Raw genomic sequence first — 107,131 nt, 5'->3', positions numbered from 1 at the left:
AAGAAAAGCGAAGAGGGGCGGTAAGGAGTTTGTCGCAGTGAGCCACAGCATTTACTTGCTGGAAACATAGTTTCCAGTGCTGTTGCGAACAGCGAACAAGCTCCTGCCCCTCACAGCTAGACAAGGAGTAAACACTATGTCCAAAAATCGAAAAGATGAGCATATTCAGTTAGCAAGGAAGTTTTATTCTACGAAAGAAAATGATTTTGACCGTGTGCGTTTCATCCCTAATGCTTTGCCGGAAATCGACATTCAGCACACCAATATTTCAACGGAATTTCTTGGATTGAGCTTTTCTCGTCCTTTTTATATCAATGCTTTGACTGGAGGAAGTGCAAAAGCTCTTGAAATCAATAAAATGCTAGGTGAAGTAGCTGGAAAAACAGGGGTGTTGATTGCCTCTGGAAGTGTGGTAGCTGCATTAAAGGACGATACACTCATTCCGAGTTTTCGCAGTTTGCGTGAAGCAAATCCAAATGGTAGAATTTTTGCAAATATCAATGCGAATACAAGTGTGGAAATGGCGATTCGTGCAATTCAAATCACTCAAGCTGACGGATTGCAAATTCACCTCAATGTTGCTCAAGAGCTAATTATGCCCGAGGGAGAACGTTCTTTTTCTAGCTGGCGAAAAAATATACAACAAATCATTCAACAAATTCAACTGCCTATTATCGTCAAAGAAGTGGGCTGTGGCATGAGTCGTGAAACGATTGAAGAATTGTTCGCAATTGGCGTAAAGGCTGTGGATATTAGCGGAGTTGGTGGCACCAATTTTGTTGCAATTGAAAACGAACGAAGAAGTGAAAAAGAGCTAACACATTTTGAAAATTGGGGTCTTTCAACGGTGGAAAGTTTGCTAGAATCTCAAAAAATGCAAAGAAAAATGACTATTTTAGCAAGCGGTGGGGTGCGAAATGGAATGGACATCGCCAAATCTCTAGCACTTGGTGCAAAAGGGGTAGGGATTTCCGGTGCAATCCTTAAAATCTTAACTGAAAAAGGTGTAAATGCTACAATCGAATGGATGCTCCAACTAGAAGAAGAACTTCACATATTGTTCACACTACTCGGCGTGCGAACAATCGAAGAATTACAAAACAAAAGCGAACTACTATTCGACAACTCTTTACGAAATTTTTGCTTAGACAGAGGGATAGAAATAAAAAACTTTTCACAAAAAATATAGAAAAAATGAGGAAAAACAATGGCATTTTTAGAAGTTAATTATTATTCTGAAACACTTCATATGGAACAAAGCGAATAAGCGAAGTCGAAAAGCAATGCTTTTCAGCGGAGCGGTGAGCTTTGTGAGGAGGCTTACCGTTGACGAAGGCAACCAAAGCGATGCTTTGCCTTTCGCTCTGCTAAAGGGGGAAGCCGACGAAACAAGAAAAAGAAACGAGGAAAAACAATGGAATTTTTAGAAATAAATTATTATTCTGAAACACTTCATATGGAACAATCCATGAACATTATCCTACCAGAAAAAAGCGACCGCAATCCTGATTGGACGGTAGAAAGTTTGCAAGATTTACCTGCTTTGTATCTTCTACATGGCATGAGTGGCAATCACTCCATGTGGGCGAGGAGAACGAATATCGAGCGGATTATCCGAATGACAAAAATCGCTGTCATCATGCCAAGCACAGATTTAGCATGGTACACCAACACGACTTACGATTTACATTATTTCGATGCGTTAGCAAAAGAATTGCCGAATAAAATTCAGCAACTTTTTCCACAAATTTCAACGAAACCTGAGAAAAATTTCGTTTGTGGAATGTCAATGGGTGGCTATGGTGCGTGGAAATTAGCTCTCGGTACTACGCAGTTTTCTTATGCTGCAAGCCTCTCTGGAGCTTTAGTATTCGGCAATGATGAGCCATTTCCCTTTGGTCCAAAAGAATATTGGCAAGGAATTTTTGGCGATTTAAAACAAATTCATGGAAGTGAAAATGATTTATTTACCCTAGCAGAAAAAAGAAAACAATCGTCAACTCCTATTCCAAAATTATTCTCATGGTGTGGCAGACAAGATTTTCTGTTTGACAACAACAATCAAGCAGTCGAAAAAATGCAGGCATTAAACTATGATGTGGAATATCAAATCAATGACGGAACGCATGAGTGGTATTACTGGGAAAAATATTTAGAGAATGTTTTAGAGTGGTTGCCTATTGATTTTGTACGTGAAGAACGCCTAAGCTAAAGGTTTTCAGTTGATTTTCATTCATTTTCATCATTTTTGAATATGTGCCAAAATTGGCTGTTTTCACCCCAAAAGTGTAACAATTTTTGTAACATTTTTTCACGCTACAAACCCAATAACCACAACGATAAAACCACTTTTTTCACAAAAAAAACACAAATAAAACACACACTCGCCAAAATGTAGAAATGAAAAGATGAAAAAAGAGGGGCTTTCTAGCTCCCCTTTTCCTTTTTCTTCTCCTCTAACCCCACCTTTATCATTTTTCTTATCACGTTTTCCGAAAGGTTATATTTTACCCTTAACTCATTATAGTTCGCTCCGTCAAAATCTTTTAAAATGCTCTTGTTCCTCCAATGCTTAACTATTCTATCTTCTTTTGGCACGTAGACAGTGCCACCACCAAAGAATCGCACCACCTCCAAAAATTTCTTTTTTCCAATTATCCTAATCATTTCATTACTTTCAAAACTTAGCTCGCTCATTACTTCCTCGGTTAATTGTTCTACTTTCATGTTATTCCTGCCTTTCTTTGTTGCGTGTATTCTCGTTTTTTCTCGCTATTTTTTCGATTTTTTTCACTTATTTCTCGCTTATTTTCACTTTTTTTCGGTTTTTCTCGCTTTTTTTCACTTAACAACCTTTTTCCTTTTGGCGATGAAATCCCATTATGTTACTTCATCGCCACCTACTTTATTTCTCAACCGTTCACACTTTTCACTCGTGCCAATCTCTCGCCTAGCTTTATCCCCAACTTTAGCGTACTGAAATAATCTAAATCTTCTTGTCTTAGCTCTCTTAGATTGTTAAGGTTTGTTATTTCATGCTTGAACTCCTTTTCTATTCTCTCTTGTTCCTGCTCTAATAGTTCCATTTGTTGCTCTAGTAAGGCTTGTTTTAGCCTTGTCTTTTCCTCTAGCTCGTTTTCACGTTCTACAAGTTCCATAAGCTCCTCATGTTTTTTCTTTAACTCTCCCTCTACAAGCTCGCTAACTCCTTTTATTTCTTCCTCGCTTACTTTCTCCACCTCCACCCCTAAAAAATGCTTTTCCTCGCTTAACAAGAAATGTTCTAGCGTGTTCTTTGTCATATTCATTTTATTCCCTGCCTTTCTCTTGTCTAATTGTTCTTTTATCGTTCTTCGCTAAGAGTTCGCCTAATTCTATCCCTAGCCTTACTTATAGCCTATCCTATACCCTATAAAATACCCTATGCGTTTCCCTTTGCCATATACTATAAAATCGCTCTGTTTTCACTGACTATAAAAATACGAGTGCCACCCCTAAAACCGCTTAGCTCTTTCCTCCTCTCACTCCTTGCCCTGTCTATCTTTCTTTAAGATTTTATAGCCTATCCGATACCCTATAAGATACCCTTTCCTAAAGTCTATCCTGCCTAATACAATACAAAGACAATACAAAGATAATACATATACATATACGCTCTTATTACACCCTCGCAACCTCTCCTTTCGCTCGTTCATCTTCTAGCCTTTTCAAACTTGCCCTATACTTCTCCACTCTCTCAAGCAATTCATTTATTTCCGTTTGCCGTTTCTCGCAGGCTTTCACTTTTGACTCGCTACTGTCTTTTGGCGTTTGCGTTAAGCCTGCCCAATGCTTTCTTACACACTCTAACGCCTTTGTTAATACTGTGTAACTCTGCACCATTAAAAGCTCATTTAAAAGCCCTTTTGTGTTTTTATCGCTACTTGTATTGCCTTGTTTTATTGTGATAGGGGTAAAAAATTCCCCTGTTTCTTCGTCATATTCAAATAGCCCTGTACCGTTCATAACGGCAATACATCGCCTAATTTCTTCTTTGCTTAGCTTGGTTTCATTTATCAATTTCAGTGTATTTGTTGCTGTTATCCCTGCCGTGTTTGCCGTAATTGATACCACCAAATAAAGCAAACGACAATTACTATCAAGGCGTATTACTTCGTCATGGTAAAATATCCGTCTTGGTATCTGCCTAAATGTTTCCTTTCCTGCCATGATTTTTTTCCTTTCCAAAAAAAACTTTTTATGTTATCCTGCCTTTAGTGGCATAAAACTATTATTTCTTGATTTTCGAGCTTTTAAGGTTGCTCCTTAAAGGCTCTTTTTTTCGTTCTTTCGGCTCGCTTGCCTATCACTAACCCTACTTGTAAGCCATATAAAACTAATACCCCCTTTGAAAATTCTTTGCTTGTTAGTCTATTCAACAAGTGAAATAATTCCCTTGTTGTTTCTGCTTGTTCTATGCGTTGAAATTCTCGCTCAAAATCGCTTAGAAATTCTCTTGCCACTTGTTCCACTCGTTTATCGTTCATGTTTCCCTCTCTTTCTAGCGTGCTAAACGCTCCAAGAGTGCGTAGACTTGCACCCTGCTATAAAAAACTACTCTGTCATTTTCGCCTAAAGAAATTCTTTTCAAGCCGTTACGCTCTAATTTCTTTAGCCACGTATAACTCACGCCCAGCTCTTTCAATAGCTCTTTTTGTTGAATATACGGTTTTAATGGCTCTCCTTGTTTCATCTCCTGCATGGTTTCAGTTATTTCTTTCTTGATAAAACTCTTTAACTCTTGCGTTGCTGATTGGCTTAACAATTCCATAATTTTTTTACCTTTCCATTTTTGCATTTTGGCGAGTGCTTATATTTTTTTTGCCTGCTTATAGATTGCAGACCCATTTTAAATTCGTTCAAAACCCTTTTAAATTCTTTTTAAAGATTTTTCATGTATAAAATCATTACCTAATCTTTCCACCGTCTTAAAACGGCTCTAAAATGATTTTTAGCGTTTCCTTGTTTTTTATGCTTTTATAACCCCCTCATGTAGTATTTTTTGATAGTGTTCATCGTGAATAAAGTAAACTGTTCCCCTTTCGCCTTGTAGTGCGAAAAAATCAACACGTACAAGGCGAGGGAAAGCATTAGACGGCACGCCACACAATAGGCGTTCATCTAGTTCATTGTTTGCGAGTGTTACAGTTTCAGAGATAAGCTCAACCTCTGCCACTTTCTCGCCTGTTACGTTTTGGTAGAGTTTTAAGGCTCTTTGTTCTTTTGTTTTTGCGTTCATGGTTGCCCTCTTAATAGTTTTCTGAAATGAATTGCATTAGTTTTTGATAGGTTGATTTTTTTACCTCTTGGGGTTTGTCGTTCCTCGTCAGTTGTTGAATAGTTTTTTCACTCATTCCCAATTTTTGAGCTATTGCCCTTTTTGTTAAAAAATTATCTGCCATAACACGCCTTAAAGCTCTTTTATTTTCTTCTGTAAAATTCATCATGTTCCCCTCTTTCTTTTTTATGACTTTTTAAGTCGACGAAATCATGATATACCCTAAAAAGCCTTTTGTCAACGTTATTGACTTTTTAAGTGTTATCATGTTATATTTTACTTAGAAAGGTGGTTTCCACTATGAACAGATTAAAAGAACTTAGAAAAGAAAAAGGGCTAACCTTTAAGAAATTAGCACAAGATACAGGAATATCTTCCAAACAATTAAGCCGTTATGAAAAAGAGGAGCAAGAGCCAAAGAGGGAAACATGGGAGAAATTAGCTGATTATTTTGGCGTTAGTGTTGCTTATTTATTAGGGTATCAAGTAGGGCTTAACTCCTTTGTTATGAATAGCCTAACCGATTTTGAATTTTCTTTAACGCTCGTTCCTATGACTATTGAGGACTTAAAAAAACATTTCCCTAGTCGTTCTTTTGATTTTACAGACGAAGAAAGAAAGAAAGTTATAGAACGTTATGAAAAAAGCCTTGACAATGAAAACTTTAACTCCGAGTTTGCAGAACGCCAACGTTTTAGCGATGAAGTTTATATAAAATATAGCTCTTTCACTTTTAACAATGATGAACTTATAAATTTATTCACTGAAATGCGTAAATACTTTATAACTAATCGTCAAGTAGATTTAGAAGATAGCACAGAAAACACAAAAAACAGGCTTGAAAATGAAATGTTTTCCAAAACATTAAAAGGCTTGTTTTTAGTTCATGATGAAGATATAGCCGAAATAATAGACTTTATAAACTACAAAAAAAGCAAGTATAAAGACTAAATTTCATCTTTCCATTTCTGCATTTTGGCGAGTGCGAGAAAGGAAAAATCAAGATGAAAATAATAGAGTACACCACGAAAAAGAAAGAAATTAGATATATAGCTAAAGGGGTTTACATTGGCACTGATTGCCTTACAGGTAAGCCAAAAAGAACAAATATCACAGGAAAGACAAAGACAGATGTAAAATTAAAGTACGAAAGAGCAAAACTTGAATTTTTACAAAACGGCTCAACTACTAGGGAAAAGGTAAGTATTTCAACTTTTGAAGAACTCGCTAAAGTATGGTTTGAAATGTATAAAACAACAGTGAAAAGCAATACTCTTTCACAAATGGAAAGCCTGCTGAATGTTCATATTTTGCCACCGTTAAAAGAGTATAAAGTGGAAAAAATAACAAGTTATCTCTTGCAAAAAATTGTTAACACTTGGGCAGACAACGCAAACAACCACAACGGCTTTAAGCGTTATTCTTACGCCTTTTCTACCGTTAAGCGTATTTTAAAGTACGCTGTTTCTTTAGATGTGATAGAGGTAAACCCTGCCTTAAATGTTTATATTCCACAATCAAAAAGCGACAAAACCATTAAAAAAATCAAATACTTTAACAAGCAGGACTTAAAAACATTTTTAAACGCCATTGAGTGCCTTTCTCCTTGCTATACTCATGAAATGTATAAGGCTTATTTTTATTTACTAGCCCATACAGGAATAAGACCAAGCGAGGGCTTGGCGATGAGTTGGCAAGATGTAGACTTTACAAGTGGAACTATACGCATTACAAAAACGCTAAACAGAAAAGCAAAACTAGAGGATAGCCCAAAAACAAAGAAAAGCAATAGAACGCTACTCCTTGACACTACCACGCTACAAACTCTTAAAAAGTGGAAATTGTTCCAATCAAAAGAAAAACTTAAACTTGGGGTTGGCAGAGCTAACTTGATTTTTTGCCCTATCCATGAAGAAAGTTACCTGTTTCATAATACGGTTCGAAACTTTGCCAAACGTATTTTTAGAGAAAACGGCTTGAACGATATAGGGCTACATGGTTTTAGGCACACTTACGCCACTATGCTATTAAGTGCAGACGTGCCTTATAAAATTATTCAAGAGCGTTTAGGACATGAAAATATTACAATGACAATGAACACCTATTCACACCTTGAACAATCAAAAGAAAAACAAGCTATTCTACTCTTTGAAAATTACATGAGTTTGTAACAATTTTTGTAACATTTTTCTATTTTCTCAATTTCAAAAAACACAAAACCCTTTTATATCAACGGTTTAGGCGTGTACAAAAGGGCGTTTGTGTATTACTGGGAAAAATATTTAGAGAATGTCCTAGAGTGGTTGCCTATCAACTATGTAAAAGAAGAACGATTAAGCTAATCTAAAAAAGCAAGGAAATTTGCCTCAGCAATTCTCCTTGCTCTCTTTTTATTTTATCGGCTTTCTTTTCTTTGAAATCTCTACCGCTCGATTGTCCACCATTAAAAGCGAATAGACGACAAACAAAATCGAATTGTCTCGTGAGTAGAGATTGTAGCGTGGTTTCCATGTGGTCGCATATTTTTCCTTGTAGCTACGCAAACCTTGGAAAGAGTAGAAACGTGAGCCAAATTGATAAATCAAATTTGCCAATCGTTCGTTTAAGAAACTCTTACGACTAACACCAACATTGGAAAGTGGTGCCATTCCTAAGTCAAAACTCTGAATCCCTTCATCACGATAATGCTCAAATAATTTGATAAACAAATAATCCATTACACCTGCTGGTGCCTCTTTTGAAAACCGCATTAAATCCACCGTTACTACATCTTGAGTGTAACTTGGCATAATTGTTGCAAATGCAGAAATCTCACCTTGCTCATTTTTCACCACTGCAACAGGTGCTTTTGAAATGTATTCTTCCGAAAAGAAACCTAGAGAAAAACCTTTCTCCTTGCGTTCTCCTAGCCATTCATTACTAATCTCTCTTAACGTGTCAATGATCTCTTCTGAAAATGGAGGTTCTATCACTTCCATGTGACAACCTTCTCGCTCTAGGCGATTGACAATCGCACGATTGCCCCGCTGTTTTTTCCCACTAATTGTAAAATCTGGCAAGGAAACATGACCTTCTTCTCCCATTTTGAAGAAACGAAAACCTAACTCATGCAAAATTAACGTTTCTTTTTCTTTTACTTCGTAGAAAACAGGTGCATACCCCCATAAATCACATTCCTCGATAAATTGTCGCAAGCAAGGCTCGAAATCTTCCGCTTTTCCACTAGGACTTCCCATAACTACCACTTTATCATGATACGTTTGAAACTGTAAAAATACCGTATCCTCGCCTTGTTTGTTTTTGTACATATACATATCCTTGTCATTTAGGAAAATCAAATGACTTTCAGTAGAACCGCCATATGTGTGTAAAACGCTCAACACACGCTCTTCATCTACTTTTTCGCCAATTGTCTGCCTATGCCCTTGAAGATAGCGAATAAATAGCATCGCAATAATATTTACCAAAAGAATTGCCAAAAATCCTGTCAACCAAATTCTCTCGCTTGGGAAAAGGAAAAAATTGTTAAATGGATGTTTGTGGTGAATATTTGGCGAATTATACACGCCAATTCCTGCGTATAAAATAATCAGCAAGAAATACACCAAGCCGTCCTTGAACAGCATTTCATACGATAGCACCAATTGTTTTCTAAATAACTCAGATTTGGTAAAAATTGTTAACACAATCAGTAAAATCATAAATAATTCACTATAAATGCTAAACCCTGTATGTGAAATATAAATCAATGTCGCAATTTCAAGTATAAGCGTTGGATAATAAGCACGAATGACACGATTGGAAATTGCTCGCCCTGCTACAATCAAGAGAAATCCAATCAAAATTTTTGGAAATTCTCCGACAAGATTGGCACTCCACGGACTAATTTTTCTCAGCCATATCAATTGCCTAAACACTTCCGGCACTGTTGCTGAAAGCACCATTAAAATTCCTGAAACGTACAGCAAAAACGTCACCACGTGATTAAGCACTTGACGGATTAAATCAAGCGGAACTCCACGATAATTGTCATTGAATTTCACACCAAGATTTTTCACTGCAAACAATAAACCTAGAATAAATGGCAAGAAATAATACACAATACGGAACAAAAGCAACCATGCAACTGTTTTTTCTTGAGCTACACCGAGGTGGGTTAAGCCTAAAATCATGACCACATCAAAACTTCCGATTGCACCGGGAATCATCGACAAAATCCCTAATACCATTGCCACGATAAAAAGTAAAATCACTTCATACGCTGGCACATGAATACTCATAAGCTGACCAATCAAGACAAATGCTAACATAACACCTGTCCATTCTAAAAAGCTCACGCCTAAAAGTTCCAACCGCAAACGTTTTGACAAACCACCAAGCAGTCCTTCTTTCTTTAGCGAAGTCGTCAGAAGAACCGCTGGAAAGTACAATGCACCAACTAAAAGCCACATCCAATATTGCGATAAAAAAGCATTCGTATGCCCTGCGGCAATTAAAAACAAGCAAAGCAAGCTATAAATGGAAAGTCCACTCATAGTGAAAAGAAAAATCTTGCTAATCGCATTGAAAACTTGCTTTTCCTTCCCTTCTTCACTGTAAAATTGAGAACGAAGTCCAAAACTAAATACGCCACCAAATCCAATGAGATTGTTCATCGTATTCACAAGCCAACTTGTCTCAAAAATATAAAATGCCTTATCTTCTTTTTCCACCATTTTGTGCAGTAAAAAGTCATAAAGCACCATTGGACTTACAGCAAGTAAGCCAATAAAAATCATCAATAAAATACGCCAAAAAGCTAAATCAGAAAGTGCCGCCGTTACCTCCTCACCGCTAATACTTCTCGCTATTGAGGTCAATTGTAAGGCGACAAGCAAGACAACTGCTGTTAAAAAGAATATTTTGAATGTCTTTGCTCTGCTTTTCAGCCATGTTAGTAGTCTGTTCATAAATCTCTCCTTCTATCTCTTTCGGGTACTTTTCCCAATTTCAAACTTCTTTCCCCAAAAAATTGCAAATCACTCGGTTAAATCTTCTCGGTTGTAGGCGAATGAAGAAATGCGAAGTCCATTTTGCTATTTGTAGGGTAGAATCTGGGATATTTTTCGCTATTTCTTTCGTATGACTACGTTTAATGAAATCAAATTGCCCTGCTAAAACGAGCGTTTTTGCCGTTATTTTTTGCAAATCATTCATTTGAAGTCCTGTATTTTTGACGAGTAAACTTAGCACTTCCATGTCCCAGTGCAACACTTTTCCGATAGCAATGTAAATCAGCTCTAAAACTCTTGAAAGATAGGTGCTACCACTTGCTGTTAAATTGCCTGAGTTTAGCACTAATTTTTTGACAAGTGTAGGATATTTGCACGCTAATACCATACCAATATTCGCACCATCGCTATAACCTAAAATATCCGCTTGTGAAATGTTTTCCGCCTGCATCACTTCTCGCACATCTTCTGCCATACGTGCAAATGTCAACTTCGTCTTAGACCGTTCGCTTTTCCCGTGACTACGTGAGTCAATCAAAATGCAGCGATAATGGTCAACAAAATAACGAACCTGCCGACGAAATATCCCACTACTCTCTCCATTTCCATGAAGAAAAATCAACGGCTCTCCATGACCAATCATATAAATTTGTAGGCTTGTGCCATCACTTGTGATGATTCTTTTCTTTTCTAATTTCATAACAATCGCCTCACAATATGGATTATTCGTTCATAGTACCTTCTTACTATAAGTATATCAAAAAATTGTCAGTTTTTTTACGGAAAGCACTCGATTCATTTCACCCTATCAAAAAACGCAACCTCTAATTTACACCCCTGCTCGAACAACTCCGCTACATCTTCAATGTTTTCTACATACTTTGTGCAAAATTGGATATGTTCTTTTACAATTTCGCTATATTCTTCGTTTTTATACGTTGCAATCCACGGTGTAAACGGGTTTTCTTTCGTTTTCACCACCACACCTTTTTCACCGATATATTGGTAAATCCAGTAGCACGGCAGTAAAGAAACCATGATTTCACCGATATTTCGACTTTTTAGGGCAGCATACAAATATGCTTGATAGCTTTTCGTCACTTCATTTGCTTTTTCTGGCTGAATTTCTTTTTCCGTTATCCCTAAATTTTTTAATAACTCCTCACGAATTTCAAGTTCTGCCATTTCCAAATTTCTCAAACGTTCCTCAAAATAATCCTTGTGCTGCTCCTCTGACAATGCAATCAATTCCTTGTGAACTTCTGTAAAAGTCGACAAGTAAATCGCATCTTGTATCAAATATTCCTTATATTTTTCAATCTCTAACGTGCCGTCAAACATTTTCACTACAAATTCATGCTGTAAACATTGACGAAAATATGTTTTATTTCGTTGAAATAATTCTTGAATGTCCATGTTCTTCTCCTATTTTCTGTTTCAATTTTTTTGTAATACTTTGTATATCTTTTTCCTTTAAAATAGCTGAAACAATCGCAAAGCCGTCCGCACCTGCATTTTTAAATGTGGAAATATTTTCCAAATTCACCCCTCCAATAGCAACAACAGGAATGTTGACCGCTTGAGAAATTGCAGACAGTTCTTCTTTTGTGACAATCCTTGCGTCTTTCTTTGTCTCTGTTGCCACCATTGCCCCAACACCCAAATAATCCGCACCGTCCGCCTCTGCCATTTGAGCTTGCTTGAGCGTTTGAGCTGAAACACCTAGAATTTTTCCTTGCCCAATTTTCGCTCTAGCACTTTTCACGTCCAAATCATCTTGTCCGATATGAAGTCCTTCCGCATTTACCTTTTGCATCACTTCCAGATTGTCATTGATAATTAGTGGCACTTGATACGCTTGACAAATGGCATGAATGGATTTGGCTAATGTGATAAATTTTTCTGTGGAAAGATTTTTTTCACGCAATTGCACGACACTTACCCCGCCGAGAATCGCTTTTTCCACCGCCTCCTCAATCGTTTGTGTAGACATTATTGACCTATCTGTCACCAAATAAAGAGAATAGTCTATTGTTTTCATAAAGAAATTATCCTTTCTCTATCATTGAACGTTTGAATGTCTAGGCAACTAATTTCATCATGTAACGCAACCTTGAAACTACCATTTCCTCTCGTTTTTTCGCTGGCAATTTCTCCTGCAATCCCCATGCTTGTGATCGCCAGAACAGACGAAAGCACACGCTCACTTGGGTTTGCACCAATAAATGCACCAAGCAAAGAGGCACTCATACAACCTGTTCCGCTAATACTAGACAGTTTCTCATGACCATTTTTTATCAAATAAACATTTTCACAATCTGCTACTGTATCAACGACTCCCGTGATAACAATAACACTTTCCAGCTTTTCTGCTAATTTTTTTGCCATATTCGCCAAATCTTCCGAAGTCATTTCATCACGAATATCCGCATCTACACCTCGGGTTTTGCTACTTAGCCCAGCCAAAAAACGAATTTCTGAGACATTTCCTTTGATACAGGAAAATTGCACACAATCAAGCAATCTCTCAAGTGCTTGATTGCGGAATTGACTGGCACCAACACCGACAGGGTCTAAAATTACTGGCACATTTTTCTTATTGGCAATTTTACCAGCAACTAGCATGGACTTGAGGACACGCTCATTTATCGTACCAATATTAAGAACTAATGCCTGCGAAATATTTACAAATTCCTCCATTTCTGCAATTTCATCTGCCATAATCGGACTTGCACCAATGGCAATCGTAATATTTGCACAATCATTTACTGTTACATAATTTGTCATATGATGTACTAACGGTTGGATTTCTTTTACATTACTGAATAATTGACTATACTTTTCTTTCATGTTCGTTCTCCTTATAATTTTACTACTCTTTCAAATTGATAAAAATGATTCGTTGGACCATGCCCATTTCCAAGTGGTAGAGCATTTTCTATTGCACCTGTGACGTATTCTTTTGCATTGCTAACTGCCACTTTTATAGGTTCACCCTTTGCTAAATTTGCAGCAATCGCCGAAGAAAGCGTGCAACCTGTACCATGAGTGTTTTTCGTTTGAATCCGCTTAGAATGATAATGTGTAAACTCAACACCGTCAAACAAAATATCTATCGCCGCACTTTCCAAATGTCCTCCTTTTACCAAAACATTTTTCGCACCAAGTGCATGAATACTTCTTGCAGCATTTTCCATGTCCTCAAGTGTCAAAATCTTCATTCCTGTTATTTTTTCCGCCTCTGGAATATTGGGCGTTAAACAATCTGCAAGCGGAATCATCACTTTTATCAACGTATCAATTGAACTCTCACGCATTAAAGGACAGCCATTTTTAGCATACATTACAGGGTCAATCACGACTTGTTTCGCTTGATATTTCTCCAGATTTTCTCTAATTGCACGCATAATTTCTGGACTTTCGACCATGCCGATTTTAATTGCATCAGGAATAATATCCTCAAAAATCGCCTCTAGCTGTTTTTCAATCAAATCAACTGAAACATTTTGAAAATCAATCACCCGACTTGTGTTTTCAGCAACAACGCTCGTTATCACGCTCATTCCATAGACAAGATGTGCGGAGAATGTTTTCAAATCAGCTTGCACACCTGCCCCACCGCTACAATCGCTTCCTGCGATTGTTAATGCTTTTTTCATCATTTTGTTTTCCTCATTTCTATTATGGTACGCAAAAAGACCATGACAAATCTCAATACACTTTCTTCAAACCAAACGTTCATACGAATTTGAACTTGGCATTGCGTAAAAAATAAATATCATTCATTTTTCATACAATGAAAAAGCGTGTTAGAGTATTGTCACAGTCTCATAAAATTCTGTAATAAATGCTCCCTACACTCGTATTAACGAACAGGTTCAAAGGGTCAGATTTTATCTTCTCAACAACGCACGTTGTCCCCCTGCATATATATGGGCACCTCTAAAAACTCATACTTATCCCAAATTGCTAGTTTTCCGTTTTTCTTCGTCAATCTCCTCAACCTTGTCTAGCTACGGGGGGGCAGGAGTTTGGTCGCTGTTCGCAATGCTACTTGAAACTTCGTTTCAAGCAAGTAAATAGCATGGCTCACTACGACAAACTCCTGAACGCCCCTCTTAGCTTTTCTATGTCTAGCTACGAAGTGCAGGAGTTTGGCAACTGTTCGCAGTGTCGCTCGAAACTAAAGTTTCGATGCTAGTCTTTCAAGAATCTTTGATTCTTAGAAAGACTGTATGCGAAACGAAGTGTAGCAGTAAATAAACGACACGGCTCACTGTTGCAAACTCCTGAACGCACTTCTTCGCTTTTCTATGAACCACATAGCTTTCGTCGATTTCCTCGAAAAACAAAAAACTATCTAATTTGGTATTAAGCGGAGTTTTTAGAGCTGCCCATATACTAATATAACACACGCTCCTCTTTTGTTCAATAGAAAATTTATAATTTTCTTTTTTCTACTATTTTTTGAAAAAAATGTTTTTGGCTATTGGTTCAACCCAAAAAAACTAGAGGAAACCCAACATCTCGTCAATTTTCCTCTAGTTTTTCTTTCCTTATTCTGCCTCGTTTTCTCCAGCAAACAATTCTTTTACTTGTGCTTGAATTTCATTGTTTTCTAGCACTTCATCAAATGTTGAGTCCATGCGATCAATAACACCTTTGCTTGAGATGTAAATAATACGATTGGCAAGTGTTTGAATAAACTCGTGGTCATGTGAAGTAAAAAGCATACTTCCTTTGAATCCTTTTAACCCGTCATTTAACGCTGTAATGGACTCCAAATCCAAGTGATTCGTTGGATCATCAAGTACCAAAACATTTGCTTTTTGTAACATCATTTTCGTTAACATCACACGTACTTTTTCGCCACCACTTAGAACGTTGACACTTTTTAGCACTTCGTCTCCACCAAAAAGCATACGACCTAAGAAACTTCTTAGGAAAGTGTTGTCGTCTTCTTCTTTACTAGCAAATTGACGTAGCCAGTCCAAAATGCTCTCGTCTCCTGCAAAATCTTTAGAATTGTCCTTTGGCAAATAGCTCTGGCTCGTTGTAACACCCCAGCGAATTGTGCCACTATCCACTTCGATTTCACCCATTAACGCACGCATAAGTGCCGTTTGTGCAATATCGTTCGCACCAATAAAGGCTACTTTATCGTCTGGTTTGAGCGTAAACGAAATGTTATCCAACACTTTTTTCCCGTCCAATGTAACGGACAAGTTATCCACCTGAAGCAAGTCATTACCTATCTCCCGTTCTGCTTTAAATGCAATATATGGATAACGTCTGCTTGACGGTTGAATGTCTTCAATCGTGATTTTATCTAACATTTTTTTACGACTCGTCGCTTGTTTTGATTTAGAGGCATTTGCAGAAAATCGAGCGATAAAGTCTTGCAATTCCTTAATTTTTTCCTCTGCTTTCGCATTTTGGTCGTTCAATAGTTTCTGAGCCAACTCACTTGACTCTTTCCAAAAATCATAGTTTCCGACAAACAATTTGATTTTTCCAAAGTCTAAATCTGCCATATGCGTACAAACTTTGTTAAGAAAATGACGGTCATGGGAAACGACAATCACAGTGTTTTCAAAGTTAATCAAAAATTCTTCTAGCCAGTTAATCGACTGAATATCAAGACCGTTGGTCGGCTCGTCTAAAAGCAACACATCAGGTTTTCCAAAAAGAGCTTGAGCAAGCAATACTTTCACCTTTTGACCTGCAGAAAGTTCCGCCATTGTCAACTGGTGTAAACTTGTTGGAATGTTTAATCCTTCCAAAAGTTGTGCCGCCTCAGGTTCTGCTTCCCAACCGTCAAGCTCGGCAAATTCCCCTTCAAGTTCAGCAGCACGCACGCCGTCCTCATCAGAAAAATCTTCTTTCATGTAAATTGCATCTTTTTCTTTCATTACTTCATACAAACGTTTATTGCCCATAATCACTGTTTCAATCACAGGATATTCTTCAAAATCAAAATGATTTTGCTTTAACACACTCAAACGCTCGTTCGCACCAAGAGAAACTACACCTGTCGTTGCTTGAATTTCACCAGACAAAATCTTCAAAAATGTTGATTTCCCTGCACCATTGGCACCAATCAATCCATAACAATTTCCCGGTGTAAACTTAATATTCACTTCATCAAATAATTTACGGTCACTAAAAAGCAAACTGACATCTGTTACTTGTAACATTTATATTCTCCTATTTTCATCATTATTTTATCCAGACTAAAGCAAATTGTATCACATTCCGAAGTCTTCCTCAATCCTAGACTACTTTAAATATGTATTTAATTATTTTTAGAACAATTTCTACCATATTTGACTCAATATAAAAATACAAAATTCATCCAATATTTTTCATAAAAAAAGAGTCGGGTTGTTCACTTATAAAAACGAGAGTAAAAAACTCTTTGTTTTCATAAAGCGAACATTTTCCCGAACTCATTTTTAATTATTCATCATCATCCAACGGCAAATCTAAATCAAGGTCAAGCTCTTCGTTTTCTGCGATAACTTCTTCTGTTTCAGTTCCAGCATCAGTCTCCACTTCCTCAGCCACTTCTTCTTCCTTGTCTTTGTCAGCTTTTTTCTTCTTAGAAGTTTTTTTCTTTTTATCTTTATCTTTTTCTTCTTTTTTGTTTTCTTTTTCAGCTTTCAAATCAATTTCTTCACCAATTTCGTATGCTTCACGCACTTTGGCAAAGATTTCTGCAAGCACTTCTGGATGTTCTTCAAGATAAACTTTCGCTTTTTCTTTCCCTTGTCCTAAACGGTCATCGCCATAAGAGTACCACGCTCCACCTTTTTTGATGATGTCTTTCTCACTTGCCATATCAATTAATTCGCCAATTTGTGAAATTCCTTCTCCAAAGACATTTTCCACGATAATTTTCTTAAATGGCGGTGCCACTTTATTTTTGACGATTTTAATTTTCATTTGTGTACCATACGGCTCCTCTTTTGTTCCAAGAGGTTCACCCTTACGCACGTCAATTCGGATCGTCGAGTAAAACTTCAAGGCACGTCCACCCGGTGTCGTTTCTGGACTTCCAAACATTACCCCTACTTTTTCACGCAATTGATTAATAAAAATCGCAAGAGTTTTTGTTTTATTGATAGAAGCACTCAGTTTACGCAATGCTTGGCTCATCATACGAGCTTGTAAGCCGACAAAACTTTGCCCCATATCTCCGTCAATTTCCGCTTGAGGAGTCAAGGCAGCAACAGAGTCAACAACAACTAAGTCGATTGCTCCACTTGAAATTAATTTTTCGGCAATCGCCAATCCTTGTTCCCCAGTGTCTGGCTGTGAAAGGAATAAATTGTCAATATCCACTCCAAGTTTTGCCGCATATTCTGGGTCAAGTGCGTGTTCGGCATCAATAAACGCCGCAAGTCCACCATGTTTTTGCACACTTGCAATTGCATGAAGGGTCAAAGTTGTTTTCCCTGAACTTTCAGGCCCATATACTTCAATAATTCGTCCACGAGGATACCCACCTACACCAAGAGCCACGTCTAAAGCTAAAGAACCACTTGGGATGACAGAAATTTTTTGGTCGCTACGTTCGCCCAGTTTCATCAAAGCACCTTTCCCAAAATCTTTTTCAATTTCTTTCAACGCTTTTGCCAATGATTCCTCACGTGTTAAATTTTCATCTGCTTTTTTCTTTGAACTTTTTTTTGCCACTATTTTTCTCCATTCTACCGAGACTTTTCGTCTCATCACTTATTCTATTTTACTTGTTTTTCTCTTTAAGAGCAAGACAACAGTTCTTTATGCACCATGCTGAGTGCTTTCATTACACTATTCATACGAACAAATTGACGACTTCTTGCAAAATGATGTTCAAGTGCATAAACACCCTCTTTTGTTGCAATGCCAATCCAAACAGTGCCAGCCTCTTTCCCTTCTAACGTATTTGGTCCTGCTACCCCTGTCAGACTCACGCCAATGTCTGCACCAGATTTTTCTCTTGCACAACGTGCCATTTCTTTTGCACAAAATTCACTCACGGTGCCATGTTGTGTCAATTCTTCTGCATTGATACCTAAAAATTCAGCTTTTGTCTCTTGTGAATACGTCACAAATCCGCCTTTGAAAATCTCGCTCGCTCCTACAATATCGCACAACGTTGATTGAAACATTCCAGCCGTCAAACTTTCTGCCGCACTAATTGTCACACCTTTTTCTTTGAGCAATTCAACCGTTACATTGGCAAGCGTGTTGTACTCGCCCTCGCCATAGAAAAATTCGCCAACATCTTCCGTTTTCAAAATTTCTTGTTTTATTTTCTCCAATTTTTCATTCGCTTCTTGCTCGCTTTTGCACTTTGTTGCAAGGCGAAGGGTTACTTCAACTTCTTTTGCATACGGAGCAATGGTCGGGTCTGTTTGCTGATTAATCAAATCTGCCAATTTTGTGACCAATTGACTTTCACCAATTCCGTAAAAACGTAGCACTCGGCTGTATAATTTCCCGTTTGCTCCAGTTTTTTCCGCAAGTTTTGGCAATAAAACATTGCTCAACATTGGTCGCATTTCACTTGGTGGTCCGGGGAGTGCGGCGTAAAATTTTCCGTTTTTTTCTATAAAACTTCCAACTGCAAGACCTACTTCATTTTTCAGCACTTCGCCACCTTTTAACGTCAACACTTGTAAATCATTATTCGGCGTATGCTCTCGCCCTGTTTTTTCAAAATAATCGAGTAGTTTTTGATACCCTGCTTTGTCTTGGACTAATTCTTCGCCTAAATGCTTTGCCAGCACCTCCTTTGTCAAATCGTCCTCTGTTGGCCCTAAGCCACCGCACATTATGATAAAATCCACTCTTTCCTCTGCTTGTGCCAATGCCCGTGTCATACGCTGAAAATTATCCCCTACTGTCGTATGATACACCACATCAATACCAAAATCGTTTAACAATTCACTAATGGTTGCTGCATTGGAGTTCACAATTTGCCCCATTAAAATCTCTGTACCCACCGTCAAAATTTCTGCTTTCATTTGCTTGTCCTCTCATCTATAAGATACGCAATATATTTCTATTATACCAAAAAAATCTAAAAATTATTTGACAATTTTTTTCCGATAAGGTAGACTTGTCAACAATAACAAAGAAATAGAGGTCGCAAATGCTAAGAACTCTGCGGAGGGGTGCCGTTGAAACAGATAAGGAGCATTTGCCGAAATACCGAGGTAGACATATTGAGGTATTGGGACAACTGGGAATACTGGTTGGACTCCGCAAGTTTTGCGAGGTGCTATTTTTCGGAAAAGAGCAAAAACGCTCAGAAGAAAAGTAAGCAGCCGTTTGAGTTGCTTTTTTTGTTGCTAAAACAAATAAATTGAAAGACGAGGATTTACAATTGAAGAAAAAAATTTCTACCTTGCTTATGTTCACCTTTTTAGCAAGTATGTTTTCTGCTTTTTCGCTAAGAACAAATGCAGAAGTCGCTACACCAGACGGTGAATTTCGTGTCGGAATGGAGGCTGCGTATGCTCCGTTTAACTGGACACAATACGACAAATCAAATGGAGCCGTTGCTATCCAAGGCGTGAAAGGTCAATACGCAAATGGTTATGACGTACAAGTGGCAAAAGCATTAGCTGAAAGTCTAGGGAAAAAATTGGTCATTGTCAAAACGAGCTGGGACGGATTATTACCTGCTCTTACAAGTGGGAAAATTGATGCGATTATCGCAGGAATGAGTCCTACACCAGAACGTCGTGAACAAATTGATTTTTCAAATGCTTATTACACAAGTTCTCTAGGAGTTATGGTCAATCGCACGGGAAAATTTGCTGATGCAAAAAGTATTGATGATTTTAAAAATGCGAAAATTACCGCTCAACTTGGCACTTTCCATTATGATTTAGTGGAACAGCTCAAAAATGTGGATAAACAGCCTGCAATGAAAGATTTTTCAAGTATGCGTGTGGCACTTCAAAGTGGTGCCATTGACGGCTACGTTGCCGAACGTCCCGAGGGAGTGACAGCGGAAGCTCGCAATCGAGTGTTCAAATTTATTGAATTTCCAAAAGGGAAAGGTTTCACACTCAATCCAGAGGATACAACAACAGCTATTGGTGTACGAAAAGGTGAGAAAGATTTAGAAAAAATCAACGAATATCTTGCTACGTTTACGCTAAAAAAACAGCAAGAACTTATGGATAAAATGATTCACAATCAACCTGAAACAGAATCTAGTGGCACTTGGGTAGACCAATTGAGTGCTATCATAAAAGATAACGGAACACAATTTTTGCGTGGAACAGGTATGACACTGTTTGTTTCTTTAATTAGTACGGTTATCGGTACGATTATCGGTCTTTTAATCGGTGTTTATCGCACGATTCCAACAAGTGAAAACAAATTGGTGAACACTTTGCACAAAATTTTCGGTTGGCTGATTAGTGCGTACATCGAAATTTTCCGTGGTACGCCGATGATTGTGCAGGCAATGGTGCTCTACTACGGAAGTGCCCTTGCGTTTGGCTTGAGCATTGACCGAACACTTGCTGCTCTTATCATTGTTTCTATTAATACAGGAGCTTACATGAGCGAAATCGTTCGTGGTGGGATTTTTGCCGTTGATAATGGACAATTCGAGGCGGCACAAGCAATTGGAATGACACACACTCAAACAATGAGAAAAGTCGTTTTACCGCAAGTTTTGAGAAATATTTTACCAGCAACAGGAAATGAATTTGTTATCAATATCAAAGATACTTCGGTACTTTCAGTTATTTCAGTATCAGAACTATTTTTCCAAGGAACAACCGTTGCACAGCAAAACTTTATGTACTTCCAAACCTTTGCAATCATTTGTGCAATTTACTTTGTCTTGACATTCACGATTACACGCATTTTACGCATTGTGGAAAGAAAAATCGACGGTCCTGACGCATATGTACCAATTTCTAATCAAATGCAAATTGCTGAGGTGAAGAAGGGAGAATAAAGATGACAACTATTTTAGAAATCAATCATTTAAAAAAATCCTTTGGGCAAAATGAAGTGCTAAAGGACATTCATATGAGCGTGAATAAAGGGGAAGTAATCTCCATTATCGGTAGCAGCGGTAGCGGAAAGTCCACTCTTTTGCGTTCTATCAATTTGCTAGAAAAAGCAAATAGTGGTGAAATTTTATACAATGGAAAAAATGTACTAGCAAAAGGTTTTAACGTTCCTGAATACCGTACACATTTAGGTATGGTGTTTCAAAGTTTTAATTTGTTTAACAATATGAACACACTTGAAAACGTCATGGTTGGGCAAACAACCGTTTTGAAAAAAGGAAAGGACGAGGCGAAAAAAATCGCTCTTGAAAACTTGAAAAAAGTTGGTATGGAACAATTTGCCAACGCCCGTCCTGCTCAACTTTCTGGCGGTCAAAAACAACGTGTAGCCATTGCTCGAGCGATTTCAATGAATCCTGACGTTATCCTTTTTGACGAACCGACAAGTGCGTTAGATCCAGAAATGGTCGGTGAAGTTCTTGCCACAATTAAAGCTCTTGCAGAAAGCGGATTGACAATGGTAATCGTCACACATGAAATGGAATTTGCTAGAGAAGTCAGCGACCGTGTCATTTTTATGGACAAAGGTGTAATCGCCGAAGAAGGAAGTCCTGAGCAAATTTTTGGAAATCCTAAAGAAGAAAGAACTCGAGAATTTTTAGCACGATTCTTGAAGGGATAAAATAAGGCTGCCTCTAAAAAAAATCGCATGAAATACGTTTTTAAGAACGTTGATTTTATGCGATTTTTTTACAAGAAATCAGGAATGGGGAAATTTCTTACATCAACCTACATAAAAGGAACGAGAAAATAAAAATTGCTCGTGATTTTTTCGTTGTTATGCCTTACAATAGTCTTACTATTACTTTACACGGAGGACAAAATGGACTGCCACATACACACAAAATTCAGCTACGACTCCTCTTGCGAAATGGAGGAAGTTCTGTTGCAAAACAATCACACGCTCACTTTTACAGATTCCTTAATTTTCGACAATTTAATTGCCGAAGAAGACAGTATTTTGGACGATGAAAAATATAGCCAAGAAATCTTTTCCTTACGTGAAAAATTTCCCGAGCGAAAGATTTACAAAGGGATTGAAATCGGCTATACAAAAGGAAATAGAGAACGAATACAAAATTATCTCACAGATAAATCATTCGATGTCAAACTTCTTTCCATTCGTTCAAATGGAAAACTAGATTTCATGAGTGATGAAATTTTATTTGAAAATGTAAACACCGTCGTCGCAGAATATTTTTCTCTCATGAAACAGGCGATTACTGAAATTGACGGAATAAATGTGCTATCTTCTCTCGATTACGGCTTGAGACGTTTCTCACTAAGCAAGCGTGCTGTTATTTTATTAGTAGAACACGAACTCGAAGAAATTTTCAAACTCATGATTCAACGCAATATCGCCCTAGAATTGAATGCAAAAGGCTGCTTTTTCTACGGTTATCGTTACCTCTACGATTTTGCCGTTACCCTCTATCAAGAGCTTGGCGGAACACTCTTTACTTTTGGTAGCGAGGCAAAAAGAGCAACAGAAGTGGAATTAAATTTTTCACGCTTAATAGAAAACGCAAAAAAAGCTGGCATTCACCATGTCGTTCAATTTGACAAGGGAAAATGTGTGAATTTCAAAATATAAAAAAAGAAAAGCAAACCGTTTTTTTCGATTTGCTTTTTTATTATCTACTTCGTTCCAAATAGTCTATCACCAGCATCTCCAAGACCCGGCACGATATAACCATGTTCATTTAATTTTTCATCTAAACTTGCTGTGTAGATATTCACATCTGGATGTGCTTTTTGTAAGGCTTGCACACCTTCTGGTGCTGCAACAAGACAGACAAATTTAATATTCGTTGCCCCACGTTTTTTCAAACTATCCACCGCCAAAATTGCACTACCACCTGTGGCAAGCATTGGGTCAACGAGGAAAATTTGACGACTTGAAATATCCTCTGGCAATTTCACCAAGTACTCATGCGGTTCAAGCGTTTCTTCGTCACGATACATTCCGATATGCCCAACTTTTGCCGCTGGAATTAATTTCAAAATGCCGTCTACCATACCAATTCCTGCACGCAAAATTGGCACAATCGCTAATTTTTTCCCTGCTAATTGCTTTTGAGTTGTTGTAGTAATCGGTGTTTCAATTTCCACATCTTCAAGTGGTAAATCACGACTCACTTCATAAGCCATAAGCATTCCAATCTCGTCTACAAGCTCGCGGAACACCTTTGTTCCCATATCCTTTCTGCGAAGAATAGATAGCTTGTGTTGAATAAGCGGGTGATTGATAACCTGAAAGTTTGACATAATGAATCTCCTTTGATTTCGCCTTGGCAATTTACCACCAAAACAATTTTCTATATTCTCGAAAACAAGAAGTAGAAACTCCTTAATTTCCCATTCGATTTATTTTAACAAAAATATGTTTTTCTTGCGAGAGTTACAATCGTTTCCATTAAAAATTTAGCAATTCTTTTGCTGTATTGTCGTAAAGCATTACAAAAAAAATCTACGGTTAATAAACCGCAGACCTTTAATTATTCTTCTGTTTTCTCGTCGCTTGCTACTTCTTCAGCAGACTCTTCGGCAACAACTTCATTCGTAGTTTGTGGTTTTATTGTACGAATAGAATTACGATCAAACTCTAAGTAAACTCCTTCGCAATCAAGCGTAATGGTTCCTTTTTCTGTGTTTACTTCATGAAGTAAGCCGTGGAGTCCTCCAATTGTGACAATTTCATCTCCAGCTTTCATGCTGTTGATTTGATTTTGTCTGTCTTGTTGAGCTTGCTTTTGTTTTTTAGAAGAAAAATAAAGCATAACTACCATAACTACTAGCATTATTGGAAGCAATAAATTCATTTTTTATTCACCTTTTCGTTTAGTATAATATACAGTTTAACAAACTATTCCGTCCTTAGCAATCATTTTAAAAAGCTTTTGCATTCTCTTTATTAAATCCATACTCTTCAAAGAATGCTTCGCGAAATTCTAGCAGATTGTCATTCATAATCGCCTCACGCACATTTTTCATTAACTGAATCAAGAAATAAAGATTGTGATAACTTGTCAAGCGTATACCAAAAGTTTCATCGCATTTTATCAAATGACGAATATAAGCACGTGTGTAATTTTTACATACATAGCAATCACATTTTTCATCTAGCGGACGGAAATCTTCCGCAAATTGTGCGTTTTTCACCACTAAACGACCGCTGTGCGTCATGCAAGTTCCGTTTCTTGCAATACGAGTTGGTAAAACACAATCAAACATATCAATCCCTCGGATCACTCCGTCAATCAAAGAATCAGCTGTACCCACACCCATAAGATAACGAGGTTTGTTCTCTGGAAGTAGCGGTGTGGTAAAATCAAGCACTCTGTTCATTTCCTCTTTCGGCTCCCCTACTGAAAGACCACCGATAGAATAGCCCGGAAAATCCATAGAAACCAAATCTCTAGCACTTTGCTTTCTCAAATCCTCAAATCCTGCACCTTGCACAATACCAAAAAGCCCTTGACTTTCAGGATTTTGATGAGCATTCAAACCACGCAATGCCCAACGGCTTGTACGCTCTACTGATTTTTTCACATAATCATAACTTTCATCAAACGGCGGACATTCGTCAAAACTCATCATAATATCACTACCCAAATTGTTTTGAATTTGAATGGCTTTCTCTGGCGAAAGGAAAAGTTTCGCACCGTTTAGGTGATTTCTAAAATGCACACCTTCTTCTTCGATATTTCGCATATCTGAAAGAGAAAAGACTTGGAACCCCCCAGAATCTGTTAAAATCGGCTGATCCCAATTCATAAATTTGTGCAAACCTCCTGCTTTTTTTACCAATTCATCTCCGGGACGCAACCAGAGATGATAGGTGTTAGACAGAATAACCCCTGCACCCATTTCTTTTAATTCTTCTGGACTGATAGTTTTTACCGTTGCTAGAGTCCCAACAGGCATAAACATCGGTGTTGGAAAAGTACCGTGCGGGGTAATAATTTCTCCCAAACGTGCCCCTGTATGTTTTTCCTTTTTAATTAATCTATACTGAATTGCTGACAAAATAAAAAATCCTTTCTTGAAACATTGTTTTTAGAAAATCTTTCCCTATCATAAACGAAAAAAAGAATTTGTTCAAGCAGATATTTCTCCTCCGCTAAAAACTTCGGTTAAGTCAAAACTAGCAATTTGGGATAATCGTAAGTTTTTAGAAGTACCTTTTTTTCTTTACAACTTCAACTCTCATTTATTGCACACAATCCAAAGGCAAAACGATATTTTCGTAAAAAACAGAAGCCAATGTACTAACTGTCACTCCCAACAGGCGAATTCCTCGTTCTACCTCAGCATATTCTTCAAATAGTGCTTTTGCATTGAAATAAATATCTTCTGCTTGATAGATTTCATCTGGCAAAGTGATACGTTTCGTTAAGGTAGAAAAATCTGAGTAGCGAATTTTTAGCGTAACCACTCGACCATGCTTTTTCTTATCTTTCAATGAGGTGCTGACCATTTCTGATAGATGTAACAGTTGCTGTTCTGCTACTTCTAACAAAAAAATGTCTTGTTTATAAGTTCTTTCTTTTCCTACGGATTTTCTTTCTCGAAAATTATTCACGGGGGAGTTATGAATACCACGTGCTTTTCTGTAAAGAGAATACCCCATTTTACCAAACTTTTGCATGAGATCTAATTCGCTTTTTTCAAGCAAATCTCTTCCTAAAAAAACACCCCACTCATTCATTGACTCTCTCGTTTTCTTTCCGACACCATGAAATTTTTCAATCGGTAAGTCGTTTAAAAACGATAACGCATCCTCTGGCGTAATAATCGTCAATCCTGCTGGCTTTTTCCAATCACTTGCGATTTTTGCCAGAAATTTATTGTAACTCACACCTGCACTACACGTTAAATGAAGTTCGTGCCAAATGTCATATTGAATCATTTTAGCAATTTTAACTGCACTTTTACTGCCAATCTTATTTTTTGTCACATCTAAATAAGCCTCGTCAATGCTCATCGGCTCAACTAAATCTGTATAACGAGCGAAAATTTCTCTTACTTTTTTAGATACTTCAACATATTTTGCATAATTACCCGAAATGAATACTGCTTTTGGGCATAATTCGTAGGCTTTTTTCGCACTCATCGCAGAATGAATCCCGTAGGTTCGAGCGATATAATTGCACGTAGAGACTACTCCTCGACCTCCAGTTTCTCGTGGATGTCTGGCGATTACTACGGGGAGATTTTGCAAACGAGGATCGTCTCGCATCTCAACACTTGCAAAAAAAGCATCCATATCAATATGCACTATTTTTCTCGAAGTATCATTTTTCAATGGAAAAAAATGCTCACTCATTTTACTCACCTATGCGATTTTCTTTAATTCATGACATTCTCTATCTGTTATTGGCAAAATTGTTACATTGCTTGTTGGACATTTTCTCTTAGATTTTAAATCGAAATTTGTAAACATCCCTAAAATACTCAAAACGAATACTACTCCAAAAGAAAGAAATCCAATTACCATGAAAATCAACATCATCATATCTACAAACATCACAATCACACCTTTCTTTTCTTCAACTAAACGAACTTATGAAATCATTTTATTACTCTTTTTGAAAAAAGTCAACACTTTTGTTTGACTTTTTTTTCAAAAAGAGTAGAATGTTAACTGTAAAGGCATCTCAAAAAATCCGTTTAATCCAAAACTAGTAATTTTGGGTAACTGTGAGTTTTTAGAGGTACCCTAAACATGAACGGAGGGGTTATATGACTGAAAGTAAGCAATTTTTTGCAGAAAATTTAAATCGCTTGATGAATGAACAGCAGTTAAGCCGAAAAGATCTGGCAAATTCCTTGAATATTCCTTACACCACGCTCACAAATTGGGCAAAAGGTGCACGTCAGCCAAAAATAGAAATGATGGAAACAATCGCCGAGTTCTTTCACATTTCTTTATCACAATTACTTGAAAAACAAGATAAAGATACTGAATTGTTGCTTTCTGTCTTTCACCAGTTAAATGAAAACCATAGGCATGCCGTGATTAATTTTACCCAAAATGAGTTAATCACGCAAAAGAAAAATCAACATAAAATACTTCCATTGGAACCGAAAATTCCAATGGTGGAAATGGATTATTATGGTTCAGTATCTGCTGGAGTGGGTTTGTATCTTGGCGAGGAAAACAAAGAGTCTATCGAAGTGCCTGAAGAGGACGTGCCGAGTAATGCTGATTTTGTGCTTAGTATTCATGGAGATTCAATGGAGCCGGATTATCACGATGGTGAGATTCTTTATATCAAAAAGCAAGAAACAATTTTCAACGGTACACTAGGAATTTTTATTTTAAATGGTGAAGGATTTTTCAAGCGTATTTGGTTTAAAAAAAATCATGCTATATTAGAGAGCTTAAATGACGAATATGATGATTTAATCGTAACCGAGGATGACCATTTTGTCATCGTTGGGAAAGTGTTAAATTAGCCGTTAAAACACAAAAATGAGGCTAGATCAACCTAGCCTCATTTTCTTAAAACGTCTTGATATTCTGCATTTTTTTCAAATTGAGTACGAGCATAAGGGCAAAGTGGTAAAACCTCGTACTCTTCTTTGCGTGCATACTCAACCAATTGCCTAACAAGCTCTTTGGCAAAGTTATCCTGTCGATATTCTGGGTCAACAAAGGTGTGGTCGACAATCATCACCGTACCTGCTAATGCCCACGTAATTTCACCTACTTCATTTCCTTCGTCATTAACAAGTGTAATTTGTTCGTCTTCTAGTCTAAATTCCACGATCTCCACCCCCATTCCCTCTCCAACCTAACGCCGAATATATTTCAAAGCACCTGTTGGGCAAGTGTCTACCACCTTGATATTTTCTAGCACTTCACCATTGTCTGCAATTACCCACGGTCTACGTCCTACTTCAAAAACTTCTGGATTGCCTTTTACGCAATTGCCAATATGCCCACAAATATCTTTTGCATAATAAATATCCATATTTTGCCCTTGATATTTACGATACCCTAATGCTAACAATTCGCTTTCTGTCACTGTCTTACCGTTAATTTTTCCATTATCCATTTTGACAACTTCCTTTCCACGAACACTCTTTGTTATTCTCTACAAAACTATTTTTTTTACTCACGTCATTTCTTTTTTTCCTACTTTTATTCTAACAACCACACCATTTTTTTTCAATTTAAACTACTCGAAAGCCTAGTGTAATTTCTTTTCTTCTCTAAAACTAAAATATTGATTATCCCCTATGATAAGATGATCAAGCAAAGGAATACCAATCATTCGCCCTGACTCTTCGATTTTTTTTGTGATGTTTTCGTCATTTTTCGACGGCGTTGCATCTCCGCTTGGGTGATTATGAACAAGGATAATACTCGCAGCTGAACATCTCACTGCCTCTCGGTAAATTTCACGTGGATGAGCAATGGATTGGTTAAGTGTTCCAATAAAAAGGGTTTGTCTCCGAATGACAAAATTTTGTGTGTTGAGAAAAATAACAATTAAATTTTCCTGTGTCAAGCTATGCAATTCTTCCATTAAGTCTAATGCCAATTCATAACTTGAAGTTATCCTTTTTCCAACTTCTTGTCTGGAAAGCTGTATTCTCTTGCCTAATTCAATCATTGCTCGAATTTGACTTGCTTTTACACTTCCAACACCTGAAATTTCCTTCAAACTTTCTAAACTTTCTTGTCGTAATTCATAAAGCGATTCATAACGGTCTAAAATCCTTTGTGAAAGATGAAAAACATTTTCTTTCGGTGTGCCTACTCGTAAAATAAGAGATAGTAGCTCTGCATTCGATAGCACTTTTTCTCCATATTTTTCCAATCTTTCTCTTGGTAACATATCTTGCGTATCCTCTTTGATAATATACTCCATTGGCTCATTCTCCTTTTCTAATCCGAAATGCAGGGGTTGGGTCGCTGTTCGCAGTGCCGCTCGAAACTTGCGTTTTGATGCTAGTCTTTCAAGAATCTTTGATTCTTAGAAAGACTGTATGCGAAACGAAGTGTAGCAGCAAGTAAACGGCACGGCTCACTGCGACAAAACCCTGAACGCCCCGCTACGCTTTTCTCTGTCTAGCTACGAGGGGCTGAAGTTTGGCAACTGTTCACAATGTCGCTTGAAGCTACGCTTCAAGTAAATAAACGACATGGTTCACTGTTGCAAACTTCAAAACGCCCCGCTCGCTTTTCTTTTCACTATTAATATACGCAAAAAAAGGTCGATTGCTCAGACCTTTTCCATTTTTATTAAAAATTTCCTTACTTGGCTAATAAAATAAAGCGAACCTGTCACAAGGAATACCTCGTCCTCTCGCATTTTCTCTAAAATTTCGGCTAAACCAAATTGCCAAACAGAGACAAAGTCTACTCTTTTTTCTTTATCTAAATCATGAAAATCTTTCAATTCAATCGCTTGCGGATAGTCAAATGTAGTCAAGTATAGATGAGCGTTCTCAAGTGTTAAAAGTTGCTCAAGCATTTGTGTGACGTCTTTTGTTTGCAAAGCAGAGAACAGGATATTCACCCTTTTTTCCGGAAATTCACGCTGAACATTTTCAACCAAACGTTTCATTGCATGAGGATTGTGTGCTCCGTCCAAAATAATCAGAGGGTGTTCATGAATTTTTTCCATTCTTCCCGCCCAAAAAGCTGCTTTTAAACCGGATAAAATAACTTCCTCAGAGAGAGAAAAACATTTAATTTCAGCGTATTTTCGTGCAAGTGTCAGTGCCATTGCCGCATTTTCCGTCTGATGTTGACCAAGCATGGAAATCGTTGCGTGATACAATGAAAATTTTCCTGAAAAATAATCAAATGTTTCACCCCAACTAGCCGTAGTTTCATCGTATCGAATAGAATATTCTCTACCAAATCGAATCAATTCAGCCTGCTCTTTGCGTGCCACACCTTCAATGACACTAAGTGCCGTAGTACCAATATTCCCCGTCACTAACGGAACGTTTTTCTTGATAATCCCAGCTTTTTGCTCGGCAATTTCAATAAGACTATCGCCTAAAATATCTTGGTGATCTAAACCAATCGTTGTAATTCCTGTCAAAACAGGTGCAATCACGTTTGTTGAGTCCAGCAATCCTCCTAAGCCCACCTCAACAATCACAACATCTACATTTTCTCTGGCAAAATAGAGAAACGCAAGTGCTGTAATAATCTCAAACTCTGTAATACCTGATAATTCCTCGTTTTCATCCATAGTTTCAACGAAAGGACGAATTTCTTCTACATATTCAATTAATTTTTGATTCTCAATACCTACTCCATTGATACTCATGCGTTCGTTAAAATGCTCGATATAAGGGCTTGTAAAAGTTGCCACACGAAGTCCTTGCTTTTGCAAAATAGACCGTAAAAACGCAACCGTAGAGCCTTTTCCATTCGTTCCTGCAATATGAATCATGGAAAGCTGCTTTTCTGGATTGCCCAATCGCTCAAGCAACGCCTCTACACGCACTAAACCGGGTCTACTTCCAAATTTTTTTCTGCTGTGAATCCATGAAAGTGTTTCTTCTATTTTCAATTTTTTCTCCAATCAAACCATTGGTTTAAGACAATTTTTCTTTGACTAGCATATTTACTTTTCCACCGTCAGCTACACCTTTTACTTTTGGCATAACAAGTGCCATTACTTTCCCAAAGTCAGCTTTTGAGGTTGCTCCAGTTTGTTGAATTGCCTCATCCACGATGTTTGCCACTTCTTCATCACTTAACTGTTTTGGCAAATATTCTTCTACTACTGCGATTTCAACGGTCACCTTTTCAATCAAATCTTCACGATTTGCTTTGGTAAATTCTTCCAACGAATCACGACGTTGTTTCATTTCACGCGAAAGAATCGTAAGTTCTTCCTCATCATTTAACTCATGCCCTAACTTGATTTCTTCGTTTTGAAATGCAGCTCTAAGCATACGAATGACCTGCAATCTTTCTTTTTCCTTTGCTTTCATTGCAAGTTTCATATCTTCTGTTAGTTTTTCTTTTACTGTCATTTTCTTTCTCCTTTGTTTTTATGTTTTTTATTGAATGAGTTCCTACACATTATTTTAACAAAAAAGCCCAAGTCATGTCGACCTAGGCTCTCATAATTACCATTTTTTACGCTTACGCGCTGCTTCTGATTTTTTCTTACGTTTTACAGATGGTTTTTCGTAAAATTCACGTTTACGTGATTCTTGCAAAGTACCAGCTTTAGAAACGGAACGTTTGAAACGACGAAGAGCGTCATCAAGAGATTCATTCTTGCGAACAACTGTTTTTGACATAAAAAATTCCCTCCCTCCGAGCTTAACGTAACCGTTATTGAAAGTTGCCTTTCGATAATGTCCATTTTCTAGTTTAACAAAGGAAAACTCTTTCGTCAATTAAAAGCTTATACTTTTTTCAATTTTTTCCAAAAAACTTCCGTTTCCCCTTTTTCCATCGCCATAATAAACTTCTGGCGAACATCAGGATAGCTTGTTGAAAGCTGAGTGACCACGTGTTTTATTTCTTCACGTTTTGTATGTTTGTCAACAGGACAAGGATTTTGAATGACTGGAAGTCCTTGACGTTTGACAAATTGAATAATATCACCTTCCGCCACATAAACCATTGGACGAATAAGCGAAATATCCGTTTTAGAAAGATAACTAATCGGGTCAAAACTTCCCATTTGACCGTGGAAAAAGAAATTCATAAAATGCGTTTCAATCGCATCATCTAAATGATGACCAAGTGCCACCTTAGAACAACCTAGCTCCTTTGCTCTGGAGTAGAGAATGCCACGTCGCAACTTGGCACAAAGAGAGCATGGTGAGCGTTCTTTGCGAATGTCAAAGACGACTTCCATGATATTGGTTGGCACAATTTCTAGCGTATAACCTAGGTTTTCTACAAATTCTTTCATCGGTGTAATGTCAACGGGAAGCCCCATATCTAAGCAAATTGGCACAATCTCAAAATCAAACCCTAATCGTTTGTGACGTTTCAGCTCATCTAGGAAAAACAAAAGACTTGTCGAATCTTTCCCACCACTCATACCAATCGCCACCTTCTCATTTGGGCGAATCATTTCATAGTTTAAAATTGCTTTTCTAATTGGATTGAAATATCTTGCATTGTCTTTATAGCTTAATTTTATCTCATTCATTTCCACTTCCACCTTTTTTTCAATAAAGAATCGCACTCCAGCAAAAAAGACTGAGATAAAACTCTACACACATTCTTAAAACCGATAGTAAATAACGAAGTCACTACGGTATTGCATGAAGATTTGCGGAGTTTCATTCCAGTCTTACTTTGTGTTCTTTTGATTAAAAAATCAAATCATAAATTTCCATTGCGACAATATCAATATCATCAAATGTTGAAACAAAACCAGTTTTTGTTTCTTTTAGCGTAAAGATTTTTTCTTCGCTATCAAAAATCACTTCCGCTTTCAAATCGCCTTCATGCTCAAAGCGACGTGTTTGAACAGTTCCTTCCTCTGTTTCCATCATTGCCTCAAGGCGATTGATGATTGCTACTAAGTTTGATTTCATTTGTTCGTCTCCTTTGTTTAACTCTACGAGGGGCAAAATTTAAACACTACTCGCCCATCTTGGATTTTCCCAAGCCGTAATCAGCTTATTTAGTATTACCAAAATTTCTCTCCACTATACTCTTTAAGGGAACACTAAGTATAATAGTTTTCTTATCCTCTCTATTGTAGCAAAAAAAACATATTGTTGCAGTCAAAAAGGGATATTTTTTATTGTTCTCTCTAAAAACTTCGTTTTAGACAAAATTGGATTGCTTTTAGAAAAGAAGAAAGCTCGTCTTTCTTAGTCATTCCACCATAATTTTATCAATGCTTGCGTTCCTTCATTTTCAAAACCTTTCTCTGCCAGAGTTTCATAAAGTTGTTTGGCAAGAGTCGTTGCTGGTAGGTCAATCTCCATTTTTTCAGCCTCATTCAAAGCAATGCCTAAATCTTTGATGAAATGTTTCACGAAAAAACCCGGCGAGTAGTCTTCACGCAATATTCTCGGTGCGTAATTATTCATCGACCATGTATAAGCTCCGCCGCCAGACAAAGTTTTGATAACTTTTTCTAAATCAAGCCCTGCTTTTTCTGCATAAACGAGCAATTCCACAAGCGAGGTCATCGTACCTGCCACACCAATCTGATTTGCCGCTTTCGTATGCTGACCACTTCCAGCTTTTCCTTGATATTCCACCGTTTTACCGACGATTTCAAAAAGTGGGCGAATGGTTTCAAAAATCTCCTCTTCGCCACCTGCCATAATCGTAAGCGTTGCATTTTTCGCCCCAATATCGCCACCACTCACTGGAGCATCCAGACTATTCGCACCAAGCGTTTTTGCCTGTTCAAAAATTTTCACCGCAAGAGCAGGTTCACTTGTCGTAAAATCAACAACGGTTTTTCCTGCAATATTTTTTGCATGAAATATCCCGTTTTCACCAAAGTAAATTTCCTCCACATCAGCAGGATAGCCGACCATGCTAAAGACGACTTCTGCATTTTCAGCTACTTCTTTTGGCGTTGCGTAATAAATTGCTCCTTGTGCAACCAATTCGTCTGTTTTTGATTTCGTGCGATTGTAAATATGCAAACAATGTCCCGCACACATCAAGTTTTTCACCATGGAACTTCCCATTACACCTGTGCCGATAAATCCTAAATTCATCACTTTCCCTCATTTCTTTGATTATCCCTCTTCGTATCGTTTTGGAATAGGAATTTTAGCTTTTATTTTTTGAAGGGTACTAATTCGCTCTTTTTCACGAATTTCCTTAGAATAGTTTACCAAAATATCCAAGTAAAATTCATAAACCGATTGACCAAAATTTTCAGCGGAAATCTCGTAAAGTTTATTTTCCAAAATCTCCCAATTTGTCGGGATATTTTTTTCTATATATTCAAGTGCTACGGGAGCAAATTTTTCATCACCCAAAAACGTAACGCCAAGAGAGTCATCATTCAGTAATTCATCAAGATAAGCATTTCCTTGAGCAATCACTTTCGTGCCACTTGCAACTGCCTCTGCATACGTCAAACCTTGCGATTCACTTGTCGAAGCAGAACAAAAATAATCCGCTGCCTTATAATAGACGCTCACATTTTCATTTGGCACTTCGCCTGTAAAAACAACACTCTCGGACAAACCTAATTCTTCCGCCAAACTCATCAACGTCTCACGATAAGGTCCTTCGCCTACCACAACCATTTTCGTTTTCGGCAGTTTTTCATGGATTTTCTGAAAACCGTTAATCAACGTCTGAATATTTTTCTCAAAACTCACTCGACTAAGCGAGAGGAACATCCGTTCTTCTTCTTTCACACCAAGCGATTGTCTAAGATTTTTTATATCTTCTTCTGTAATGTCATCACGCAAGAAATTTTCAACGTGAATCCCTGTCGGAATATTACGCATATACGGCAATAAATCCATATCTTTCAACCATCTACGCATTCGCTCACTCGGGCAAATAATACCATCCATATCATCCAACACCCATTTGCAATAACGCTTTACAGCAGGTCGCTTAATCAATTTTCCATTGGCAATATAAATCAAATAATCCTCATACATCGTATGAAACGTATGCACAACAGGAATTTTCATTTTCTTTGCGACCATTTTCCCTAAAATGCCCGCCCCAAACTCGGTATGTGTATGAATCAAATCCAAATCCAACTCACGTGCAAGTTTTGTCGCATCATGCAACCCACGAATGATAATCCGCCTATCCTCATAATTGACAAATGGAATACTTGGCAAACGAACAATATCCACGTCATCTTCTGGATTCGCATTCGGATTGGTGGTCGTGAAAACATAAACATGATGCCCCAGTTTTTCAAGTTCCTCCTTTAGCGTGCGAATACTTGTTACAACCCCATTCACTTGCGGCAAATAGGTTTCAGTAAACATTCCGATTTTCATTTGACTCTCCCTTTGGTTCTATTTATTTTAATTTCTAATTATCATTATACAATTTTCTGCACAGTTTCGATAGTCAAAGACTTTCTATAGCATTACTTCATGTTTTTCTTGATAAAACTTATAAACTGCACCCCCCACGTCTCCCCTTGACCACCAACATTCAAGGGCAATAAAAAAGCATGAAACACTCAAAACTTGATATAATTAAAGTACCAAACTATAACGATCAAGGAGTGTTCATGCCATGAATATTATAACACGAAACAACCAAGAAAAGTCATTTATTCAACATTCAATTGCCAAAAGTTTTCAGCGGTTTGAATTCGAAAATATTGCTTGTTTGTCTACTTAGTAGAAAGTATTTTTTCTGGGAAATCAACACACGGTGACTTATTTTATTTGATGGTCGATGAATTGTCTGACCTCTCTTTCTTAGTGGCGTTCAAGCAACTTATCGAACTGTTCCAAAAAATATCTGCCGATAAATTTGTCTTAGATGACGAAACATTAAATAACATTATTAGTAAATTTCTCAACCAACTTCCAAAAAATTATCAAAGCGTATTTTGAACGTTGGTTGAGTGAGTTTTTTCTTTGGTTGATGTTGTTGTAGCAAGGGGGAGGGTGGCAGTTCAAATTTTAGTCTATTACCATTATCTCAAATTTAAATGCTTAAATCTATAAAAAATGAATCGAGTAAAGTTGAAAAGCTAAATAACTTTTCGCCCTCTCTCATCGTACATGCCGTTCAGTATACAACAGTAGGTCTATGTAAAAAGCAACCGTGCAGGTCAACGTGTCATGGCAAATTCCATTAAGCATTTGGAGGGAGCGTTGAAATAACCGTTAATCGTGAAAAGAGTGCAGTAGGGAGTCCGCTAAGGAGAAAATTATTAGGACTTTTCCTACTCGCAACTAAAAAAGAGTCAAAGTTCGACCACATCAGCAAGCAAAAAACACAATAAAGCAGAAAGTCAAGAAAATTACCAAGCGAAATCGCAGAAGAAGTCTTGAGGTTTTGTTTAAAGAAATCTCTCAACTTATGAATGGGTGGATAAATTACTATGGAATAAGTGAAATGAAAGGTTTCATGAATGAACTCAATGGTTGTCTGAAACGAAGGATAAGGCAATATATCTGGAAACAATGGGTACTTCCACGAACCAAAAGAAAGAACCTTACCTCATTAGTAATCGAAAAAAACTTATGAGTGCTCAAACACAAGAAAAGATTACTGGAAAATATCCAGTAGTCCAATCCTTCATAGAGCTTTAACAGATGTGTTACTCGCAAGACGAGGAGTAATGAATCTCTCAGCGAAGTATCAAAAAGTACGGTGGTATAAGAGAGGCGGAAACTCATTTGTCTTTTCCCTCTACTCAGTTTGGTAACCTCAACAGCAGACAAGCTCTATTTACTTGCATGAAAAGTGAAAGTGCGATAAAATTTATAGTGGAATTAGCACTTTAGAGTTAAGAGTGCTAAAAATAAAAAAACTAAAGAATATGGAGGGATAAACAGTGATTCAACCATTAGGAAATCGTGTTGTGCTAGAAGTAGCGAAAGAAGAGGAAAAAACAGTAGGCGGACTTGTTTTGGCAAGTGCTGCACAAGAAAAACCGCAAATTGCCACTGTTGTTGCAGTTGGAAGTGGTCTTGTGCTAGAAAACGGTGAAAAATTAACACCTGAAGTAGCAGTAGGGGATAAAGTGCTATTTGAAAAATACGCAGGTGTCGAAGTAAAACTTGATAATAAAGAGTATCTTGTTGTAAAAGAGAGCGATATTATCGGGAAATTAGCATAAAACAAGTCTTTTAGACAACTAAACATAAAAAATAAGGAGACAAACCAACATGTCAAAAGAAATCAAATTTTCATCAGACGCACGTGCTGCTATGGTGCGTGGGGTAGATATTTTAGCAGATACAGTAAAAGTAACGCTTGGGCCAAAAGGGCGTAATGTTGTCTTAGAAAAATCTTTTGGATCACCGCTGATTACGAACGACGGTGTAACAATTGCTAAAGAAATCGAATTGGAAGACCATTTTGAAAATATGGGTGCAAAACTTGTTTCAGAAGTTGCAAGCAAGACAAATGATATTGCTGGTGACGGAACGACAACGGCAACTGTTTTGACTCAAGCGATTGTGCGTGAAGGGTTGAAGAACGTTACAGCAGGAGCGAACCCGCTTGGTATTCGCCGTGGAATTGAGCTTGCGACAAAAGTGGCAGTAGAAGAATTGCATAGCATTTCTGTTCCAGTAACAAGTAAAGAAGCGATTGCTCAAGTAGCAGCAGTTTCAAGTCGTAGCGAACTTGTAGGGCAATATATTTCAGATGCAATGGAACGTGTCGGTAATGACGGCGTAATCACGATTGAAGAATCAAAAGGAATGGAAACAGAACTTGACGTGGTGGAAGGAATGCAATTTGACCGTGGCTACCTTTCTCAATATATGGTTACTGACACAGAAAAAATGGAAGCGACACTTGACAATCCATATATTTTGATTACAGATAAGAAAATCTCAAATATTCAAGATGTTTTGCCATTGTTGGAACAAATTTTACAACAATCTCGCCCGTTATTGATTATTGCTGATGACGTAGACGGTGAGGCGTTGCCTACTCTTGTGCTAAATAAAATTCGTGGGACATTTAATGTTGTTGCAGTGAAAGCTCCCGGTTTTGGCGACCGCAGAAAAGCAATGCTTGAGGACATTGCGATTTTGACAGGTGGAACGGTAATTACTGAAGAATTAGGTCTTGACTTGAAAGAGGCAACCATGGATATGCTTGGTGTTGCTGGAAAAGTAGTTGTCAATAAAGACACTACAACCATTGTAGAAGGATCTGGAGCAACGGAAAATCTTGAAGCTCGCATTAATGTGATTAAAGCACAAATTGCTGAAACGACAAGTGATTTTGACCGTGATAAATTGCAAGAGCGTTTGGCAAAACTCTCAGGCGGTGTGGCAGTTGTCAAAGTTGGTGCAGCAACAGAAACAGAATTGAAAGAAATGAAATTGCGTATTGAAGATGCACTGAATGCAACTCGTGCGGCAGTTGAAGAAGGAATCGTCTCAGGTGGTGGTACAGCACTTGTCAATATTTCTAAAAAAGTAGCAGAAATTGAAGCGGAAGGTGACGTAGCAACAGGTGTAAGTATTGTTCTTCGTGCATTGGAAGAACCTGTTCGCCTTATTGCTGAAAACGCAGGATATGAAGGTTCTGTGATTGTTGAACGCTTGAAAAAATCTGAAGCCGGAGTTGGTTTTAACGCTGCAACAGGTGAGTGGGAAGATATGATTGCAACAGGAATTGTAGACCCTGCTAAAGTAACACGTTCAGCTCTGCAAAATGCAACAAGCGTAGCTGCTTTAATCTTGACAACAGAAGCGGTTGTAGCTGACAAACCAGAGCCTAAAGCACCAGAAATGCCAGCAGGCATGGGTGGCGGAATGCCGGGAATGATGTAAGAATTGAAATAATAGATTTTGAGCCTCTTTTGAGGCTTTTTTTTTAGAATTTGTTTGGCATTAAACTGTTCTGCCCCACTCCCTCTCATTCAACAAAAAAAAAGCCACGTCTCACAAAAAGACAATAGCTTCTTTACAATCCCCTTATCCTCGCAAACGCCCCTCACTCAAATGATACCGCCTGTCGCAAATAGAAAGTGTTGTTTCTCTGTGCGAAATTAGCAAAACTGTTTTGTTTTGTGCGAGTTTTTTTATGGTTTTTAAAATCATTTGTTCGTTGAGATAATCGAGATTGCTCGTTGGTTCGTCAAGTAAAACGAAATCGCCACCATGTAGAAACAGTCTCGCAAGCCCAATTCTTTGACGTTCGCCCTCTGAAATTTCACGAGTTCCTGCACCAATGCGTGTCTCATATTTTTCTGGCAACTCCTCAATCCATTGGTGAATTGCTGCCATTTTTGCAGCATTCTCAATTTCTTCGTCACTCGCCTCTAAGCCAAGTGAAATATTTTCAGCAATCGTTCCTTTAAAAAGAAAACTTGATTGAGCCATGACGCTTTCTAATTGGTGCAATTCTCGTTCGCTCAACTGTGTAATAGATTGTCCGTTGAGCAAAATCTCTCCATTTTCCACATCCCAATATCGCATCAAAAGTTTTACAAGCGTACTTTTTCCGCTACCACTTTCGCCACCTATTCCAATAATCTCCCCTTTTTTTACCTCCAAATTCAAATTTTGGAGAGTTTTCGTTTCTCCAAAAGAAAAATTGAGAGAATGGAGTTGTAAGTTTTGGAGTTTTATTTTCTCATTCGTTTCCTTTTCCAAAAAGACGACAGTTGGTTTTTCTTGTGATAATTGATACAATCGTTTGGCACTGGCAAGCGTTCCTAATAACGCATTCCCCAAGCCAGAAAGAGCAAAGAGAGGACCGAACGAACTTAAAGACATAATCGTCGTCAAAATCGTGGTTTGAACACTATTTTGGCTGAAATGATTTGCCAATAACACGAAAAGAGTAGTCAATAAAAACACACCGTCACTCAAAATTTGGATTTGACTTTGTTGAGCGAGTTTTATTTTGTATTGCTCGTTCATTTTTTCGCTAGATTGCTTGAGCTGATTGATTTTCTTCTCTTGTAGTCTCATCTGGCGAATATCCCTCAAACTTCGCATCATTTCAACGATTAATTGATTGACTTTGGCAAAATTTTCTTGGTACCCCTCGCCAATTTTTTTATATTGCAAGTAACTTCTCCATGGAATCAACACACCAACAATTAGTTGCCCAAAAGCAACAATTAACGCAATGGTTACGCTCATTTTCACTAGAAAAATGAAGGTTATCACTACTGTTGCACTCGCAATTAAGACAGGGGAAATGGTATGTGCGAAAAAAACTTCCAATGCCTCAACGTCATTTGTAATCATTGTAATCAAATCTCCACTATTTTTCCCTGCAATTCTTGCCACACCAAGTTTGCGGAGCGTGCGAAAAATGTTCGAGCGAATAATTGCCAAAAGCGAAAATGCGATGTCGTGATTGAGATACTGTTCACAATATCTCGCTACTCCACGAAGAACCCCTAAACCTATCAAAAGAAAAATATCACTAAATTGAAACTCTCTTGTGCCATGGAATATTTCAAACAAATACCATGCACCTGAAACAGAAATCGCTACAACCGATAAATTGCTAATCACTCCAAAGATTACCGCTAGTAACATTTTGAGTTTTAGCGAACGCACAAAACTCAAAAGCCAAAATAAAACTGCTACTTCTTTCATCGTTCACCTCCATTGAACAACGCTTGTTCACTTGTGAAATAACTTTGAAAATATCCCGTTTCTTCCATTAATTCCTTAGGATTTCCCTGCTGAGATAGGCGACCATTTTCACACACAAACACTTTATCCGCCTCTAGGACATTGTAAAGGCGATGTGAAATAAATAGTACAAGTTTTTCTTTTGCTAATTTTTGTATGACTTCCACGATAATTTTTTCACTTTCCAAATCAATGCCAGAAGTAATTTCGTCAAACGCATAAAAACTCGCATTCGCAAGCAATGCCCTCGCCAAAATCAAGCGTTGTCTTTGTCCGCCAGAGAGATTGCTCGCATTTTCATAAAGAACTTCCTCTAACTGATTGGGCAAATTTTTGACAAATTCTTTCAAATTCACTTGCTCCAATGTCGACCAGATTTCTTCCTCGCTCGCCATAGCATTTGCAAATAGAAGATTTTCTTTGATTGAACCAGCGTAAAGATATTGCTGATTGTTGACATAGCAGGCTTTTTCATTGATAAATTTCTCACTTAAAACATTTAGTTCCACATCATTCCACTGAAGTTTTCCTTGGTAATTGGGCAATTGAGCTGTGAGAATTTTCGCAATCGTACTTTTCCCAGAACCCGAAGAACCAATTATCGCATGGAATTTTCCACGTTCTAATTGACATGAAATCCCCTCAAGAGAATAGTTGTTCGCATTTTCCTCATAAGAAAAATGAAGATTTTCAAGTGTTATTTTGCTCAATTCTTCCTCAAAAGTCGCCTTACCAAACGAATACTCTGGCAATTCCAGATAGCTGAACAACTCACTCGTTGCACTGATACCATTCATTGCCACGTGAAAAAGTGAGCCAAGTTGTCGCATAGGGATAAACATTTCAGCACTTAGCAAAATGAACACGAGTAAACCGAAAAGGCTTATTTCGTTTTGAGCAAATCCCCTAAGTGCCAGACCAATCGAAAGCCCTGCACCGCTGTAAGAAATAATGTCCATTACCGTAATGGAGTTTAACTGCATGGATAACAAGGACATCGTTGCTTTTCTGAATTTTTCCGCATCTGTCTCCATTTCCACTTGCTTTCTCTCGTCTTGCTCAAAAGCCTTTAACACCGCTAATCCTTGCAAATTTTCATGAAATTTTTCTCCAAGGCTAGTGTACTCATGCCAGTATTTTCCCAAAATCTTCTTTGCCACTCTCATCACAAGCATTATCACTATCGGAATGAGAGGGATACCAATTAACAGCACAATTGCTATTTTCCATGAAAAACAAGCAAGCACTGCAAATAAAAGTAGGGAGGCGAAAAGGCAATAGAATAGCTGTGGCAAAAATCGTGCGTAATAAATTTCTAATTGCTCCACCCCTTCGACTGCTAATTGCGAAAGTTTTGCAGGTGAAAATTGCGGATGTTCGCCTAAACGAAAGGATTTTCGCAAGACGGAGGAGCGAAATTTCACTCTCAGCTCGTCTGATGAATGAAGGGTGAGTTGTTCCATTTTTTTCGTTAAAACCATTCTGACAACAAAAAGTGTAACTATCCACAAAGTAAACAACACGACTTTGTTTAATTTGCCAAATTGAAAATAATGCGTTAGCTCAAAAGCAATCGTTAGCCATAAGGCAAGAGAGGTTAATAATTGCACAATCTTCAGCAGAACAAGAAAAACTAATGCTTTTGTATTCAGCATTTTCAATAAACGACGATCGATCATAACTCCTCCAACTCCTTATTTTTCCGAGTGATTTTTCCTTTTTTGAAATATCTTGTGAGCAAAATAACGTGTAAAACGTAAAGAATCGCTAAGCTAATTCGCATGAGCAAATTGTTCACAAGAACAGCTGGAATTAAAAACACAAGAAAAATCGTTAGAAATATCCTTATCAAGCTCTTGTTGTCGATTTTCTTTTCAATTAAGAGTGTTTTCACATAGTGCTGATAATACTTTGAGTGAATGAATTTTTCATGCAATTTCTCTGAACTTCTCATCAAAAGAAATGCCGTCAATAAATAAAATGGCACTGTTGGCAAAAAAGGCAAAACAATCCCGATTGTACCGATGAGAAAACTTATTCCTCCTAGAAAAATGAATAGTATTTTTTTCATTTTGTTCTCCTTTATTTTGTTCTAGCTACGAGTGAACGCCCCGCTCGCTTTTCTTTGTCTAGCTACGTGGGGCTGAAGTCGGGCAACTGCTCTCAATGTCGTTCGCAACTTCGTTGCGAATAAATAAACGACATGGTTCGCTGTTGCAGACTTCATAACGCCCCACTACGCTTTTCTTTGTCTAGCTACGAGGGGCAGGAGTTGGGTCACTGTTCGCAATGCCACCTGAAACTTTGTTTCAGGCAAGTAAATGGCATGGCTCACTGTGACAAACTCCTGAACGCCCCGTTCGCTTTTCTTTGTCTAGCTACGTGGGGCTGAAGTCTGGCAACTTCTCTCAATGTCGTTCGCAACTTCGTTGCGAATAAATAAACGACATGGTTCGCTGTTGCAGACTTCATAACGCCCCACTACGCTTTTCTTTTGTTGTAAGTACCTTTTTATTATATCATAACTTCTTCTAAATGAGAATGATTCTCAATGAAAAAATCTAAAAAACAAAGCAAAAAGCCTAAGATATACTGATAGATTTCATTATATCCTAGACTTTTTATAGTAGCGAATTATCCAAAATAATCCAAGCCCATTGCACGTTTTACGTCACTTAATGTTTGAGCTGCGACTTGTTGAGCTTTTTGGCTTCCCGCTTTCAAAATGCGTTCCACTTCACCTAAATCTTTGGCGAGTTCTAGCCTTTTTTCACGAATTGGACGAAGTTCTTCTTCTAAAACTTCTAGTAAATAGCGTTTCGTTTTCACATCGCCAAGCCCGCCACGCTGATAATGCTCTTTCATCGCCTGAATTTCCTCAGCGTGTTTTTCTGTACCGAAAACATCCAGATAATGAAACACCATATTCCCCTCGATTTTCCCTGCATCTTCAATGCGAATATGATCTGGGTCAGTATACATACTCATCACTTTTTGACGAACGGTGTCAAAATCATCTGCTAGATAAATACCGTTATTCAGCGACTTGCTCATTTTTGCATTCCCGTCCAACCCCGGAAGTCTACCTGATTTTTCATTTTCTGGGTAAATACCGTCTGGCTCAACTAAAACATCCGTATTATATGCGTTATTAAAACTTCGCACAATTTCCCTTGTTTGTTCAATCATTGGTTTTTGGTCTGCTCCTACTGGCACCAAATCCGCTTTAAACGCTGTAATATCACTCGCTTGGCTAACTGGGTAAACAAAAAATCCCGCAGGTACGCCCTCACCAAACCCTTTTTGGTCTATTTCTGTTTTAACGGTTGGATTTCTATGGAGCCTTGCAACAGAAACAAGATTCATATAATACATCGTAAGCTCCGCCAATTCTGGAATTTGCGATTGAATGAAAATCGTTGTTTTCTCAGGATTTAAACCTGCCGCCAAATAATCAAGTGTCACTTCCGTTACACTTTGGCGAATTTTTTCTGGTTCACGTGCATGATCGGTCAACGCTTGCTGATCGGCAATCATCACGAACATTTCATAATCCCCTGCGTTTTGCATTAAAACTCTGTTTTTTAAACTCCCTACATAATGCCCAATATGTAATTTTCCTGTTGGACGATCACCTGTTAGTACGATTTTTTTGCTTGTCATATTTTTCCTCCTCAAATTGATTTTTTAGAAATCCCCATAAAAAGAAACCCTTGAACATCAAAATACATGCTCAAGGGTAAAATTTACGGTGCCACCTTTTCGTTTGAGAAAAGTTACCTTTTCTCACTCATTTTCCTCATAATAAGGAAACTCCTTGTAACGCAGGAGTAAACGATATAGAATACTTTTTTTCCTCTATATAGCTAACTTAAAAGTCCATTCACAAAACATTTCCCACAAATTCACACCACCCATTTGCTCTCTTTTGAAAAATTATCTTGCTACTTCTCTTTTTTTGCTTCATATTTTTTCTCATTATAGCGGAGTTTTTTTGGAAAAGCAAGGGAAATTTGATGAAAAATCGAAGGTTCTATTTTCCCTATTCTTCATTTTCGACTTAAATTACTCTTGCTTTTTTACGTTTTACAAACACCCCTACAACTAGAGAAATAATGCACATACCCAGCATACTCCAAATATTTCCTTTTGCCTCATTGGTGCTTGGCAATGTTTTACTGGTGGAGGTCGTTGTGTTGTTATTCACACTTGTTGTCGTAGTGGAACTCGTTGTCGGCTCATAGGTCGTTGGCAATTGAGCGTTTGTACTTTCATACACAAAGATAATCGTCTGCTCCTTCGTAGTAATCGTAAATTCAACGGCACTCTCACTACTTTTCAGCTTATACCCTAAAATACTCGGAGCTTTTTCGGTAAATTTCTCGTTCAATTTTCCTGTAATTACCTTGTCTTTGAGCAATGACTTCCCTGTTTCATCGACGTAACGAATAATTACCGGTGCAGGAATTTGCGTATCGACTAACGGAGTTTTTACGTAGTAAACAGTTAGAGTAATATCCTTATCCTCTGGTTTCACCGTTTCACTTGGTATTACTGTCTTATCCGCTGTATAACCTGCTATTTCTGGGCTTTTCACTGTGGTAAATGTTTGTTCGGCAATATTCCATGCTCCAAATTTCACCTCTCCTGTTGTCAAATCTGTTATTTTATATCTTGTGAATTTTAGCGTTTGAACAACTGTATTTGCTAGTTCCTTACCTGTCGCTTTGTCCTTGTACTGAATTGTTCTCGTGATTTCCTTAATATCTTCTTCGATTTTGACATTCGGGTTTTGTGTATATTCTACCGTCACAAGAATATCCTTATCTTCTGGTTTCACCGTTTCGCTTGGCACAACTAACTTGTCCGCTGTATAACCTGCTATTTCTGGACTTTTCACTGTGGCAAATGTTTGTTCTGCAACATTCCATGCTCCAAACTTCACCTCTTCCGTTGCCAAATCGGTTATTTTATCCCTTGTGAATTTTAGCGTTTGAACGCTATTATCAGCTAATTGCTTGCCTGTCGATTTTTCCTTGTACTCAATCGTTCTCGTGATTTCTTTAACATCTTCTTCGATTTTGACATTAGGGTTTTTTGTATATTCTACCGTCACAAGAATATCCTTATCCTCTGGTTTCACCGTTTCGCTTGGCACATCTAACTTGTCCGCTGTATAACCTGCTATTTCTGGACTTTTCACTGTGGCAAATGTTTGTTCTGCAATATTCCATGCTCCGTAAATCTTGTTTCCTGTGTTCAAATCTGTTGTGCAATTTCGTGTGAATTTTACTTTTTGCAGTACGTCTGGTGCTTTTTCTTCACCTGTCACTTTATCCTTGTACTCAATCGTTCTCGTGATTTCTTTAACATCTTCTTCGATTTTGACGTTAGGGTTTTGTGTGTACTCTACCGTCACAAGAATATCTTTATCTTCTGGTTTCACCGTTTCGCTTGGCACTACTGTCTTATCCGCTGTATAACCTACTATTTCTGGACTTTTCACTGTGGCAAATGTTTGTTCTGCAATATTCCATGCTCCGTAAGTCTTGTTTCCTGTGTTCAAATCTGTTGTGCAATTTCGTGTGAATTTTACTTTTTGCAGTACGTCTGGTGCTTTTTCTTCACCTGTCACTTTGTCCTTGTACTGAATCGTTCTCGTGATTTCCTTAACATCTTCTTCGATTTTGACATTAGAGTTTTGTGTATATTCTACCGTCACAAGAATATCCTTATCCTCTGGTTTCACCGTTTCGCTTGGCACTACTAACTTGTCCGCTGTACAGCCTGCTATTTCTGGACTTTTCACTGTGGCAAATGTTTGTTCGGCAACATTCCATGCTCCGTAAGTCTTGTTTCCTGTGTTCAAATCTGTTGTACAATTCCGTGTGAATTTTACTTTTTGCAGTACGTCTGGTGCTTTTTCTTCACCCGTCACTTTATCCTTGTACTGAATTGTTCTCGTGATTTCTTTCACTTCCTCATCTACTGTCACGTTTGCATTTTTGGTGTAGTAGACTTGCACCGTTGTATCCAAATCATTTGGTGTTACAACTTGACTAGCGACTGTCGGAGTTTCAGCTGTGTAATTTGCAACAATCGGGCTATTTTTCGAAGAAAAAGTTTGCGTCACCTCGTTCCACGAGCCATAAAGAAACTCTCCTGTCACTAAATTTGTTGTCTTCTCTCTTGTGAACGTTACAGTTTGTACTTCGTCAGGTGCTAATGTATTCCCTGTGGCTTTGTCCTTGTATTGAATCGTTCTTGTGATATTTTTCTCATCAACATCTGAACTTTTGCCATGGTCGTAAATGACCGTTTCTTTTATTGTAAACATTGCATCTTGAACGGCTAAAACTTCTTGCCATGTAATCGTCTTGGCTGGTACTTTTGCTTTATCCGCTTGCCAATTGGGAATCGTTGGGCTTGTGATTTCTGGAAAATTGTCACTTGCTTTGTCCCAGTAATCCTCTAAAACCGTTCCGTCTACCATATCACTCTTCAAATTTCGTGTAAAAGTGAGCGTTTGTTCGACTGTTTCAGCAGCTTTTGTCCCGTCAGCGTATTGGTAAGAAATAATCCGTTTCGCTTGCCAAGGTTGCACACTCTCATTGATACGATGTTGCCATTTGGCTGTATAAACCATATCTTTTGTGACCGTATTTTCTATCATTGGCTCCCAGCCGTCAAATACATAGTTAAATGGCGGAGTAAAATTCTCTGGTGTCGGTGTCGCTTCGCCATAGAGAAGTTGATTATTCGTAACACTCGTTGTTCCACCAATGAATATTCCATGCACTCCGTTCCAAGTAACAGAGTAATACTTAGGTTGCCAAACATATGTGCCTGCTTGAGTTCCATTATAATTTGCCATTAGCTCATTAGAGGTGAAAACGTAATTTCCATTTGGGCGGTTTTCGTCTGTACTTGTGCCGATATTTTGCCACGAGCCTGTGTAGGCTTCAGGAGTATAACCGCCATAATTTTGCAAAGAAATATCGAACAACCCTGACTGGTTCGCCACTAGCCTGGCATTCGCTCCTAACGTGAGTTTTCTTAGCGAAAGTAAACCGCTTAGTATATTGCCAGAATCTGTATGACTCACATCAAAATTACTTATATTCAAAGATTTTAAGTTTTTACATGATTCAAACATAGCTCTTACATTATTCGTCTTTGAAATATCGAAATTGGCAACATCTAAATCTACCAAACTTTGACAATCGTAAAACATCATCGTCATATCAAGAACATTTGACGTGTTAAAATTACTCACATCAATTTCTTTTAAACGCCAACAACCACTAAACATTGCTTGCATATTCGTTACATTTGAAGTAGTAAAACTGCTCAAGTCTATCGTTTCTAATTTTCTACATTTCTCAAACATCAACTCCATTCTTGTTACGTTATTTGTTTTGAAATTTTTACCAAGTTTAAGAGAAGTAAGCTCAAAATCTTGTTGGAACATAAAAGCCATGTTCGTAGTTTTGCTTGTATCAAAGCTACTTAAATCTAACGTTTCCAAAACTGAACAACCCGCAAACATAGACATCATATCAACAACGTTTGAAGTATCAAAACTCGTGAGGTCGAGATTTTTCAAGCTACTACACTCTGCAAACATAACTGCCATATCAATAACGTTAGAAGTGTCGAATTTGCTTACGTCAATACTTTTTAGGCTATTACATCCATGAAACATACTCACCATACCAACTACATTACTCGTATCAAAATGATCGCCGAAAGTAATAGATTCTAAATTGTTACAACCTGCAAACATTCCAACCATATTGGTAACTTTAGAGGTGTCAAAACTGCTTAAATCTATATTTTTCAAGTTCTTACACCAATTGAATAAACCAGTCATCTCTTTGACATTTCTTGTGTCAAATTGGCTTAAATCTAAAGAGGTTACTGCAATCCCACGAAACATACCTTTCATATCTTCAACTTTGCTTGTATCTAATTTATCAAGCCCTTCGATACTTGTAAGTGTTGCCAATCCATTAAACAAATAAGAAGAATTTTTGTTCGCTATCACTTTTTCATCAAAAATAATTTTGGTAATTCCACTTTCCCATTCCCACCAAGGGCTATCTGGAGTATTGCCTGTACCATTTTGGATATTTACTGCTACACCAAATTCTCCACCTAAAATATGAAGTTCCGTCGTGCCATTTTTAATATACCAATCCGCCGTTCCAAATGTTCCTTTGATTGTTGCCTCATCATAATCGCTCGCTTGAGCCACTTCCACATTGCCAAGTGTTGCAAAATAAGGAAATAGCAAAAGTAACACAATCACAAACCGCTCAACAAAACCCTTTTTTAATGTTTTCATTTGCTTTACACCCTTTCTTTTTTGTACTCACCGACCAAGCAAAAAATGGAAAATAGCCAAGCATTGTCCGATTCATTGCTTGGTTGAGTACACCCCAATGGTACTGGATCCCTCATAAAACTCACGTTCCCCAAAATTGCTAGTTTTGGCTTAATCCGAGTTTTAGAGGTACCTACTTTAAATCCCAAAGTTTTCTGAAAAAATGAAACCACCCACCCAAAAAAGTATTTCATTCTCTTGTTTCAAAAAATAGTAGATTTAATATTATTTATATTAAACTATTTTGCAAAAAAAGAAAACGTATTTATGCAAAAAATCTAGTTTTATTATAAAATAATTTGATAACTTAAAATTAACACCTATTTTACCTGCTATTTTTCCAAATAAATAACTCATTTTCATATGTTTAAAAATATATAGGCATCTCTAAAAACTTGTTTTCCCTTGATTTCATAATTAGGCATAGCAAAAAAAACAGCATGAATCTTCCATGCTGTGTTAATTTTCGTTTATTTTCTCACCAATTTCTGAATTTCTTCTGAGATTCTCGTGACCACTTCTGGATGAAATGCTGACGGGATAATATTTTCAGGAGAAAGTTCACACTCGTCCACGAGGGAGGCGATTGCTTTTGCTGTGACAAGTTTCATTTCTTCGGTAATTTTCCTCACACCGCTGTCTAGCACTCCACGGAAAAGCCCCGGAAATGCGAGGACATTATTGATCTGATTCGGATAGTCGCTTCTGCCTGTACCAACAATGTAAGCTCCTGCATTGATTGCTTTTTCATAAGCGATTTCTGGCTCGGGATTTGCCATTGCAAAGACAATCGCTTTTTCATTCATTGAGGCAACCATTTTTTCAGTGACAATGTTCGGTGCTGATACACCGATAAAAACATCTGCATTGACGAACGCTTGTTCAAATGAACACTCTTGATTTTCTGGATTGGTTATTTCAAGCAATTCTTCATCAAGAAAGTTTTCAGCGTTTTGATTACCTTTCGCCAAAAGACCGTTTTTATTGAACGCTAAAATATTTTTCACACCGAAATTGTGGAGCATTTTTATAATCGCACTTCCTGCTGCTCCAGTACCGCTGACAACGATTCGGACGTTTTCTGGCGTTTTTTGGACTAACTTCAACGCATTCATCAAAGCTGCCACTACAACAATCGCTGTTCCATGCTGGTCATCATGAAAAACTGGAATATCCAATTTTTCCACCAACGCTCGCTCAATCGTCACACAACGTGGGGCTGAAATATCTTCCAGATTAATCCCCCCAAAACTTGGAGAAACCATTTCTACAAAACGGATAATTTCTGTTTCATCTTGTGAATTTACACACAAAGGTACCGCATCAATGTCGGCAAATTCCTTGAATAGCAAGGCTTTCCCCTCCATAACAGGCATCGCTGCACTTGCTCCAATATTTCCAAGGCCAAGTACGGCACTTCCGTCACTTACAACTGCAACAGCATTGCCTTTCCATGTGTAATCATACGCTTTCTCTTTATCTTTGGCGATTTCACGACTCGGCTGTGCAACTCCCGGTGAGTAAGCGAGCGACAAGTCTTCTTTATTTCGCACTTGTGCTTTTGATGAAACGCTGATTTTTCCTTTCCATTCTTTATGTTGGGCTAAGGCTTTTTCATAGATTGTAGACATATTTCTCCCTTCTGCGATTTCACGAATCTTTCTTTCGAGATTTTTTATTGTTCTTGTGTTCAATGAGACACTTTGGATTTGCCGACTTTTTCAAGAAATCCTCTTATATCATTTCTTCTGGAACGACCCATTTGTCGTATTCTTCACTTGTTACAAGTCCTAATTCTATTGCTGCCTCTTTGAGTGTTTTGTTCTCTTCAAAGGCTTTTTTGGCGATTTTCGCTCCATTTTCGTAGCCGATATGCGTGTTTAATGCGGTAACGAGCATTAAGCTGTTGTTAAGATTTTCTGTCATTTTTTCTTCGTTGGCAGTTAAACCAATCAAACATTTTTCAGTAAAATTTTCCATTCCGTCTGTTAAAAGTTTGATTGATTGTAGTAGATTATACGCCACAACAGGCATAAAGACGTTTAGCTCAAAATTCCCTTGAGTTGCACTCATGGAAATTGTTGCATCATTTCCAATAACTTGTAGGGCAAGCATGGTTATCGCTTCGCATTGTGTTGGATTGACTTTTCCCGGCATAATCGAACTTCCCGGTTCATTTGACGGGATCGTAATTTCACCAAAACCGCAACGTGGGCCACTTGCAAGCAAGCGAATGTCGTTTGCCATTTTCATCAGATTACTCGCCAACGCTTTTAACGCTCCTGAAAGAAACACTTCTGCATCAAGACTTGTCAGTGCGTGGAATTTGTTACTATCCTCACGAAAATAGTAATCCACGTCTTCACTAATCTCATCAATAAACTCTTTTATATACTCGCTTGTAGCGTTTATTCCCGTACCTACCGCAGTACCTCCGATAGCAATTTTTTCCATTTCCCTAAGTGCTGTGACGACCATCGCACCAGCTTGATGAATCCCGTTTTTCCAGCCAGAGATTTCCTGACCAAAAGTAATTGGTGTCGCATCTTGCAAATGCGTTCGACCAATTTTTACAAGTCCATTATATTCTTTTTCCAACTTCTCAAGTACACTAGCCATTTTCTTTAATGACGGAAAAAGTTTTGAGTAACATTCATTAATAAACGCTACGTGCATTGCCGTTGGAAACACATCATTGCTTGATTGCGACATATTCACATGGTCGTTCGGGTGAACGATTTCGCCACCCTCTTTGGTGTTTGCAATATAGCTGATGACTTCATTGACATTCATATTGGTTTGCGTCCCACTTCCCGTTTGCCAAACGACGAGTGGAAACTGATCGTACATTTTTTCCTTCAAAATCATGTCTGTGGCATAAAGGATTTTTTCTTCTCTCTCTTTTGAGAGTTTCCCTGTTTTAGCATTTGCTTTCGCTGCCGCTGCTTTCACACGAACCAATGCTTCGATAAGCGGAATTGGCATCGTTTCTTCACCAATTTTGAAATTTTCCAAACTTCGTTGCGTTTGAGCTCCCCAAAATTTGTCTCCTGCAACTTTTACTTCCCCCATTGAATCCTTACAAATACGAACAATCGACATTTTGCACCTCTTTCTTATTTTCTATTCTCTCTATCCGCTGAATTTTTCTCACTTGGTATTCCTTTTGTCCACCAATCTTTCCCAAGAATGATAACGGCTAAAATAATGAGAACAAAGCTCACTTTGTTCAAAGTTACCGTAGAAAATGGCAAGAAGGATAAGTAAGGCAAAAGAACTGCCAAGACAACTAAAAATAGTGCGGATAAATAGAGTTTGCTACTTGTTTTCATTTTCACTCACCCATTCATAAACGGCACGCTCTCCACCAATTTTTTTCGGGCGGCTAGTTAAAGCTGTCACATGAGCATACCCTAACGTTCGTTTGATTGATCTAAGCGGAATTTGAACGTGTTTGATGTGCATACCAATCGAAGTATCACCTATATCAATCCCAGCTTTTGCCACGATATGCTCTACTTCAACAGCATCAGTCATTAACTCCCACGCTGCCACTTGCCCACTTCCGCCTGCGTGCAAACTTGGCACGACACTTACGATTTCTAAATCTTTTTTCTCTGCAAGCTCACGCTCCACCAAAATCGCACGATTGAGATGTTCACACCCTTGCACTCCAAGATAAATCCCACGTTTTTTTAATTCTTCATGAATCAGCGAAATAATCACTTGCCCTACTTCACGTGAAGAATTTTTCCCAATCACGCCACCGATCACTTCACTACTTGAAAGACCTACAATGAAAATTTCTCCTTTTTGTATACCTGAGCGTTCCAAAATATCCTCTAAAATTTCTTGTAAATCTTGTTTGATTTGTTGCATTGAAACTTCCATTTTTAGATGCCTTTCGTTTGAAATAAATTCATTTTCTTAAACGCTAGAACAATTGGTATAGCACCAAGAATCCCGACAACTTCCTGCATTACATTGCCAGAGAGAGCAGCAAAGCCTGATGCGATATTGAACATTAACGTTTCTGCTACAAAATAGCCAACGAGCATAAAAATAGCACCAAGTGCCACACCAACTGGCTGATATTTTCCTTTAAAACTTCCTGCAAGATAGCCTTGTACGCCATGCACAAGCAAGCTAATCAAGCACCACTGATAATAGCCTGATAGAACATCAATCAAAAATCCGCTCAATGCTCCAATGGCAAACCCTCGTTTTTTCCCGAGTAACATGGAAAGGGCGAAAATACTCATATCTGCTAACGTCACTAATCCATTTCCTGTGGGAATTTTTACAACAAAGCCTAAAACGACTGTAAGTCCTGTGAAAATACCAACTTGAACGATTGTTTTTGTTTTCATGTTATTCCTCCGTTTTTATGATTTCTAGCACCTTGCCAGACATTTCCTATCTCATTTGTCAACTCAACGCCGTTTTGAATCCCTTCATAAACAAACTCTTTGGCATCACTCACTGCGTCATAAATACTCCTAGAAAGTGCGATATTTGCCGCAATTGCTGAGGCAAACGTACAACCCGCACCATTATTGCGATTCCCTGAGAGTTTCTTCGCATGAAACTCCCTCATCACTTCGCCGTCAAACAGCACGTCGCACGCATCAACTCCTGCGAGTCTTTCACCACCTTTGATGACAACGTTTTTCACGCCTAAAGCATGAATCCTCCTCGCTGCAACTTCCATTTCCTCAATGGTATTAATTGTTTCCATTCCCGAAAGTACTTTAGCCTCCTCAAGATTGGGCGTGACAATCTCGGCAAATGGAAATAAATACTCAATCATTGCTTCTTTGATTTCAGAAAGTGTAACTGTGCCTGTTTCCTTGAATACCATAACGGTATCTAAAATAACTGGAATATTTGCATGATTTTTCAAATATTCACCAACTAAACGAATGATTTCAACATTTGGCAACAACCCGATTTTAATTGCAGAAATATTTTCAAAAGCAAAAATCGTCTCTAACTGTTCAGTGAGGAGCATTGAAGTGATTTCATGAATAACAAAATCGTCTTCCACCACCGTCACAATCGAAGTCAAAGCTGAAAAAGCGAATAATCCATATTGTGAAAAGGTCGCCAAATCCGCTTGCACACCTCCACCAGAGAGCGAATCACTTCCTGCAATGGTAATAATTTTTTTTGGCAACTTCCCTTTCCTCCATTTCGTAAATTCAATGTTAAGGGTACCTCTAAAAACTCCGCTTAAGACTAAATTAGCTAGTTTTTCGATTATCGAGGAAATCGACGAAAGCTATGTGGTTCATAGAAAAGCGAAGAGGAGTGTTTTGAAGTCTGCAACAGCGAACACTGTCGTTCATTTGCTAGAAACGTAAGTTTCTAGCGACATTGTGAGCAGTTGCCAGACTTCAGCTCCTCGTAGCTAGACAGTCGTTGAGGAGATTGACAAAGAAAATCGGAAAACTAGCAATTTAGGATAAGTGCGAGTTTTTAGAGGTGCCCTTAAGTCAATGAATCAGTAGCAAGTACTTGCTTGTTCGTCATATATTATAACTCAAAAATGGTAGAATAGAAAACAGTCTGCCAAAATTTGCACACTGTTTTTTGTGGAATGTTCTGTTTTTAACGCACGTAGCGTACTTCTTTTAAATAAAGTCCCTCTGGATGAGCCGTGGCTCCTGCTAGATTTCTGTCGCCTGATTGGAGAATTTCATCCATTCGCTCCACTTCAAATTTGCCATTGCCGATTTTGATTAGTGTGCCTACCATATTTCGTATTTGCTTGTAAAGAAATCCATTGCCACGAAAAGTGAAAAGAAGTTCTTCTTCATCAGGAAAATGCTCCATTTTCGCCTCATAAATCGTCCGCACTTTATCCTCAACACTTGTGCCTGTTGCTGTAAAACCAGAAAAATCATGTGTTCCTTTGAGTTTTTGAATCGCTTGATTCATTTTCTCAAAATCTAGCGGATACGGAAAAAAACTCGCATAATATCGTTTAAACGGACTTCTTGTTTTGCCAATATCCAATCGAAAAATATAGGTTTTTTCGTGTTTTTCATATCTTGCGTGCCAGTTTTCTGAGACTTCTTCGACACTTTTGACAGAAATGTCGTTTGGCGATTGAGTATCTAAGGCAAATCTGAGTTTTTCCTCACTCCTTTTGCCATTCAAGTCAAAATGAATGACTTGTCCGAGAGCATGAACACCAGAATCCGTCCGTCCACTGCCATGAACCGTAACCTCAACACCACTATTTAAACGTGTCAAAGTTTTCTCTAGCTCTTGTTGAACGGTTCGCCCTTCGTTTTGCCTTTGAAAACCGAAAAAATTGGTGCCGTCATAGGCGATAATCGCTTTATATCTTGTCATGTCGATTGTTCCTCTTCTTGTTTTATCTTGAATTACTCTTATTTTAATAGAAAAAGTGGCGGAAAGCCAAAGAAAAGAGACCGAAGTCTCTTTTCTTTTTAGGAGTTAATGAAAAAGTTTTGGGTTGTTCACTTTGGGGAAGTGAACAAAAGGGTTTGGTTGGGTTAGTAGGTTTCCCTACTACACTTAATATGATACATTATATATATGAAATTTTTGTGAACAAAAACCATTATTCTTTGAAATATTTATGAAGAATCAAATTCTTTAATTTTTTATCTTCTAAACAAGAATAGAAAAAGCGTTAGCAATGCCATTGCACCGATACTTATACTGTCACGTTTTGCCCAATCTAGCTTGCGGTATCTCGTGCGACCCTCTCCCCCTTGGTAACCACGTGCCTCCATGGCATCACTCAAATCTTCTGCTCGCTTGAAACTTGAGACAAAAAGCGGAATAAGAAGTGGCACGACAGCTTTCATTTTCTGAATTAGACTTCCCTCAGAAAAATCAACTCCTCTGGCACGTTGTGCGTTCATAATTTTTTCCGTTTCATCCATTAGCGTTGGCACAAATCGAAGAGCTATCGAGAGCATGAGGCTAATCTCATGAACAGGAAATTTAATCGCATTGAGCGGGGAAAGTATACTTTCCAGAGCATCACTAAGAGAAAGCGGTGTGGTACTTAGTGTCATAAGCGTTGAAATAAAGATAATCAACACAAAACGCATGAAAATAAATCCTGCATTGACAAGCCCAAATTCTGTAATTTTCAAAGGTCCAATCGCAAACAATTCTTTTCCTCCAGTAGTAAAGAAAATTTGCAAAAGAACGGTGAACAAAATCAAGAAAAGCATGGGTCTGACACCTTTTAAGAAGAAAGAAAAACTTAGTCCGCTTAGAAAAATTGCCAGCAAAGTGAAAATCGTCAATATACCATAAGTTATTGCATTGTTTGCAAGGAAGATAATCATGATAAAATAAAACGTTGCAATCAATTTTGCTCGAGGATCTAAACGATGAATCACGGAATCTCCCGGTATAAATCGCCCTAAAATCAATTTATCCATCATATATGCTCACCTCGATTTTCAAAAAATGCGTTGACTAATTCCTCTGTTGTCATAGGCAAACGCTCTAGCTGAACTCCTGCACGCTCTAGCTTTTTGGCAAATGCTGCTGCTTGTGGCACGCCGATATGCTTTTCATTCAACCATTCGACATTTTGGAATACTTCGCTTGGCACACCACTTTTCACGATACGCCCCTTTTCTAGCACGTACACCTTATCAGCAAAACTCGTCACGTCATCCATCAAATGTGTTACCAAAACAATTGTCATTCCGTGTTTTTCATGCAATTCTTTGAACATTTCCATCATTTCTTTCCGACCTTGCGGGTCAAGCCCTGCCGTTGGTTCATCAAGCACTAACACCTCTGGTTGCATCGCCAACACACCTGCAATCGCCACACGTCGCATTTGTCCGCCAGAGAGGTCAAACGGTGATTTATGCAAAATTTCTTCTGGCAAACCAACAAGTGCCAGCATCTCACGAGCAATTTTTGCCGCCTCTTCTGCTGAAATGCCGAAATTCATCGGTCCAAAGGAAATATCTTTTTCTACCGTTTCATCAAAAAGCTGTGCCTCTGGAAATTGAAAAACAATCCCCACTTTTTTACGAATTGGTTTGAGGTTCTTATTATTGGTCGTTGGCAAGATTTCTCGCTCACCAATTAACACTCTGCCTTCTGTCGGTTTGACAAGTGCATTCAAATGCTGTAAAATCGTTGATTTCCCACTTCCAGTATGCCCAACAATTGCTGTATAGCTACCAGATTTCACCGACAAATCAATATCCCAAAGAGCTTTTTGAGCAAAAGGGGTGTTCGGTTGATATTCAAAACTTACTTTTTCAAATTGGATATCCAAAATTCCACCAGCCTTTCTTCGCTCATATATTCACTTGGCACTGGGACACCTCGTTGTTTCAAGGCAAGTTTTAACCGCTCGGCAAAAGGTAGCTCAAGCCCTAGTTCGACTAATTGTTCACCTTTGGAAAAAATTTGCTCTGGTGTCCCTTCATCTACTAATCTTCCTTGTTTCATGACCAAAATTCTATCGGCATTTGCTGCCTCATCAATATCATGCGTAATTGAAAGAACTGTTAGATTTTTTTCTCGCTTAATTTTTTGAATGGTCGAAATCACTTCATTTCTTCCTTCAGGGTCAAGCATACTTGTTGCCTCATCTAAAATAATGATACTTGGTGAGAGTGCAACAATGCCTGCAATTGCCACTCGTTGTTTTTGTCCACCTGAAAGACGTGCGGGTTCTTTCGTTTTGAACTCTTCCATTCGTACTTCACGTAAAGCATTTTCCACACGAATAAGCATTTCTTCACGTGGAATCCCGTGATTTTCAAGCCCAAAAGCTACATCATCTTCGACAGTAGAGCCGACAAACTGATTGTCTGGATTTTGAAACACCATGCCCACTTTTGCACGTAAATCCCAAACATTTTCCACACTTAATCGTTCGCCTTCAATAAAGACTTCCCCACTTTTCGCCTCTAAAAGACCGTTAATAATTTTCGCCTGCGTACTTTTTCCACTTCCATTATGCCCGATAATCGCCACCCACTCACCTTCAAAAATTTGATAGCTTAAATCATTCAGAGCAAGTGTATTTTCTTCTCCTACATATTCGTAAAAAATATTTTTTAATTCTATAATTGGTGTCATACTCGCACCTCGCTTTTTTTGGTATCAAATCGTATTTTACCATAAAACTAGGTAATGAAATAGAATTTTATTTTCCTCGCTTTTTAGAGGTATCCTTAAAAGAGTTTTATCACAAAAAAGCTCTATTAAAAAAATCAATAGAACTTTATTACGAAATTAGTCTAGCAAATTAATTTTTATCTCTGAAAATTGATTGACATATTCTTGCGTTTTCTTTAATTCTGAAAAGGCAAATTTAAATAGCTCTTTGTCCGTGTCATAAAACGGATAAGAGTTCATTTTATTTTTATCTTTTACAGCAGTCATCTCGCCATTGTCTCCGTAACGAGAAAATTTCACGAGCATATTGTTAATATCATGATACCTATTCAATTCTGCTTTGGAAAGTTTTTCCTTAAATTGCACAACAGAAATGTTATTTTTTAATAACGCTATTTTCTCTTTAATATACGAAATCTGGTCGTAAGAAATCCCTGTAAAATAATACTCGCTATCAAACGGCCCTAAAATATAACGGTCTGCTGTTTCAACTTCTTCAAAGCTACATGGCTCTTTATAAGTTTCTTGGCTTGCAGAAAACAACGCGTCGCTGAGATTGGCTCTATATATGTTCATGATTTCTAATAAAAACAACATATATTCTTTATGCTCTGCACGATTATCAAGGAATTGTTGTCGTTTTATATCATACTCCTTAATTTCTTGCTTTTCTTTTTTCACCCATTGTTCTTGTTTATTAAGATGAGTAATTTTCTCTTGTAACTCGCCCATTTTTTCACTTAGTTTTACATGTCTTTCTTCTATTTTTGCCTCTCTTGCTTTTAGTTTACTGTATTCCTTTTTCGTTTCTTCTTTTTCTTTTTGTGCCTCTAGTTTTTCTTTCATCGTTTTCCTATAACCAAAAACATTTAACACACTCACTACAATAATACCTACAACGGTAATCTCCAATATTGACTCCAACATAACTATACTCCTTACCATACTTTTTTTGTATTCCTTCTCCTTACCTCATCAAAGCCATTGCAAATCTCGAAACACATTTTGAAATTTCGTCTGTTGCCACCTCTTGTGCTTTTTCTGACGTGTTAAATGCTTCCACATCTACTTTTCCGTCTGCAACAGAGGCAAGCATATCTGCACACGCTTGAGTGTACTTTTTATACGAGCTTTCAAATTTCTTTTGGATACCCATTAATTTCACGGGTGCTTTTAATGTTTTGATCTGTTCGACATTTTCTTGGTAAGTGGTGACACCTTTTGAAAACACTTCGTACACTTCCTTGATTGTTTCACTTGATAATTCGCTTACCACACCTTCATCAATCGCCTTACGAATAATTTCAAAACTTGGGTGCATGGAAGTTCCGACTTCTTCCGTTTGCCCTACGATTCCGTTAATTTTATTCATAAATACACCTAAATTTGCTTGTTTTTTCATTTTTCCTCATTCCCTCTCAATCTTATTTTCTACTTTTTGCCTAAGCAAATTGCTAATCATTTTACTTCTTTCTCTAGCGTGTTCACCTGTTGCTAATTCTTGCACAACAGAATTGATCACACACCCCATTATCAAAATACGTGCGGAAAATACAAGCCAGAGCATTAGTACAATGACCGTTCCAATCATTTGATAACTACTTACACGTGTCGCAAAATATTGAACGTAAAAGCCAAACACTTGCGACAAAATAAAACACATCACAGTAGCAAACAAACTGCCTGCAAGCACATACCGAATCTTCGGAATCACAACATTCGGCACAATTAGGTACAACAAACATAATAACAAAAACACCCCTATTATTGCAAGTATATTTGTTGTAGAAATCAAACTTTGCAACGTTGTATCCGTCCAATGAAACTCTCGTTTTAAGAAATGAAAAATCGTTGCACCAAAACCGAGTACTCCGACACCCATTATAGCTGCCAAAACGAGAATAACTAAAATTACTACGCTTAAAATACGTGTGAGAATGGCATTTCTTCGATGTGTAATTGCATATGCTTTGTCCATTGCATTTTGCAAACTTGTAATCCCCTGCGAAGCTGCCCAAAGTGTGACAATCGCAGAGATACTTAGCACCCCAGACGAACGATTGGTCAATAAATCATAAACGACAGGCTCTAAGCTGTCAAAAATGTCACTTGGCACTACTTCACGCATATACCGCATGGTTTCATTGCTATTCAAATTCAGATAAGGAATAATATTTCCCACCGTCATCAAAAAAGGAAACAGACTTAGCAATAAATAATAAGCAACTGCAATTGAACTAAGTCCAATTTCACTTTCTTTCATGTGCAGAAAAAGACTCTTAACTGTCCTTTTTTCTAGGATTTTCTTTAGAAGTGCTTTAATTTTTTCCATAAGTCACACCTCTTGACTTTTTTGGCTGACTACGAGGTAGGAACTGTTCACTACGTCGCAAACTCCCCTTCGTTTTTTAATAGGTCATTTCTTCTCCTTGAGAAGTCAAAATTTTGGGACCGTCTTTTGTGATTGCTAAGCTATGTTCATATTGGCATGAAAGGGTGCCGTCAAGTGTTACCGCTGGATTGATATTTCCACTGGATTGGCTGTATACCATATCTGCCTCCCAACTTCCGATATTAATCATTGGCTCAATCGTAATGACCATGCCCTCTTTTAAACGAAGACCTTTTCCTGCCTCACCGTAATGAGCAATCATCGGTGCCTCATGAATGGTAGGTCCTATGCCGTGACCTACAAAATCACGCACGACTCCATATCCGAAAGACTCAGCATAACTTTGAATCGCATGCCCAATGTCTCCCAGACGGTTGCCAACTTGAGCTTGCTCAATCCCGAGATACAACGATTTTTTCGTTACTTCCATTAAACGAGCAACCTCTTCACTTGGCTTGCCAACTGCATATGCCCAACAAGAATCACTAATGCCACCGTTCAAATCTACGCACATATCAACTTTGATTAAATCCCCCTCTTTTAATTTTTGATGACGAGGAAAACCGTGACAAATTTCATCATTGATAGAAACACACGTTGCGTATTCGTATCCCTCAAAACCGATTTGAGCAGGAATTGCTCCACGACTTGTGATATATTCTTTGGCAAATTCTTCAATTTCCCACATGTCAATCCCCGGCTTAATTAAATCACGCAACCCAATATGCACACCTGCCAAAATTTTTCCACTTTCTTCCATTAATTCAATTTCTCTTGCACTTTTTAATGTTATCATTTCTTTTTTTCCCTTTCTTCTCGTTTCTTTCGCTTTACTACGTCCAAGCGGGCAATGAGCAAAACTCGCTTGCTCAAAGTTTTTCTGACTGATAATATTATACCTTGTTCTTTCTGAACAATCATCTTTTAAGAGTTTAGCACGCTTGGCTTTTTTATTCAAAAGGTAATGTGTTATAATCTTCATTGAAAGAAAAAAATTGTTCTTTAAGAACTCAAACACAAGAAAAGCGAAGAGGGGCGTTTTGGAGTTTGCAACAGCGAGTGACAGTATTTACTTGCTTAACTGTTGTGAACAGTTGCCCAACTCCAGCCCCTCACAGCTAGACAAAGGAGAATGTATCATGACATTAGCAAAAATTGTTTATGCAAGTATGACTGGAAATACAGAAGAAATCGCTGATATTGTCGCAGAGGCTTTTGAAAATCTTGATTTAGAAGTAGAGATTGACGAATGTAGTGCGGTTGAAGCAAGTGATTTTGAAAATGCAGACATTTGCGTTGTGGCAACTTATACTTACGGTGACGGAGAATTGCCTGATGAAATCGTTGATTTCTACGAAGATTTAGCAGATGTTGATTTGACAGGAAAAATTTACGGTGTATGCGGTAGTGGCGACACTTTCTACGATGAATTTTGTAAATCAGTAGATGACTTCGACGCTCAATTTGCCAAAACAGGGGCTACAAAAGGTACTGAAGTAGTCAAAGTAGATTTAGCCGCAGAAGATGATGACATTGTCAAACTTGAGGAATTTGCGAAAAATTTAGCTGAAAAAGTGAATGGTTAAAAAATCTCTAAAAAGAGTTGTCGACTGATTCGTTGACAACTCTTTTTCTTAATTATTTAAAGCCTCTTAACTCTCCAACTTTCTACTTTCCACTTTTTCTACAAATTCGCCTAAAATCTTTAAAATTTCTTCTTTGTTTTCTGCTTGGTTAATGGCATTTTTTGTTTTTGCAGCACGTGGTGCTCCTTTTAAGTAGTAAGCTGCGTGTTGACGAAATTCTCTTGAACCAATTTTTTCACCTTTGATACGAATCAAACGGTTCAAATGAAGTGTCGCAATTTCTACTTTTTCACGAACGCTCGGCTCGGGTAATAATTCTCCTGTTTCAAGATAGTGCTTGGTGCGAGTCAGTATCCAAGGATTTCCTAGTGCAGCTCGTCCAATCATCACTGCGTCCGCTCCAACTTCTTCTAACATTCTTTTGGCATCTTCTGGCGTTTTCACATCGCCATTGCCCATAAACGGAATGGTCAATTTACTTGCAACTTCCTTTAAAATTTCCCAATTGGCAACTCCCTCATACATCTGCATACGAGTTCTGCCGTGCATGGCAATTGCACTTGCCCCCGCACTTTCCGCTGCCAATGCATTTTCAACCGCAAGCAAATGCTCCTCGTCCCAACCTGTTCGCATTTTGACCGTCACAGGCAAATTGACCGCACTTGAAACTGCTTGAACCATTTCGTACACTTTCTCTGGGTCAAGCAACCACCTTGCACCTGCCTCCGCTTTTATCACCTTATTTACAGGGCAACCCATGTTAATATCTAAAATATCCGCATCAGTATTTTCCTCAACAAAACGTGCCGCCTCCACAAGCGTATCTTTTTCACCACCGAAAATTTGCACGCTAATCGGGTGTTCCCTCTTGTCGATTTCGAGCATACTCAAGGTTTTTTTATTGCGAAATTGTATTCCTTTATCGCTTATCATTTCCATTACCACAAGTCCTGCACCAAATTCTTTACTTGTGACACGAAACGCTGCATTGCTAATTCCCGCCATTGGTGCAACGACAATACGATTAGGAATTTCTACATTTCCTATTTTCCATGATTGATTCATTTTATTCTTCCTTTATTTTGATAAGTTATAGTAGTTAGGTTTATTTTCTAAATAGTATTCTTTCTTTATTTCATAGCCGTTCACAAGTGTTGGGAATAATTCTGCATTAAATGAATACTGAGCGTCTTGTTCATTTTTCCAATAAATGACTGAACCACATTCTTTACAAAAAGCACGCTCGCTTTCTGAAGAAAAATGATAAGTTTTCAAAAATTGTTCTCCAACAAGTTTGAAATTCTCTTTCTTTCCAATAAAAATAGAGAAAAACGGTCCCGCCGTCCATTTTCGACACCTTGAACAATGACAAACAGATACTTCCGTTTTTTCTTCAAAAATTTCAACAGTAACTTTTTCACATAAGGGCACCTCTAAAAACTCCGCTTAAGACTAAATTAGCTAGTTTTTCGATTTTCGAGGAAATCGACGAAAGCTATGTGGTTCATAGGTTGAGGAGATTGACAAAGAAAATCGGAAAACTAGCAATTTAGGATAAGTGTGAGTTTTTAGAGGTGCCCTTAAACATTGCCCGAACATTTTTACACCACTCCTCACAGCAGTTCTTTCAACTCTTCTTCACTAAACTGATATTTTTCATTACAAAAATGACAAACCGCCTCGCAACCGTGGTCTTGAGCAATCATTTCTTCTAACTCGCTTTTTTGGATACTTTTCAGTCCTCGTGCAAATTTATCTTTAGAGCAATCGCAATGGAAACGAATTTCTTCCTTGTCAAACGTCTTATAATCACCCTCGCCAAAAATATGATTGAGCAAATCTTCAGGAGTTCCATTTTTCAAGATTTCAGAAATCGCAGGCATTTGTTGCAGTCGTCTTTCGATGAGAGCAATCGTTTCGCTTTTCGCATCTGGCAATACTTGCACCAAAAAACCTCCTGCCTGACGCACTCTATCTTCCTCATCAAGTTTGACAGACACCCCGACACTTGACGGAATTTGCTCGCTTTCTGTCAAATAATAGGTGAACTCTTCACCAATTTCACCTGTCACAAAAGGAATTTGACCAGTATAAGCAGTTTTTAGCCCCATATCTTTTATTACTGAAAACGTACCTTTATTTCCTGTTGCTTGCACAACAATTACTTCACCTGTTGACGTTTTTTTCATGTCAACATTCGGATTTTGGATGTATCCTTTTACATCGCCACAAGCGTTACTCTCAGCAATAATCGCACCACCAGAGCCATTTCCTTGCATTTTTACCGTAATGCGATCATTTCCTTTCAAATTCGCCCCGAGTAACACCGTTCCCAGCATCAATCGCCCTAACGCTACCGAAGAGGCACTCCATGTTTCATGACGAATACAAGCTTCAGCAATTACATCTGTCGCCTTTAAAGCAAATGCTCGAATTGAATTGTCTTTATAGATTGCACGTACTAAATAATTTTCCATTTTCATCTCTTTTCTTAGAAACTTAGGCAGTTTCCTACTAAATTCATCTTGATAAGCATACTAGGAATGTGGAAATTTTTCAAGTTGATTGCAAAAGAACTGCCCAAAACAGACAGTTCTTTACTTCTTATTTAAAAAATACTTCTAAAATCAATCTGGAATTTTCTCTAGCTCAAACGCATTTGTATCCGAAAGTTGTTTGAACCAGTGGGCTGATTTTTTGAGTGTTTTTTCCTGCGTATGAATGTTTGTCGAAATCAAACCGTAGCGATTACGATAAGCATTCATCCAGCTCCAGCAATCAATCGGAGTCCAAAGGTGATAGCCTAAGCAGTTACTTCCTTCTTCCATTGCTTGATGTAGCCAATAAAGATGTTCTTTGATAAATTGAATACGATAATCGTCCTCAATTACCCCACTAGCGTTCATATAACGTTCTTCATTTGATACGCCCATACCATTTTCCGACATAAACCAATCTATATTGCCATAATTTTCCTGTATATCTTTGGCAATATCGTAAACCGCACGAGGATAAATTTCCCAGCCTTTGTCTACATTCATACGAACAGACGCCTTTTCATAATCTCGCCAAAATTTATCTGGCATAAAGTCCACTGCTAGAGAGTTTGGCGAATATTTTGGTCGCTCGACACGGTTTGGATGATAAAAATTAATCCCAAGCAAATCAACCGTGTTATTTTTGATAATGGCAAGTTCTTCTTCCGTTGCCTGCCAAAGAGCCTGCTCTCCCTCAAGAATTTCGACTAATTCTTGAGGAAATTCTCCTTTAACCGAAGCGTCCATATACAAGCGATTCAGCCACAAATCTGCTATTTCACTTGCACGTACATCTTCTTTTTCATCCGTTGCAGGATATGGCGGAGTCAAATTCAAAATCACACCAATTTTTCCGTCAAGGTTAAGTGAGCGATAACTCGCAATCGCCTTACTAGAGGCAAGTTGTAAATTATAAGCAACTTGCACCGCAGCAAGCCCGTCCACTTTTTGCGGATAGTGAAATTCAAAAAGATATTCTCCTTCCACCACGACAAGCGGTTCATTGTGCGTAAACCAAAACTTCACTCTGTCGCCAAAAAGTTTAAAACATTGCTCGGCAAATCCTGCGTAAAGGTCTACGACATATTTTGACTCCCACCCGCCATACTTATGATACAACTCCACTGGCAAATCAAAATGATGTAAATTCATCATCGGTGTAATTCCTTGAGCGAGAAATTCATCAATAACGGCATTGTAAAATTTCACCGCTTCATCATTCACCGTATTCTTCTCCAAATCATCAATCAAACGACTCCATTGAATAGAAGTACGCACAACTTTTAACCCAGCAGATTTCATCAAGCGAATATCTTCTTTGTAATCATTGTAAAAATTACTTGCAGTGTCTGGTCCTTGATGTTTGTAAAACACTTCGGGTTTTATTTCATAAAAATAATCAAACATATTTGCGTGTTTTTTATGAAATCTCCCCTCTGATTGTGGGCCACTCGTTGCAGCCCCCCACCAGAAATTTTCTGGAAATGTTAACTTCGGCATATTTCTATTCCCCCTTATTTCTTTCGTTACTTATTCTGTTTCAATTTTTGTCGCATCCATCATTTTCAAGAACGGCAACCAAATAATGCCGATTACAACAATTTGCACAAGTTGTAAAATTGACCCCATAATTGAGTTCGTTGCCAAAAATCCTGAAATAAAGATTGGCATTGTCCACGGTACTTGAGCTCCAGTAGTGAGTGGCACTAAGCCTGAGGCAAAACCAAAATACGCAATGACAACGGAGAGTACAGGTGCCAAAATCCAAGGAATGAATATTGTTGCGTTCATCACAAGTGGCATACCGAAAATAACTGGTTCATTTACGTTGAAAATCCCCGGTGCAAGAGCAAGACGACCTACTTCTTTGTATTGTTTTTGTTTCAAAACAAACGCCATAATAATGACAACAATCAAAGTAGAACCACTCCCACCAAGACCTACGGTGAACGTATCCATAAACGATTTTGTCACAATATGCCCATGACTTGCAAGAGCATTCGCACCTTCTTTTGTCAAATCTGCATTGTCTAGCATATTCGTTTGCCAAAATGGTTCAAATACAGAATTGACAATAATTTGCCCGTGTAGCCCGAAAAACCAAAGGAATTGCACAAAGAAAATCGCAACAATCGTTGCAGGAAGTCCTGTTCCAAGACCTGTCAACGGTTTTTGGATAATATTGTAAATCACATCGTGCAAGTTTGTTTTGCACACACCTACCATAAATGCGTTGATAAATAAAAACACTAACATCGTTGCAATCGCTGGGATTAACGCCGAAAATGATTTTGAAACCGCTGGTGGCACGCCATCAGGCATTTTGATGACAATTCCTTTTTTCGTCAACGCAACAAAGATTTTCGCTGCAATAAACGCTGCTAAAATTCCCAAGAACATCCCTTTTGCACCAAGACGATCCAGCGAAAGCAACCCTGTCGCCTCAATTTCTACTTTGTCTGCGGTTACTTTCATGAAAAATGGTGTCAAAATTAAGAAAGATGCTAATGATACCGCTCCTGAGAACACTGCCTCAACTTGCTCATTTTTCGCAAAATAATACCCAATCCCAAAAGTAACAAAGACCGTCATAATCGACATTGTAGCACTTTGCCCATTACCAAAAAGCGTTGAAAATTGTCCCTTTAATTCATCTGGCCAAAATGGCAAGTTGTTAAACACAACAATCAACGACCCGAACATTGTAAGTGGGAAACTAAGCATAAACGCATCTCTTAGCACTACCAAATACTTGTTCTGCCCAATTTTCGCTGCAATCGGAAGCAGCTTTTCTGATAAGAAATTCATAAATCCGTTCATTTTGTTACACTCCTATGCTGTTTTATTTTGTTTTGTTTTCGTTTACATAGGAAGTATAACAGGGTTTGGAATTTATTTCAATAGTCTTTTTGATAAAAAAATATATTTTTTTATTTTTTTAGTCTAGTCTATTACTGGATTTGATTCTATACTTTTGCGGAACGTAAGAAACCTCTATTTCTCGCAGTTTTTCTTGAAGATAACTCGCTAATTGTTCAATTCCTTTTGCCTCACTTGCATAATGATTGACCATTAAAACGGGAAAATGTAAATCTTGTGCAAGTTGAATGTCTATCCAATTGTTCACTCCGTCATCTGTCACAACAAACGCATCTGCTCCGTCAGCAATCATTTGGATAATACTTGTAATCGCACCTGTTCCAATACCTAATGTTTTAATTGGTTTATTTTCATCTCCAATCATCACCACGCCTGTTTGACCATATGGAAGAAGTTCTTTCTCTAAAAACGTTGCGATTTCACGCATTGTTTTTCCTTCTGCTGCTCCATATCGGTAAAAAGAAGTTTCTTTTGCAGGAGCAAATACTACTGGAATTTGACTAGCAAACACATCACGAACGCCAATCTCAGGATATAAATCCCATAAATCATGACAGCGATACACAGCAATGTTTCCTTTTTCTAGCAACTGGTATTTTTCGTTTTGCAACCGTTCGACTACTTGATGTGTACTCGTAGAGGCTAGATAGAAAGGATTTTCATGCGTAATAATCAAATCCACTTTTTTCTCTATTGCCTCTTTGATAATATCAACAGACGCCACCCATGTAACAATCACACGTTTTACTTCTTGAGTTTCCTTACCAAAAAGCAAACGGTCTTTTGTCTCCAACGGATTTACCCATGACACTTTTTGGGAAAGTTTTTCCATTATATCTCTTACATTCACATGAACACCTCCTACGCTAACGCTTCTTGTTCCTCTTGTTCAACTTGTTTTTCATAGCTACGCATAAATGGAATAAATACTACCACATTTATCGCAAACAATGCAACCCAGACCACTCCTGCTTTCCAGTCCATTGTGGATAAAATTGCATACAATGGTGCTGGCAACGTCCACGGAAGCGACACGCACGTTCTAGCGATGAAACCAATATCCGTCAAAGTATAAGCAACAACAATATTAATCGCCACACAAATCAATGTTGGAATAAAAGTCATAACATTCAATACTGTTGGTACACCGAACACGAGTGGCTCGTTGATATTAAAAAGTGATGACGGAATAGACATTCTCCCCAAAGAACGCAGACGTTTGTTTTTATTCACCGTATTCAACACAAACAATATCGCCAAATAAGCAATTGCTAAGCCAAAAATAAAAGTGAAATTCCCTGCAACAGTATTCGGAACTGCTTTTCCATCTTGATAGGCTTCCAAATTTGCGACCAAATTTCCAGTAAAAATCGGTGTCGTTACAAAAGAAACCATGTTGTCACCGTGAACTCCGAAAAACCAAAACACGACCGTTAATTCACAAATGAGCAACATAGACGGCAATGAACTTGTCGCATGGATAAATGGTTGGAACACATGGAAAATTGCATCTGAAAATCCAAAGTTCAACGTGTTTTTCAAAATCAAATCTGCTCCAATAAAGACAAGCATATTCACAATCATTGGAATCAAAATTTCAAACGGAGCCGCAACCATTGGCGGAATCCCTTGTGGCATACGGATTTTGATATTATGCTCAATAAGCAATCTATTGATTTCCACAACGACAAGTGCAATAACAATCGCTGCAAAAAGTGAGCCTGAGCCTAGTTTTGAAAGTGTTAAATATTTATTTTCTTTGATTACCTCTGGTATTGCTGCAACGCAGAGGAAGGTGAATAGAGCGGTCAAAGCATTTGAAAATCCGTCCATTTTATACTTTTGTGCCAAGCGGTAAGAAACACCACAAACTGCATAGACAGAAATTAAACCAATGGATAAATCAAAAGGAATGGTTAAAACTGCGTTATGTGCATCGGCGAAATGTTTCCAAGCAATCATGAATTGAGTGAAAATATTATTTCCTTTCATCGTTGCTAAATCTACTGGCGGATTGGCAAGCATAAGGGCAATCCCCCCGATAACCGTAAACGGAATAAGAATGGTCAATCCGTCACGCAAAGCAGCTAAATGTCGTTGGTGGGAAATTTTTGTCGCAACTGGTACAACACGTTTTTCCATAAGTTGACTGAACCGTTCCATGATTCCCTGTTTTTGAGTTTCCATAATAAAACCCTCCTGTTTTCTTAAAAATTAATCGTAATCGTTTACAGCAAAATCATATCACTTTTTAAAATAAATTTCAATACTAAATTTAAAAATAAAATAAATTTTATTTTAAGGACAAAAAAATTGGAACGTCTTCCGTAAAGATGTCGCTCCAATCATTTTTTCTATTCATTATTCATTTCCATTTCTTCAACGATATATTTGCTTAAAATTTCCGAAAACACTAGGAAAGCAAAGCGATTGTCTAGTTGAGATAAATGATTCTCTCTTGAAAAGTCTGCTAAGTTCAAAGGCAAAATAACCAATTCATCTGCATATTTTGCCAATCTTTCATCATGACTCATCGTAAAAATAATCACTTTCGCACCAACATTTTTCGATTCCTGCAATAATTCCTTATACAAGGATAAATTTCCAGAAACCGTATAAATAATAGAAAGCTCATTTTTTTGTATGGATTTCCCAAGATAAAAAATTTTAGTACGACTCGTAACAGCTTCAATATATCTCCCTTGATAAAGAAGTGAGTAAACCAAATGTTCTGCCGACAACCCAGAACTCCCTATCCCTAACACTCGTGTTGTTGAGGAGTTTTTCACTAATTCTACAATATTTTTAAGCTGTTCTTCTCCAATACATTCCGAAATTGCCAATAAATTGGATTGATAGCTCTCAATGACCGTCTGATAAAGGGGTGTTTCCTGCACTTCTTTTTTATTATCTGACAAATCCTCTTTGTACTCCTCAAGAGCATTTTTGAAATCTGCAAGTCCTTTGTAACCAAGTTTTTTAACTGCACGCATAATTGCCGAAGGCGATACTTCTAAATCAACTGCCGCATCTTGAATGGCACGGTCAATCAAAATATCAGGAGATTTCATCAATCCACTCGTAATTTTTTTATCCGTTTTCGTAAGCTCTGTAAAATGAATGGAAATATTTTCTTTTAATGTCATAACAATCCCTACCGTTTATCTAGTTTATAAAAGAATAACACGGAAATGAGTGCGGGGCAAGGGGAGGTTGAGAGAGAATCTAAAAAAACAGCCAACTCCAAAATTGAAGTTAGCCGTGTGCTATTTCTTACCTTCTTCCCATGCCTCCTCCCATTCCTTTTCCGCCTTGTCCGGCAGTTGCTTCGGTAATTGCGGTTTCTGTGCCACTTGATGAAATTTCCGTTACACTTGCAGACTCGTTTTGCGTATAATTTCCGTCAAAATCAATCGCTGACCAGTCACGTGCATTTTCTGGATCGTAAACTTTTACCTCTCCTGCTGAAATCGTCAAATCGCCATTGGAATCTACACCGTCGCCACTTCCAGAAAGACCTGCTTTTATCACTATTTTTCCACCTGAAATCGTAATTTCACCTGTGCTATTGCTAAAATGATCTTGCGTTGTCGCTGTATCGTTGCCACCTGCACCGTTGATACCGTCATCTTGAGCGTTGACTTCAATTTCACCGCCTTTAATTTGCACATTGCTCGCCTCAAGTCCCTCATAGCTGTTTTTAACATTAATCGTACCGTTATTTACAATTAATTCACCGTCAGCATGAATCCCGTCGTCTTCCACGTCAAGTGTGACTACACCTTTATTTATCACGACATTTGTTGTTGCGTGAAGTCCGTCCTCGCTTGCTTTGATGTTCAATTCTCCGCCATTGACTGTAATCACTCCTTTATTTGCCTCTTCAGTATTGGTCGTTTTTACACCATGACTTTCAGAGGTCAAATTGAATACACCGCCGTCAAACGTAACGCTATCTTTTCCTTTGATTGCCTCATTTTTTGCAGTCAATTGATACGTTCCGCTTGTGAATGTTAAATCATTCTTTGATTGAATGGCATTATTGTTTGCAGAAGTCACAACAAGCTCTCCGTCTCCTGAAAAATCCAAATCATCTTTAGAGTAAATTGTAGCTGTGTTTTCCGTATCACTTCCTGTACCTGTAATCGTGTTTGTTGTGCCAGTCTTTGTTTCTATTGTGACGTTTTTCCCATTTAAAATCGAAATAGGAGACGTTGTAGAATTGGCAATTTCTGCATTGTTTAGTACAAGTGTCACCTCGTCTGTATCATTGGCAAGGTTGACTGTAATTTGCCCCTCACTCGTTTTTCCTGTGATGTTATACACTCCCGCCTGTGTAATCGAAAGTGTAGCGTTTTTCGATAAATCTACGTTTGTTGCATTTTCAAGTGCAGTAGTTTCAATTTTTGCGACACTCTCCTCTTGTTTCGTTTCCTGTGATTGTGTTGTAGAACTTGTGGTATTTGTCGCTGTGTTCTCTTTTTCTTTTTTCAGAAAAAAGGTACCTGCAAATATTCCTATAACAAAAATACCGATGACAGAAATTAAAATTATTTGTTTGTTCTTCATGAAAATTCTCCTTTTCTTTGTCTAGCTACGAAGTGCAGGAGTTTGGCAACTGTTCGCAGTGCCGCTCGAAACTCGTTTCGAGCAAGTAAACGGCACGGCTCACTATTGCAAACTTCAAAACGCCCCGCTCGCTTTTCTTATAAATCATTCATACCATGCTTGCTACTTTGAATAACAATTGGTAGGTTTCCGTTGATTTCTCTTAGTTTGTCTAAAAAGTCTTTTTGTTGTAATGGCTCTTTTTCGATTACCATAAATGTTGCCTCAAGCAATGAGCCTAAGTTCGTTGTTTTGACGGTTTCTAATTTGTATCTGCTTGTAAATTCTTTCATGACTGGTTCAAATTCAGAATTATAATCGGTATATTCTGGCAAAGTAATTTTCACTTGTTTTTCATGACTTGTCGCCTCGCCAAAATTGATTCTGCTGTAAACAATCATCGCCAAACTCACGCAAATAAGGAAAATAAACGCATACGCAATATACCCCATTCCAATCGCAAGCCCTGTTGCCATAGAGAAAAACACCGTTGTGATTTCTCGAGCATTTCCGGGAGCCGAACGAAAACGAACAAGACTAAACGCACCAGCAACCGTAATTCCTGCACCAAGATTTCCATTTACCACCATGATAATCGCCGATACCAAAACAGGCAAAAGTGCCACGGTGAAAATTAAATGCTTGCTGTAAACATTTCGGTACATATGCACCCTTGCAATAATAAGGCCTGCTATTAAACTAGAAAATATCGTCATTAAAAGAGTTGGGATACTTATTGTTAGATTATTGGTTGTACTTGTCAAAATACTAGAAAGCATAATTCATCACCTCATTTTCTTTAGTATGTCTAGTCATTTCCTTTGTATTCATCTGTTTTAACTTCCCTTCATAATAATTTGGTGCAATCGCACTTTTATAAATATTGCCGTATTTTGTAAATTTCCCTTGATAAATGTCAAGGAGTGACAGTATCCGTGAAATTTCTAACGGAAAAGAATCAGAAATCTTAATTTCCATTAAAACAGTGTCGCTATCCGTCAAAGCTGTTTGATCAATGTCATCTGCCCTCGTCAAATCAAACTCGCTCAAACTATATCGGATATTTTTGTCAAACGTTATCCGAAAATCGCTATCCTTTTTGTGATACATCGCCAAACGGTCATAACTAATCAACACAACTGGTTTTACTGAAAATTGTCGTTGATGATAGCCAATTTCATTTAAAATTTGCGTTTTTCTTTCACTTCCTTGCTTGCTTAAAAACTCGATCGCCTCGCAATAAGGCATTTTCTCACGTCTTTTATACGTCACACCTGCAACTTTTTTCTTTAATTCCAAAAATACTTCGCCGTCATAAGTCGCTTTGCCATAACTTCGCAATCTCAACTTTTCTTTAAATCTAGGTTTTGAAACGCTATGACGTATCACATCATAATCTGTCGTGTCATAATACACCGTATGAATAGTATGCTCACCATAATCGTCAAAACTCATATACTGCGTTAAATGTGCTACAAGTTGCTCAAATTGTTCCTTTGTCAAAACATATTTTTTCTCTTTCCGTTCAAAAATCTGTCCTTCTTTTACTCGTACTTTTTTTGCCATTTTATTCTCCTTTGTCTAGCTACGAAGTGCAGGAGTTTGGCAACTGTTCGCAGTGTCGCTCGAAACTTGCGTTTCGAGTAAATAAACGACACGGCTCACTGTTGCAAACTCCTTAACGCACTTCTTCGCTTTTCTTTGTCTAGCTGCGAGGGGCAGGGGCTTGGTCGCTGTTCGCAATACCACCTGAAGCTCTGCTTCAGGCAAGTAAATGGCATTGCTCACTGCGACAATCCCCTAAACGCCCCGCTCGCTTTTCTTTGTCTAGCTGCGAGGGGCAGGAGTTGGGTCGATGTTCGCAACAGCACTGGAAACTTCGTTTCCAGTAAATAAATGCTGTGGCTCACTACGACAAACTCCTGAACGCCCCGCTTCGCTTTTCCTACTTTCTAAAAATCAGCATTAAAGGTTCTCTAAATGATTTGATAAAACGATTATAAAAAACGAAACTTAAAAGAAACTAAAATACTCAAGTTTTTAGAATTTCTCATAAAAAAACATGACGAAGTTTCATTCCTCGTCATGTTTATAATTATTCAATTTCCACTAAAATACCAAAATGGTCGCTTATTACTGCTTGATTTTTACCATTAAAGACCACTTCGTGTTTTTTTACTCGCCATTTTTCCGAACAAAAACAATAGTCAATCCTCAGTCCGCTCTTGTTGCCACTCCAACCGTCAATTTCTTTTTCCACGGTAAACTCACCGTTAACAATTTTTGCTGATAAAAATGAGTCTTGAAGTTTCGGCATGGAAGTCATCAAGTAGTCGTACCCTTCATTTTCCACATTGGCAGGATTGTTAAAATCTCCGCAAAGTATAAATGCTTCCTCCAATGTCGCTAAATACTGCCTTGTCCTCTCCCACTCATAAACAAAATCTTCCCACCATGAATAATGTGTGCTAAATATATGAAACATTTGCTCTTTCGTTTTCACTTTCACCCCTAAAATATTTCTCGTGTGAAAATCGTCATAACTCCGTGCTTTTGACACCTCAATTGTCGTGATTTCTTCTATTTTAAACTTACTCAAAATCGCCACACCTTCATCATATTTGTCATAGCCAATATGATTGGATTGCCAAGAAAATGAATAATTCACGCCCAATTCTCGCAAACGTTCTACCAATAAACAGGCAAAGTTGTCTTTTTTCAGTTCAACGCTATTTTCAGGTGCTTTGTAAAATTCGTGCGACACAACACTTTCGCTCATCAGCTGATTGACTTCTTGCAAAGCGATAAGATCACAATCTTTTTCGATAATAAATTGTGCTAAAATTTCTAATTTCACAAGTGGATCTTCTTCCATCCAACTATGCGTGTTTAATGTTAGTACTTTCATGCGTTCCCCTCAATAATCATTTGAGGTCAGGAGAAAAAAACTCCCAACCTCAATCGTTACTATGCCTTCATGCTTGCCACAGCGGTTTTCGCTGTTTGAACACCCGTTTTTTGTAAATCAAATTCTTCTACGTTATCCATATTTGTCAAAGCAACAATCACGGTTTTTCCTTTGCCCGCTTGTTCAATTTTTTCAAAATCAGCTCGAGCAAGCAAAGTATTTTCATTCACTTCTTCGCCCTCGCTTACAAACATTTCAAACGCTGATTTGCCAATTTCTACTGTATCTAGTCCAATATGCACTAAAACTTCCACTCCTTGCGGTGTTTTGATGCCAAGAGCGTGATTGGTTGGAAAGACACTTGTCACCACTCCTTTGGCAACAGGAGAGTAAATTTCTGTATTTGTTGGCTCTATTGCAAAACCGTCACCCATCATTTTTTGTGAAAAGACTGGGTCTGCGACTTTTTCCATTGGTATCACTTCACCGTCTACTACTGAGAACAATGTTTCTTCTTGTATTTCTTCTTTTTTCTTCACTGTTTTGTTTTCAGCTTGCAAATTTTCAAAGTTAGATGCTGGAATTTCCGCTCCACTTTCAAGTAAATCTTGAATGTCTGATTTCAATACGTCTGCTTTTGGTCCGTAAACTGCTTGTACACCATTGTCTTTGTGAATTAATCCCATTGCTCCTGCACGTTTCCAAAGCTCATCACTTCCGACTTTTGCTGTATCTTTTACCGTTACACGAAGTCGTGTCATACACGCGTCTACATCTTGAATATTTTCCTTGCCACCTAAAAGATTGATAATATCAATTACTTGTTGGTCTTTGGCAACTGCACCATTACCAGAAGTTTCTTCTGCTGTATCTAAATCATAGTTCCCATTGCGTCCCGGAGTAGCAAAATCGAATTTTTTGATAAGGAAACTCATCAAGAAATACGTTAGAACACCAAAGACAATTGTCACAATGACAAAATTGAGCAAATCGCCACCAAGTCCTGCTTTCATCGCAAGTGGAGTACGTGTTAAAAGCTCAATATCTCCGAAAGAATGTACACGCAAGTTGACAATATCCGCCATTGCAAACGCACAACCTTGGATTAACGCATAAATCACGTAAAGCGGAATTGCTGCAAACATAAACATAAACTCTAACGGCTCTGTTACCCCTGTTAAAAATACAGCAAGAGCAGCTGAGAAGAACATTGATTTGTAGTTATGTTTTTTATCCGCATCTACATTGCGATACATTGCCGCTGCCATACCCATTAAAATACCACTTGCACCAATCATTTGCCCTACTTTGAAACGTGCAGGTGTCCAACCAGAAAGCACTTCTAAATATTGAGAATGAGTGCCTTGTGTATTAAGGTTTGCCAAATCTGTTGCCCATGCAAGCCATAAAGGGTCTTGCCCAAATACTTTTGTTCCCGCTTGAGCACCGGATAAGATTTCGTATGTGCCACCAAGCTGTGTGTAGTTGATTGGAATCGTCAACATATGGTGTAAACCAAATGGCAAGAGCAAACGCTCAAGTGTTCCGTAAAGGAATGGTGCCAAAATTGGTGCTGTTTTTTGTGATTGTGCAATCCAAAGACCGAAATTGTTAATTCCCGCTTGAATGTATGGCCAAATAATTGCAAGTAAAAGTGAGGCAATTAACGACCAAAGGATCACAACAAATGGTACAAAACGTTTGCCGTTGAAAAAGCTCAACGCATCTGGTAATTTACGGAAATTGTAGTATTTATTGAATGCCATTGCTCCAATAAATCCAGCGATAATTCCGACAAACACTCCCATGTTCAACGCTGGAGCTTCTAGTACGCTGGTGAAAAATCCTTTGACCATAATTTTCGTGCCTAAAAGCGTATGCGTAAATGCCTTCTCATCACCAAGCATATCATTGGTTACACCGAAAATTGCTCCTGTGATACGGTTAATCAAAATGAATGAAATTCCTGCGGCAAATGCTCCTCCTGCTTTTTCTTTCGCCCATGAACCACCGATTGCCAAGGCAAAAAGAATATGCAAATTCCCAATAATTGCCCAACCGATATTTTCGATTACACCTCCTGTTGTAACAAGTGGTGTGAGTTCTGGATTAATTAGCGGAATTGATTTCCCCAAGCTAATCATCAAACCTGCCGCTGGCATTACAGCGATTACAACCATCAATGCTTTTCCGAATTTCTGCCAAAATTCAAAACTAAAAATTTTCTTCATGATGTTCCTCCTTTTTACTTTGAAGTGCTGAAATTTGTTGCACTTCTTTCCTTTTTCCTTTTTTTGTCTAGCTGCGAGGGGCTGAAGTCTGGTGGCTGTTCGCTGTGTCGCTCGAAACTTACGTTTCGAGCAAGTAAACGACAAAGCTCACTACCACAGACTTCAGAACGCGCCTCTCCGCTTTTCTTTGTCTAGCTATGAGGGGCTGAAGTCTGGTGGCTGTTCGCTGTGTCGCTCGAAACTTACGTTTCGAGCAAGTAAATGACACGGCTCACTACCACATACTTCAGAACGCTCCGCTCGCTTTTCTTTGTCTAGCTACGAGGAGCTGAAGTCTGGCAACTGTTCACAATGTCGCTTGAAACTTCGTTTCAAGTAAATAAACGACAGTGTTCACTGTTGCAGACTTCAGAACGCTCCTCTTCGCTTTTCTTTTTATGCAACGATTGTGCAAACGTTTGCGTTTTTTCTTTATACTTAGTATATCATGACTCAAAATAATGTCAAACATTTTTATGCAATTTTTTTTGAATCTGACGACAAACTACAAAAAAACTGTACTTGCCCTTTGCAAATACAGTTCTGCTTGAATTTTAAGATGAACTTCACTTATAATTTTCTCATAACTCCTCGCAATTCATGACGAAAAGTCAAAATCGGGTGATAAATTAACATTCTTGGACCTGAATAACGCATGATTTTTTTCATTTGGTTGCGATAAACTTCTTGATAGCAATGCACTGGACATTTTTTACACGTTGTTTTCCTCTCGCCAAATTGACAAAATTCCAAACGATTTTTCGCATATTTCGCCATTCGTTCTTTCGGAATATCCGCCTTATTTTTCTTATAGTACAAATCAATCATATAACCAATTAATTCTATTTCCTCTTGAATGATTGGACCAGTATTTTTCTTCATCATTTCCCTTTCCCCGCTAATTTCTCTTTCTTTTCATCTATTTTATACAAAATTGCTATAAAAGAAAACATCTAATTTTCTTTTTTTCCTTTTCTTGATAGAATGAAGCATAAGCATTTTTTAAGGAGGCTATTATGTATTTCGGTCATATCCAAAAAATTTCCATAGATGATTTGCCTGAAAATGAGTATTTTTCTTCTATTCCTGCACTGAAAAATTTACATTCCCTTTCGTTTGACTGCCCGATTACTTTTTTCATGGGGGAAAATGGAAGTGGGAAATCGACTTTACTTGAGGCGATTGCGGTGAAAAGTGGAATGAACGCTGAAGGTGGTGGGCGGAATTTTAATTTTCAAACAAGGCAAACTCATTCTTCACTTGCTGATTTTTTAACAATTCAATGGAATTTCCTTCAACCACAAGATACATTTTTCTTGCGTGCGGAAAGTTTTTACAATATGGCAAGTTATCTTGAAACTATTTATGGCGGAGAATCTGAACGTTACGCTCACCAGTACGGTGGAAATTTGCATAAAATGAGTCACGGAGAGTCGTTTTTTTCTTTAATGAATCACCGTTTTCGTGAGGGGGGATTGTATTTACTTGATGAACCAGAGGCAGCACTTTCCCCACAAAATCAACTCGCCATGATGTCTGAGATGAATCGCCTCATCAACACTAAAGCACAATTTATCATCGCCACCCACTCGCCGATTTTGGCAAGTATGCCAAATAGCACGATTTACTCATTTGAAGAGGAAAACGTGCGAGCAGTAAATCTCAAGGAGACGAGTGCCTATCAAATTACGGAGATGATGATCAATCGTGCAGACGGGGTTTTGAGGAATTTGTTTGAATGAGAAGAAAAAGGTAGTGCAAAAAGAAAAAATCGCAGAAATTTCATTTTCACAAATGTTGATTTCATGCGATTTTTCTATTTCTATATTGTTCCATTTAGGCTAGATTTTAGATTTCGCCCCAGCCTCTTTATTCCACCTCCAACAATCCACCAAACAACCCCACTACAAATTCTTCAGAATCGAAAGGTTTCAAGTCGGCAATTCCTTCGCCGAGACCGACAAATTTTACAGGAAGGTGTAGTTCATTGCGAATGGCAAGAACAATTCCTCCTTTGGCTGTTCCGTCTAGTTTGGTAAGAACAAGACCTGTTACATCAGTTGTCGCTTTAAATTCTTTTGCCTGTACCATTGCATTCTGTCCTGTCGTTGCGTCTAAAACGAGCAAAACTTCTTGAGGTGCGTGCGGTAAAGATTTTTGGATAATGCGTTTGATTTTGTCCAATTCATTCATCAAATTGACTTTATTTTGTAAACGTCCTGCCGTATCTACAAGCAAAATATCTACGTTTTCTGCTTTCGCTCGCTCCATTGCATCAAAGACGACTGCCGCAGGGTCTCCGCCCTCGACACCTCTTACGACTTCAACGCCTGCACGCTCACCCCAGACAGCAAGCTGATTAATCGCTCCTGCACGAAATGTATCCGCAGCTGCAAGCAACACTTTTTTCCCTGACTCACGGTATTGATTGGCAAGTTTTCCAATCGAAGTGGTCTTACCGACACCATTAACACCGACAAATAAAATAACAGTCAAACCATTTTCATCTAGTGCAATTTTATTATTTTCATTTGTACCTTCGGCTTCATAGAGATTTACCATTTTTTCAATGATAACATTTTTGACAACCGATTTATTTTTGGCATTTTGCAACTTCACCTCATCTCGCAATTCTTCTGCGATTTTCATTGAAGTTTCAAAACCGACATCTGCTGCGATAAGCGATTCTTCGACTTCCTCAAAGAAATCCTCGTCAACCGTGCGGAAATTCGCAAACAATTCATTGAGTTTTTCACCAAAACTTTTGCGTGTTTTCTCTAATCCTTTTGTATATTGCTCTTGTGTCGAAACTTCCTCTTGAACGACTTCCTCCTCTTGTGGCAAGACGACTTCTTCTGATAACTCAGCATTTTCATTTTCCACTTCTACTTCTTCGTCAAGTAAATCAAGCGGTGCCTCGTAGTCTTTTGGTTTGGAAAAAGCTGCTTTTACTTTGTCAAATAATCCCATTATTCTACCTCCAAATACTGACTGATAATGTGGGCAACACCGTCATCTTCGTTTGAACGAGTGATGACATCTGCTGCCGATTGAATCATTGGTACAGCATTCGCCATTGCTACGCCAACTCCTGCATATTCTATCATAGACAAATCATTTTCCTCGTCTCCAATTGCCATTATTTCACTTTGTGAAATGCCCAAAATCTCTGCTAAATGTGCGATACCATAGGCTTTCGTCACTCCTTTTGGCATAAACTCAAGCAAAATATCACGAGATTTTATCACTTCATACTTTTCACGGATAACACTTGGCAACTGGGCAGCTTTTTCATCTAAATAATCTGGTTCTGTTGCACAAATGATTTTGTTATAAATCGTCGTTTCTTGAAGTTCTTCAGGTTTCACTTTATGGAAATTCAGAAACGGTGTCGCTGCTTCGTAAAGTGAAATTCTATCACTAGGAAGTTGGTAGACTTCTCCGTCGCTTACCACGTCACATGGCAAATGAAGTGAGAAAAGTGCCTGATAAATTTCCTGAATACTTGAAAGCGACATAGTTATCTTGTCTAAAATTTCACCTGTGGCATTTTTTTGCACTAAACCACCGTTAAACGTAATAGAGTAATCTCCCTCGTCAAGCAAATTCAATTCTTCCAAAATGTGATGTATTGCTTTCAATGGTCTACCTGTGGTAATAACGATTTTTACACCTTTTTCCTTGGCAAGTCGCAAAACTTTTTTATTTTCTTTAGAAATGGTCTTGTCATTTTTTAACAATGTGCCGTCTAAATCTATCGCAATTAATTGTATCATTTCGCCTCAAAACCTCCGTTTTCATGTACGTCTTCTAATCTTACTGAAACAATTTTCGACACGCCGCTCTCCTGCATGGTGACACCATACAACACATTGGCACTCTCCATTGTTCCTTTGCGGTGAGTAACCACGATAAACTGCGTTTCGTCCTCAAAATGTGCCAAATAATGCCCAAATCGTGCTACGTTTGCCTCGTCAAGTGCCGCTTCCACCTCATCAAGCACGCAAAACGGAACAGGTCGCACTTGGATAATCGAAAATAGCAACGCAATGGCAGTCAACGCTCGCTCTCCACCAGAAAGCAGACTTAAATTCTGCATTTTCTTCCCCGGTGGCTGTGCTTCAATTTCAATTCCTGTATTGAGCAAATCCTCTGGGTCACACAAAATCAAATCTGCACGCCCTCCACCAAACATACTCGGGAAAGTTTTTGTGAAATGTTTGCGAATTGCCTCAAACGTTTCCTTGAAACGCTTCGTCACTTCAATATCCATTTCATCCATTGTATCAAATAAACTTTGTTTTGCCGTTAACAAATCTTTTTGTTGTTCCGTCAAAAACTCGTAGCGTTCAGCTACTTGTTTGTATTGTTCAATGGCACTCATGTTGACTGGTCCTAGGTTTTCAATTTGCCGTTTCAATTCACGCACTTGCGTTTTCGTCTGTGCTTTATCCGAAACTGCGACACTATCCTCTCTTGCAGCCTCAAACGTCATGAAATATTCTTCTTGCAAATATTCTAGGAAATTATCCAGTGCCAGACTTGCTCGGTTGCTTTCAACTTCCGCTTTAGACTGCTGACTCAGTAGCGTTTGGCTTTCTTTATTCAAAGCGGTCAACTCTTCGTCCATTTGTGCAACGAGAGAAGAAACTTCACTATGAGCCATTTTTTTCTCCTCAATTTCTTCTTCAAGAGACGTTTTGCGAACTGCCAATTCTTCAATTCTATTGGCGATTTCTTCCTCAGACAATTGGTGAGAACTACTCGTATCTTCCATATTTTTCAGCAAAGTGGTCAACTCAAATTTTTGAGCGTTGAGGGATTTTTGCTGAGTAGATTTTTCCTGCAAACTTTTCGTTAGAAAACTCAAACGTTCGTTCGATACGTCTATTTTCGCAAGCAATTTGTGCAGTGCGTTCAATGTTTCTTCACGTGTAATTTGCTGTTTGCTCGCATTTTCCTCAACGTGTTCAAGTTCACTTGTCAAACGCATTTTTTCAGCCGTAGCAAGAGCTAAATCTTCTCTAGCAGACTGCGAACGTTCTTCGTAATCACTTAGAAAAGCACTTAATTCCTTCGTTTCTTCTTCAAACGCATGACGATTTTTCACAAGTGATTGTAGTTTCATAACAATCGCATCATAATCATTTTTCGCATGAACTTCCTCCATACGCAACGCTTCACCGGCATTTCGTACTTCCTCAAGACGTGCATTTTCCTCTTCCAATCGAGATTGTGCAAATTTCAAGGCATTTTCAAGCTCTACTTGTTCACTCATGAGCATTTCTGCTTCATTTGACAATTCTTCAATTTCTTTTACTTGTGAAAGAAGTGTCGAGCGATTGCCGCTTTTATTTGCCCCACCTGTCATAGAACCGCCTTGGTTCATCACTGCACCGTCAAGAGAAACCACTCGGTATTGAAAACGAATCGTCCGTGCAATACGTGTTGCACTCTCCAAATCCTGAGCAATCAACACTTGTCCAAGTAAATTATCCACTATCGAACGAACTTTTTCCTCACATTTCACAAGCTCACTTGCCACGCCGATAAATCCGTCAAGAGAAGTAAAACTATTTTTCTGTACATCATTGATGTGACGTGGTTTTATCGTAGTTATCGGATAAAATGTCGCACGCCCTAAACGATTTTTGCTCAAATATTGAATGGCTACTTTCGCATTTTCCTCATTTTCCACAATAATATTTTGTGTCGCACTACCAAGTGACGTTTCAACTGCAAGAGCGTATTCCTTTGGTACATCAAGGATTTCAGCAACCGTTCCGACAATTCCAGAGAGTTCCTTCCGATTCTTCAAAATCGCTTTGACTCCTTGATAATAGCCTTGATAATTTTCTTGTAACTCTCGCAAACTTTTCAGACGTGCTTTCACTTGAGAAATTTCATTCATTTTACGAAACAATGCTTGTTGAGCCGAGTCGTATTCGTTTTTCACTTTACTCTGTTCTTGCTTTTGTGCGTTGAATTGTTCAAGCATTTCTTCTACATTTCTCGACTTGCTTGAAAGATTTTCCTCACCTTTGGCAATTTCTTGTTTTGCTTTACTAATTTTTTCTTTTAAAGCCTCATACTCTAATATTTTTTGCTCATTATTTTTCGTTTGCACTTGATATTGTTCTTCAAGGTATTTCAAATCATTTTGAATGGTCGCCTCTTGCTCCGTCAAAGATAAAATTTGCGTTCTCAATTCACTTGCGATTTCTTTAGAGGACTTGCTCAATTGTTCAATTTTTTCTTCAAGTTCTTCCCTTGTTTCTTCAAATTCGGCAAGTTCGTCATCAATATCATTCATCTCTGTTGCAAGTGTATCAATTTCTTTTGCTACCTTGTGAATTTCGTCTTGCACATTTTTCAAACTTTCTTCCATTTCACGTGCGTTTTTTTCTTGATACTTACTCCGCTCCGCCAAGACATTTTTTTCACCAAGAGCAGTCGTATGAGCCTCCGTCAACGCAACAAATTGGCTTTGCAATCCTTCCAATTGCTCCTGCAAACTACTCCGCTCCACACGTTTTTCCGCTAAAAGACGTTCTTTTTCAAGAAGTTCTATGTTTTTTTGCGTATATTGCTGATGAATTTCCTCGTACTCTTTTTGTTTCGCATCAAAAGTCGCCTTATTCTCCTCGATTTCTGCAACCGTCAAAGCAACGTCAAGTGTCGTCAATTCTTTTTTCAAATGCTCATAAGTCTGTGCAACCTCACTCTGCTCTTTGAGTGGCTCAAGCTGTTCTTCAAGTTCGTACAAAATGTCTTGCAGGCGATTGAGATTATCTTCCGTTTCAAATAATTTTTTCTCCGCCTCTTTTTTACGTGTTTTATATTTTAAAACTCCCGCCGCCTCTTCAAAAATTCCACGACGTTCTTCAGGTTTCGAGTTAAAAATCGCTTCAACTTTCCCTTGAGAAATAATCGAAAAACTCTCTTTTCCAAGTCCTGAGTCCATAAATAGCTCTTGAATATCTCTCAGGCGAGCTGCTTTTTTATTAATAAAATAATCACTATCTCCACTTCTGGAAATACGTCTTGTAACGCTAATTTCGGTAAAATCCATTTGAAAATAGTTGTCGCCATTGTCTAAAACAACCGTTACTTCTGCAATATTCAACGCTTTTCTATTTTCACTTCCCGCAAAAATAATGTCTGGCATTTTCCCGCCACGCAAGCTCTTCGCACTCGTTTCCCCAAGCACCCAACGCAGAGCCTCTGTAATATTACTTTTCCCACTACCATTGGGACCAACGACAGCCGTTACCCCTTTTTCAAAATCAATAATTGTCTTATCTGCAAAGGATTTAAAACCCTTCATTTCAATTCTTTTTAAATGCAAAATAATTCCTCTCTCATCTAACGGTAAATTTTCTCTTAGCTCCTACAAAACACACTTTTTTTAAAGATTTTCAAGTGCATTGCTTGCCGCTGCCTGTTCCGCTTGTTTTTTGCTCTTTCCACTACCAAAACCAATTTTCTTCTCATCCGCATACACATCAATAACGAAAATTTTCTCATGTGCAGGACCTATTTCTTCCACCAAATCATAACGAATAGAGACTTCACCATTTTGTTGCAATTCTTCTTGCAAACGTGTTTTAAAATCCATTTCTTGATGAAATATCCCCGCTTTAATTTTTTCTACCATAACATTTTGAATAAATTTTTTGCTAACATCAAGCCCTTGGTCGAGAGTTAAGGCACCTAAAAACGCCTCAAACAAGTCACAAAGTAAGCTAGGACGACTTCTACCACCAGAAATTTCTTCTCCTTTGCCGAGTAAAATATGCTCATCAAACCCACATTCTACCGCAAAATACGAAAGACTTTCCTCTCGGACAATCGAACTACGCAACTTAGAAAGTTTCCCCTCAGGGTATTCGCTGTATTCCTTATACAAAAAATCCGAAATCAAATATTCCAATACTGCATCGCCCAAAAATTCCAAACGCTCATTATCCTCTAAACCAAGCGTTCGATGTTCATTGACATAACTCGAGTGTGTAAAAGCCTGACTTAGTATCGCTTCATCTTGAAACTGAATCTCAAATTCCTTTAACAGCTTATCTTGCAATTCCTTCATTTCATCGTTTCCTTTCAAAATCATCGTCGAAAACTTTTGTCAGCCCCACGGCTCACAAAAATATTCCACAAGTGTATAGATAATCATATTATATCATAGTCGGGGGGTGGGGGTTATGGAAAAATAATTTGTAGAGTTGAACAATAAGCCAAAAAAAGCGACCATACGGTCGCCGGAGGAGAAAATGAAAAAAATCGTATTAAGGGTAGCTGTATCCCTTACATTTTCTATTGTAGAATAGAAACCTTAACTGAACCTAAAATTCATCAAAAAAAATCCTAAGATTTTTCTTCATCATTTAACACTTCCAAAATGCTTTTTGCAACTGCTTGCGGGATACCAATTGCACGAATGTCTTCTACACTTGCCTCACGAATATTTTTTAGCGATTTAAAGGTCGTCATCAATAGTTTTTTCCGTTTTTTTCCTAGTCCAGAAATGCCGTCCAGACGAGAAGAAAAGCTCGTTTTGCTTCTAAGCTGACGGTGAAAGGTTATCGCAAATCTATGAACTTCGTCTTGTATGCGATGTAGCAAGAAAAATTCGTCAGAATTTCGTTTGAGCGGTACAGGGGAAAGCGTTTCGCCAAATAGCAGCTCGCTTGTCTTATGTTTGTCGTCTTTGGCAAGACCTGCAATGACAATGTCGACACCTAGCTGATTTTCTAGCACTTCTTTTGCTGCATTGACTTGCCCTATTCCTCCGTCAATCAAAATCAAATCAGGCAGAGGTAAATTTTCCTTTAGCACACGAGAATATCTACGATAAATCACTTCACGCATACTAGCGTAATCATCAGGACCTGTTACGGTTTTAATTTTAAACTTGCGGTATTCCTTTTTCATCGGCTTTCCGTCAATAAACACCACCATGGCACTTACTGGATTTGTCCCCATAATATTGGAATTGTCAAATGCCTCAATGCGTCGTGGGGTCGGAATATTCATCGCCACACCCAATGCCTCTGTCGCCCCAATTGTCCGCTCTTGCCTGCGTTCAATCAATGAAAATTTCTCGCTCAAAGCAACACGTGCATTTTTCATCGCCAAATCAACAAGTTTCTTCTTTTCACTACGCTTAGGCTGAACAATTTTCGTTCCTAGCATTTCTTTTGCAGATTCAAGGTCTATATTGGTTGGCAAGTAAATTTCACTTGGAATGAAATGTTCATTTTCCTGATAAAATTGTCCTAAAAATGTCAGGAAATCATCTTCTTCATCGGCATAAAATGGAAAAATCGACACGTCACGCTCAATCAATTTCCCTTGTCGAATGAAAAACACTTGGACACACATCCACCCCTTGTCCACGTGATAGCCGAACACATCACGATTTTTCATATCTGCGTTGGTCATTTTTTGGTTCGTCATCAGCGTTTCAATCGAAGAAATTTTATCTCGCAATTCCGCCGCCTTTTCAAATTCGAGGTTTTCGCTCGCAATGTGCATTTCTTTTGTCAATTTCTGCTGAATTTTGTCATGCCCACCAGAAAGAAACGCTTTTATTTCAGCAACCATTTCCTTATACGTACGTTCCTTTACAGGAAATACACATGGAGCCAAGCATTGTTTCATGTGATAATACAAACAAACTTCTTTTGGCAAAATATTGCACTTTCTGAGCGGAAACAATCGATCCAAAAGTCGCTTAGTCTCATTTGCCGCACCCACGTCTGGATAAGGTCCAAAATAGGCGGCATTATCCTTTAATACCTTCCTCGTTATCAACAAACGAGGGTATTTTTCATTCGTAATTTTGATAAAAGGATAACTTTTATCATCTTTTAGCATAATATTGTATTTAGGCGAGTTTTTCTTAATTAAATTAATTTCAAGCAAAAGTGCCTCAATGTTGCTTTCTGTTACGATAATTTCAAAATCTTCGATTTCGCTTACCAAGCGTTCTGTTTTCGTATCGTGACTGCCACGAAAATAACTTCGGACACGATTTTTCAAAATTTTCGCTTTCCCAACATAAATAATCACGCCGTCTTTATCTTTCATCAAGTAACACCCCGGCAAATCTGGCAGGAGAGTTAACTTGGCTTTTATTTTTTCATTCATTTTCTTTTCCTTATCTTTCGTGATTTCTCTTTTCAGTATAACAAAAATAATTGAATGTTGAATATTTTTTCCTTATTGTCCTTATTTCGGAAACATCTTTTGAACAATTTCCTGCATATCCTCTGCTAAGTCTTGCTCAATCACCAACTCTTTTTTTAAAAAAGGGTGGAAAAACGATAACTTGTAGCAATGAAGTGCCTGCCTTTTTATTCCCAAATCCATGCGTCCATGATACATTTCATCACCTATTAGTGAGTTGCCAATATGCTCAAAATGCACACGAATCTGATGTGTTCGCCCTGTATGTAAGCGAATGTTCACTAATGCTAATTGCTCCGTTTTCTTTTCTACTTTATACTCCGTATGAGCGAATTTCCCACTTTCCGACACTTTTCGTTTCAAAAGTGAGGTTTCATCACGAGCAATCGGTGCAATAATACTCCCTTTTTCACTCATTCTTTCCACTTCGCCTGAGACAAGTGCTTGGTACACTTTTTCCACTCGCCCATTACGCAATTCCTTATCCATTAGTGCATGAGCAAAACCATGTTTGGCAAAGAGCATGACGCCTGTCGTATCTCTATCTAGCCTTGTGACCACGTGAATGACTTGATTTGGATAATTTTTTGTTTTGTAATAATGTTTCACCCGATTTGCCATTGTGCCGTTCGGGTGGTACTGTGCTGGAATACTTGAGACATTGCTTGGTTTATTGACGACTAAAAAATGCTCATCTTCGTAGACAATTTCAATCGGTGTCGCATCCGTCAAAAGTGTTTCATGCTCCTTTTCATCTGGAATCGTAATGACCAACTCCTCACCACTCTTGATTTTGTAAAGAACATTTACAACACTTCCATCAACTTCGATTTTTCCGCCTTGAAACTTTATTTTTGCCAGCAAATGTTTGCTTATTCCTTGTTCATGAATAAACGTTCGTAAAAGTTGCGGTGTTTCTTTCGTATATTTCCATGAAAATTTCATACTTCACCTTCTTCTTTTTCTTCGCAAAAGAAGTATGCCCGCAAGCACACTTCTTAGGCTTAATCTACTCCAATAAATGACTCTTTCACTCTTGTCCAAAAATGCGTGTGTTTCCCACTAACAAAGGCAATTCGCTCACTTGCCACTCGGCAATGCACACGAGCAATCGCTGTTCTGTCAATCGTCAAATGGTCAACTGTCACCACCGCATCAGGACTTTCAATCATCTCAATGGTCAAATCTTCATGCACACTCAACACCATTGGACTACCAAGCGTTCTGAAAACTCGATTGTTGAGACTGGCGATTTCGGCAAGTTGCACTGCATTGATACTCGGGTGAATAACCGCACCTCCAACAGATTTATTATACGCTGTTGAACCGGTAGGCGTAGAAACACTCAAACCGTCCCCTCTAAACCGTTCAAACAATTCGCCAGAAATATACACGTCACTCACCAACGTTGAGCTAACACGTCTAACAGTGGACTCATTTAGAGCAATCAAACGCTCCGACTCCTTCCCGTCAGAATACTCAATTTCCACCTCAAGCAAGGGATAGCTGACTTTCTCTGCACTTCTTGTCTCAAGGCTTGTGACCATTTCCTCAAGCTCAAAATCTCGCCAATCTGCATAAAACCCTAAGTGTCCTGTATGCACACCAACAAATTCCACTTCTTTCAAGCGATGTTTGTATTGATGAAACGCCTTTAACAGCGTACCGTCGCCACCTATTGAAATCACAATATCTGGCGTTTGTTCATCTATCGTCAAACTCTTCGACTGTTCAATCAAACGCACCACTTCTTTTTGTACGCCTTGTGTTTTTTCTGTTTTATTTGCTACAATCGCTACTTTCATTTCCACCTCTTTTTCGTGAGAAACTATCGCAATAAATCATCATCATCTGCGTTGCCTAGTGCATCACGAATTTCACTTTTATTGTATGGATCATAAATTCTCTGTGCTTCTACAATTTCCTCACGAATCTCGCTCATTTCTTCATCAAGCATATACGCAATTTCAGCCGTACGTGCCAAACGATTCTTTAATTCTTCGGGAAATTCACCGTTGTATTTATAGTTCAAAGAATGTTCAATCGTTGCCCAAAAATTCATCGCAAGCGTTCGGATTTGGATTTCTGCAAGAATAACCTTCTCTCCATAAACCGTCTGAACCGGATATTCAATCACCACATGATAGCTACGGTAGCCACTTTTTTTCTTATTGGTAATATAATCACGTTCTTGAATAATTTTGAAATCTTTTCGTTTTCGTAAAAGCTCGATAACCGTTTGAATGTCTTCTACAAATTGTACCATAATCCTAAGTCCTGCAATATCTTGCATTTCCTCGTCAACACGCTCTATATTCAAGCCTCTCAGCTGAGATTTTTTCACAATGCTTTCTTTTGGTTTTACACGTCCCGTCACAAATTCTATTGGACTAATCTCGCCTTGTTTGCGGTATTGCTTGCGAATACCACGTAATTTTACTTTCAATTCCCCTACCGCTTGCACATACGGATCAAGAAATTTTTCCCAATCTCTATTCATTTTCTTCACTTCCTGCCTATCCTTTTCTCTTTATTCTATCATTTTCTTTGACAAATAGGGGAGAATAAACAAGGAAGAATAAAAAATATTTAAAAATAATGGCAATAGAGTGCAGATTAGCAAACAAAAAAGCAGATAGTCCCAAGTTCACAACTATCCGCTCTTTTGTGGAATGGGAAAAAATATCGCAGGCTACAAATTTCATCACGTCCATTTTTTCACTTTTTCTTCTTGAACAAATAACGTTTGATAACTGTTGAAAATAGAGGCGTCATTTTCCATTTCAATGATTTTTTGGTTTTTCAAAAAGAAAATTCGATCTGCTAAAAGTTTTAAATTTTCCAGATTGTGCGAAGAATAAAGAATGATTTTCCCTTTTTCTCTTAGATAATCCATCATTTCATTCATCACAAGGACATTTGTTGGATCCAGTGCGTTGGTTGGTTCATCAAATAACAAAACTTCTGCATCACTCATCACATAAAGCATTAAAAGAACGCTTTGCTTTTGCCCAAGAGAAAGTTTGCGAATCGGCTTGTTTTGAATGTCCTCAAGTGAAAATTTTTCCAATACCCAAGAAAGTTCCACTTCACTCTGCCAAAATGATTGAATCATCTTCAAATGATCCAAAACACTCAACTCCCGCATCAGTCCCTCGACATTTTCTAAAAAGAAAATCCGTTTTTTGTACGACATTTCTCGTTGATTTTCTCCGTCAATCAAAAATTCCCCTTGTTTTGTCGGCAATAAATTCGCCAAAAGTTTCAGCAAGGTCGTTTTCCCCGTACCATTTGGAGCAACTAAACCCGTAATCTCGCCTTTTTTCAACGAAAATGAAACTTCATCTAAAATGGACTGACTTTTGTATGAAAAGGATAGTCTTTTTACATTCATCATACTCGTACCCTCCTAAATTCTGTGACAACGATTAATGCTAGGCAGATAAAAATAGCTAGACATATTACAACAATTGACTGTAAAAACGTTGGATAAAAGCCGTTCATTGATAGCTCAACCATTCCTCGCTCCTCTGGTCGCAAAATAATTCTGGCAATGTTGGCGTATGAACCGACAAACCATTTTCTAATTTCTAACATTTGCTCCGTTTGGAAAAAAGGAGCATTTTCCGACAAGAATATCAAAATATTCCCAATGAAAATTGGCACAATATGTTTCGTCCATCTGGCAATTATATAATTGAACAAGACGATGAAAAGGAAAAATAACAGTATCAGCACTAGAAATTGCTTGAAAAAATCGGCTTGTGTCATCAAAATTGGCACTTTTTTTGATTGCAAAACTACAACTGGATAATTCCATTCACCGATACCATAAAACGCACTATTTACAATGAAAAACAACCCTAACATTATCAAAAACGGAATACAAAGATAACCGTAGAAAAAGACAAGTCTATGCACACTTTTCTTCCAATTTGCGACAGGCAACATCGCAACGAGTTCCTTACTTTTACTCTTTTCCGCTTGGTAAAAGAGAAAACCAATCAATAGTGAAAGAAAAAGCATGATATAATGCGTTGGCAACAAGGTGAAAAATCCTTGTTTTAGTGCATTTAACGTTGGTTTTTGTTTTTCATCATCGTTTGAATTGGCACTTTCAAAAATCAAAGTGTTTTTATTTTTTACAATTTGCTCATAAAGTAATTTTTCCTTTTTAAATTCTGTTCCCGCTTCGCTATCTGGGATCATATCCAACCAATAATCTAGCACTTTGATGTAATCTTTCACATAAGTCGTCTTATCTTTGCGAAAACCAGAAATCACAACATCACGATACGCCTCTTCCCTTTTTTTCGCTTTCTCCTCAAAGTCTTTTCGTATATCCTCCGTGGCATTCAATGAAATGCCCATCTCACCTTGTGCGTTCAATTGATTCAACTCATTCTTCATTCGCCAGATTTCTTCATGATTGTCTTGAATATTCAAAAGAAACAGTAAGCCAAACATAATAAGAAAAAAGCTCGGCACAATGAAAATAAACTTCGACCGTACAAGCGTTTTCCATTCCAATTTTAATAAATTCATTTGTTTTCCCCTTTATCTGTCTAACTACGAGGGGCAACTGTTCGCAACAGCACTGGAAACTTTCGTTTCCAGCAGGTAAATGCTGTGGCTCACTGTTGCAGACTTCAAAACGCCCCTCGTAGCTTTTCTTTGTCTAGCTACAAAATATTGTTTTATTTTTCGAAATAGTTCTTATTTAATAGTTTAACAAAAAATTAAATGATTGTGTAGTGAGAAATCGTACTTTCACACTTTCGTCAATGTTTCCAAGGTTTTCTATAAAAAAAGCAAGTCTGCAATAGACCTGCTCTAAAATTTTCTAAATCGTTCATACCGTTGCGTGACTAATTCTTCTTCGCTAAGAGTTGCTAGTGATTGCAATTCTCTTATGATTTCCTTTTTCAATGTTGCACACGTCTCGCTGTTTTCTGGAATAATTTTGTCGATTACCCCCATTTTCAACAACTCTGGTGCAGTAATTTTCATTAGTTCTGCCGCCTCTGCCGAACGGCTACCATCTTTCCAAAGAATAGAGGCGAATCCTTCTGGCGAAAGAATTGCATACATAGTATGCTCAAGCATCCAAACTTTATTTCCCATCGCTAAAGCCAATGCTCCACCACTGCCTCCTTCACCGATAATAATCGAGAGAATCGGGACACGCAAGCCACTCATTTCATATAAATTGCGTGCAATCGCCTCACCCTGTCCACGTTCTTCTGCACCAAGACCAGAAAATGCCCCTGCAGTGTTGATAAATGTGATAATTGGACGTTTGAATTTTTCTGCCTGTTTCATCAAACGCAAGGCTTTGCGATACCCCTCAGGGTGTGGTTGACCAAAGTTTACACGTAAATTTTCATTCAAATCTCGTCCTTTTTGAATACCAATAACTGTTACAGCCATTCCCTCTAGCTTGGCAATTCCGCCGACAATCGCATTGTCATCGGCAAATTGTCTATCACCATGCAATTCAATAAAATCCTCGAATAATTCTTCAAAGTATTCAAGTGCAGTCATTCTTCCTTGATTGCGTGCTAGAGATACAATTTCGTTTGCTGATTTACTCATCTCCCCATACTCCTCTCTTACCTATCAAATTACTCATTTCTTTTATGAATCAATAAAATTTTAAATAATTGCTCTTTCATTGCTATACGTGGCACAATTGTGTCTACAAAGCCATGTGAAAGTAAAAATTCAGCTTTTTGAAAATCCTCTGGTAGTTGGGTTTTCATGGTTTGCTCGATTACTCGGCGTCCTGCAAAGCCAATTAATGCTTGAGGTTCCGCTAGAATAATATCGCCTTCCATCGCAAAACTTGCCGTTACCCCACCTGTTGTTGGGTCGGTTAAAACAGAAATATATAAATTGCCCAAGTCGCTATGTCTTTTCACCGCTGCGGAAATTTTTGCCATTTGCATCAAACTCATAATTCCCTCTTGCATACGAGCACCTCCACTCGCTGTAAAAAGAACAACTGGCAAACTTTGTTTACAAGCTTTTTCAAATAAACGGGTAATTTTTTCTCCAACAATCGTTCCCATTGACCCCATGATAAAATTGCTATCCATAATGCCAAGGGCAACTTTTTCTCCAGAAATTGTCGCTACTCCTGTCAAAACAGCCTCATCAAGACCTGTTACTTTTTGCGTTTTAGCCAATTTCTCTTGATAATCTGGGAAATTCAAAGGGTCTTTTGACTTCAAGTCATTGTCCCATTCCTCAAAACTTTTTTCATCCACAATCAAGCTCAAACGTTCCCATGCTGTAATTCTAAAATTATAATGACAATCTGGGCAAATTTTTTCAGCACCTAAATCACGATTGTAAATCATTCGCTTACAGCTTGGACATTTAGCAAACATTTCCTCTGGTACATCTGGTTTTTTCTTATTCAGATTTTCCGTTAATGCACGATTCGGATTGATGCGAATGTATTTTGCTTTTTTCTTGAACAATGCCACAATAGTTCCCCCTTGTTTCATTTTCTACTTGTTCAATTATGAACAAGCATTCTACTTCCTCCAATATTTTTCAAAAGGATAGCGATAGGGCAAACCCAATTCCGTTTGTTATCAAATGAATTTGAGTTTTGCCCTAACCCGTCCCCTTTTATTTAGAGTTATTTTTCTCTTGCCAATTTGGCAGGAAATTTTCCATTAAATAAGCAGTGGAATAATCTCCTGAGATAATTGACTGGTCTGCTATTAAATCCAGCTGAAATTCTGCATTCGTGACAACGCCCTCTACTTCAAATTCAAGCAAAGCTCGTTGCATTTTCATCAACGCCTCAAAACGATTTTCCCCATGCACGATAATTTTAGCAATCATCGAGTCGTAAAAATGAGGAATCGTATATCCTTGATACATTGCCGAATCAACACGCAACCCCGGTCCACCACTTGGCAAAAATAGTTCCTCTATCTTGCCGGGGCTTGGGGCAAAATTAAATTGTGGATTTTCTGCGTTGATACGACATTCTATCGCATGACCACGAAACTCAATTTCTTCCTGTTTGTACGGAAGAACATCACCGTAGGCGATTTTGATTTGTTCTTTGACAATGTCAACACCTGTCACATATTCGGTTACAGGATGTTCCACTTGCACACGAGTATTCATTTCCATGAAATAAAATTCCCCGTCTTTATAAAGAAACTCAATCGTTCCAGCGTTTTCATAGCCGACATGAGCTGCCGCACGTCTTGCTGCCTCACCGATTTCTGCACGTTTGGTTGAACCAATCGCAACAGAAGGAGATTCTTCCAAAACTTTTTGGTTGTTTCGCTGAAGTGAACAGTCACGTTCGCCCAAGTGAATGACATTGCCATGCTGGTCACCTAAAATTTGCACTTCAATGTGACGTGCAGGATAGATGACTTTTTCGATATACATTGCCCCATTACCAAATGCTGCTTTCGCCTCTTGTTGTGCATTGGTAAACAAACTTGGCAATTCTTCTTTTGTTTTTACTTTACGAATCCCTTTTCCACCGCCACCAGCACTAGCTTTGAGCATAACTGGATAACCGATTTCTTCTGCAATGACAAGTGCCTCCTCAACGGTTTCTACTTCGCCATCACTTCCTGGGATAACAGGAACTTTCGCCTCAATCATTTCCTTACGAGCGTTGATTTTATCGCCCATTTTGTCCATAATTTCAGCACTTGGTCCGATAAATTTAATGCCTAACTCCTCACACATGGTCACGAATTTTGAGTTTTCACTTAAAAATCCAAAACCCGGATGAATAGCTTCGGCTTTCGTTGCAATCGCAGCAGAGAGAATGTTGTTGACATTCAAATAAGAGTCTGTTGCTTTCGCTGGACCAATACAAACTGCCTCATCTGCCATTTGTGTGTGAAGTGCCTCTTTGTCTGCCTGAGAGTACACTGCGACTGTCTTAATTCCTAATTCACGTGCCGCACGAATCACTCGAATAGCAATTTCACCACGATTGGCAATTAAAATTTTTGAGAACATATCTTTCATCTCCTAGATTTATTGTCTAAGACAATAAATATTTCACTTAAAAAAAGCGATTATTCTGAGCTATTTTCTATTAGTAAGATAGATGTCAAGGAATGGTAGGTTTTTCGTTTTTTTGTGAAATCATACGCAATGACTGTTGCTATATTTCAAACGTAAAATCTTCTATGCAAAAAATATTTGATCTTTTTTTTCGACCCGATTTAAAAAGTGCTTCTCGGGGTTCACTTTGAGCATGGCTCAAAGCGAGACTTCGTCTCGGTCTACTTCGTAGACTTGAACTCCTCCTACGCAAAAGTATTCGCTACGCTGAAAAGCTACGCTTTTTAGCCAGTCTAGTTACGAATTGCAGGATTTTGGATACTGTTCGCAGTGGCACTTGAAACTTCGTTTCAAGTATATAAATGCCACGGCTCACTGTATCAAAATCCTTACGCAATTCTACGCTTTTTATCCAATCTAGTTTCAATGTGCAGAAGTTTGGATACTATGAGGTACAGCACTCGAAACTTCGTTTCAAGTATATAAATGCCACGGCTCACTGTATCAAAATCCTTACGCAATTCTACGCTTTTTAGCCAATCTAGTTTCAATGTGCAGAAGTTTGGATACTATGAGGTACGGCACTCGAAACTTCGTTTCGAGTAAATAAATGCCATACCTCATTGTATCAAACTTCTAAACGCACATTTCAACCTTTTATCCAATCATAAACGTTAGTTCTGCTTCGGCTACTTTTTTGTTGTCTACATAGGCGATTCCTTTTCCTATTCCTGCTACTTTTTTCACTTTTATGATTTCGACTTCTAATCTTAGCGTGTCGCCCGGTACTACTTTTTGGCGGAATTTTGCTTTATCAATTCCTCCAAAATAGGCTGTTTTTCCTTTGAACTCGTCCATACCTAAGAGTGCCACTGCACCAGCCTGTGCGAGAGCTTCGATAATCAATACTCCCGGCATAACAGGCTCTTGTGGAAAATGTCCGTTAAAAAATTCTTCATTTGCTGTTACATTTTTCTTTGCAACAATCTTGCGACCTACTTCTAATTCTTCCACTCTATCAATCAATAAAAACGGATAGCGGTGGGGAATCGTCGCTTTGATTTGATTAATGTCCATGACACTCACGATATAGACCTCCTAAATTTATTTAATTTTAAACAAAGCATCTCCAATGCCGACTACTTGTTCATTTTCAACCAATATTTCTGTTACAACTCCTGAAATTCCAGCTGGGATTTCATTCATCATTTTCATCGCCTCAACAATACAAACTGTATCATGCTCAGAAACCGTATCGCCCACTTTCACGTAAGCTGGCTTGTCTGGTGCTGGTTGCAAGTAAACTGTACCAACGATTGGACTTGTTACAACTTCACCTTCAGCCTCTACTTTTACCTCAGCTACTTCTGCTTTTGGTGTTTCCGCTGGCACAGGTGAGGCAACTGGTGTTTCTGCTACTTGCGGTGTTGCTAAAGGTGTTTGCGGCACTGCTACATAATTGCGTCCGTAGCTTTCGTTTTTTGAAAGATACAGTTCAAAATCTCCTTTGCGTAAGTCAAATTCTCGCAAGGTTGATTTGTCGAATTGCTCGACGATTTCTTTTACTCCATGAATGTCCATGCTATTCACTCCATTTCTTTAAGCAGATGACTGCATTGTGTCCACCAAAACCAAGAGAATTACTGATCGCATAATCGAATGTGTGCTCCACTCCATGTTCTAGGACAACATTCACATGAATATCTTCACCAAGTTCCGTTGTGCCAGCATTGACTGGAACAAATTGATGTTGAAGTGCCTCAAGTGTGGCAATCGCCTCAATTCCTCCTGCTGCTCCAAGCAAGTGTCCTGTTAAAGATTTTGTTGAAGAAACTAAAACGTTGCTGTCGTCTCCAAAAACTGTTTCAATCGCTTTGCTTTCTCCTTTTTCATTTGCCTGTGTACTTGTGCCATGTGCGTTGATGTAGCCTACTTCACTTGGGGAAATGCCCGCCTCATCAAGTGCCAATTGCATTGCTTTTGCTGCTCCACTTCCGTTTGGCTCAGGGCTTGTCATGTGGTATGCGTCACAATTTGCACCGTACCCTACCACTTCGCCAAGAATTTTCGCTCCACGCTTTTGAGCATGCTCCAAACTTTCAAGCACCAAAATCCCTGCTCCTTCTCCCATAACAAAGCCATTTCTGTCTTTGTCAAACGGAATACTCGCACGTTTTGGGTCTTCCGTTGCACTAAGTGCTGTAAGAGAGGCAAAACCAGCAATCCCAATTTCACAAATGGAAGCCTCCGCTCCACCTGCGACAATCACATCACTATATCCATGTTTAATACTGCGGAACGCTTCACCGATAGAATTTGTCGCACTCGCACACGCTGTTACAACAGACGTGCAAATGCCTTTGGCACCTAAACGCAACGCAATATTTCCTGCTGCCATGTTGGCAATTGCCATTGGGATAAAGAGCGGTGCCACACGTTTCATGCCTTTGTTGTTCATGCGTGTGATTTGCTCTTGAATGGTTGGAAGTCCTCCAATTCCGCTCCCAACAATGACACCAAAGCGATTCATATCTTCATTTTCCAAGTCTAATCCAGACATTGCAACCGCCTCAAGTGCTGCATAAATGCCATAAATTGAGAACATATCCATGCGTTTAGCATCTTTTTTGACAAAGTATTTATCAAAAGGGAAATCTTTAATTTCTCCTGCAACAGAAATACCAGACTCCGTTGCATCAAAACGTGAAATTGTATCAATTCCGACAGTTCCCTTCTCCAAACTTTCCCAAAACTCTTCTGCTGTATTGCCAATAGGTGAAGTTACACCATAACCTGTAATCACTACTCGATTCATGCTTTTCTCCTTGTCTGAAATAATTTTTGAACAAAAACGCTACTTCTATCCCTGCATTACAAGACCGCCGTCAACATTTAACACTTGACCTGTAATGTATTTTGCTTGTGCTAAAAACAATGCTACTTCTGCAACATCTTCTGTCGTGCCAAAGCGTTTCATCGGAATCGTTGCGTTCATTTGTTCTTTGATTTTTTCAGATAGAACAGCTGTCATCTCAGTTTCGATGAAACCGGGGGCAATTGCATTTACCGTAATGCCTCTTGTGGCAACCTCACGAGCAACTGATTTGGTAAAGCCAATAACTCCTGCCTTACTAGCAGCATAGTTTGCTTGACCAACGTTGCCAATTAAGCCAACGACACTTGATAAATTAATAATTGCTCCACTGCGTCTCTTCATCATTAATTTTACCATTTGTTGCGTCATATTAAACGTTCCAACTAGGTTAATTTGTAAAATTTTTTCAAAATCCTCTTGGCTCATGCGAAGAAGTAGTTTATCATTCGTAATTCCAGCGTTATTAATTAACACATCAATCGCTCCAAGTTCGCTTTCTGCTTGAGCAATCATCTCTCCTGCCGAAGTAAAATCTGAAATATCACCTGAAACTCCAATCGCTTTTACACCGTATGAAGTTAGCTCATTCAAAAATTCCTCTGAAATTTCCGAGCGACCATTGACCACAACATTTGCACCTGCTTTGGCAAATTCAACTGCCATCGTGCGACCAATTCCACGTGTTGAACCTGTAATCAATACATTTTTCCCTTTAATTGTCATAATTTACCCCTTTATCAAGGCAAGTGTTTCAGATAAAGTTTCCCTATCTTCAACACGAGTACCTGTAATTGTTTTGTCGATTTTTTTCATAAAACCACTCAACACTTTTCCCGGACCAATTTCAATGAAATTCGTCATGCCAAGTGTTTTCATTGTTTCAATACTATCATAAAAACGAACACTTTCCATCACTTGACGTGTTAAAAGTCCTTTGATTTCTTCCTTAGCAAACACTTCAGCTGTCGTGTTTGAAATCACTGGAAACGCAAAATCTGAAAAATTGACCTCTTCAAGTGCAACTGCAAGTTTTTCAGATGCTCCCTTTAACAAAGCCGTGTGGAATGGACCTGAAACGTTGAGCGGAATCATGCGTTTTACGCCATTTTCTTGCAAGAGCTTAACTGCCTCATCTACTGCTGCAACCTCACCGCCGATAACAATTTGTTGTGGCGTGTTATAATTTGCAGGACTAACAATGCCGTATTCACTTGCTTTTTGACAAACTTCTTCAATCAAACTACGCTCTGCGTTCATGATTGCCACCATTTTCCCACTACCTGCTGGTGCAGCTTCTGTCATATATTTCCCACGTTTTGCGACAAGAGCAACCGCCTCTTTAAATGCCAATGCTCCACTTGCAACAAGTGCTGAATATTCGCCAAGTGAAAGTCCTGCCGCCATATCCGCTTGAATCCCTTGCGTTGCAAGCAAGCGAGTAATTGCTGTGGAAGTTGTCAAAATCGCAGGCTGTGTATATTCGGTCAATCCAAGTTTTTCTTCCTCTTGAAAAACAAGTTCTGCCAAGTCATAACCTAACACTTCACTCGCTTCTAAAAACGTGTGACGGACAATTTCCTCTTGTTCATATAAATCATGTGCCATGCCAACATACTGAGCACCTTGACCTGCAAATAGAAATGCTGTTTTCATCATTTCCCCCTCTTATCCGTTAAATCTCGCTTGCTGACGTGCAACAACTTCTTTTGCCTCGCTCATCAACTCTAAGATAATTTCTTCGACTGTTTGCTCTTTGTGAATCATTCCTGCAATTTGCCCTGCCATAACAGAGCCATTTTTCACATCTCCGTCCACTACGGCAATTCTCAATGCACCACGACCAAGCTCCTCGAAAATTTCCAAGTCTGGATTTTCTTGCTGAAATGCAAGTTTTTCTTGCTTGTCAAATTCTCTTGTCAAATTATTTTTCAACGCACGCACGGCGTGACCGAAATGTTGGCTTGTGACAATTGCATCAATATCACGAGCAGCAAGAATTTTATCTTTATAATTTTGGTGAACATTGTTTTCTTTTGCAACAAGGAAACGTGTCCCTAGCTGAACTGCCTCAGCTCCTAGCATAAATGCCGCTGCCACACCACGACCGTCACCAATTCCACCCGCTGCGACAACAGGAATTTCTACTGCATCAACAACTTGTGGCAAAAGTGCCATTGTCGTAAGTTTACCGATATGACCTCCTGCCTCCATGCCCTCAACAATCAACGCATCTGCTCCAATTTTTTCCATGCGTTTAGCTAAAGCAACACTTGGAACAACAGGCATTACTTTGATATTCGCCTCTTTGAAGCGTTCCATGTATTTACTCGGATTCCCCGCTCCAGTCGTTACAACTTTAACCCCTTCTTCAATCACTGCATCCACTATATCGTCCACAAATGGCGACAAGAGCATGATATTTACCCCAAAAGGTTTATCTGTTGTCGCTTTAATTTTGCGAATTTGTTCTACAACCACTTCTTTTGGAGCATTTCCTCCACCGATAATTCCAAGACCTCCAGCACGACTTACCGCTCCTGCTAAATCAGCATCTGCAATCCATGCCATACCACCTTGAAAAATCGGATAATCAATATTTAGTATTTCTGTAATTTTTGTTTTCATGAAAAACCTTCCTTAAATATAATCCCTAATGAGTAATTTGTATGTAGTGCTTGTTTTTAAGGACACCTCTAAACTATCCCTTAATATTTAGTATAAAGAAAAATAAATGCAAAAAACAATTACAAGCACATCTTTTCACTTACAAAAAACTGCCGATTTTCGCAATCCAACACGCTCATACAGGTACACATTCCCTGCAAAGAGTGGCTAAATTTGCGAAAATCAGCTATTCTCGTGCTTATTTTAATTGCCCGTCAACGTAGTCAACTAAATCTTTTACAGTTTTCAAACCGTCTTCAGATTCGATTTTCACGTCAAATTCATCTTCGATTTCGTTGATGATTTGGAACAAATCTAATGAATCAGCTTCTAATTCATCAAAAGTAGTTTCCAATTTTACTTCATCTTCGTCTTTACCTAATTCTTCAACGATAATTTCTTTAATTTTGTCAAAAGTCATGTGTAATTCCTCCAAATAATTTTATAGTGTATGAGCAAAAGTATAGAGTTCTGGAAACCAACTCTTACTAAACCCTTTTAACATACCGACAATCACCATTTCACTCAAAGTGATTTCCTTAGTCATTAGATAGTTATTAATTTGAATTACAAAATCTTGCAACTCATACTCACCGTTATTATAGTGTGGATTGATTATTTCATTGATAATCTGATGGATTTGTTCAAAATCAATTTCTGATAAACCTAGTTCAACAAATAGTAATGATAAAGAAATCGGACTTTCTAGTGTATGTCCTAGATATTCCGCAATTTCCGATATTGCTCTTTGTCTCATTTCATCCATACTATATCAGCCAATCCAAAATAGTTTTAATGTAGTGTGCGATTTCTACCGCTTCACTTCGTTTCATCCCACCATTTACTAAACCTCTAATTACAGCATCTTTTACGGCATTTACTGGAACATCAGCCCATTTTAACAAAGGTTCTACTGCTTTAGTAATTTTTGCATAACTAGCCGCCACTTTTTTTGCTGCTGTTTTACCAGCTGCAATTTCAACTAGTTCAACAACAAGCCCTTTGGACTTTAATAAAGCTTTAATAGCTTGTTTTACCCAACTAACTCCTCGAGCTTTTTTGGAAACTACATAATCTTCCTCCTTTAGTTCTGGAATTGGACTATTCCCTTCATCTACATAATAGATTGCCTGTTCAAGTACTTCTTCCGCTTTTGCAACACTCATTACGTTAGGTAATAACAATGAAATACTCATTGACAATACTGCCAATTTTATTCCTGTTTTCTGCATTTTTTTAATTTCCTCCTTATATTTTTTATATGCAAGGATTAAACTGTGACAACAAGAGTACCCCATGTCAATCCACCGCCAAATCCTGTTAGCACCAATTTTTGATTTGAGCCAAGAATGACTCTGCCTTTTTCCACTTCTTCTGAAAGGAGAATTGGAATACTTGCAGCAGAAGTATTTCCATATTTATCCATATTGGTTGGAAACTTACTTCTTTCCGCTTTTACTTTTCGTGCCATTTTGTCAATAATTCTCATATTTGCTTGATGTAAGAGAAATGTATCAATTTCTTCAACACTTAATTTTGCTCTTTCAAGCGTTTCAAGAATGTTTTGCGGGACATCACGCACTGCAAAATCAAAAATGTCACGTCCGTCCATTTTCAAATATGGCTCATTTTGAAAACCAGAGGAAAATTCTAGTTGTGGCTTAATGCACATTGCCGTTAAACTTCTGCCACGCACACCGTCACTTCTTAGATTTTCAGCCAAGATATGCTGCGTATCATTCGCCTCAAGCAATACACCACCTGCACCGTCACCGAACAGGACGGCAGTCGTTCTGTCTTGCCAATCAACGATTTTGCTTAGACATTCTCCACCAATGACTATCCCTTTCTTACTGCCAGAAAGAATAAATTTCTCTGCAACAGTAAGAGCATAGACAAATCCTGAGCAGGCAGCTGAAATATCAAAAGCCAACGCACGAGTTGCTCCAATCGCTCCTTGCACCAAACTTGCCGTTGAAGGCGTTGCAAAGTCTGGAGTCATGGTGGCAACAAGAACGAAATCAAGCTCGGAAGGATCTATTTCCGCCTTTTCTAACAACTTTTTGGCAACCTCTATACATAAATCCGAGGTATTTTCGTTTACTGCGATATGACGACGTCTTATACCTGTACGAGTAGAAATCCATTCGTCACTTGTTTCTAACATAGTGGATAAGTCATCATTTGTCACAATTTTTTCTGGCACGTAATGTGCCACCTGTGTAATCTTTCCAAATTGCATTTTCATTTAAACCTTTCAAGATATTCGTGAAGATTTTTTAATGCCTTTAACAACGCATCACTTTCCACCTCATTCATATCTCCGAGAATATTTTTCACCATGCTTCGATGAAAGGATTGATGAACGCGGTAAACGAGTTTGCCTTTATGTGTCAGCCCAAGTTTGACTACACGTCTGTCGTCTTCTGAACGAATACGCTCGACATAGCCTTTTTTCACCAAATTATTCACCGCAACAGTCAGCGTACCAACTGTCACCATGAGTTCTTTTGCCACTTCGCTGCTTGTTTTCTTGCGATACATACCAATCACTTCAATGGTGTGCATTTCCTTAATCGAAATGTCTGAGAACTGAGATTTTTGAAGCTCCGTTTCCTCAATCGTCAAGATATCATTAAAAATACTTACAAGATATTCATTGATTGTTTCTACATCTACTGTCAAATTTCTCACTCCCACTTTTCATCTGTAATCAAATAATTTGAACATCAAATGATTTGATATTCAAACTATATACGAAAATAAATCAAAGTGCAACCCTTTTATACATTTTTTTAATTTTATACGGGCTTTATGTTAGAATTTCACTAATAAAGCACGCTTGTTTATTTATTTTTAGTCATTTCCATTTCAGACGATTTTCCCTTCCACACATTTTTTCATTGACTTTCTTCTTGTGATTCTTTATTATGAGATTAGTTTGAATATCAAAGTTTTTTAACCTTTTGTTTTCAAACATTTTTTCACCATAATACAGAAAAAAATTTTCCTAACTATACAAGGAGGGCATATGTTTAAGCCGTTAGTTATCAAGGATTTAGTAGCAAAAGTACCACTTATTCAAGGAGGAATGGGGATTGGAATTTCTCTTTCTCGCCTTGCTGGTACTGTTGCAAAAGAAGGTGGCATTGGAATACTTTCCACCGCCCAAATCGGTTACAGACGTGATGATTTTGAAAAAAATTCACTTCGTTCAAATTGGCAAGCAATCAAAGAGGAATTTGATGAAGCAAAACGTATCGCTAAAGGCGGAATTGTTGGCTTTAATATCATGGTTGCTCAATTTCAATATGAAAAAATCGTTCAACGCTGTGTAGAAATCGGGGCAGATGTTATCATTTCAGGTGCAGGTCTTCCTGTAAATTTACCCGAATTGGTCGAAGGAAGCAAAACAAAGATTGCACCAATCGTCTCAAGTGCCAAAGGAGCTAAAGTGCTTCTCAAAACTTGGGCAAAACGCTATAACCGCACTGCTGACTTTGTCGTAATTGAAGGGCCAAAAGCCGGAGGACATCTCGGTTTTAAAGCAGATGACATTCAAAGTGCCATCGAAAACATGGACAATGAAGTCAAAAAAATCGTTGAAATCGTAAAAGAATATGCGGAAACATTTAAAGAGAAAGTACCTGTTATTTTTGCAGGTGGTGTCTTTACTCAGGAAGATATTCAGCACTACCTTTCACTTGGGTGTGACGGGGTGCAAATGGCAACTCGTTTTGTGGCAACAGAAGAATGTGACGCTCCAGACGACTTTAAAGAGCGTTATATTAACGCAAAAGAAGAGGACGTAAAAATCATTAAGTCACCCGTTGGATTGCCGGGAAGAGCGATTCACAACAGTTTTTACGAACGCATTCAAACACAAACGCCAATTCCAATCGAAAAATGCCGAAATTGTTTGAGCTACAAACATTGCGACCGTAAAACGATTCCTTACTGTATCTCAGAATTTCTGCTCAAGGCAGTCAATCACGATACCGAAAACGCCTTACTTTTCGCAGGTGCGAACGTTTATCGGGTGAATGAGATTACAACTGTTAAGAAATTGATTGATGAATTGTTTGATAGATAAGCACGAACAATTTACTTCTAAAAAACGAATGTATTGTCTGTTTCTATGATGATACATTCGTTTTTTTATCCCTCAGCCTCAAAAAAAAGCCTCATGACAAGGCATGAGACTTTCTATTATCAAAAATTAAAAACTTGCTACGTCCACTTTCACACCAGGACCCATTGTAGTTGTCACAGTGATGTTTTGGATATAAGTTCCTTTTGCAGCTGATGGTTTTGCTTTTACCATTACGTCATGAATAGTTTTAAAGTTTTCAACCAATTTTTCGTTATCAAATGAAACTTTTCCGATTGGCACGTGGATATTTCCAGCTTTGTCTACACGGTAAGTCACTTTACCAGCTTTTACTTCTTCAACAGCTTTGGTAACGTCCATTGTAACAGTACCTGTTTTAGGGTTTGGCATCAAACCTTTTGGTCCAAGTACACGTCCAAGACGACCAACAACTGCCATCATATCAGGAGTCGCTACTACAACATCAAAGTCGAACCAGCCACCTGAAATTTTTTGTACAGTTTCTTCGTCACCAACGTAATCAGCTCCAGCAGCTTCTGCTTCTTTTGCTTTTTCACCTTTTGCGAAAACCAAAACTTTTTGAGTTTTACCAGTTCCGTTCGGAAGTACAACAGCTCCACGAATTTGTTGGTCAGCTTTCTTAGGGTCTACGTTTAAACGATATGCAACTTCAACTGTTGCATCGAATTTTGCAAAGTTTGTTTCTTTTGCTAAAGCTACTGCTTCATCAACAGTGTAAACTTTTTTTGTGTCTACTTTTTCCAAAGCAGCACGCAATTGTTTGCTTTTTTTAGCCATGTTAATAATCCTCCTAGTAATGTGGTCTAACGGTTTTTCCTCCCACATGGTGTATGACTACACCTCTGCTTTCGCGTGGGAATTTGGGCAAGTAAAAGATTATCCTTCTACAACAAATCCCATACTACGTGCAGTACCTTCAATCATACGCATTGCACTTTCAACGCTTGATGCGTTCAAGTCTGCCATTTTTGCCTCAGCGATTTCTTGCACTTGTGCTTTTGTCACTGTTGCAACTTTTTTCTTATTAGGTTCTCCTGAACCTTTTTCCACTTTTGCAGCTTTTTTCAATAATACTGCAGCTGGTGGTGTTTTTGTGATGAATGTAAATGAACGATCTTCATATACAGAAATCACAACTGGAATAATCAATCCAGCTTGGTCTGCTGTACGGGCATTAAATTCTTTTGTAAAGCCCATGATGTTGATCCCTGCTTGACCTAACGCAGGACCTACTGGCGGAGCTGGTGTAGCTTTCCCCGCAGGAATTTGCAATTTAACAAGTTTTTCTACTTTTTTTGCCACGACTCTTTACCTCCTTGAGTTACGTGTGTGGTTGAATGGAGATGAAAATTTCTCCTCCCACAGTTCTATTGCATTTGACATGCTTGGATATTATAACATATTTTTTTTGGGGGTGCAAGAGGTTTTGAGATTCAGGGGAGTTTTTTTAGTTATTACGTATAAAGAGATAAAGAAACAAATTTTGATAGGAGTGTTTATTTCTTTTTTACTAAAACTTGAAACACCAAAACCCCACGTTTCCCCTTACCTCACCAACATTCAAGGGGAATAAAAAAAGCATGAAACACTCAAAACTTGATATAATTAAAGTACCAAACCATAACGATCAAGGAGTGTTCATGCCATGAATATTATAACACGAAACAACCAAGAAAAGTCATTTATTCAACATTCAATTGCCAAAAGTTTTCAGCGATTTGAATTTGAAAAGATTGCTCGTTTGTCTAATATGAAGAAGGAAAAAGGAATTCCTTATCACACCTTGTTTGTCTACTTGGTAGAAAGTATTTTTTCTGGAAAATCAACACATCGTGATTATCAAAG

The 107,131-nt window shown here is 38.3% G+C and carries 112 protein-coding genes, 2 pseudogenes and 2 riboswitches; of the genes and pseudogenes, 17 read left to right on the top strand and 97 right to left on the bottom strand.

Annotated elements, in window-relative coordinates; all coding sequences use genetic code 11:
* Positions 1-76: 76 nt before the first annotated feature.
* Both fni and B5D30_RS02695 read left to right on the top strand, forming a co-directional pair.
* Positions 77-1,189 carry a type 2 isopentenyl-diphosphate Delta-isomerase gene (fni, locus tag B5D30_RS02700; RefSeq protein WP_234984605.1) on the top strand — a complete coding sequence of 371 codons (1,113 nt, stop codon included), beginning with the start codon at positions 77-79 and terminating at the stop codon, positions 1,187-1,189.
* A gap of 225 nt (positions 1,190-1,414) precedes the next feature.
* Positions 1,415-2,212 (top strand): alpha/beta hydrolase, encoded by a 798-nt coding sequence (locus tag B5D30_RS02695; RefSeq protein WP_078806496.1) that lies wholly within the window; start codon positions 1,415-1,417, stop codon positions 2,210-2,212.
* A gap of 215 nt (positions 2,213-2,427) precedes the next feature.
* Here B5D30_RS02695 and B5D30_RS02690 read toward each other — a convergent pair whose 3' ends face one another.
* The 7 genes from B5D30_RS02690 to B5D30_RS02660 form a co-directional block, all read right to left on the bottom strand.
* Positions 2,428-2,727 carry a Mor transcription activator family protein gene (locus B5D30_RS02690; protein ID WP_078806495.1) on the bottom strand — a complete coding sequence of 100 codons (300 nt, stop codon included), beginning with the start codon at positions 2,725-2,727 and terminating at the stop codon, positions 2,428-2,430.
* 185 nt (positions 2,728-2,912) lie between these two features.
* Entirely contained in the window at positions 2,913-3,308 is a 396-nt protein-coding gene (locus B5D30_RS02685; protein ID WP_078806494.1) for a hypothetical protein, read from the bottom strand.
* A 352-nt stretch (positions 3,309-3,660) separates the two neighbouring features.
* Positions 3,661-4,209, bottom strand: a complete 549-nt coding sequence (locus B5D30_RS02680) for a hypothetical protein (protein ID WP_078806493.1) — start codon at positions 4,207-4,209, stop codon at positions 3,661-3,663.
* Positions 4,210-4,292: 83 nt separating this feature from the next.
* Complete coding sequence (locus B5D30_RS02675) at positions 4,293-4,526, bottom strand: hypothetical protein (RefSeq protein ID WP_078806492.1); 234 nt, start codon at positions 4,524-4,526, stop codon at positions 4,293-4,295.
* 14 nt (positions 4,527-4,540) lie between these two features.
* Positions 4,541-4,810, bottom strand: a complete 270-nt coding sequence (locus B5D30_RS02670) for a hypothetical protein (RefSeq protein WP_078806491.1) — start codon at positions 4,808-4,810, stop codon at positions 4,541-4,543.
* Positions 4,811-5,008: 198 nt separating this feature from the next.
* On the bottom strand, positions 5,009-5,278 hold the full coding sequence (locus B5D30_RS02665) for a hypothetical protein (protein WP_078806490.1): 270 nt from the start codon (positions 5,276-5,278) through the stop codon (positions 5,009-5,011).
* A gap of 10 nt (positions 5,279-5,288) precedes the next feature.
* Positions 5,289-5,486 (bottom strand): helix-turn-helix domain-containing protein, encoded by a 198-nt coding sequence (locus B5D30_RS02660; protein ID WP_234984604.1) that lies wholly within the window; start codon positions 5,484-5,486, stop codon positions 5,289-5,291.
* Between the two features lie 131 nt (positions 5,487-5,617).
* Between B5D30_RS02660 and B5D30_RS02655 the strand changes: the two genes are divergently transcribed.
* From B5D30_RS02655 to B5D30_RS14050, 3 genes and pseudogenes are all read left to right on the top strand, one after another.
* Positions 5,618-6,268: a helix-turn-helix domain-containing protein gene (locus B5D30_RS02655; RefSeq protein ID WP_078806488.1), complete on the top strand. Its 651-nt coding sequence runs from the start codon at positions 5,618-5,620 to the stop codon at positions 6,266-6,268.
* A gap of 53 nt (positions 6,269-6,321) precedes the next feature.
* Complete coding sequence (locus tag B5D30_RS02650; protein ID WP_078806487.1) at positions 6,322-7,488, top strand: tyrosine-type recombinase/integrase; 1,167 nt, start codon at positions 6,322-6,324, stop codon at positions 7,486-7,488.
* A gap of 93 nt (positions 7,489-7,581) precedes the next feature.
* Positions 7,582-7,659: pseudogene (locus tag B5D30_RS14050) on the top strand (transcriptional antiterminator); the annotation flags it as partial.
* A gap of 48 nt (positions 7,660-7,707) precedes the next feature.
* On the opposite strand, the gene mprF reads toward B5D30_RS14050, so the two are convergent.
* The 9 genes from mprF to B5D30_RS02605 all read right to left on the bottom strand — a co-directional run bounded on the left by mprF (position 7,708) and on the right by B5D30_RS02605 (position 19,322).
* Positions 7,708-10,266, bottom strand: coding sequence for a bifunctional lysylphosphatidylglycerol flippase/synthetase MprF (gene mprF, locus B5D30_RS02645; protein ID WP_078806486.1), 2,559 nt, complete (start codon positions 10,264-10,266; stop codon positions 7,708-7,710).
* A 40-nt stretch (positions 10,267-10,306) separates the two neighbouring features.
* A complete protein-coding gene (locus B5D30_RS02640) occupies positions 10,307-11,008 on the bottom strand; it encodes an alpha/beta fold hydrolase (protein ID WP_078806485.1) in 702 nt (233 codons plus the stop codon).
* Between the two features lie 95 nt (positions 11,009-11,103).
* The gene (locus B5D30_RS02635) at positions 11,104-11,724 is read right to left on the bottom strand and encodes a TenA family protein (RefSeq protein ID WP_078806484.1); all 621 of its coding nucleotides are present in this window, start codon (positions 11,722-11,724) and stop codon (positions 11,104-11,106) included.
* Positions 11,693-12,349 (bottom strand): thiamine phosphate synthase, encoded by a 657-nt coding sequence (gene thiE, locus B5D30_RS02630; RefSeq protein ID WP_078806483.1) that lies wholly within the window; start codon positions 12,347-12,349, stop codon positions 11,693-11,695. Before thiE ends, B5D30_RS02635 begins: the two co-directional genes overlap by 32 nt.
* On the bottom strand, positions 12,346-13,158 hold the full coding sequence (gene thiM / locus B5D30_RS02625) for a hydroxyethylthiazole kinase (RefSeq protein WP_078806482.1): 813 nt from the start codon (positions 13,156-13,158) through the stop codon (positions 12,346-12,348). Before thiM ends, thiE begins: the two co-directional genes overlap by 4 nt.
* Positions 13,159-13,169: 11 nt before the next feature.
* Entirely contained in the window at positions 13,170-13,970 is an 801-nt protein-coding gene (gene thiD, locus B5D30_RS02620) for a bifunctional hydroxymethylpyrimidine kinase/phosphomethylpyrimidine kinase (protein ID WP_456107105.1), read from the bottom strand.
* A 172-nt stretch (positions 13,971-14,142) separates the two neighbouring features.
* A riboswitch (TPP riboswitch) is annotated at positions 14,143-14,242 on the bottom strand.
* A gap of 622 nt (positions 14,243-14,864) precedes the next feature.
* A complete protein-coding gene (locus B5D30_RS02615; protein ID WP_078806481.1) occupies positions 14,865-16,505 on the bottom strand; it encodes an ABC-F family ATP-binding cassette domain-containing protein in 1,641 nt (546 codons plus the stop codon).
* Between the two features lie 262 nt (positions 16,506-16,767).
* A complete protein-coding gene (gene recA, locus B5D30_RS02610) occupies positions 16,768-18,006 on the bottom strand; it encodes a recombinase RecA (RefSeq protein WP_234984603.1) in 1,239 nt (412 codons plus the stop codon).
* Positions 18,007-18,071: 65 nt separating this feature from the next.
* Positions 18,072-19,322, bottom strand: coding sequence for a competence/damage-inducible protein A (locus tag B5D30_RS02605; RefSeq protein WP_078806479.1), 1,251 nt, complete (start codon positions 19,320-19,322; stop codon positions 18,072-18,074).
* A gap of 108 nt (positions 19,323-19,430) precedes the next feature.
* Positions 19,431-19,590: riboswitch (Lysine riboswitch) on the top strand.
* A gap of 142 nt (positions 19,591-19,732) precedes the next feature.
* Here B5D30_RS02605 and B5D30_RS02600 point away from each other — a divergent pair.
* The 3 genes from B5D30_RS02600 to B5D30_RS02590 all read left to right on the top strand — a co-directional run bounded on the left by B5D30_RS02600 (position 19,733) and on the right by B5D30_RS02590 (position 22,992).
* Complete coding sequence (locus B5D30_RS02600) at positions 19,733-21,280, top strand: ABC transporter substrate-binding protein/permease (RefSeq protein ID WP_234984608.1); 1,548 nt, start codon at positions 19,733-19,735, stop codon at positions 21,278-21,280.
* A gap of 2 nt (positions 21,281-21,282) precedes the next feature.
* Positions 21,283-22,020, top strand: a complete 738-nt coding sequence (locus B5D30_RS02595; protein ID WP_078806478.1) for an amino acid ABC transporter ATP-binding protein — start codon at positions 21,283-21,285, stop codon at positions 22,018-22,020.
* Between the two features lie 201 nt (positions 22,021-22,221).
* Positions 22,222-22,992, top strand: a complete 771-nt coding sequence (locus tag B5D30_RS02590) for a PHP domain-containing protein (RefSeq protein ID WP_144399455.1) — start codon at positions 22,222-22,224, stop codon at positions 22,990-22,992.
* A gap of 44 nt (positions 22,993-23,036) precedes the next feature.
* On the opposite strand, the gene upp is transcribed toward B5D30_RS02590, so the two are convergent.
* The 5 genes from upp to B5D30_RS02565 form a co-directional block, all read right to left on the bottom strand.
* Positions 23,037-23,666 (bottom strand): uracil phosphoribosyltransferase, encoded by a 630-nt coding sequence (gene upp / locus B5D30_RS02585; protein WP_078806476.1) that lies wholly within the window; start codon positions 23,664-23,666, stop codon positions 23,037-23,039.
* Positions 23,667-23,896: 230 nt separating this feature from the next.
* Positions 23,897-24,220, bottom strand: coding sequence for a preprotein translocase subunit YajC (gene yajC / locus B5D30_RS02580; protein WP_078806475.1), 324 nt, complete (start codon positions 24,218-24,220; stop codon positions 23,897-23,899).
* A 67-nt stretch (positions 24,221-24,287) separates the two neighbouring features.
* Positions 24,288-25,427, bottom strand: coding sequence for a tRNA guanosine(34) transglycosylase Tgt (gene tgt, locus B5D30_RS02575; protein ID WP_234984602.1), 1,140 nt, complete (start codon positions 25,425-25,427; stop codon positions 24,288-24,290).
* Positions 25,428-25,611: 184 nt separating this feature from the next.
* Positions 25,612-26,727: a DNA polymerase IV gene (gene dinB / locus B5D30_RS02570; RefSeq protein WP_078806473.1), complete on the bottom strand. Its 1,116-nt coding sequence runs from the start codon at positions 26,725-26,727 to the stop codon at positions 25,612-25,614.
* Between the two features lie 9 nt (positions 26,728-26,736).
* Positions 26,737-26,931 (bottom strand): hypothetical protein, encoded by a 195-nt coding sequence (locus B5D30_RS02565; RefSeq protein WP_144399454.1) that lies wholly within the window; start codon positions 26,929-26,931, stop codon positions 26,737-26,739.
* 212 nt (positions 26,932-27,143) lie between these two features.
* Between B5D30_RS02565 and B5D30_RS02560 the strand changes: the two genes are divergently transcribed.
* A complete protein-coding gene (locus B5D30_RS02560) occupies positions 27,144-27,860 on the top strand; it encodes a helix-turn-helix domain-containing protein (protein ID WP_078806471.1) in 717 nt (238 codons plus the stop codon).
* Positions 27,861-27,898: 38 nt separating this feature from the next.
* Here B5D30_RS02560 and B5D30_RS02555 read toward each other — a convergent pair whose 3' ends face one another.
* The 10 genes from B5D30_RS02555 to B5D30_RS02510 form a co-directional block, all read right to left on the bottom strand.
* Positions 27,899-28,171, bottom strand: a complete 273-nt coding sequence (locus B5D30_RS02555; protein ID WP_078806520.1) for a GNAT family N-acetyltransferase — start codon at positions 28,169-28,171, stop codon at positions 27,899-27,901.
* 27 nt (positions 28,172-28,198) lie between these two features.
* Complete coding sequence (locus B5D30_RS02550; RefSeq protein ID WP_078806470.1) at positions 28,199-28,462, bottom strand: (4Fe-4S)-binding protein; 264 nt, start codon at positions 28,460-28,462, stop codon at positions 28,199-28,201.
* Between the two features lie 135 nt (positions 28,463-28,597).
* Positions 28,598-29,281 carry a RadC family protein gene (radC, locus tag B5D30_RS02545; protein ID WP_078806469.1) on the bottom strand — a complete coding sequence of 228 codons (684 nt, stop codon included), beginning with the start codon at positions 29,279-29,281 and terminating at the stop codon, positions 28,598-28,600.
* A 354-nt stretch (positions 29,282-29,635) separates the two neighbouring features.
* Positions 29,636-30,943, bottom strand: coding sequence for a bifunctional folylpolyglutamate synthase/dihydrofolate synthase (locus B5D30_RS02540; RefSeq protein WP_078806468.1), 1,308 nt, complete (start codon positions 30,941-30,943; stop codon positions 29,636-29,638).
* A gap of 25 nt (positions 30,944-30,968) precedes the next feature.
* Positions 30,969-31,412: a GatB/YqeY domain-containing protein gene (locus B5D30_RS02535; protein WP_078806467.1), complete on the bottom strand. Its 444-nt coding sequence runs from the start codon at positions 31,410-31,412 to the stop codon at positions 30,969-30,971.
* 96 nt (positions 31,413-31,508) lie between these two features.
* Complete coding sequence (rpsU, locus tag B5D30_RS02530; protein ID WP_078806466.1) at positions 31,509-31,685, bottom strand: 30S ribosomal protein S21; 177 nt, start codon at positions 31,683-31,685, stop codon at positions 31,509-31,511.
* Positions 31,686-31,792: 107 nt separating this feature from the next.
* Positions 31,793-32,551, bottom strand: coding sequence for a tRNA 2-thiocytidine biosynthesis TtcA family protein (locus B5D30_RS02525; protein WP_078806465.1), 759 nt, complete (start codon positions 32,549-32,551; stop codon positions 31,793-31,795).
* A gap of 163 nt (positions 32,552-32,714) precedes the next feature.
* Positions 32,715-32,942 carry a YkuJ family protein gene (locus tag B5D30_RS02520; RefSeq protein ID WP_078806464.1) on the bottom strand — a complete coding sequence of 76 codons (228 nt, stop codon included), beginning with the start codon at positions 32,940-32,942 and terminating at the stop codon, positions 32,715-32,717.
* Between the two features lie 282 nt (positions 32,943-33,224).
* Positions 33,225-34,091, bottom strand: coding sequence for an NAD(P)-dependent oxidoreductase (locus B5D30_RS02515; protein WP_078806463.1), 867 nt, complete (start codon positions 34,089-34,091; stop codon positions 33,225-33,227).
* A 21-nt stretch (positions 34,092-34,112) separates the two neighbouring features.
* Complete coding sequence (locus tag B5D30_RS02510) at positions 34,113-35,351, bottom strand: glycosyltransferase family 4 protein (RefSeq protein ID WP_078806462.1); 1,239 nt, start codon at positions 35,349-35,351, stop codon at positions 34,113-34,115.
* A gap of 336 nt (positions 35,352-35,687) precedes the next feature.
* On the opposite strand from B5D30_RS02510, the gene B5D30_RS13090 reads away from it, so the two are divergent.
* The 4 genes from B5D30_RS13090 to groL all read left to right on the top strand — a co-directional run bounded on the left by B5D30_RS13090 (position 35,688) and on the right by groL (position 38,831).
* Positions 35,688-35,921: a hypothetical protein gene (locus B5D30_RS13090; RefSeq protein WP_144399453.1), complete on the top strand. Its 234-nt coding sequence runs from the start codon at positions 35,688-35,690 to the stop codon at positions 35,919-35,921.
* Positions 35,922-36,312: 391 nt separating this feature from the next.
* On the top strand, positions 36,313-36,561 hold the full coding sequence (locus tag B5D30_RS14045) for a group II intron maturase-specific domain-containing protein (RefSeq protein ID WP_327442530.1): 249 nt from the start codon (positions 36,313-36,315) through the stop codon (positions 36,559-36,561).
* A 310-nt stretch (positions 36,562-36,871) separates the two neighbouring features.
* Entirely contained in the window at positions 36,872-37,156 is a 285-nt protein-coding gene (gene groES / locus B5D30_RS02500) for a co-chaperone GroES (RefSeq protein ID WP_078806461.1), read from the top strand.
* Between the two features lie 49 nt (positions 37,157-37,205).
* Complete coding sequence (gene groL, locus B5D30_RS02495; RefSeq protein ID WP_078806460.1) at positions 37,206-38,831, top strand: chaperonin GroEL; 1,626 nt, start codon at positions 37,206-37,208, stop codon at positions 38,829-38,831.
* 144 nt (positions 38,832-38,975) lie between these two features.
* Here the strand turns inward: groL and B5D30_RS02490 are convergent, their stop codons facing one another.
* The 21 genes from B5D30_RS02490 to map all read right to left on the bottom strand — a co-directional run bounded on the left by B5D30_RS02490 (position 38,976) and on the right by map (position 61,370).
* A complete protein-coding gene (locus B5D30_RS02490) occupies positions 38,976-40,616 on the bottom strand; it encodes an amino acid ABC transporter ATP-binding/permease protein (RefSeq protein ID WP_078806459.1) in 1,641 nt (546 codons plus the stop codon).
* Entirely contained in the window at positions 40,613-42,334 is a 1,722-nt protein-coding gene (locus tag B5D30_RS02485; protein ID WP_078806458.1) for an ABC transporter ATP-binding protein/permease, read from the bottom strand. Before B5D30_RS02485 ends, B5D30_RS02490 begins: the two co-directional genes overlap by 4 nt.
* A complete protein-coding gene (locus B5D30_RS02480) occupies positions 42,331-42,726 on the bottom strand; it encodes a YbaN family protein (protein ID WP_078806457.1) in 396 nt (131 codons plus the stop codon). The genes B5D30_RS02485 and B5D30_RS02480 overlap by 4 nt, the downstream gene beginning before the upstream one ends.
* A 21-nt stretch (positions 42,727-42,747) precedes the next feature.
* A complete protein-coding gene (locus B5D30_RS14220) occupies positions 42,748-42,882 on the bottom strand; it encodes a hypothetical protein (protein ID WP_268802091.1) in 135 nt (44 codons plus the stop codon).
* A gap of 104 nt (positions 42,883-42,986) precedes the next feature.
* Entirely contained in the window at positions 42,987-43,127 is a 141-nt protein-coding gene (locus tag B5D30_RS13440; protein WP_159443175.1) for a hypothetical protein, read from the bottom strand.
* 162 nt (positions 43,128-43,289) lie between these two features.
* On the bottom strand, positions 43,290-44,318 hold the full coding sequence (gene trpS / locus B5D30_RS02475) for a tryptophan--tRNA ligase (RefSeq protein ID WP_078806456.1): 1,029 nt from the start codon (positions 44,316-44,318) through the stop codon (positions 43,290-43,292).
* 397 nt (positions 44,319-44,715) lie between these two features.
* Positions 44,716-49,002 (bottom strand): mucin-binding protein, encoded by a 4,287-nt coding sequence (locus tag B5D30_RS02470; RefSeq protein ID WP_078806455.1) that lies wholly within the window; start codon positions 49,000-49,002, stop codon positions 44,716-44,718.
* Between the two features lie 509 nt (positions 49,003-49,511).
* The gene (locus B5D30_RS02465) at positions 49,512-50,672 is read right to left on the bottom strand and encodes an NAD(P)-dependent malic enzyme (protein ID WP_078806519.1); all 1,161 of its coding nucleotides are present in this window, start codon (positions 50,670-50,672) and stop codon (positions 49,512-49,514) included.
* A 103-nt stretch (positions 50,673-50,775) separates the two neighbouring features.
* Positions 50,776-52,143 carry a class II fumarate hydratase gene (gene fumC / locus B5D30_RS02460; RefSeq protein WP_078806454.1) on the bottom strand — a complete coding sequence of 456 codons (1,368 nt, stop codon included), beginning with the start codon at positions 52,141-52,143 and terminating at the stop codon, positions 50,776-50,778.
* A gap of 14 nt (positions 52,144-52,157) precedes the next feature.
* Complete coding sequence (locus tag B5D30_RS02455) at positions 52,158-52,373, bottom strand: hypothetical protein (RefSeq protein ID WP_078806453.1); 216 nt, start codon at positions 52,371-52,373, stop codon at positions 52,158-52,160.
* On the bottom strand, positions 52,360-52,920 hold the full coding sequence (locus B5D30_RS02450; RefSeq protein WP_407675489.1) for a TIGR01440 family protein: 561 nt from the start codon (positions 52,918-52,920) through the stop codon (positions 52,360-52,362). Before B5D30_RS02450 ends, B5D30_RS02455 begins: the two co-directional genes overlap by 14 nt.
* 14 nt (positions 52,921-52,934) lie before the next feature.
* Positions 52,935-53,411, bottom strand: coding sequence for an ECF transporter S component (locus tag B5D30_RS02445; RefSeq protein WP_078806451.1), 477 nt, complete (start codon positions 53,409-53,411; stop codon positions 52,935-52,937).
* The gene (locus B5D30_RS02440; RefSeq protein ID WP_078806450.1) at positions 53,408-54,217 is read right to left on the bottom strand and encodes a bifunctional hydroxymethylpyrimidine kinase/phosphomethylpyrimidine kinase; all 810 of its coding nucleotides are present in this window, start codon (positions 54,215-54,217) and stop codon (positions 53,408-53,410) included. The genes B5D30_RS02445 and B5D30_RS02440 overlap by 4 nt, the downstream gene beginning before the upstream one ends.
* 434 nt (positions 54,218-54,651) lie before the next feature.
* Positions 54,652-55,401 (bottom strand): tRNA pseudouridine(38-40) synthase TruA, encoded by a 750-nt coding sequence (truA, locus tag B5D30_RS02435; protein WP_078806449.1) that lies wholly within the window; start codon positions 55,399-55,401, stop codon positions 54,652-54,654.
* Between the two features lie 275 nt (positions 55,402-55,676).
* Positions 55,677-56,474 (bottom strand): energy-coupling factor transporter transmembrane component T family protein, encoded by a 798-nt coding sequence (locus B5D30_RS02430; RefSeq protein ID WP_078806448.1) that lies wholly within the window; start codon positions 56,472-56,474, stop codon positions 55,677-55,679.
* The gene (locus tag B5D30_RS02425) at positions 56,471-57,331 is read right to left on the bottom strand and encodes an energy-coupling factor ABC transporter ATP-binding protein (RefSeq protein ID WP_078806447.1); all 861 of its coding nucleotides are present in this window, start codon (positions 57,329-57,331) and stop codon (positions 56,471-56,473) included. Before B5D30_RS02425 ends, B5D30_RS02430 begins: the two co-directional genes overlap by 4 nt.
* Positions 57,307-58,143, bottom strand: coding sequence for an energy-coupling factor ABC transporter ATP-binding protein (locus B5D30_RS02420; protein WP_078806446.1), 837 nt, complete (start codon positions 58,141-58,143; stop codon positions 57,307-57,309). The genes B5D30_RS02425 and B5D30_RS02420 overlap by 25 nt, the downstream gene beginning before the upstream one ends.
* Positions 58,144-58,299: 156 nt before the next feature.
* Positions 58,300-59,109, bottom strand: coding sequence for a hypothetical protein (locus tag B5D30_RS02415; RefSeq protein WP_078806445.1), 810 nt, complete (start codon positions 59,107-59,109; stop codon positions 58,300-58,302).
* Positions 59,110-59,149: 40 nt separating this feature from the next.
* The gene (locus B5D30_RS02410; RefSeq protein ID WP_078806444.1) at positions 59,150-59,584 is read right to left on the bottom strand and encodes a hypothetical protein; all 435 of its coding nucleotides are present in this window, start codon (positions 59,582-59,584) and stop codon (positions 59,150-59,152) included.
* Between the two features lie 6 nt (positions 59,585-59,590).
* Positions 59,591-60,514 (bottom strand): YihY/virulence factor BrkB family protein, encoded by a 924-nt coding sequence (locus B5D30_RS02405; protein WP_078806443.1) that lies wholly within the window; start codon positions 60,512-60,514, stop codon positions 59,591-59,593.
* A 76-nt stretch (positions 60,515-60,590) separates the two neighbouring features.
* Positions 60,591-61,370: a type I methionyl aminopeptidase gene (gene map, locus B5D30_RS02400; protein ID WP_078806518.1), complete on the bottom strand. Its 780-nt coding sequence runs from the start codon at positions 61,368-61,370 to the stop codon at positions 60,591-60,593.
* A 343-nt stretch (positions 61,371-61,713) separates the two neighbouring features.
* On the opposite strand from map, the gene B5D30_RS02395 reads away from it, so the two are divergent.
* Positions 61,714-62,160 (top strand): flavodoxin, encoded by a 447-nt coding sequence (locus B5D30_RS02395; RefSeq protein ID WP_078806442.1) that lies wholly within the window; start codon positions 61,714-61,716, stop codon positions 62,158-62,160.
* A 66-nt stretch (positions 62,161-62,226) separates the two neighbouring features.
* On the opposite strand, the gene dusB is transcribed toward B5D30_RS02395, so the two are convergent.
* From dusB to B5D30_RS02325, 19 genes and pseudogenes are all read right to left on the bottom strand, one after another.
* Positions 62,227-63,225, bottom strand: a complete 999-nt coding sequence (gene dusB, locus B5D30_RS02390) for a tRNA dihydrouridine synthase DusB (protein WP_078806441.1) — start codon at positions 63,223-63,225, stop codon at positions 62,227-62,229.
* Between the two features lie 12 nt (positions 63,226-63,237).
* Positions 63,238-63,591 (bottom strand): GFA family protein, encoded by a 354-nt coding sequence (locus tag B5D30_RS02385; protein ID WP_078806440.1) that lies wholly within the window; start codon positions 63,589-63,591, stop codon positions 63,238-63,240.
* A 182-nt stretch (positions 63,592-63,773) separates the two neighbouring features.
* Positions 63,774-64,637, bottom strand: a complete 864-nt coding sequence (hslO, locus tag B5D30_RS02380) for an Hsp33 family molecular chaperone HslO (RefSeq protein WP_078806439.1) — start codon at positions 64,635-64,637, stop codon at positions 63,774-63,776.
* 150 nt (positions 64,638-64,787) lie between these two features.
* A complete protein-coding gene (locus tag B5D30_RS02375) occupies positions 64,788-66,197 on the bottom strand; it encodes a glycoside hydrolase family 1 protein (protein WP_078806438.1) in 1,410 nt (469 codons plus the stop codon).
* Positions 66,198-66,227: 30 nt separating this feature from the next.
* A complete protein-coding gene (celB, locus tag B5D30_RS02370) occupies positions 66,228-67,517 on the bottom strand; it encodes a PTS cellobiose transporter subunit IIC (protein WP_078806437.1) in 1,290 nt (429 codons plus the stop codon).
* A gap of 118 nt (positions 67,518-67,635) precedes the next feature.
* On the bottom strand, positions 67,636-68,427 hold the full coding sequence (locus tag B5D30_RS02365; RefSeq protein WP_144399452.1) for a Nif3-like dinuclear metal center hexameric protein: 792 nt from the start codon (positions 68,425-68,427) through the stop codon (positions 67,636-67,638).
* A gap of 11 nt (positions 68,428-68,438) precedes the next feature.
* The gene (locus tag B5D30_RS02360; RefSeq protein ID WP_078806435.1) at positions 68,439-69,764 is read right to left on the bottom strand and encodes a PTS sugar transporter subunit IIC; all 1,326 of its coding nucleotides are present in this window, start codon (positions 69,762-69,764) and stop codon (positions 68,439-68,441) included.
* A gap of 167 nt (positions 69,765-69,931) precedes the next feature.
* Positions 69,932-70,723 (bottom strand): MurR/RpiR family transcriptional regulator, encoded by a 792-nt coding sequence (locus B5D30_RS02355; RefSeq protein ID WP_078806434.1) that lies wholly within the window; start codon positions 70,721-70,723, stop codon positions 69,932-69,934.
* Positions 70,724-70,850: 127 nt separating this feature from the next.
* Positions 70,851-72,146: a carbohydrate-binding domain-containing protein gene (locus B5D30_RS02350; RefSeq protein WP_078806433.1), complete on the bottom strand. Its 1,296-nt coding sequence runs from the start codon at positions 72,144-72,146 to the stop codon at positions 70,851-70,853.
* Between the two features lie 137 nt (positions 72,147-72,283).
* Positions 72,284-72,964 carry a DUF4956 domain-containing protein gene (locus B5D30_RS02345; RefSeq protein ID WP_078806432.1) on the bottom strand — a complete coding sequence of 227 codons (681 nt, stop codon included), beginning with the start codon at positions 72,962-72,964 and terminating at the stop codon, positions 72,284-72,286.
* Positions 72,954-73,751: a polyphosphate polymerase domain-containing protein gene (locus B5D30_RS02340; RefSeq protein WP_078806431.1), complete on the bottom strand. Its 798-nt coding sequence runs from the start codon at positions 73,749-73,751 to the stop codon at positions 72,954-72,956. Before B5D30_RS02340 ends, B5D30_RS02345 begins: the two co-directional genes overlap by 11 nt.
* Positions 73,752-73,766: 15 nt before the next feature.
* Entirely contained in the window at positions 73,767-73,973 is a 207-nt protein-coding gene (locus B5D30_RS13085; protein ID WP_144399451.1) for a hypothetical protein, read from the bottom strand.
* Complete coding sequence (locus B5D30_RS14215; protein WP_268802090.1) at positions 73,970-74,095, bottom strand: hypothetical protein; 126 nt, start codon at positions 74,093-74,095, stop codon at positions 73,970-73,972. Before B5D30_RS14215 ends, B5D30_RS13085 begins: the two co-directional genes overlap by 4 nt.
* A 185-nt stretch (positions 74,096-74,280) precedes the next feature.
* Positions 74,281-75,093, bottom strand: a complete 813-nt coding sequence (locus B5D30_RS02335) for an endonuclease/exonuclease/phosphatase family protein (RefSeq protein ID WP_078806430.1) — start codon at positions 75,091-75,093, stop codon at positions 74,281-74,283.
* A 59-nt stretch (positions 75,094-75,152) separates the two neighbouring features.
* Complete coding sequence (locus B5D30_RS14445) at positions 75,153-75,632, bottom strand: PTS sugar transporter subunit IIA (protein ID WP_407675491.1); 480 nt, start codon at positions 75,630-75,632, stop codon at positions 75,153-75,155.
* A gap of 33 nt (positions 75,633-75,665) precedes the next feature.
* Positions 75,666-77,324 (bottom strand): annotated as a pseudogene (locus B5D30_RS02330) (PTS transporter subunit IIBC); the annotation flags it as partial.
* 118 nt (positions 77,325-77,442) lie between these two features.
* Positions 77,443-77,592: a hypothetical protein gene (locus B5D30_RS13435; protein ID WP_159443174.1), complete on the bottom strand. Its 150-nt coding sequence runs from the start codon at positions 77,590-77,592 to the stop codon at positions 77,443-77,445.
* A gap of 78 nt (positions 77,593-77,670) precedes the next feature.
* The gene (locus B5D30_RS13430) at positions 77,671-77,835 is read right to left on the bottom strand and encodes a hypothetical protein (RefSeq protein WP_159443173.1); all 165 of its coding nucleotides are present in this window, start codon (positions 77,833-77,835) and stop codon (positions 77,671-77,673) included.
* 98 nt (positions 77,836-77,933) lie between these two features.
* A complete protein-coding gene (locus B5D30_RS02325; RefSeq protein ID WP_078806428.1) occupies positions 77,934-78,248 on the bottom strand; it encodes a nitrous oxide-stimulated promoter family protein in 315 nt (104 codons plus the stop codon).
* A 131-nt stretch (positions 78,249-78,379) separates the two neighbouring features.
* Between B5D30_RS02325 and B5D30_RS02320 the strand changes: the two genes are divergently transcribed.
* Positions 78,380-79,105 carry an AAA family ATPase gene (locus tag B5D30_RS02320; RefSeq protein ID WP_078806427.1) on the top strand — a complete coding sequence of 242 codons (726 nt, stop codon included), beginning with the start codon at positions 78,380-78,382 and terminating at the stop codon, positions 79,103-79,105.
* A 127-nt stretch (positions 79,106-79,232) separates the two neighbouring features.
* Here the strand turns inward: B5D30_RS02320 and ftsY are convergent, their stop codons facing one another.
* The 24 genes from ftsY to fabT all read right to left on the bottom strand — a co-directional run bounded on the left by ftsY (position 79,233) and on the right by fabT (position 103,839).
* Positions 79,233-80,333, bottom strand: coding sequence for a signal recognition particle-docking protein FtsY (gene ftsY / locus B5D30_RS02315; protein ID WP_078806426.1), 1,101 nt, complete (start codon positions 80,331-80,333; stop codon positions 79,233-79,235).
* Complete coding sequence (locus B5D30_RS02310; RefSeq protein WP_078806425.1) at positions 80,333-81,139, bottom strand: Cof-type HAD-IIB family hydrolase; 807 nt, start codon at positions 81,137-81,139, stop codon at positions 80,333-80,335. Before B5D30_RS02310 ends, ftsY begins: the two co-directional genes overlap by 1 nt.
* Positions 81,136-84,711, bottom strand: a complete 3,576-nt coding sequence (gene smc / locus B5D30_RS02305; RefSeq protein WP_078806424.1) for a chromosome segregation protein SMC — start codon at positions 84,709-84,711, stop codon at positions 81,136-81,138. Before smc ends, B5D30_RS02310 begins: the two co-directional genes overlap by 4 nt.
* Before the next feature lie 60 nt (positions 84,712-84,771).
* Entirely contained in the window at positions 84,772-85,455 is a 684-nt protein-coding gene (rnc, locus tag B5D30_RS02300) for a ribonuclease III (RefSeq protein ID WP_078806423.1), read from the bottom strand.
* Between the two features lie 278 nt (positions 85,456-85,733).
* Positions 85,734-87,518, bottom strand: coding sequence for an excinuclease ABC subunit UvrC (gene uvrC, locus B5D30_RS02295; protein WP_078806422.1), 1,785 nt, complete (start codon positions 87,516-87,518; stop codon positions 85,734-85,736).
* Positions 87,519-87,599: 81 nt separating this feature from the next.
* Positions 87,600-88,502 carry an RluA family pseudouridine synthase gene (locus tag B5D30_RS02290; protein WP_078806421.1) on the bottom strand — a complete coding sequence of 301 codons (903 nt, stop codon included), beginning with the start codon at positions 88,500-88,502 and terminating at the stop codon, positions 87,600-87,602.
* A 59-nt stretch (positions 88,503-88,561) separates the two neighbouring features.
* Complete coding sequence (locus tag B5D30_RS02285) at positions 88,562-89,362, bottom strand: NAD kinase (RefSeq protein WP_078806420.1); 801 nt, start codon at positions 89,360-89,362, stop codon at positions 88,562-88,564.
* Positions 89,363-89,385: 23 nt separating this feature from the next.
* The gene (locus B5D30_RS02280; RefSeq protein ID WP_078806419.1) at positions 89,386-90,057 is read right to left on the bottom strand and encodes a GTP diphosphokinase; all 672 of its coding nucleotides are present in this window, start codon (positions 90,055-90,057) and stop codon (positions 89,386-89,388) included.
* A 204-nt stretch (positions 90,058-90,261) separates the two neighbouring features.
* Positions 90,262-90,954, bottom strand: coding sequence for an ATP-binding cassette domain-containing protein (locus tag B5D30_RS02270; RefSeq protein WP_078806417.1), 693 nt, complete (start codon positions 90,952-90,954; stop codon positions 90,262-90,264).
* Positions 90,951-92,102 carry a hypothetical protein gene (locus tag B5D30_RS02265; RefSeq protein ID WP_078806416.1) on the bottom strand — a complete coding sequence of 384 codons (1,152 nt, stop codon included), beginning with the start codon at positions 92,100-92,102 and terminating at the stop codon, positions 90,951-90,953. Before B5D30_RS02265 ends, B5D30_RS02270 begins: the two co-directional genes overlap by 4 nt.
* A gap of 288 nt (positions 92,103-92,390) precedes the next feature.
* Positions 92,391-93,152, bottom strand: a complete 762-nt coding sequence (locus B5D30_RS02260) for an acetyl-CoA carboxylase carboxyl transferase subunit alpha (protein ID WP_078806415.1) — start codon at positions 93,150-93,152, stop codon at positions 92,391-92,393.
* A 29-nt stretch (positions 93,153-93,181) separates the two neighbouring features.
* Positions 93,182-94,048: an acetyl-CoA carboxylase, carboxyltransferase subunit beta gene (gene accD, locus B5D30_RS02255; RefSeq protein WP_078806517.1), complete on the bottom strand. Its 867-nt coding sequence runs from the start codon at positions 94,046-94,048 to the stop codon at positions 93,182-93,184.
* 148 nt (positions 94,049-94,196) lie between these two features.
* Positions 94,197-95,567 (bottom strand): acetyl-CoA carboxylase biotin carboxylase subunit, encoded by a 1,371-nt coding sequence (gene accC / locus B5D30_RS02250; RefSeq protein WP_078806414.1) that lies wholly within the window; start codon positions 95,565-95,567, stop codon positions 94,197-94,199.
* Positions 95,568-96,272: 705 nt separating this feature from the next.
* Positions 96,273-96,692 (bottom strand): 3-hydroxyacyl-ACP dehydratase FabZ, encoded by a 420-nt coding sequence (gene fabZ, locus B5D30_RS02245; RefSeq protein WP_407675490.1) that lies wholly within the window; start codon positions 96,690-96,692, stop codon positions 96,273-96,275.
* A 27-nt stretch (positions 96,693-96,719) separates the two neighbouring features.
* Entirely contained in the window at positions 96,720-97,196 is a 477-nt protein-coding gene (accB, locus tag B5D30_RS02240) for an acetyl-CoA carboxylase biotin carboxyl carrier protein (protein WP_078806412.1), read from the bottom strand.
* Between the two features lies 1 nt (position 97,197).
* Positions 97,198-98,430, bottom strand: coding sequence for a beta-ketoacyl-ACP synthase II (fabF, locus tag B5D30_RS02235; RefSeq protein ID WP_078806411.1), 1,233 nt, complete (start codon positions 98,428-98,430; stop codon positions 97,198-97,200).
* A 45-nt stretch (positions 98,431-98,475) separates the two neighbouring features.
* Positions 98,476-99,213 carry a 3-oxoacyl-[acyl-carrier-protein] reductase gene (fabG, locus tag B5D30_RS02230; RefSeq protein WP_078806410.1) on the bottom strand — a complete coding sequence of 246 codons (738 nt, stop codon included), beginning with the start codon at positions 99,211-99,213 and terminating at the stop codon, positions 98,476-98,478.
* Between the two features lie 3 nt (positions 99,214-99,216).
* Positions 99,217-100,146 (bottom strand): ACP S-malonyltransferase, encoded by a 930-nt coding sequence (fabD, locus tag B5D30_RS02225; protein ID WP_078806409.1) that lies wholly within the window; start codon positions 100,144-100,146, stop codon positions 99,217-99,219.
* A 9-nt stretch (positions 100,147-100,155) separates the two neighbouring features.
* The gene (gene fabK, locus B5D30_RS02220; RefSeq protein WP_078806408.1) at positions 100,156-101,115 is read right to left on the bottom strand and encodes an enoyl-[acyl-carrier-protein] reductase FabK; all 960 of its coding nucleotides are present in this window, start codon (positions 101,113-101,115) and stop codon (positions 100,156-100,158) included.
* A gap of 238 nt (positions 101,116-101,353) precedes the next feature.
* On the bottom strand, positions 101,354-101,575 hold the full coding sequence (locus B5D30_RS02215) for an acyl carrier protein (protein ID WP_078806407.1): 222 nt from the start codon (positions 101,573-101,575) through the stop codon (positions 101,354-101,356).
* A gap of 21 nt (positions 101,576-101,596) precedes the next feature.
* Entirely contained in the window at positions 101,597-101,920 is a 324-nt protein-coding gene (locus B5D30_RS02210; RefSeq protein ID WP_078806406.1) for a hypothetical protein, read from the bottom strand.
* Between the two features lies 1 nt (position 101,921).
* Complete coding sequence (locus B5D30_RS02205) at positions 101,922-102,386, bottom strand: hypothetical protein (protein ID WP_078806405.1); 465 nt, start codon at positions 102,384-102,386, stop codon at positions 101,922-101,924.
* 38 nt (positions 102,387-102,424) lie between these two features.
* On the bottom strand, positions 102,425-103,396 hold the full coding sequence (locus tag B5D30_RS02200) for a beta-ketoacyl-ACP synthase III (protein WP_078806404.1): 972 nt from the start codon (positions 103,394-103,396) through the stop codon (positions 102,425-102,427).
* Between the two features lie 2 nt (positions 103,397-103,398).
* Complete coding sequence (gene fabT / locus B5D30_RS02195) at positions 103,399-103,839, bottom strand: fatty acid biosynthesis transcriptional regulator FabT (protein WP_144399450.1); 441 nt, start codon at positions 103,837-103,839, stop codon at positions 103,399-103,401.
* 346 nt (positions 103,840-104,185) lie between these two features.
* Between fabT and B5D30_RS02190 the strand changes: the two genes are divergently transcribed.
* Complete coding sequence (locus tag B5D30_RS02190; RefSeq protein ID WP_078806402.1) at positions 104,186-105,247, top strand: NAD(P)H-dependent flavin oxidoreductase; 1,062 nt, start codon at positions 104,186-104,188, stop codon at positions 105,245-105,247.
* A 126-nt stretch (positions 105,248-105,373) separates the two neighbouring features.
* On the opposite strand, the gene rplA is transcribed toward B5D30_RS02190, so the two are convergent.
* Together rplA and rplK are read right to left on the bottom strand one after the other, a co-directional pair.
* Positions 105,374-106,063: a 50S ribosomal protein L1 gene (rplA, locus tag B5D30_RS02185; protein ID WP_078806401.1), complete on the bottom strand. Its 690-nt coding sequence runs from the start codon at positions 106,061-106,063 to the stop codon at positions 105,374-105,376.
* Between the two features lie 99 nt (positions 106,064-106,162).
* Complete coding sequence (gene rplK / locus B5D30_RS02180) at positions 106,163-106,588, bottom strand: 50S ribosomal protein L11 (protein ID WP_078806400.1); 426 nt, start codon at positions 106,586-106,588, stop codon at positions 106,163-106,165.
* Between the two features lie 343 nt (positions 106,589-106,931).
* Here rplK and B5D30_RS02175 point away from each other — a divergent pair.
* The coding region (locus B5D30_RS02175) for a hypothetical protein (protein WP_200806701.1) at positions 106,932-107,131 on the top strand (200 nt) is incomplete at its 3' end.

The organism is Pilibacter termitis, assembly GCF_900167335.1.
Taxonomy (GTDB): domain Bacteria; phylum Bacillota; class Bacilli; order Lactobacillales; family Streptococcaceae; genus Pilibacter; species Pilibacter termitis.
This window is presented reverse-complemented; position numbering and strand designations above follow the sequence as displayed.

Bases quoted from the DNA above. Each gene is read 5' to 3' on its own strand.
- upp (WP_078806476.1), bottom strand. From the start codon at position 23,666: ATGTCAAACTTTCAGGTTATCAATCACCCGCTTATTCAACACAAGCTA.
- B5D30_RS02640 (WP_078806485.1), bottom strand. From the start codon at position 11,008: ATGAAATTAGAAAAGAAAAGAATCATCACAAGTGATGGCACAAGCCTA.
- B5D30_RS02520 (WP_078806464.1), bottom strand. From the start codon at position 32,942: ATGAAATCAAACTTAGTAGCAATCATCAATCGCCTTGAGGCAATGATG.
- B5D30_RS02360 (WP_078806435.1), bottom strand. From the start codon at position 69,764: ATGGAAACTCAAAAACAGGGAATCATGGAACGGTTCAGTCAACTTATG.
- B5D30_RS02450 (WP_407675489.1), bottom strand. From the start codon at position 52,920: ATGCAACAAATCAAACAAGATTTACAAGAAATTTTAGAGGATATTTTG.
- accB (WP_078806412.1), bottom strand. From the start codon at position 97,196: ATGGACATTCATGGAGTAAAAGAAATCGTCGAGCAATTCGACAAATCA.
- truA (WP_078806449.1), bottom strand. From the start codon at position 55,401: ATGACAAGATATAAAGCGATTATCGCCTATGACGGCACCAATTTTTTC.
- fumC (WP_078806454.1), bottom strand. From the start codon at position 52,143: ATGTCGATTGTTCGTATTTGTAAGGATTCAATGGGGGAAGTAAAAGTT.
- thiE (WP_078806483.1), bottom strand. From the start codon at position 12,349: ATGAAAACAATAGACTATTCTCTTTATTTGGTGACAGATAGGTCAATA.
- B5D30_RS02270 (WP_078806417.1), bottom strand. From the start codon at position 90,954: ATGATGAATGTAAAAAGACTATCCTTTTCATACAAAAGTCAGTCCATT.
- B5D30_RS14220 (WP_268802091.1), bottom strand. From the start codon at position 42,882: ATGAAGTCTGCAACAGCGAACCATGTCGTTTATTTATTCGCAACGAAG.
- B5D30_RS02465 (WP_078806519.1), bottom strand. From the start codon at position 50,672: ATGTCTACAATCTATGAAAAAGCCTTAGCCCAACATAAAGAATGGAAA.
- B5D30_RS02410 (WP_078806444.1), bottom strand. From the start codon at position 59,584: ATGAAAAAACAAGCAAATTTAGGTGTATTTATGAATAAAATTAACGGA.
- B5D30_RS02605 (WP_078806479.1), bottom strand. From the start codon at position 19,322: ATGAAAGCAGAAATTTTGACGGTGGGTACAGAGATTTTAATGGGGCAA.
- B5D30_RS02515 (WP_078806463.1), bottom strand. From the start codon at position 34,091: ATGAATTTAGGATTTATCGGCACAGGTGTAATGGGAAGTTCCATGGTG.
- B5D30_RS02690 (WP_078806495.1), bottom strand. From the start codon at position 2,727: ATGAAAGTAGAACAATTAACCGAGGAAGTAATGAGCGAGCTAAGTTTT.
- dinB (WP_078806473.1), bottom strand. From the start codon at position 26,727: ATGAGTGAGCATTTTTTTCCATTGAAAAATGATACTTCGAGAAAAATA.
- B5D30_RS02600 (WP_234984608.1), top strand. From the start codon at position 19,733: ATGTTTTCTGCTTTTTCGCTAAGAACAAATGCAGAAGTCGCTACACCA.
- fabZ (WP_407675490.1), bottom strand. From the start codon at position 96,692: ATGGACATTAATCAAATCAAAGCGACGATTCCCCACCGCTATCCGTTT.
- map (WP_078806518.1), bottom strand. From the start codon at position 61,370: ATGATAACATTAAAAAGTGCAAGAGAAATTGAATTAATGGAAGAAAGT.
- B5D30_RS02445 (WP_078806451.1), bottom strand. From the start codon at position 53,411: ATGAAAACAAAAACAATCGTTCAAGTTGGTATTTTCACAGGACTTACA.
- B5D30_RS02660 (WP_234984604.1), bottom strand. From the start codon at position 5,486: ATGATGAATTTTACAGAAGAAAATAAAAGAGCTTTAAGGCGTGTTATG.
- B5D30_RS02550 (WP_078806470.1), bottom strand. From the start codon at position 28,462: ATGGATAATGGAAAAATTAACGGTAAGACAGTGACAGAAAGCGAATTG.
- radC (WP_078806469.1), bottom strand. From the start codon at position 29,281: ATGGAGTATATTATCAAAGAGGATACGCAAGATATGTTACCAAGAGAA.
- rnc (WP_078806423.1), bottom strand. From the start codon at position 85,455: ATGAAGGAATTGCAAGATAAGCTGTTAAAGGAATTTGAGATTCAGTTT.
- hslO (WP_078806439.1), bottom strand. From the start codon at position 64,637: ATGGAAAATTATTTAGTACGTGCAATCTATAAAGACAATTCAATTCGA.
- B5D30_RS02470 (WP_078806455.1), bottom strand. From the start codon at position 49,002: ATGAAAACATTAAAAAAGGGTTTTGTTGAGCGGTTTGTGATTGTGTTA.
- B5D30_RS02635 (WP_078806484.1), bottom strand. From the start codon at position 11,724: ATGGACATTCAAGAATTATTTCAACGAAATAAAACATATTTTCGTCAA.
- yajC (WP_078806475.1), bottom strand. From the start codon at position 24,220: ATGAATTTATTGCTTCCAATAATGCTAGTAGTTATGGTAGTTATGCTT.
- fabD (WP_078806409.1), bottom strand. From the start codon at position 100,146: ATGATGAAAACAGCATTTCTATTTGCAGGTCAAGGTGCTCAGTATGTT.
- B5D30_RS02455 (WP_078806453.1), bottom strand. From the start codon at position 52,373: ATGAAAACAAGTAGCAAACTCTATTTATCCGCACTATTTTTAGTTGTC.
- thiM (WP_078806482.1), bottom strand. From the start codon at position 13,158: ATGAAAGAAAAGTATAGTCAATTATTCAGTAATGTAAAAGAAATCCAA.
- B5D30_RS02320 (WP_078806427.1), top strand. From the start codon at position 78,380: ATGTATTTCGGTCATATCCAAAAAATTTCCATAGATGATTTGCCTGAA.
- celB (WP_078806437.1), bottom strand. From the start codon at position 67,517: ATGAACGGATTTATGAATTTCTTATCAGAAAAGCTGCTTCCGATTGCA.
- B5D30_RS02680 (WP_078806493.1), bottom strand. From the start codon at position 4,209: ATGGCAGGAAAGGAAACATTTAGGCAGATACCAAGACGGATATTTTAC.
- B5D30_RS02490 (WP_078806459.1), bottom strand. From the start codon at position 40,616: ATGAAAGAAGTAGCAGTTTTATTTTGGCTTTTGAGTTTTGTGCGTTCG.
- B5D30_RS02190 (WP_078806402.1), top strand. From the start codon at position 104,186: ATGTTTAAGCCGTTAGTTATCAAGGATTTAGTAGCAAAAGTACCACTT.
- B5D30_RS02285 (WP_078806420.1), bottom strand. From the start codon at position 89,362: ATGAAAGTAGCGATTGTAGCAAATAAAACAGAAAAAACACAAGGCGTA.
- dusB (WP_078806441.1), bottom strand. From the start codon at position 63,225: ATGAATCAATCATGGAAAATAGGAAATGTAGAAATTCCTAATCGTATT.
- rpsU (WP_078806466.1), bottom strand. From the start codon at position 31,685: ATGTCAAAAACAGTTGTTCGCAAGAATGAATCTCTTGATGACGCTCTT.
- ftsY (WP_078806426.1), bottom strand. From the start codon at position 80,333: ATGGGATTATTTGACAAAGTAAAAGCAGCTTTTTCCAAACCAAAAGAC.
- B5D30_RS02675 (WP_078806492.1), bottom strand. From the start codon at position 4,526: ATGAACGATAAACGAGTGGAACAAGTGGCAAGAGAATTTCTAAGCGAT.
- B5D30_RS02595 (WP_078806478.1), top strand. From the start codon at position 21,283: ATGACAACTATTTTAGAAATCAATCATTTAAAAAAATCCTTTGGGCAA.
- B5D30_RS02670 (WP_078806491.1), bottom strand. From the start codon at position 4,810: ATGGAATTGTTAAGCCAATCAGCAACGCAAGAGTTAAAGAGTTTTATC.
- B5D30_RS02350 (WP_078806433.1), bottom strand. From the start codon at position 72,146: ATGAAGAACAAACAAATAATTTTAATTTCTGTCATCGGTATTTTTGTT.
- B5D30_RS02485 (WP_078806458.1), bottom strand. From the start codon at position 42,334: ATGATCGATCGTCGTTTATTGAAAATGCTGAATACAAAAGCATTAGTT.
- B5D30_RS02340 (WP_078806431.1), bottom strand. From the start codon at position 73,751: ATGGCAAAAAAAGTACGAGTAAAAGAAGGACAGATTTTTGAACGGAAA.
- B5D30_RS02685 (WP_078806494.1), bottom strand. From the start codon at position 3,308: ATGAATATGACAAAGAACACGCTAGAACATTTCTTGTTAAGCGAGGAA.
- B5D30_RS02415 (WP_078806445.1), bottom strand. From the start codon at position 59,109: ATGTTGGAGTCAATATTGGAGATTACCGTTGTAGGTATTATTGTAGTG.
- B5D30_RS02480 (WP_078806457.1), bottom strand. From the start codon at position 42,726: ATGAAAAAAATACTATTCATTTTTCTAGGAGGAATAAGTTTTCTCATC.
- B5D30_RS02525 (WP_078806465.1), bottom strand. From the start codon at position 32,551: ATGAATGAGATAAAATTAAGCTATAAAGACAATGCAAGATATTTCAAT.
- B5D30_RS02345 (WP_078806432.1), bottom strand. From the start codon at position 72,964: ATGCTTTCTAGTATTTTGACAAGTACAACCAATAATCTAACAATAAGT.
- B5D30_RS02615 (WP_078806481.1), bottom strand. From the start codon at position 16,505: ATGTTACAAGTAACAGATGTCAGTTTGCTTTTTAGTGACCGTAAATTA.
- uvrC (WP_078806422.1), bottom strand. From the start codon at position 87,518: ATGAATGAAAAAATAAAAGCCAAGTTAACTCTCCTGCCAGATTTGCCG.
- B5D30_RS02375 (WP_078806438.1), bottom strand. From the start codon at position 66,197: ATGCCGAAGTTAACATTTCCAGAAAATTTCTGGTGGGGGGCTGCAACG.
- accC (WP_078806414.1), bottom strand. From the start codon at position 95,567: ATGTTCTCAAAAATTTTAATTGCCAATCGTGGTGAAATTGCTATTCGA.
- B5D30_RS02265 (WP_078806416.1), bottom strand. From the start codon at position 92,102: ATGAATTTATTAAAATTGGAATGGAAAACGCTTGTACGGTCGAAGTTT.
- B5D30_RS02310 (WP_078806425.1), bottom strand. From the start codon at position 81,139: ATGATACAATTAATTGCGATAGATTTAGACGGCACATTGTTAAAAAAT.
- fabK (WP_078806408.1), bottom strand. From the start codon at position 101,115: ATGAAAACAAAAATTACAGAAATACTAAATATTGATTATCCGATTTTT.
- rplA (WP_078806401.1), bottom strand. From the start codon at position 106,063: ATGGCTAAAAAAAGCAAACAATTGCGTGCTGCTTTGGAAAAAGTAGAC.
- B5D30_RS13440 (WP_159443175.1), bottom strand. From the start codon at position 43,127: ATGAAGTCTGCAACAGCGAACCATGTCGTTTATTTATTCGCAACGAAG.
- mprF (WP_078806486.1), bottom strand. From the start codon at position 10,266: ATGAACAGACTACTAACATGGCTGAAAAGCAGAGCAAAGACATTCAAA.
- B5D30_RS02200 (WP_078806404.1), bottom strand. From the start codon at position 103,396: ATGCAATTTGGAAAGATTACACAGGTGGCACATTACGTGCCAGAAAAA.
- B5D30_RS02560 (WP_078806471.1), top strand. From the start codon at position 27,144: ATGACTGAAAGTAAGCAATTTTTTGCAGAAAATTTAAATCGCTTGATG.
- B5D30_RS02420 (WP_078806446.1), bottom strand. From the start codon at position 58,143: ATGACACCAATTATAGAATTAAAAAATATTTTTTACGAATATGTAGGA.
- B5D30_RS02655 (WP_078806488.1), top strand. From the start codon at position 5,618: ATGAACAGATTAAAAGAACTTAGAAAAGAAAAAGGGCTAACCTTTAAG.
- B5D30_RS02290 (WP_078806421.1), bottom strand. From the start codon at position 88,502: ATGAAATTTTCATGGAAATATACGAAAGAAACACCGCAACTTTTACGA.
- B5D30_RS02590 (WP_144399455.1), top strand. From the start codon at position 22,222: ATGGACTGCCACATACACACAAAATTCAGCTACGACTCCTCTTGCGAA.
- B5D30_RS02430 (WP_078806448.1), bottom strand. From the start codon at position 56,474: ATGATGGATAAATTGATTTTAGGGCGATTTATACCGGGAGATTCCGTG.
- B5D30_RS02215 (WP_078806407.1), bottom strand. From the start codon at position 101,575: ATGACTTTTGACAAAATTAAAGAAATTATCGTTGAAGAATTAGGTAAA.
- B5D30_RS02695 (WP_078806496.1), top strand. From the start codon at position 1,415: ATGGAATTTTTAGAAATAAATTATTATTCTGAAACACTTCATATGGAA.
- fabG (WP_078806410.1), bottom strand. From the start codon at position 99,213: ATGACAATTAAAGGGAAAAATGTATTGATTACAGGTTCAACACGTGGA.
- B5D30_RS02395 (WP_078806442.1), top strand. From the start codon at position 61,714: ATGACATTAGCAAAAATTGTTTATGCAAGTATGACTGGAAATACAGAA.
- trpS (WP_078806456.1), bottom strand. From the start codon at position 44,318: ATGACAAGCAAAAAAATCGTACTAACAGGTGATCGTCCAACAGGAAAA.
- groL (WP_078806460.1), top strand. From the start codon at position 37,206: ATGTCAAAAGAAATCAAATTTTCATCAGACGCACGTGCTGCTATGGTG.
- thiD (WP_456107105.1), bottom strand. From the start codon at position 13,970: ATGATGAAAAAAGCATTAACAATCGCAGGAAGCGATTGTAGCGGTGGG.
- B5D30_RS13430 (WP_159443173.1), bottom strand. From the start codon at position 77,835: ATGTTTGACATTATTTTGAGTCATGATATACTAAGTATAAAGAAAAAA.
- B5D30_RS02535 (WP_078806467.1), bottom strand. From the start codon at position 31,412: ATGACAGTAAAAGAAAAACTAACAGAAGATATGAAACTTGCAATGAAA.
- fabF (WP_078806411.1), bottom strand. From the start codon at position 98,430: ATGAATCGAGTAGTGATTACAGGTTATGGTGTAACTTCACCTATTGGC.
- B5D30_RS02510 (WP_078806462.1), bottom strand. From the start codon at position 35,351: ATGAAAATCGGAATGTTTACTGAAACCTATTTGCCGCAAGTGAATGGG.
- B5D30_RS02260 (WP_078806415.1), bottom strand. From the start codon at position 93,152: ATGAGTAAATCAGCAAACGAAATTGTATCTCTAGCACGCAATCAAGGA.
- B5D30_RS02335 (WP_078806430.1), bottom strand. From the start codon at position 75,093: ATGAAAGTACTAACATTAAACACGCATAGTTGGATGGAAGAAGATCCA.
- B5D30_RS02210 (WP_078806406.1), bottom strand. From the start codon at position 101,920: ATGGATGAAATGAGACAAAGAGCAATATCGGAAATTGCGGAATATCTA.
- B5D30_RS02405 (WP_078806443.1), bottom strand. From the start codon at position 60,514: ATGGAAAAAATTAAAGCACTTCTAAAGAAAATCCTAGAAAAAAGGACA.
- B5D30_RS02665 (WP_078806490.1), bottom strand. From the start codon at position 5,278: ATGAACGCAAAAACAAAAGAACAAAGAGCCTTAAAACTCTACCAAAAC.
- B5D30_RS02650 (WP_078806487.1), top strand. From the start codon at position 6,322: ATGAAAATAATAGAGTACACCACGAAAAAGAAAGAAATTAGATATATA.
- B5D30_RS02280 (WP_078806419.1), bottom strand. From the start codon at position 90,057: ATGAATAGAGATTGGGAAAAATTTCTTGATCCGTATGTGCAAGCGGTA.
- B5D30_RS02205 (WP_078806405.1), bottom strand. From the start codon at position 102,386: ATGCAGAAAACAGGAATAAAATTGGCAGTATTGTCAATGAGTATTTCA.
- B5D30_RS02355 (WP_078806434.1), bottom strand. From the start codon at position 70,723: ATGACATTAAAAGAAAATATTTCCATTCATTTTACAGAGCTTACGAAA.
- B5D30_RS02325 (WP_078806428.1), bottom strand. From the start codon at position 78,248: ATGATGAAGAAAAATACTGGTCCAATCATTCAAGAGGAAATAGAATTA.